Source organism: Amycolatopsis endophytica (genome assembly GCF_013410405.1).
Classification (GTDB): Bacteria; Actinomycetota; Actinomycetes; order Mycobacteriales; family Pseudonocardiaceae; genus Amycolatopsis_E; species Amycolatopsis_E endophytica.
The window spans coordinates 3385204-3499645 of the sequence record NZ_JACCFK010000001.1; the positions used below are offsets into that span (position 1 = coordinate 3385204).

103 protein-coding genes, 1 tRNA gene, 1 pseudogene and 1 riboswitch (2 of these 106 running past the window's edge) are annotated in these 114442 nt (G+C 71.1%); of the genes and pseudogenes, 53 read left to right on the forward strand and 52 right to left on the reverse strand.

Annotation, left to right across the window (positions count from 1 at the left end; all coding sequences use genetic code 11):
- The 4 genes in view from pcaC to HNR02_RS16790 are tightly spaced (at most 10 nt apart) and all read left to right on the forward strand, a layout consistent with a single transcriptional unit that may run on beyond the window.
- Window positions 1–70 carry the final stretch of a 4-carboxymuconolactone decarboxylase gene (pcaC, locus tag HNR02_RS16775; RefSeq protein ID WP_179774092.1) on the forward strand. Its footprint begins 320 nt before the window's first position, so 70 of the gene's 390 nt are visible here — the last part of the coding sequence; its start codon lies off the left edge, out of view; its stop codon occupies window positions 68–70.
- Between the two features lie 10 nt (window positions 71–80).
- Window positions 81–875 (forward strand): IclR family transcriptional regulator, encoded by a 795-nt coding sequence (locus HNR02_RS16780; RefSeq protein ID WP_179774093.1) that lies wholly within the window; start codon window positions 81–83, stop codon window positions 873–875.
- On the forward strand, window positions 868–1431 hold the full coding sequence (locus HNR02_RS16785) for a nucleotidyltransferase family protein (protein WP_179774094.1): 564 nt from the start codon (window positions 868–870) through the stop codon (window positions 1429–1431). The genes HNR02_RS16780 and HNR02_RS16785 overlap by 8 nt, the downstream gene beginning before the upstream one ends.
- A 9-nt stretch (window positions 1432–1440) precedes the next feature.
- The gene (locus HNR02_RS16790) at window positions 1441–2310 is read left to right on the forward strand and encodes an AAA family ATPase (RefSeq protein WP_179774095.1); all 870 of its coding nucleotides are present in this window, start codon (window positions 1441–1443) and stop codon (window positions 2308–2310) included.
- Between the two features lie 393 nt (window positions 2311–2703).
- Here the strand turns inward: HNR02_RS16790 and HNR02_RS16795 are convergent, their stop codons facing one another.
- The gene (locus tag HNR02_RS16795) at window positions 2704–4257 is read right to left on the reverse strand and encodes a 2-isopropylmalate synthase (RefSeq protein WP_218902915.1); all 1554 of its coding nucleotides are present in this window, start codon (window positions 4255–4257) and stop codon (window positions 2704–2706) included.
- A 162-nt stretch (window positions 4258–4419) separates the two neighbouring features.
- Here HNR02_RS16795 and HNR02_RS16800 point away from each other — a divergent pair, with 162 nt between their 5' ends.
- Window positions 4420–5154, forward strand: a complete 735-nt coding sequence (locus HNR02_RS16800; protein ID WP_179774096.1) for a FadR/GntR family transcriptional regulator — start codon at window positions 4420–4422, stop codon at window positions 5152–5154.
- Here HNR02_RS16800 and HNR02_RS16805 read toward each other — a convergent pair.
- Window positions 5066–5704, reverse strand: a complete 639-nt coding sequence (locus HNR02_RS16805; RefSeq protein WP_312861036.1) for a class I SAM-dependent DNA methyltransferase — start codon at window positions 5702–5704, stop codon at window positions 5066–5068. The two genes, HNR02_RS16800 and HNR02_RS16805, sit on opposite strands and share 89 nt — an antisense overlap.
- Window positions 5701–6780 (reverse strand): alkene reductase, encoded by a 1080-nt coding sequence (locus HNR02_RS16810; RefSeq protein WP_179774097.1) that lies wholly within the window; start codon window positions 6778–6780, stop codon window positions 5701–5703. Before HNR02_RS16810 ends, HNR02_RS16805 begins: the two co-directional genes overlap by 4 nt.
- 53 nt (window positions 6781–6833) lie before the next feature.
- On the opposite strand from HNR02_RS16810, the gene HNR02_RS16815 reads away from it, so the two are divergent.
- Window positions 6834–7193 (forward strand): MerR family transcriptional regulator, encoded by a 360-nt coding sequence (locus HNR02_RS16815; protein WP_179774098.1) that lies wholly within the window; start codon window positions 6834–6836, stop codon window positions 7191–7193.
- On the opposite strand, the gene HNR02_RS16820 is transcribed toward HNR02_RS16815, so the two are convergent.
- Window positions 7129–7788 (reverse strand): TetR/AcrR family transcriptional regulator, encoded by a 660-nt coding sequence (locus HNR02_RS16820; RefSeq protein ID WP_179774099.1) that lies wholly within the window; start codon window positions 7786–7788, stop codon window positions 7129–7131. The genes HNR02_RS16815 and HNR02_RS16820 overlap by 65 nt on opposite strands.
- 63 nt (window positions 7789–7851) lie before the next feature.
- Here HNR02_RS16820 and HNR02_RS16825 point away from each other — a divergent pair, with 63 nt between their 5' ends.
- The 16 genes from HNR02_RS16825 (at window position 7852) to HNR02_RS16900 (ending at window position 28561) form a co-directional block, all read left to right on the forward strand.
- Window positions 7852–9342 carry an FAD-dependent monooxygenase gene (locus HNR02_RS16825; protein WP_179774100.1) on the forward strand — a complete coding sequence of 497 codons (1491 nt, stop codon included), beginning with the start codon at window positions 7852–7854 and terminating at the stop codon, window positions 9340–9342.
- Window positions 9343–9352: 10 nt separating this feature from the next.
- Window positions 9353–10459 (forward strand): vWA domain-containing protein, encoded by a 1107-nt coding sequence (locus HNR02_RS16830; protein ID WP_179774101.1) that lies wholly within the window; start codon window positions 9353–9355, stop codon window positions 10457–10459.
- The gene (locus HNR02_RS16835) at window positions 10452–11564 is read left to right on the forward strand and encodes an XdhC family protein (protein ID WP_179774102.1); all 1113 of its coding nucleotides are present in this window, start codon (window positions 10452–10454) and stop codon (window positions 11562–11564) included. The genes HNR02_RS16830 and HNR02_RS16835 overlap by 8 nt, the downstream gene beginning before the upstream one ends.
- Before the next feature lie 190 nt (window positions 11565–11754).
- A complete protein-coding gene (locus tag HNR02_RS16840) occupies window positions 11755–12297 on the forward strand; it encodes a (2Fe-2S)-binding protein (protein ID WP_179774103.1) in 543 nt (180 codons plus the stop codon).
- Window position 12298: 1 nt separating this feature from the next.
- Window positions 12299–14737 (forward strand): xanthine dehydrogenase family protein molybdopterin-binding subunit, encoded by a 2439-nt coding sequence (locus HNR02_RS16845; protein ID WP_179774104.1) that lies wholly within the window; start codon window positions 12299–12301, stop codon window positions 14735–14737.
- On the forward strand, window positions 14734–15591 hold the full coding sequence (locus tag HNR02_RS16850; protein ID WP_179774105.1) for an FAD binding domain-containing protein: 858 nt from the start codon (window positions 14734–14736) through the stop codon (window positions 15589–15591). Before HNR02_RS16845 ends, HNR02_RS16850 begins: the two co-directional genes overlap by 4 nt.
- 180 nt (window positions 15592–15771) lie before the next feature.
- The gene (locus tag HNR02_RS16855) at window positions 15772–16446 is read left to right on the forward strand and encodes an SRPBCC family protein (protein WP_179774106.1); all 675 of its coding nucleotides are present in this window, start codon (window positions 15772–15774) and stop codon (window positions 16444–16446) included.
- An 89-nt stretch (window positions 16447–16535) separates the two neighbouring features.
- On the forward strand, window positions 16536–17348 hold the full coding sequence (locus tag HNR02_RS16860; RefSeq protein WP_179774107.1) for an amidohydrolase family protein: 813 nt from the start codon (window positions 16536–16538) through the stop codon (window positions 17346–17348).
- A gap of 57 nt (window positions 17349–17405) precedes the next feature.
- Window positions 17406–18476, forward strand: a complete 1071-nt coding sequence (locus HNR02_RS16865) for an NAD(P)-binding domain-containing protein (protein WP_179774108.1) — start codon at window positions 17406–17408, stop codon at window positions 18474–18476.
- An 88-nt stretch (window positions 18477–18564) separates the two neighbouring features.
- Entirely contained in the window at window positions 18565–19896 is a 1332-nt protein-coding gene (locus tag HNR02_RS16870; protein WP_376772931.1) for a glutamine synthetase family protein, read from the forward strand.
- 64 nt (window positions 19897–19960) lie between these two features.
- Entirely contained in the window at window positions 19961–20632 is a 672-nt protein-coding gene (locus HNR02_RS16875; RefSeq protein ID WP_312861037.1) for a gamma-glutamyl-gamma-aminobutyrate hydrolase family protein, read from the forward strand.
- Window positions 20623–21969: an aldehyde dehydrogenase family protein gene (locus HNR02_RS16880; protein ID WP_179774111.1), complete on the forward strand. Its 1347-nt coding sequence runs from the start codon at window positions 20623–20625 to the stop codon at window positions 21967–21969. The genes HNR02_RS16875 and HNR02_RS16880 overlap by 10 nt, the downstream gene beginning before the upstream one ends.
- Entirely contained in the window at window positions 21970–22734 is a 765-nt protein-coding gene (locus HNR02_RS16885; protein ID WP_179774112.1) for a 3-oxoacyl-ACP reductase, read from the forward strand.
- A 34-nt stretch (window positions 22735–22768) separates the two neighbouring features.
- Window positions 22769–22861: riboswitch (glycine riboswitch) on the forward strand.
- 123 nt (window positions 22862–22984) lie between these two features.
- Entirely contained in the window at window positions 22985–25804 is a 2820-nt protein-coding gene (gcvP, locus tag HNR02_RS16890; RefSeq protein WP_179774113.1) for an aminomethyl-transferring glycine dehydrogenase, read from the forward strand.
- 4 nt (window positions 25805–25808) lie between these two features.
- Window positions 25809–26894 (forward strand): glycine cleavage system aminomethyltransferase GcvT, encoded by a 1086-nt coding sequence (gene gcvT / locus HNR02_RS16895; protein WP_179774114.1) that lies wholly within the window; start codon window positions 25809–25811, stop codon window positions 26892–26894.
- Between the two features lie 23 nt (window positions 26895–26917).
- Complete coding sequence (locus HNR02_RS16900) at window positions 26918–28561, forward strand: transglycosylase domain-containing protein (protein WP_179774115.1); 1644 nt, start codon at window positions 26918–26920, stop codon at window positions 28559–28561.
- Between the two features lie 505 nt (window positions 28562–29066).
- On the opposite strand, the gene HNR02_RS16905 is transcribed toward HNR02_RS16900, so the two are convergent.
- From HNR02_RS16905 to HNR02_RS16915, 3 genes are read right to left on the reverse strand one after another with little or no spacing between them, the layout of a single operon-like run.
- Entirely contained in the window at window positions 29067–29453 is a 387-nt protein-coding gene (locus HNR02_RS16905; RefSeq protein ID WP_179774116.1) for an NUDIX hydrolase, read from the reverse strand.
- Window positions 29450–30106 (reverse strand): O-methyltransferase, encoded by a 657-nt coding sequence (locus HNR02_RS16910; RefSeq protein WP_179774117.1) that lies wholly within the window; start codon window positions 30104–30106, stop codon window positions 29450–29452. Before HNR02_RS16910 ends, HNR02_RS16905 begins: the two co-directional genes overlap by 4 nt.
- A gap of 11 nt (window positions 30107–30117) precedes the next feature.
- Window positions 30118–30939 (reverse strand): ABC transporter ATP-binding protein, encoded by an 822-nt coding sequence (locus HNR02_RS16915; RefSeq protein WP_179774118.1) that lies wholly within the window; start codon window positions 30937–30939, stop codon window positions 30118–30120.
- 146 nt (window positions 30940–31085) lie between these two features.
- Here HNR02_RS16915 and HNR02_RS16920 point away from each other — a divergent pair, with 146 nt between their 5' ends.
- A complete protein-coding gene (locus tag HNR02_RS16920; protein ID WP_312861038.1) occupies window positions 31086–32099 on the forward strand; it encodes a fatty acid desaturase family protein in 1014 nt (337 codons plus the stop codon).
- A 49-nt stretch (window positions 32100–32148) separates the two neighbouring features.
- Entirely contained in the window at window positions 32149–33153 is a 1005-nt protein-coding gene (locus tag HNR02_RS16925; protein WP_179774119.1) for a glycoside hydrolase family 172 protein, read from the forward strand.
- Here HNR02_RS16925 and HNR02_RS16930 read toward each other — a convergent pair whose 3' ends face one another.
- A complete protein-coding gene (locus HNR02_RS16930) occupies window positions 33154–33354 on the reverse strand; it encodes a hypothetical protein (RefSeq protein ID WP_017984299.1) in 201 nt (66 codons plus the stop codon).
- A 135-nt stretch (window positions 33355–33489) separates the two neighbouring features.
- Here HNR02_RS16930 and HNR02_RS16935 point away from each other — a divergent pair, with 135 nt between their 5' ends.
- Entirely contained in the window at window positions 33490–34710 is a 1221-nt protein-coding gene (locus tag HNR02_RS16935; RefSeq protein WP_179774120.1) for an NAD(P)/FAD-dependent oxidoreductase, read from the forward strand.
- Between the two features lie 75 nt (window positions 34711–34785).
- Here the strand turns inward: HNR02_RS16935 and HNR02_RS16940 are convergent, their stop codons facing one another.
- Window positions 34786–35187, reverse strand: a complete 402-nt coding sequence (locus HNR02_RS16940; protein WP_179774121.1) for a hypothetical protein — start codon at window positions 35185–35187, stop codon at window positions 34786–34788.
- 9 nt (window positions 35188–35196) lie between these two features.
- Window positions 35197–36417 (reverse strand): Bcr/CflA family multidrug efflux MFS transporter, encoded by a 1221-nt coding sequence (locus HNR02_RS16945; RefSeq protein WP_246338585.1) that lies wholly within the window; start codon window positions 36415–36417, stop codon window positions 35197–35199.
- 200 nt (window positions 36418–36617) lie between these two features.
- On the opposite strand from HNR02_RS16945, the gene HNR02_RS16950 reads away from it, so the two are divergent.
- Both HNR02_RS16950 and HNR02_RS16955 read left to right on the forward strand, forming a co-directional pair.
- Window positions 36618–36884 (forward strand): hypothetical protein, encoded by a 267-nt coding sequence (locus HNR02_RS16950; RefSeq protein WP_312861039.1) that lies wholly within the window; start codon window positions 36618–36620, stop codon window positions 36882–36884.
- Between the two features lie 67 nt (window positions 36885–36951).
- Window positions 36952–38166 (forward strand): cation:proton antiporter, encoded by a 1215-nt coding sequence (locus tag HNR02_RS16955; RefSeq protein WP_179774124.1) that lies wholly within the window; start codon window positions 36952–36954, stop codon window positions 38164–38166.
- On the opposite strand, the gene HNR02_RS16960 is transcribed toward HNR02_RS16955, so the two are convergent.
- The 7 genes from HNR02_RS16960 to HNR02_RS16985 form a co-directional block, all read right to left on the reverse strand.
- Window positions 38054–39055 carry a MerR family transcriptional regulator gene (locus HNR02_RS16960; protein WP_179774125.1) on the reverse strand — a complete coding sequence of 334 codons (1002 nt, stop codon included), beginning with the start codon at window positions 39053–39055 and terminating at the stop codon, window positions 38054–38056. The genes HNR02_RS16955 and HNR02_RS16960 overlap by 113 nt on opposite strands.
- 34 nt (window positions 39056–39089) lie before the next feature.
- Entirely contained in the window at window positions 39090–39203 is a 114-nt protein-coding gene (locus HNR02_RS36130; protein ID WP_281377238.1) for an MYXO-CTERM sorting domain-containing protein, read from the reverse strand.
- Entirely contained in the window at window positions 39176–39520 is a 345-nt protein-coding gene (locus tag HNR02_RS16965; RefSeq protein WP_179774126.1) for a DedA family protein, read from the reverse strand. Before HNR02_RS16965 ends, HNR02_RS36130 begins: the two co-directional genes overlap by 28 nt.
- A complete protein-coding gene (locus tag HNR02_RS16970) occupies window positions 39520–40698 on the reverse strand; it encodes an alpha/beta hydrolase family protein (RefSeq protein WP_179774127.1) in 1179 nt (392 codons plus the stop codon). Before HNR02_RS16970 ends, HNR02_RS16965 begins: the two co-directional genes overlap by 1 nt.
- A gap of 68 nt (window positions 40699–40766) precedes the next feature.
- Complete coding sequence (locus tag HNR02_RS16975; protein ID WP_179774128.1) at window positions 40767–41432, reverse strand: response regulator; 666 nt, start codon at window positions 41430–41432, stop codon at window positions 40767–40769.
- 3 nt (window positions 41433–41435) lie between these two features.
- Window positions 41436–42980 (reverse strand): sensor histidine kinase, encoded by a 1545-nt coding sequence (locus tag HNR02_RS16980; protein ID WP_179774129.1) that lies wholly within the window; start codon window positions 42978–42980, stop codon window positions 41436–41438.
- On the reverse strand, window positions 42977–43612 hold the full coding sequence (locus tag HNR02_RS16985; RefSeq protein ID WP_179774130.1) for an HNH endonuclease family protein: 636 nt from the start codon (window positions 43610–43612) through the stop codon (window positions 42977–42979). The genes HNR02_RS16980 and HNR02_RS16985 overlap by 4 nt, the downstream gene beginning before the upstream one ends.
- 67 nt (window positions 43613–43679) lie before the next feature.
- Between HNR02_RS16985 and HNR02_RS16990 the strand changes: the two genes are divergently transcribed.
- The gene (locus HNR02_RS16990) at window positions 43680–44843 is read left to right on the forward strand and encodes a lactate 2-monooxygenase (RefSeq protein WP_179774131.1); all 1164 of its coding nucleotides are present in this window, start codon (window positions 43680–43682) and stop codon (window positions 44841–44843) included.
- On the opposite strand, the gene HNR02_RS35480 is transcribed toward HNR02_RS16990, so the two are convergent.
- Window positions 44806–45228 (reverse strand): carboxylesterase family protein, encoded by a 423-nt coding sequence (locus HNR02_RS35480; protein ID WP_246338586.1) that lies wholly within the window; start codon window positions 45226–45228, stop codon window positions 44806–44808. The genes HNR02_RS16990 and HNR02_RS35480 overlap by 38 nt on opposite strands.
- Window positions 45229–45370: 142 nt before the next feature.
- Here HNR02_RS35480 and hrpA point away from each other — a divergent pair, with 142 nt between their 5' ends.
- Window positions 45371–49240, forward strand: a complete 3870-nt coding sequence (gene hrpA / locus HNR02_RS17000) for an ATP-dependent RNA helicase HrpA (RefSeq protein ID WP_179774132.1) — start codon at window positions 45371–45373, stop codon at window positions 49238–49240.
- Here the strand turns inward: hrpA and HNR02_RS17005 are convergent, their stop codons facing one another.
- The gene (locus HNR02_RS17005) at window positions 49241–50899 is read right to left on the reverse strand and encodes a bifunctional 3'-5' exonuclease/DNA polymerase (RefSeq protein ID WP_179774133.1); all 1659 of its coding nucleotides are present in this window, start codon (window positions 50897–50899) and stop codon (window positions 49241–49243) included.
- Between the two features lie 180 nt (window positions 50900–51079).
- On the opposite strand from HNR02_RS17005, the gene HNR02_RS17010 reads away from it, so the two are divergent.
- The 3 genes from HNR02_RS17010 (at window position 51080) to HNR02_RS17020 (ending at window position 54066) form a co-directional block, all read left to right on the forward strand.
- Window positions 51080–52708 carry an acyl-CoA synthetase gene (locus tag HNR02_RS17010; RefSeq protein ID WP_179774134.1) on the forward strand — a complete coding sequence of 543 codons (1629 nt, stop codon included), beginning with the start codon at window positions 51080–51082 and terminating at the stop codon, window positions 52706–52708.
- Between the two features lie 262 nt (window positions 52709–52970).
- Window positions 52971–53243 carry a hypothetical protein gene (locus tag HNR02_RS17015; protein ID WP_218902919.1) on the forward strand — a complete coding sequence of 91 codons (273 nt, stop codon included), beginning with the start codon at window positions 52971–52973 and terminating at the stop codon, window positions 53241–53243.
- Between the two features lie 490 nt (window positions 53244–53733).
- A complete protein-coding gene (locus tag HNR02_RS17020; protein WP_179774135.1) occupies window positions 53734–54066 on the forward strand; it encodes a hypothetical protein in 333 nt (110 codons plus the stop codon).
- Between the two features lie 35 nt (window positions 54067–54101).
- Here HNR02_RS17020 and HNR02_RS17025 read toward each other — a convergent pair whose 3' ends face one another.
- Complete coding sequence (locus HNR02_RS17025) at window positions 54102–55007, reverse strand: hypothetical protein (protein ID WP_179774136.1); 906 nt, start codon at window positions 55005–55007, stop codon at window positions 54102–54104.
- A gap of 212 nt (window positions 55008–55219) precedes the next feature.
- Here HNR02_RS17025 and HNR02_RS17030 point away from each other — a divergent pair, with 212 nt between their 5' ends.
- Window positions 55220–56389 carry a S8 family peptidase gene (locus HNR02_RS17030; protein ID WP_179774137.1) on the forward strand — a complete coding sequence of 390 codons (1170 nt, stop codon included), beginning with the start codon at window positions 55220–55222 and terminating at the stop codon, window positions 56387–56389.
- Window positions 56390–56421: 32 nt separating this feature from the next.
- Window positions 56422–57084, forward strand: a complete 663-nt coding sequence (locus tag HNR02_RS17035; protein WP_179774138.1) for a histidine phosphatase family protein — start codon at window positions 56422–56424, stop codon at window positions 57082–57084.
- On the opposite strand, the gene HNR02_RS17040 is transcribed toward HNR02_RS17035, so the two are convergent.
- On the reverse strand, window positions 57071–57688 hold the full coding sequence (locus HNR02_RS17040) for a TetR/AcrR family transcriptional regulator (RefSeq protein ID WP_179774139.1): 618 nt from the start codon (window positions 57686–57688) through the stop codon (window positions 57071–57073). The two genes, HNR02_RS17035 and HNR02_RS17040, sit on opposite strands and share 14 nt — an antisense overlap.
- A gap of 169 nt (window positions 57689–57857) precedes the next feature.
- A complete protein-coding gene (locus HNR02_RS17045; RefSeq protein ID WP_179774140.1) occupies window positions 57858–58904 on the reverse strand; it encodes a LacI family DNA-binding transcriptional regulator in 1047 nt (348 codons plus the stop codon).
- A 222-nt stretch (window positions 58905–59126) separates the two neighbouring features.
- Between HNR02_RS17045 and lpdA the strand changes: the two genes are divergently transcribed.
- Window positions 59127–60524, forward strand: a complete 1398-nt coding sequence (lpdA, locus tag HNR02_RS17050; RefSeq protein ID WP_179774141.1) for a dihydrolipoyl dehydrogenase — start codon at window positions 59127–59129, stop codon at window positions 60522–60524.
- 825 nt (window positions 60525–61349) lie between these two features.
- Here the strand turns inward: lpdA and HNR02_RS17055 are convergent.
- Entirely contained in the window at window positions 61350–61601 is a 252-nt protein-coding gene (locus HNR02_RS17055; RefSeq protein ID WP_179774142.1) for a hypothetical protein, read from the reverse strand.
- Between the two features lie 135 nt (window positions 61602–61736).
- On the opposite strand from HNR02_RS17055, the gene HNR02_RS17060 reads away from it, so the two are divergent.
- The 3 genes from HNR02_RS17060 (at window position 61737) to HNR02_RS17070 (ending at window position 63602) form a co-directional block, all read left to right on the forward strand.
- Entirely contained in the window at window positions 61737–62645 is a 909-nt protein-coding gene (locus HNR02_RS17060; protein ID WP_179774143.1) for an NADP-dependent oxidoreductase, read from the forward strand.
- A 62-nt stretch (window positions 62646–62707) separates the two neighbouring features.
- Entirely contained in the window at window positions 62708–63445 is a 738-nt protein-coding gene (locus HNR02_RS17065) for an SDR family oxidoreductase (RefSeq protein WP_179774144.1), read from the forward strand.
- An 83-nt stretch (window positions 63446–63528) separates the two neighbouring features.
- Window positions 63529–63602: transfer RNA gene (locus tag HNR02_RS17070), tRNA-Arg, on the forward strand.
- Between the two features lie 128 nt (window positions 63603–63730).
- Here the strand turns inward: HNR02_RS17070 and HNR02_RS17075 are convergent.
- The 7 genes from HNR02_RS17075 to HNR02_RS17105 all read right to left on the reverse strand — a co-directional run bounded on the left by HNR02_RS17075 (window position 63731) and on the right by HNR02_RS17105 (window position 70539).
- Window positions 63731–64459 (reverse strand): MIP/aquaporin family protein, encoded by a 729-nt coding sequence (locus HNR02_RS17075; protein WP_179774145.1) that lies wholly within the window; start codon window positions 64457–64459, stop codon window positions 63731–63733.
- A gap of 101 nt (window positions 64460–64560) precedes the next feature.
- Window positions 64561–65328 carry an SDR family NAD(P)-dependent oxidoreductase gene (locus tag HNR02_RS17080; protein ID WP_179774146.1) on the reverse strand — a complete coding sequence of 256 codons (768 nt, stop codon included), beginning with the start codon at window positions 65326–65328 and terminating at the stop codon, window positions 64561–64563.
- Entirely contained in the window at window positions 65325–66086 is a 762-nt protein-coding gene (rpiA, locus tag HNR02_RS17085; RefSeq protein ID WP_179774147.1) for a ribose-5-phosphate isomerase RpiA, read from the reverse strand. The genes HNR02_RS17080 and rpiA overlap by 4 nt, the downstream gene beginning before the upstream one ends.
- Window positions 66070–66726, reverse strand: coding sequence for an HAD family hydrolase (locus HNR02_RS17090; RefSeq protein ID WP_179774148.1), 657 nt, complete (start codon window positions 66724–66726; stop codon window positions 66070–66072). The genes rpiA and HNR02_RS17090 overlap by 17 nt, the downstream gene beginning before the upstream one ends.
- Window positions 66723–68228, reverse strand: a complete 1506-nt coding sequence (xylB, locus tag HNR02_RS17095) for a xylulokinase (protein WP_179774149.1) — start codon at window positions 68226–68228, stop codon at window positions 66723–66725. Before xylB ends, HNR02_RS17090 begins: the two co-directional genes overlap by 4 nt.
- A 27-nt stretch (window positions 68229–68255) precedes the next feature.
- On the reverse strand, window positions 68256–69707 hold the full coding sequence (locus HNR02_RS17100; protein ID WP_179774150.1) for an aldehyde dehydrogenase family protein: 1452 nt from the start codon (window positions 69705–69707) through the stop codon (window positions 68256–68258).
- A 112-nt stretch (window positions 69708–69819) separates the two neighbouring features.
- Entirely contained in the window at window positions 69820–70539 is a 720-nt protein-coding gene (locus tag HNR02_RS17105) for a FadR/GntR family transcriptional regulator (RefSeq protein WP_179774151.1), read from the reverse strand.
- A 142-nt stretch (window positions 70540–70681) separates the two neighbouring features.
- Here HNR02_RS17105 and HNR02_RS17110 point away from each other — a divergent pair, with 142 nt between their 5' ends.
- Genes HNR02_RS17110 through HNR02_RS17120 form a run of 3 tightly spaced genes read left to right on the forward strand, consistent with a single transcriptional unit; the run spans window position 70682 to window position 74360 of the window.
- Window positions 70682–71875 (forward strand): fumarylacetoacetate hydrolase family protein, encoded by a 1194-nt coding sequence (locus HNR02_RS17110; RefSeq protein WP_179774152.1) that lies wholly within the window; start codon window positions 70682–70684, stop codon window positions 71873–71875.
- Window positions 71872–72828 (forward strand): C-terminal binding protein, encoded by a 957-nt coding sequence (locus HNR02_RS17115; protein WP_179774153.1) that lies wholly within the window; start codon window positions 71872–71874, stop codon window positions 72826–72828. The genes HNR02_RS17110 and HNR02_RS17115 overlap by 4 nt, the downstream gene beginning before the upstream one ends.
- A complete protein-coding gene (locus HNR02_RS17120; RefSeq protein ID WP_179774154.1) occupies window positions 72825–74360 on the forward strand; it encodes an aldehyde dehydrogenase (NADP(+)) in 1536 nt (511 codons plus the stop codon). Before HNR02_RS17115 ends, HNR02_RS17120 begins: the two co-directional genes overlap by 4 nt.
- A 79-nt stretch (window positions 74361–74439) precedes the next feature.
- Here the strand turns inward: HNR02_RS17120 and HNR02_RS17125 are convergent, their stop codons facing one another.
- Window positions 74440–75372: an alpha/beta fold hydrolase gene (locus HNR02_RS17125; RefSeq protein WP_179774155.1), complete on the reverse strand. Its 933-nt coding sequence runs from the start codon at window positions 75370–75372 to the stop codon at window positions 74440–74442.
- Between the two features lie 86 nt (window positions 75373–75458).
- On the opposite strand from HNR02_RS17125, the gene HNR02_RS17130 reads away from it, so the two are divergent.
- Both HNR02_RS17130 and HNR02_RS17135 read left to right on the forward strand, forming a co-directional pair.
- Entirely contained in the window at window positions 75459–76433 is a 975-nt protein-coding gene (locus HNR02_RS17130) for a helix-turn-helix transcriptional regulator (RefSeq protein WP_179774156.1), read from the forward strand.
- Between the two features lie 98 nt (window positions 76434–76531).
- Entirely contained in the window at window positions 76532–76771 is a 240-nt protein-coding gene (locus HNR02_RS17135) for a YrhK family protein (protein ID WP_179774157.1), read from the forward strand.
- A gap of 49 nt (window positions 76772–76820) precedes the next feature.
- On the opposite strand, the gene HNR02_RS17140 is transcribed toward HNR02_RS17135, so the two are convergent.
- Window positions 76821–77444 carry a fasciclin domain-containing protein gene (locus HNR02_RS17140; RefSeq protein WP_179775966.1) on the reverse strand — a complete coding sequence of 208 codons (624 nt, stop codon included), beginning with the start codon at window positions 77442–77444 and terminating at the stop codon, window positions 76821–76823.
- A 161-nt stretch (window positions 77445–77605) separates the two neighbouring features.
- Window positions 77606–79171, reverse strand: a complete 1566-nt coding sequence (locus HNR02_RS17145) for a molybdopterin-dependent oxidoreductase (RefSeq protein ID WP_179774158.1) — start codon at window positions 79169–79171, stop codon at window positions 77606–77608.
- Window positions 79172–79323: 152 nt separating this feature from the next.
- Here HNR02_RS17145 and HNR02_RS17150 point away from each other — a divergent pair, with 152 nt between their 5' ends.
- A complete protein-coding gene (locus HNR02_RS17150) occupies window positions 79324–80031 on the forward strand; it encodes an anti-sigma factor (RefSeq protein WP_179774159.1) in 708 nt (235 codons plus the stop codon).
- Here the strand turns inward: HNR02_RS17150 and HNR02_RS17155 are convergent.
- The 8 genes and pseudogenes from HNR02_RS17155 to HNR02_RS17190 form a co-directional block, all read right to left on the reverse strand.
- Window positions 79961–80733 (reverse strand): annotated as a pseudogene (locus tag HNR02_RS17155) (ferritin-like domain-containing protein). The gene HNR02_RS17150 and the pseudogene HNR02_RS17155 overlap by 71 nt on opposite strands.
- Window positions 80734–81241: 508 nt before the next feature.
- Window positions 81242–83098 (reverse strand): sialidase family protein, encoded by a 1857-nt coding sequence (locus HNR02_RS17160; RefSeq protein WP_179774160.1) that lies wholly within the window; start codon window positions 83096–83098, stop codon window positions 81242–81244.
- On the reverse strand, window positions 83095–85083 hold the full coding sequence (locus HNR02_RS17165; protein ID WP_179774161.1) for a beta-galactosidase: 1989 nt from the start codon (window positions 85081–85083) through the stop codon (window positions 83095–83097). Before HNR02_RS17165 ends, HNR02_RS17160 begins: the two co-directional genes overlap by 4 nt.
- Entirely contained in the window at window positions 85080–86003 is a 924-nt protein-coding gene (locus HNR02_RS17170; RefSeq protein ID WP_179774162.1) for a dihydrodipicolinate synthase family protein, read from the reverse strand. The genes HNR02_RS17165 and HNR02_RS17170 overlap by 4 nt, the downstream gene beginning before the upstream one ends.
- Window positions 86000–86974: an ABC transporter ATP-binding protein gene (locus HNR02_RS17175; RefSeq protein WP_179774163.1), complete on the reverse strand. Its 975-nt coding sequence runs from the start codon at window positions 86972–86974 to the stop codon at window positions 86000–86002. Before HNR02_RS17175 ends, HNR02_RS17170 begins: the two co-directional genes overlap by 4 nt.
- Complete coding sequence (locus HNR02_RS17180) at window positions 86971–88947, reverse strand: dipeptide/oligopeptide/nickel ABC transporter permease/ATP-binding protein (protein WP_179775967.1); 1977 nt, start codon at window positions 88945–88947, stop codon at window positions 86971–86973. Before HNR02_RS17180 ends, HNR02_RS17175 begins: the two co-directional genes overlap by 4 nt.
- Window positions 88947–89906: an ABC transporter permease gene (locus HNR02_RS17185; protein ID WP_179774164.1), complete on the reverse strand. Its 960-nt coding sequence runs from the start codon at window positions 89904–89906 to the stop codon at window positions 88947–88949. Before HNR02_RS17185 ends, HNR02_RS17180 begins: the two co-directional genes overlap by 1 nt.
- Window positions 89907–89922: 16 nt before the next feature.
- Window positions 89923–91524: an ABC transporter substrate-binding protein gene (locus HNR02_RS17190; RefSeq protein ID WP_179774165.1), complete on the reverse strand. Its 1602-nt coding sequence runs from the start codon at window positions 91522–91524 to the stop codon at window positions 89923–89925.
- Between the two features lie 169 nt (window positions 91525–91693).
- Between HNR02_RS17190 and HNR02_RS36485 the strand changes: the two genes are divergently transcribed.
- Window positions 91694–92392, forward strand: coding sequence for a FadR/GntR family transcriptional regulator (locus tag HNR02_RS36485; protein ID WP_179774166.1), 699 nt, complete (start codon window positions 91694–91696; stop codon window positions 92390–92392).
- Window positions 92393–92414: 22 nt separating this feature from the next.
- Here HNR02_RS36485 and HNR02_RS17200 read toward each other — a convergent pair whose 3' ends face one another.
- From HNR02_RS17200 to pstC, 5 genes are all read right to left on the reverse strand, one after another.
- Complete coding sequence (locus HNR02_RS17200) at window positions 92415–93392, reverse strand: acetylxylan esterase (RefSeq protein WP_179774167.1); 978 nt, start codon at window positions 93390–93392, stop codon at window positions 92415–92417.
- Window positions 93393–93460: 68 nt separating this feature from the next.
- Entirely contained in the window at window positions 93461–95023 is a 1563-nt protein-coding gene (locus HNR02_RS17205; RefSeq protein ID WP_179774168.1) for a substrate-binding domain-containing protein, read from the reverse strand.
- 16 nt (window positions 95024–95039) lie between these two features.
- Window positions 95040–95864: a phosphate ABC transporter ATP-binding protein gene (locus HNR02_RS17210; RefSeq protein WP_376772870.1), complete on the reverse strand. Its 825-nt coding sequence runs from the start codon at window positions 95862–95864 to the stop codon at window positions 95040–95042.
- Window positions 95861–96982, reverse strand: coding sequence for a phosphate ABC transporter permease PstA (gene pstA, locus HNR02_RS17215; protein ID WP_179774169.1), 1122 nt, complete (start codon window positions 96980–96982; stop codon window positions 95861–95863). The genes HNR02_RS17210 and pstA overlap by 4 nt, the downstream gene beginning before the upstream one ends.
- Entirely contained in the window at window positions 96979–97956 is a 978-nt protein-coding gene (gene pstC / locus HNR02_RS17220) for a phosphate ABC transporter permease subunit PstC (RefSeq protein WP_376772871.1), read from the reverse strand. The genes pstA and pstC overlap by 4 nt, the downstream gene beginning before the upstream one ends.
- Before the next feature lie 133 nt (window positions 97957–98089).
- Between pstC and HNR02_RS17225 the strand changes: the two genes are divergently transcribed.
- From HNR02_RS17225 to HNR02_RS17235, 3 genes are read left to right on the forward strand one after another with little or no spacing between them, the layout of a single operon-like run.
- Window positions 98090–100360 (forward strand): hypothetical protein, encoded by a 2271-nt coding sequence (locus tag HNR02_RS17225; protein ID WP_179774170.1) that lies wholly within the window; start codon window positions 98090–98092, stop codon window positions 100358–100360.
- Window positions 100357–101313: a sortase gene (locus HNR02_RS17230; protein ID WP_179774171.1), complete on the forward strand. Its 957-nt coding sequence runs from the start codon at window positions 100357–100359 to the stop codon at window positions 101311–101313. Before HNR02_RS17225 ends, HNR02_RS17230 begins: the two co-directional genes overlap by 4 nt.
- A 29-nt stretch (window positions 101314–101342) precedes the next feature.
- The gene (locus tag HNR02_RS17235) at window positions 101343–102518 is read left to right on the forward strand and encodes a lytic transglycosylase domain-containing protein (RefSeq protein ID WP_179774172.1); all 1176 of its coding nucleotides are present in this window, start codon (window positions 101343–101345) and stop codon (window positions 102516–102518) included.
- 491 nt (window positions 102519–103009) lie between these two features.
- On the opposite strand, the gene HNR02_RS17240 is transcribed toward HNR02_RS17235, so the two are convergent.
- A complete protein-coding gene (locus HNR02_RS17240; protein WP_179774173.1) occupies window positions 103010–104077 on the reverse strand; it encodes a substrate-binding domain-containing protein in 1068 nt (355 codons plus the stop codon).
- 150 nt (window positions 104078–104227) lie between these two features.
- Window positions 104228–104644: a DUF1508 domain-containing protein gene (locus HNR02_RS17245; RefSeq protein WP_179774174.1), complete on the reverse strand. Its 417-nt coding sequence runs from the start codon at window positions 104642–104644 to the stop codon at window positions 104228–104230.
- A gap of 524 nt (window positions 104645–105168) precedes the next feature.
- Here HNR02_RS17245 and HNR02_RS17250 point away from each other — a divergent pair.
- On the forward strand, window positions 105169–105723 hold the full coding sequence (locus HNR02_RS17250) for a Uma2 family endonuclease (RefSeq protein ID WP_218902921.1): 555 nt from the start codon (window positions 105169–105171) through the stop codon (window positions 105721–105723).
- A 35-nt stretch (window positions 105724–105758) separates the two neighbouring features.
- Here HNR02_RS17250 and HNR02_RS17255 read toward each other — a convergent pair whose 3' ends face one another.
- Window positions 105759–107408, reverse strand: coding sequence for a DUF6119 family protein (locus HNR02_RS17255; RefSeq protein ID WP_179774175.1), 1650 nt, complete (start codon window positions 107406–107408; stop codon window positions 105759–105761).
- A 63-nt stretch (window positions 107409–107471) separates the two neighbouring features.
- Window positions 107472–108155: a TetR/AcrR family transcriptional regulator gene (locus HNR02_RS17260; protein WP_179774176.1), complete on the reverse strand. Its 684-nt coding sequence runs from the start codon at window positions 108153–108155 to the stop codon at window positions 107472–107474.
- Window positions 108156–108261: 106 nt separating this feature from the next.
- On the opposite strand from HNR02_RS17260, the gene HNR02_RS17265 reads away from it, so the two are divergent.
- Genes HNR02_RS17265 through HNR02_RS17275 form a run of 3 tightly spaced genes read left to right on the forward strand, consistent with a single transcriptional unit; the run spans window position 108262 to window position 111916 of the window.
- A complete protein-coding gene (locus HNR02_RS17265; RefSeq protein WP_179774177.1) occupies window positions 108262–108747 on the forward strand; it encodes a 2Fe-2S iron-sulfur cluster-binding protein in 486 nt (161 codons plus the stop codon).
- Entirely contained in the window at window positions 108744–109739 is a 996-nt protein-coding gene (locus HNR02_RS17270) for an FAD binding domain-containing protein (RefSeq protein WP_179774178.1), read from the forward strand. The genes HNR02_RS17265 and HNR02_RS17270 overlap by 4 nt, the downstream gene beginning before the upstream one ends.
- Entirely contained in the window at window positions 109736–111916 is a 2181-nt protein-coding gene (locus tag HNR02_RS17275) for a xanthine dehydrogenase family protein molybdopterin-binding subunit (protein ID WP_179774179.1), read from the forward strand. Before HNR02_RS17270 ends, HNR02_RS17275 begins: the two co-directional genes overlap by 4 nt.
- 47 nt (window positions 111917–111963) lie before the next feature.
- Here the strand turns inward: HNR02_RS17275 and HNR02_RS17280 are convergent, their stop codons facing one another.
- Window positions 111964–112578, reverse strand: a complete 615-nt coding sequence (locus HNR02_RS17280) for an RICIN domain-containing protein (protein WP_179774180.1) — start codon at window positions 112576–112578, stop codon at window positions 111964–111966.
- Between the two features lie 181 nt (window positions 112579–112759).
- Here HNR02_RS17280 and HNR02_RS17285 point away from each other — a divergent pair, with 181 nt between their 5' ends.
- Complete coding sequence (locus HNR02_RS17285; RefSeq protein ID WP_179774181.1) at window positions 112760–113695, forward strand: ArsR/SmtB family transcription factor; 936 nt, start codon at window positions 112760–112762, stop codon at window positions 113693–113695.
- Between the two features lie 51 nt (window positions 113696–113746).
- Here the strand turns inward: HNR02_RS17285 and HNR02_RS17290 are convergent, their stop codons facing one another.
- A protein-coding gene (locus HNR02_RS17290; protein ID WP_179774182.1) for a monocarboxylic acid transporter crosses the window boundary here: on the reverse strand, window positions 113747–114442 show its end. The gene runs 903 nt beyond the window's last position; 696 of the gene's 1599 nt are visible here — the last part of the coding sequence; its start codon lies beyond the right edge, outside the window — the gene reads right to left on this strand; the stop codon is at window positions 113747–113749.

Consider the following 114442-nt stretch of genomic DNA (forward strand, 5'->3'; position numbering starts at 1 on the left):
CGCGGCGAACGAGGCGTTCGCCATCGCGCAGAAGACGCTGGCCGAGATGGGAGAGCCCACCGCGCAGTAGATTGGGGACCATGGAACCGGTCGAGCGGGGCGCGCACCACGTCCAGTCGCTGGAACGCGGCCTGGCCGTGATCCGCGCGTTCGGCGCCGGGTCGCCGGAGCTGACGCTGTCCGATGTGGCCCGCTCGACCGGCCTGACCCGGGCCGCCGCGCGGCGGTTCCTGCTGACGCTCGCCGACCTCGGGTACGTGCGCACCGACGGCAAGTACTTCTCGCTCACGGCGCGCGTGCTGGAGCTGGGGTATGCGTTCCTGTCCAGCATGACGCTGCCCGAGGTGGCGCAGCCGCACCTGGAGCGGCTCTCAGCCGAGGTGCGTGAGTCGAGTTCGGTGTCGGTGCTGGAGGGCGCGGACATCGTCTACGTCGCGCGGGTGGCGGTGTCGCGGATCATGACGGTGAGCATCAACGTCGGCACCCGGTTCCCGGCCTACGCGACGTCGATGGGGCACGTGCTGCTCGCCGGGCTGGACGACGCGGGCTTCGCGGAGTACCTGGAGCACGCGGACCTGCAGCGGCTCACCTCGCACACCCTCACCTCCCCCGCCGAGCTGCGCCGCGAACTCGGTTCGGTACGGCAGCAGGGGTGGGCGCTGGTCGACCAGGAGCTGGAGGAGGGCCTGCGGTCGGTCGCGGCGCCGATCCGGGACCGGCACGGCAGGGTGGTCGCCGCGGTGAACGTGTCCACGCACGCCAGCCGGACGCCGCGGGAGACGGTGGTGGTGGAGATGGTGCCGCCGCTGCTGGCCGCGGCCAAGCGCATCGAGGACGATCTGGCCGTCGCTCCCGTGCAGGCCCGCCGTGGCTGACTGCGCCGGGTTGCTGCTCGCGGCGGGCGCCGGCCGCCGGATGGGGCGGCCGAAGGCGCTGGTCGAGCTGGACGGGGAACCGTTGGTGCGCCGGGCTTTGCGGGTGCTGGCCGACGGTGGTTGCGACCCGGTTCGGGTCGTGGTGGGTGCCCGGGCTTCGGAGGTGCGTGCTCTGTTGCCGTCGCCCGAGCTGGCGGTCGATTCACCGGACTGGTCCAGCGGTATGGGTGCGTCGCTGCGGGCCGGTCTGCGGGCGTTGCCGGAGGCTTCGGCGGTGCTGGTGCACCTGGTCGACCTGCCAGGGGTGGACGCCCGGATCGTCGCGCGGTTGTTGTCATCGGCCTCGACGGAGGTCGTCGCCCGCGCCGCCTACGACGGTGTGCCGGGGCACCCGGTGCTGCTGGGACGGCGCTGGTGGAGCGAGGTCGCGGACGGCGCCTCGGGCGATCGTGGCGCCCGCGACTGGCTCCGCGGCCGGGACGATTTACGGTTGATCGAGTGCGCTGACCTGGGCGGCGGCGATGACGTGGACACGCCGGCCGACTTGAGGCCTTAGGGTGGAGGGGTGAAGGTCAACTCACCCGAAGAGCTGGCGACGGAGCTGGACCGGGTCGGCTACCTTGCCGACGAGGGTGCCGCCACCGCCGCGTTCCTCGCGTTGCGGATGCAGCGCCCGTTGTTCTGCGAAGGCGAACCCGGCACGGGGAAGACCTCGCTGGCCGTCTCGTTGTCGGAGGCGTTCGGCCTGCCGTTGGTGCGGTTGCAGTGCCACGAGGGGATCGACGCGGCGCAGGCACTGTACGAATGGGACTTCCCGCGCCAGCTGCTGCACCTGCGCGCACTGGAAGCGGGCAGCGAGACGCTGGACGTGGACGCCGCCGAGCAGTCCCTGTTCACGGAGCGTTTCCTGCTGGCCCGCCCGTTGCTGCGCGCGCTCAAGGAAGCGCCGTGCGTGCTGCTGGTCGACGAGATCGACCGGGCCGACGACGAGTTCGAAGCCTTCCTGTTGCAGCTGCTCGACGAGAACGCCGTGACGATCCCCGAGTTCGGCGAGATCCGTGCCTCGCAACCACCGTTGGTGCTGCTGACCTCCAACCGCACCCGCGAGGTCCACGACGCGTTGAAGCGCCGGTGTCTTTACCATTGGCTGGAACACCCCGACCTGTCCCGCGAGGTCGCCATCCTGCGCCGCCGCCTGCCCGGAATCGGCGAACGTCTCGCCACCCAGGTGGCGGTTGCCGTTCGCCGGCTGCGTGAGCTGGAGCTACTGAAGCCCCCCGGCATCGCGGAGTCGCTGGACTGGGCGCAGGCGCTGGTGGCGCTCAACCGCAGCGAGCTGGACGCCGAAAACGCGGCCCGCACGCTGGGCGCGGTGCTCAAGTACTCGGAAGACCTCGATCGCGTACGAGCAAAACTGGACTCGATCCTGTCCTGAGCGCCGCACAGTAGGCGAGCACCAGCGACCCCCATGCCAAGGTGAGCCGGACTGCGAAACCCCTGGTCATCCCGGAGCCAGCCCGTCCGGCGAGGACTCTTTTGATCTTTGAACCCGCGCCTGGGGCAGACGAGGAAGCGCCTCCGGCGCTGGCTGGTCCCGCCGCCGCGCAGTAGTCGGTCGGCTTGGGTTCGACCTCCCCCGCCCCTCCTCGCGGATGGTTTCGGTCGCTGAGCAGCGGCGTCAAGGCGGGAAAGAGTACCTTGACCCCGCTGATCAGCGACCAAAGCAGGCTGGGGATCGGGGCGGGGGAGGTCCGGGCCGGTCGGGTGCCGGCTCCCGTTGCGGGGTGGGGTAGGTCCGGTCGGTCGGGTCTGGCTTGTGCTGCCGGGTTCAGGCAGTCAGTTTTGTCGGGTCTACGCGGCTCAGGGCGTCTTTCGTGGCTGCCTGTTCCGTCGGGCCGCGTCCGCCGATCCAGCCTCGGCCGTCGGCCCCGGAGTACTCGACGAACGTCAGTACTTCACCGGTCGCCGTCGTGCGGCAGAAGTGTTCCAGCACCTCGCCGCGCACGGCCGGGCAGTTCAGATACACCTGCTGAAGCAGTGTCCACAGCTCGTCCCCGGTGATTTCCCCGCCGGTGTCGTCCGTGTGGTGCTGGACGTGCCGGGCGAAATCGATCTGCAGGCGCCGGGGCAACTCGATTCCGTGTTCGGTGGACAGCAGGTAGGCGATGCCGCCCTTGCCGGACTGCGAGTTGACCCTGATGACCGCCTCATAATCACGGCCCAGGTCCGCCGGGTCGATCGGCAGGTAGGGGAGCTGCCACTCCAGCTCGTGTTCGGGGACGCCGAGCGCGGCTGCTCGGGAACGGTGTTCGGTGAAGCCCTTGTGGATCGCGTCCTGGTGAGTGCCGGAGAAAGCCGTGTGTACCAGGGCGCCGACGTAGGGATGACGCTCGTGCACCGGCAGGCGCGTGCAGTGTTCGACGGTGCGGCGGATCCGGTCGATGTCCGAGAAATCGATCATCGGGTCGATGCCCTGGGCGTGCAGGTTCAGGGCGAGCGTCGCGATGTCGACGTTGCCGGTGCGTTCGCCGTTGCCGAAGATGCAGCCCTCGACCCGTTGCGCGCCCGCCAGCACAGCCAGTTCCGCGCAGGCGATACCGGTGCCGCGATCGTTGTGCGGGTGCACCGAGAGGATCACCGAATCGCGCCGGTCCAGATTTTTGTGCATGTACTCGATCTGGTCCGCGTAGACGTTGGGGGTCGCCACCTCGACCGTCGCGGGCAGGTTGAGGATCACCGGGCGGTCCGGGCTCGCCTCCCACAACGTCGTCATCGTCGCGCACAGGTCCAGGATGAAGTCCGGCTCGGTCAGGTTGAACACCTCCGGCGAGAACTCGAACCGCACGTTCGGCAGATCACCGGCCAGCTCCAGGATGTCCGAACCGCCCGCGACCACCAGCTCCTTCACCTGGTCACGCGTGCGGCCCAGGACGACATCCCGCCACAGCGGGGCCGTCGGGGTGTACATGTGGATCACCACGTCGTTCGTGATGCCCCGGACGGACTCGACGGTGCGCTCGATGAGGTCGCGCCGGGCCGGGGTGAACACCACGATCGTCACGTCTTCGGGAGCCAGGTCGGTCTCCGCGATGAGCCGCACGAAGTCGTAGTCGGTCCGCGAGGCCGACGGGTAGCCGACCTCGATCTCCTGGTAGCCGATCTCCACCATCAGCTCGAAGAACCGCCGCTTGCGCGCGGGATCCATCGGCTCGGCCAGCGCCTGGTTGCCGTCCCGCAGATCGACCGGAACCCACAGCGGCGCGTGCGTCAGCCGCTTCGACGGCCAGTCGCGTTCGGACAGTGGGACCGCCACCCGCGAATGGACGTCGCGGTAGCGGTGGGAGGGCATCGGCGAGGGGTGTTGGGTGTTCCAGCGGAACATGTCGCGTTTTCCTTCGGGTCGCGAGGGCGACCGGCGCACAACGGCTCCACGGCGGGGAGCCGGTCCGGTCAGGCCCCGCCGTGGCAACGAAGGAGAAGGAGAGCGCGAGCGATCACGAGCTAGACTGTATCACGACTCCGCAGACAAGTAGAGGAGCATCGTGTGACGCAGGTACAGCGGCACCGCCTGGCCGAGCAGGCGGCGGACCTGCTGCTGGACCGGATCCGGTCCGGTGAGTGGGCGCTGGGCGCGAAACTGCCCGGTGAGACGACACTGGCGTCGCAGCTGGGCGTCGGCCGGTCGACCCTGCGGGAGGCGATCCGCGAGCTGGCCGCGAAGGGTGTGCTGGAGACGCGTCAGGGTGCCGGGGTGTTCGTGCGCGCGCTCGACGTGGCGCAGGAGTGGGACGCGGTTCTCCGGCGCGCCGGGATCGTCGCGGTGATCGAGACGCGCATCGCGATCGAGTCCGAGGCGGCGGCGCTCGCTGCCGAGCGCCGTACCCCCGCCGACCTGCGGGCGATCCGCCGTGCACTGGCGGGACGTACCGGGGCACGCGTCGAGGAACTTCTCGACGCCGACACGGCCTTCCACCGCAGCGTGGTCGTCGCCGGGCACAACGAGATCCTGGTCGAGCTGTTCGACAGCGTGTCGGCGCGTGTCCGTCAGGCGATGGTCGAGATGCTGCGCCTCCGGCCGGGCGGAGCCGACCAGGAGGCGCACGCCGACCTCACCGAAGCGATCGCCGCCCGCGACCCCGAGCGGGCGAGGATCAGCAGCCGCACCCACCTGACGGCGCTGAAAACCAGGCTCAGCGCGCCCGGCGACCGAGCAGGTAAGCCTGCGGTGTCGACTCGTACTCGAACACCGGCTCGCGGATCATCCGCGAGGTCGCGCTGAACCCGGCGTCCGCCATCATCTGCGCGATCCGGTCCGGCGGCAGGCGGTAGGCGTCGTAGGAAACCGTGTGCCCGTAAGCCTGTTCCAGTCGTTTGCGCTCGTCGCCGACCTGGAACGCGACCATCAGGTGCCCGCCCGGCACGAGAACCCGCGCGAACTCGGCGAACACCGCGGGCAGCAGCTCCGGCGGCGTGTGGATGATCGAGTACCAGGCGAGGATCCCGCCGAGGCTTTCGTCCTCCAGTGCCAGGTCCGCCATCGCGCCGACCTCGAACCGCAGGTGCGGGTAGCGCCGCCGCGCCTCCGCCAGCATCCCGGGCGAGAGATCGATGCCGAAGACGGGCACCCCCAGCGAATCCAGGTACGTGGTCACCCGGCCCGTTCCGCAGCCGATGTCGGCCACCTGCCCGCCGTCCGCGCGCACGTAGTCGGCGAAGAGCCGCAGCATCGCCAGGTCCTCGGGAGTTTGCTCCAGCAGCCCTTCGAGGAGCCGGGCGTAGTCGACCGCCACGGTGTCGTAGGCGGATCTCGTCACATCCAGATAGGTCACCCGGCGACAGTAGCGAGCGCGGGGTAGTCGGTGTAGCCGGACTCGCCGCCGGTGTACATGAAATTCCCGTCCCGCAAGGGATTCAGCGGCGCACCGAGCCGGAAACGATCCACCAGGTCCGGGTTGGAGATGAACGCGCGCCCGAGCGCGATGAGGTCCGCGCCCGCGTCCAGCAGCCGTTCGCCCTCGCGACGCCCGCCGTCCTCGGGCAGCGTGCCGGGCAGCTTCGGATTGGCCATCAGCACACCGGGCCACGCCGCGCGGATCTCGTGGAACAGCACATCTTCGGGCTCGGCGAAGACGATGTGCAGGTACGCCAGCCCGTCTCCGGCCAGCTCGCCGACCAGGGCGCGGTAGATGGGCGCGGTGTCGCCCTCCGCGATGCCGTTGACGGTGTTGCGCGGCGAAATCCGCAATCCGACGCGCTCGGGCCCGATCGCTTCGGCGAGAGCGCGCACCACTTCGACGGCGAACCGGATGCGGTTGCTGACCGGGCCGCCGTAGCCGTCGGTGCGGTGGTTGGTGTTCTCGGAGAGGAACTGGTGCAGGAGGTGACCGTTGGCGGCGTGCGCCTCGACACCCGCGAAGCCCGCTTCGGCCGCGTTGCGCGCCGCGTTCGCGAAGTCGGCGACGGTCGAGGCGATCTCGACGGGCGACAGCTCCCGCGGCGTCACGGACGGCTGGTGTCCCTGCCTGGTGAAGATGGTGCCGGGCAGGGGGATCGGCGACGGCGCGACCGGCGTCAGCCCGCTGGTGGCGGGGTGCCCGTTGCGGCCACCGTGTTGCAGCTGCAGGAACATCGGCGCGGCGACCGCGCCGGTCACCCGCCGCCAGCCGGCGATCTGGGCGGCGCTGTGGATCCCGGGGATGCCGGGATAGGTCTGGCCGACGGGATTGGGTGTGGTGCCTTCGGCGATGATCAGGCCCGCCGTGGACCGCTGCGCGTAGTAGGTCTCCATGATCGGGGACGGGACACCGTCGGCGCCCGCGCGGGTGCGGGTCAGCGGAGCCATCACCAGGCGGCTGGACAGGGTCAGGTCCCCGAGGCGGGTCTGGTCGAACAGTGTGGTTGCCATGCGGCGAAGGTAGAACCTAACATCAGTGTCAGGTTCAAGTCCGGAGGTGCGTGATGCGGATCGGCGAGCTGGCGCGGCGCACCGGCGTGAGCGAACGGTCCCTGCGGTACTACGAAAAACAAGGGCTCCTGTCGGCGGACCGCACCGGGGGCGGCCAGCGGGAGTACCCCGAGGCGGCGGTCGACCGGGTCATCCGCATCCAGGAGCTGTTCGCCGCCGGCCTGCACAGCAGGAAGATCGCCCAGCTGCTGCCATGCATGCGTGACGCCGACGGTGGCCCGTCCGAGATCGCGGACGCGAAACTGGTCGGCGACCTGCGCGGCGAACGCGAGCGCATCGACCGGATGATCACCGATCTGATCCGTTCCCGCGAGGTGCTCGACGACGTGATCGACGCGGCTTCGCGGCACTGAGCCCGTTCTCCAGCAGGTCGAAGGCGCGGTCGATCACCGCGGGCTGGTCGCGGTGCACGTCGTTCGGGTCGTCGCCGTCCAGCATCCGGCGGCAGGCGTGCTCGTAGATCGAGTCCAGCGTCGCGGCCACCAGGTTCGCCGTCAGCCGCGCCGCCACCGGGTCCCCGGTCTCCTCGGCGAGCAGTGTGGCGAGCAGGTCGGCGGTCTCGCGGGACTGCTCGTAGGTCCGGGTGATCAGGGCGGGACTGGCGTACAGGATGCTCAGGAACCCCACCGTGCCGGGCCGGGTGCCGGCCAGCGCGTGCCGCTGCGCCACCAGCTCGTGGTGGTACCGCCGCAACGCGGTCGTCACGTCCTCGCCTCCGGGCCGCTCCCGGATCACCCGCTCCAGCTCGCGCAGCCGGTCGTCGTGGCGGTCGAGGAACAGGTCCTCCTTGCGCGGGAAGTAGTTGAAGACGGTCATCTTCGACACCCCGGCAGCCTCCGCGACCTCGGCGACGGTCACGTTGTCGAAGCCCCGCTGAGCGAACAGGCCGGTCGCGATGTCGGAGATGTGCCGTCGCGTGGCCCGTTTCTTCTCCTCGCGAAGTCCCATGCGTCAGATTCTATACCGGACCAAAAGTTTGACTCGGTACAAGTTTGTGGCACCATGGGCGGCATGGACTTCGACGTGGTGATTTCCGGGGGCGGCCCGGTGGGACTGATGCTGGCGGGCGAGCTGCGGCTCGGTGGTGCGAGCGTGCTCGTCGTGGAGCGGCGGACGGCGATCGACCCGACCGTCAAGGCAGGCTCGATCAACGTGACGACGGCTGAGGTGCTCTACCGGCGGGGGCTGCTCGGGCCGCTCGCGGAGGAGATGCGGCTGGCTGTCGAGCAGGTGAAAAAGATGCTGTCGGACCGGAAAACGGCACCCGCGCCGATGATCGGGCACTTCGCCGGGATCATGGTCGGCCGCGATCCGGTCGACCTCGCCGACCCGGCGTTCCGTGACGCGGGCCCGGCCGCCGAGCTGACCTTGGTGGGGCAGCAGGCCGTCGAGCGGGTGCTGGAGGAGCACGCACGGAGCCTGGGGGCGGTTGTGCGCCGGGGTGCGGAGGTCACCGGGTTCGACGCCGGTGACGGCGGGGTGACGGTGCACGTCGGCGACGAGCGGGTGCGCGCCGGGTGGCTGGTCGGCTGCGACGGCGGCCGCAGTCTCGTGCGGAAGCTGGCCGGGTTCGGTTTCCCCGGAACGGATCCGGAGATCACCGGACGGCAGGCGATCGCCGAGATGGACGGCGCCGAGGCGCTGCCACTCGGCTGGCAGCGCACGGACACCGGCGTCTACGTGCACGGTCCGGTGCCGGGACGCGTGCTGACCGTGGAGTTCGACGGCCCGCCCGCCGACCGCACTTCGCCGGTGACCGTGGAGGAGTTGCAGGGCAGCATCCGGCGGGTGTCCGGAGTGGACGTCACGGTGCGGTCGATCAGCAGCGTCACCCGCTTCACCGACAACGCCCGGCAGGCCGACACCTACCGCCGCGGCCGGGTGCTGCTCGCGGGCGACGCCGCGCACGTCCACTCGCCCTTCGGCGGGCAGGGACTCAACCTCGGCATCGGTGACGCGGCGAACCTCGGGTGGAAGCTGGCCGCGACCATTCGCGGCACCGCGCCCGACGGCCTGCTGGACACCTACACCACCGAACGGCATCCGATCGGCGAGTGGGTGCTGGAGTGGACGAGGGCGCAGATCGCGGCGATGCGCCCGGAGCCGCGCGCCAAGGCGCTGCGGTCCGTGCTCATCGACCTGTTCGCGACCCGCGACGGGGCGACGTACGTGGCGAAGAAGCTCTCCGGTGTGCTGCACCGCTATCCCATCGCCGGTGACCACGACCTCGTCGGCCGCGGCGCGCCGGACTTCGAGCTGGCCGACGGCACCCGTCTCGCCGAGCACTGCCACGACGGCAGTGCGGTCCTGATCGGCGCCGCACTGGACGACGAGCGCGTGCGGGCCGTTCCCGCTGCCGTGGGGCGCCCCGAGCTCAGGGCCCTGATCAGGCCGGACGGCCACGTCGCGTGGGCACGCGAGGACGGTTCGACCGACGGTCTGGACGAAGCGTTCGCGACGTGGTTCGGGGCAGGCAAACCCGCGGACCGGATTTTCGCGTAACAATGGACGGGTGGGCACTCAGGATCCGCTGGCGGGGTTCGTCGGCTTCGCCACCGCGCTGCGCGAAGCAGGCGTCGCGTGCGGGCCGCAGCGGGTGCAGGCCTACCTCGACGCCGTCGAGCGGCTCGACCTGACCGAGGCCGACGGGCTCTACTGGGCGGGACGGCTGACGCTCTGCTCCGACCCGGACGACCTGATCCGCTACGACGACGCGTTCGCGCAGTGGTTCGCCGCCGCGCCGCCCGAACCACGGCCGGCGACGGTCCGCCGCGAGCAGCGGTCCCGCATCGCGGCCATGGTCTCCCAGCCCTCCGGCGAGGGCTCGGGGGACACCGACGACGAACTGCGCGTGGCGGCCACCGACGCGGAGGTGCTGCGGGAGCGGGACCTCGCGGAGCTGACCAAGGCCGAACGGGAGCACCTGCGTGAGCTGATGGCCGTGCTGCGGCCACGACCGCCGATGCGGAAGTCCCTGCGCAGCCGCCCGGCGCGCCGCGGCTCGCTCGATCCGGGGCGGACGCTGCGGGCGATGCTGGCAGGCGGCGGTGAACCGGTCCGCCTCGCGCACCGCACGCGCGCGCACCGCCCGCGCCGGGTCGTGCTGCTGCTCGACGTGTCCGGGTCGATGAGCCCGTACGCCGACTCGCTGCTGAGGTTCGCGCACGTCGTGGTGCGCCGCGCGCCCGCCTCGGTCGAGGTGTTCACCCTCGGCACACGCCTGACCAGGGTGTCCCGTCAGCTGCGGCAGCGCGACCCGGAACGCGCGATGCTCGCGGCGGGCACCGCCGTGCCCGACTTCGCGGGCGGCACGCGCCTCGGCGAGACGCTGCGGATCTTCCTCGACCGCTGGGGACAGCGCGGGCTCGCGCGCCGCGCCGTCGTCACGGTGTTCTCCGACGGGTGGGAGCGCGGCGACCCCGGGCTGCTCGGCGAGCAGATGGCGCGGATGCGCCGCCTCGCGCACGCCGTGTTCTGGGTGAATCCGCACGCGGGCCGTGAAGGCTACGCTCCGGTGCAGTCCGGCATCGCGGCCGCGCTCCCGCACATCGACCGCTTGCTGGCCGGCCACAGCCTGGCCACCCTGGAACGACTGCTGCTGGAGATCCGTGATGCATGACGTACTGGACGAGTTGTACAAGCGCTGGCGCGAAGGCGAAGCCGTCGGCGTGGGCACGGTCGTGGCGACCTTCTCCTCCGCTCCGCGGGCGCCGGGCGCGGCGATGCTCGTCGGCGACGACGGCACCGTGGTCGGCAGCGTGTCCGGCGGCTGCGTCGAGGGGGCGGTGTACGAGCTGGCCCAGCAGGTCGTGGCCGACCGCGAGCCGGTGCTGCAGCGCTACGGCGTCAGCGACGACGACGCGTTCGCGGTGGGCCTGACCTGCGGCGGGATCATCGACATCTACGTCGAGCGGGTGGACCGGGAGACCCTGCCCGAGCTGGGCGACATCGTCGAGTCCGTCCACAGAGGAGAGCCGGTCGCCGTCGTCACGGTGATCGAGCACGAGGATCCGGAGCGGCGCGGACGGCACATGATCGTGTGGCCGGACCGCACCGCCGGAACGCTGGGCACCGGCCGCATCGACGACGCGGTCGCCGACGACGCGCGCGGCCTCCTCGCGAACGGGCGCACCGGAACCCTGCACTACGGCCTGGAGGGCGAGCGGCGCGGCGAGGGCATGGCGGTGTTCGTCAACTCCTTCGAACCGCAGCCGCGGATGCTGGTGTTCGGCGCGATCGATTTCGCCGCCGCGATGGCGCGCATGGGCTCCTACCTCGGCTACCAGGTCACCGTGTGCGACGCGCGCCCGGTGTTCGCCACGGCGTCGCGTTTTCCGGAGGCCGACGAGGTGGTCGTGGACTGGCCGCACCGGTACCTCCGGGCCGAGGCGGAGGCGGGCCGCATCGACCGGCGCACCGTGATCGCGGTGCTGACCCACGACCCGAAGTTCGACGTGCCGCTGCTGGAGGTCGCGCTGCGGCTGGACGTCGGCTACATCGGCGCGATGGGGTCGCGGCGCACGCACGACGACCGCCTCGACCGCTTGCGGGAGGCGGGGCTGACGGAGGGCGAACTGTCGCGGTTGGCCTCCCCGATCGGACTCGACCTCGGGGCCCGCACACCCGAGGAGACCGCGGTGTCCATCGCCGCCGAGATCATCGCGATGCGGTGGGGCGGGGGCGGGCAGCGGCTCACGGCGCTGTCCGGGCGCATCCACGGCTGACCCGTTCGTCGGCGCGCGACTGGACACTTGGTGGAGGGCTGTTCCGCGTTTGCGGTCCTGTAGCAGGGTTTTTCCGTGCACCTGCGGAAGGTGGGGTGAAGTGTCACCCAAGCAGGACTTGTCGGATCGGCACGGACGTAGCACGCTCGCTTGTGAAGCCGATCACCCAGCTCCCACCACTGGAGGCCTCATGCGCATCACCGTCACAGTCGACGGAACCAGCTACACCGACGAGGTCGAACCCCGCACGTTGCTCGTTCACCACCTGAGGGAGACGCTCGGGAAAGTCGGCACCGTCATCGGTTGCGACACCAGCAACTGCGGCGCCTGCACGGTGCACCTCAACGGACAGAGCGTGAAGTCGTGTTCGGTCCTCGCGGTGCAGGCCGATGGTGCCGAGATCACGACCATCGAGGGCCTGTCCCGCGACGGCAACCTCCACCCCGTGCAGGAAGCGTTCCACGACAACCACGCCCTCCAGTGCGGCTTCTGCACGCCGGGCATGATCATGCAGTCGATCGACCTGCTGGCCGACAACCCGAACCCCGACGAGCACGCCGTGCGCGAGGGGCTCGAGGGCAACCTGTGCCGTTGCACGGGCTACCAGAACATCGTGCGGGCGGTGCGTGACGCGGCGCAGCGCATGAGTCCCGGCGCGGGCCCGGAGGCCGAGCGCGTCGCGGACGGCGACGTGTCCCGCGCGCCCAGCGCGTTCGCGGGCGGGGGCGAGTGAGATGACCTCGACGATCGAACCCGAGGTCGGCAAGGCCCGCACCCGCAAGGAGGACGCGCGGCTGATCACCGGCCGCACCCGCTGGACGGACAACATCACGCTGCCCGGCATGCTGCACGTGGCGATCCTGCGCAGCCCGTTCGCCCACGCCCGCATCAACTCCGTCGACACCTCCGCGGCACGGGACCTGCCGGGCGTCGTCGCCGTCTACACCGCACGCGACCTCGACCCGGACAGTTCCGTCGGCATGCCGTGCGCGTGGCCCATCACGCCGGACATGAAGCAGCCGCGACGGCCCGTGCTGGCGGCCGACCAGGTCAACTTCGCCGGTGAGGGCGTCGCCGTGGTCGTGGCCCGCAGCAAGGCCGAGGCCGCGGACGCGCTCGAGGCCATCGACGTGGACTACGACGACCTGCCCGTGGTCCTGGGCCTGGAGAACGCGATCGCCGAGGGCGCGCCGCTGGTGCACGAAGACCTCGGCACCAACAAGCAGGCGACGTGGATCTTCGACTCGGCCGAGGCGGGCACGGGTGAGAACGTCGAGCAGGCCATCGCCGGCGGCGAGGTCGTGCTCCGGCGGCGTTTCCGCCAGCAGCGGCTGGTCCCGGCGTTCATGGAGCCGCGCTCGGTCGTGGTCGATCCGACCGGCGCCCAGATCACCATGTGGTCCTCCACCCAGGTGCCGCACATCCTCAAGACCATGGCGGCGCTGACGCTCGGCATCCCCGAGCACAAGCTCCGCGTGATCGCGCCGGACGTCGGCGGCGGCTTCGGCGGCAAGATCGCCGTGCTGCCGGAGGAGACGATGGCGGTGCTGATCGCGCAGAAGCTCGGCAGGCCGGTCAAATGGACCGAGACCCGCTCCGAGACCATGCAGACCGCGCACCACGGCCGCGACCAGATCCAGGACATCACGCTCAGCGCGACCCGCGACGGCAGGCTCACCGGGCTCAAGGTCGAACTGCTGGCCGACATGGGCGCCTACAACGGTCTCGTCGGGCCGGGCGTGCCGATCCTGGGCGCGTTCATGTTCAACGCGATCTACAAGGTCCCGGCCTACCACTTCGCGTGCACCAACGTGTTCACCAACACCACGCTCACCGACGCCTACCGCGGCGCCGGGCGGCCGGAGGCCACGTTCGCCATCGAGCGGATCATGGACGAGCTCGCCGCGGAGCTCGGCATGGACCCGCTCGAAGTCCGCGAGAAGAACTGGATCAGGCACGACGAGTTCCCGTTCACCACCGTGGCCGGGCTGACCTACGATTCGGGCAACTACGAGGCCGCCACCGCGCGCGCCAAGGAGCTGTTCGACTACGAGGGCCTGCGCCGGGAACAGCGGGAGCGCCGTGAGCGCAACGATCCGGTGCAGCTGGGCATCGGCATGTCCACGTTCACGGAGATGTGCGGCCTGGCGCCGTCCCGGGTGCTCGGCTCGCTCGACTACGCGGCGGGCGGCTGGGAACACGCCGCGATCCGGATGCTGCCCACCGGCAAGGTCGAGGTCATCACCGGCGCGTCGGCGCACGGGCAGGGCCACGAGACGGCGTGGAGCCAGATCGTGGCCGACCGGCTCGGTGTCGGGTTCGACGACGTGGAGGTCATCCACGGCGACACGCAGTCCTCGCACAAGGGCATGGACACCTACGGGTCGAGGTCGCTGGCCGTCGGCGGCATCGCGGTGGTCAAGGCCGCCGAGAAGGTCGTCGACAAGGCCCGCACGATCGCCGCGCACCTGCTGGAGTGCTCGCCGGACGACCTGGAGTTCGAGGGCGGCAAGTTCAGCGTCCGCGGCACGGACGCCTCGACGACGATCCAGGACGTCGCCTTCGCCACGTTCGCCGCGCACAACCTGCCCGACGGCATGGAGCCCACGCTGGACTCCGAGGCCGTGTTCGATCCGGAGAACTTCTCGTTCCCGCACGGCACGCACCTGTGCGCGGCCGAGGTCGACACCGAGACCGGACGGGTGCGGTTGCGGTCGTACGTCTGCGTGGACGATGTCGGCAAGGTGGTCAACCCGCTGATCGTGGAGGGCCAGGTGCACGGCGGGCTCGCCCAGGGCATCGCGCAGGCCCTGTACGAGGAGGCGGTGTTCGACGAGAGCGGCACGCTCACCACCGGCACGTTCGCCGACTACCTGCTGCCCTCGGCGGTCGACCTGCCCACGTTCGTCACCGACCGCACGGAGACCGAGGCGACGTCGAACCCGCTGGGTGTGAAGGGCGTCGGCGAGGCGGGCACCATCGCGTCCACCCCGGCGGTGGTGAACGCGATCGTCGACGCGGTGCGGCACCACGGGGTCGACGACATCGAAATGCCGTGCTCGCCCATGCGGGTGTGGTCGGCGATCCACCGCGGCCGTTCCGATGCCGGCGGGGTCGGCTCGGAGGCGGGCGGCGGTCTGGGTTCCATCGACGCTTCGGGAGGTGCGCAGTGATCCCCGCTGCCTTCGACTACGTCGCTCCGTCCACTGTGGACGAGGCAGTGCAGGCGCTGGCCGCGGCCGGTGAGGACGCCAAGGTGCTGGCCGGCGGGCAGAGCCTGCTGCCGGTGCTGCGGATGCGGCTGGCCGCGCCCACGACGCTCGTCGACCTGGGCAAGGTCACCGAGCTGCGTGGCGTGCGCGACGACGGTGACGCGATCGTGATCGGCTCCATGACCACGCACTACGACGTGCAGCGCGACCAGCTGGTCGCCGAGCACGCCGCACTGCTGGCCAGGGCGACCGACACGGTGGCCGATCCGCAGGTGCGGCACCGCGGCACGTTCGGCGGGTCGATCGCGCACGCGGACCCGGCGGGTGACCTGCTGGCCCCCGCGCTGGCGATGGACGCCCAGATGGTGATCGCGAGCAGCAGCGGGCGCCGGACCGTCCCGGCGGCGGAGTTCTTCCAGGACTTCTTCACCACGGCGCTGGACCCGGCGGAGATCCTGGTCGAGGTCCGGGTGCCCAAGCACACCGGCTGGAAGGCGCACTACGAGAAGTTCAACCGGGTCGCGCAGGCCTGGTCGATGGTCGCCGTGGCGGCGACGGTCCGCACCGACGGCGACACCATCGCCGAGGCGCGGGTCGCGTTGACCAACATGGCCTCGGTGCCGGTGCGCGCCGCGGCGGTCGAGCAGGCCCTGATCGGTCAGGCCGCCACCGCCGACGCCATCCGGTCCGCGGCCGCCCACGCGGCCGAAGGAACCAGCCCCACCGCCGACGGCAACGCGGACGTGGAGTACCGGCAGGAACTCGCGAGGGTCCTGACCGGCCGCGCGGTGTCGGCGGCACTGGCCGGGGTCTAGCGAGCGATGCCCGTGGCCGTCCCGCGCGGGGCGGCCACGGGGCGACCGCCGAGCGCACCAGGGTGATCATCCGATCGCTTTCGCCCACGCAGGCACGTCCCTCGGAGCCACGCGGTAGCCGTCATCGGCACTAAGGTGGCTGCGAGGGACTTGAAGTTTCTGGAGAAGGGAGGTCGGCCCGTGCGGCTCGACCATGAATTCACCGTTCCGGCACCGCCCGCCGAGGTGTGGAAGGCGGTCACCGACCCGGAGCGTGTTGCCCCCTGCATGCCGGGCGCGACTCTGACGAAGGTCGAGGGTGAGACGTTCACCGGTACGGTCAAGGTGAAGCTGGGGCCGATCTCCCTGCTGTACAAGGGCTCCGGCGAGTTCCTGGAGACCGACGAACAGGCCCGCAAGATCGTCATCAAGGCTTCCGGCAAGGACTCGCGAGGAGCGGGCACCGCGGCGGCGACGGTCACCGTGACGCTGTCCGAGGACAACGGAGCCACGAAGGGCACCGTGGCCACGGACCTCAACGTCACGGGCCGCCCGGCGCAGTTCGGGCGCGGCATGATCTCCGAGGTCGGCGGGAAGATCCTCGACCAGTTCGCCACCAACCTGGCCGACCGCCTCGGCACGCCGGAGCCCGCGGCGACCGCCGAGGAGAAGCCGGTGGCCTCCGGGGTCACCACCGAACCGGCCCTGGACAAGCCCAAGCTGGAGACGGTGAAGCCGCAGCCCCGCGAAGCCGAGGCCATCGACCTCTTCGAATACGCGGGCAGTTCGGTCACCAAGCGCCTCGCGCCGGTACTGGCGGGGGTCGCCGCGGTACTCGGCATCGTGGCGATCGTGCGCCTGATCCGCCGCCGCTGACCCCTACGTCCCGTCGCGGCCGCGCAGCAGCGCGCAAGTCCCACGCCGCCGTCCGGCGCCACCTTTTCTGACCAGCGAGGGGACGACCGATGGCCGACGTGGTCGACGTGTGGATGCAGCAGCCGAACCAGCACTTCATGGACCAGCCGTGGCTGGCGTCGCTGCTGCGGTGGACCGGCATGTCGCCCCGCGCGCCCCGCCTGCAGGCGACGCTCGACGCGATGGACGAGGCCGGGGTGCGCGTCGGGCTGCTGTCGGCGTGGCACGGGCCCGGCGGGGCGCTGATCTCGAACGACGAGGTCGCCGAAATCGTGTCGGCGCACCCGGACCGCTTCGCCGGGGTCGCCTCCGTGGACCTGACCGATCCGGTGCGGGCGGTGAGGGAGATTCGGCGGTGCGTGCGGAACGGGTTCGTCGGCGTGCGGGTGGTGCCGTGGCTGTGGAACCTGCCGCCGAACGACCGGCGCTACTACCCGGTGTACGTGGCGTGCGTCGAGGAGGACGTGCCGTTCTGCACCCAGATCGGGCACACCGGCCCGCTGTGCCCGTCCGAGCCGGGGCGGCCGATCCCGTACCTCGACGAGGTGCTGCTGGACTTCCCGGACCTGGTCGTGGTCGGCGGGCACGTCGGCTACCCGTGGATGGCGGAGGTGCTGTCACTGGTGACCAAGTACCCGAACTTCTTCGTCGACACCTCGGCGTACGCGGTGCACCGGCTGCCCGCGGAGCTGGTGGAGTTCCTGCGCGGGCGGGGGCGGGAGCGCGTGCTGTTCGGCAGCAACTACCCGATGCTGACGCCGGCCCAGGCGCTGAACCGGCTCGCCGGCCTGGACCTGGGCGCCACCGCGGCGGAGCTTTTCCTGGGCGGCAACGCACGACGCGTGTTCGCGCTGCCGAACTGAGGGGTGCCGCGCGCCACGTCCGGGAAGGGCCGGGGATTCCCGGCGGTTGTAGCGGGTGTGCGCAGCGAAACCGACGTCGTGGTGATCGGAGCGGGACAGGCCGGGCTGTCGGCGGCCTACTTCCTCCGCCGGGCCGGGTTGCGGAACGGCTCGGGCTTCGTCGTGCTCGATCACAACCCGGGGCCGGGCGGGGCATGGCAGCACCGGTGGCCGTCGCTGCGGCTGGACAAGGTGCACGGCTTCCACGACCTGCCCGGTATGGCCTTCGACGAACACGACGAGCACCGGATGGCGTCCGAGGTCGTGGCCGCGTACTTCGAGCGCTACGAACGCGTCTTCGACCTGCCCGTGCGGCGCCCGGTCGAGGTGCTCGCCGTCCGGGACGAAGGTGAGCGCCTGCTGGTCGAAAGCGCCGACGACACCTGGGCCGCCCGCGCCGTCGTCAACGCGACCGGCACGTGGGGCCGCCCGTTCTGGCCGCACTACCCGGGGCAGGACACCTTCACCGGCCGTCAGCTGCACACCGCCGGCTACCGCGGCGCGGACGAGTTCCGGGGGCAGCACGTCCTGGTCGTGGGCGGCGGGACATCGGCCGTGCAGCTGCTGATCGAGATCGCCGATGTCGCGAGCGGCACCACCTGGGTCACCCGCCGCCCGCCGGTGTTCAAGGACGTCGAGTTCAGTCCCGAACTGGGCCGCGAGGCCGTGGCCAGGGTCGAGCGCCGGGTGCGGGCCGGTCTGCCGCCGATGAGCGTGGTGAGCGTGACGGGCCTGATGCGGACGCCTCAGGTGCGCGACGCCGAGGCCCGCGGCATTCTCGACCGCCGCCCGATGTTCGACCACCTCACCCCGTCCGGTGTCGCGTGGGCGGACGGCACCGAGCAGCGCGTCGACACGATTCTGTGGGCGACCGGTTTCCGCGCCGCCCTGGACCACCTCGCGCCGCTCCACCTGCGCGAACCCGGTGGCGGCATCCGGATGGACGGTACCCGCGTGGTCGCCGACCCGCGGTTGCACCTGGTCGGCTACGGCCCCTCCGCCAGCACGATCGGCGCCAACCGCGCGGGCCGCAGCGCCGTCCGCGAGATCCGGCAACTCCTCGGCAGCCCGGTGGCGGCCGCGAGCTGACCCCCGGCACCCCGAGATCGTTTGGTTCTTCGCGCGATCGCTTGACAGCACCCGCGCCTGCCCCAAGGGTTGTCGCATGAACAAGGGCATGCTCGGGCTCGGCCAGCTCCGCTCGCTGGCCGGGGAGGGGACCGTGGACACCGTCCTCGTCGCGATGACCGACATGCAGGGCAGGCTGCAGGGCAAACGCTGCTCGGCCCGCTACTTCCTCGACGAGGTCGTCGACCACGCCACCGAGGCCTGCAACTACCTGCTGGCCGTCGATGTGGACATGAACACCGTCGACGGCTACGCGATCTCCTCGTGGGAAACCGGTTACGGCGACTTCGTGCTGCGCCCCGACCTCACCACGCTGCGCCGCGTGCCCTGGCACGAGGGCACCGCCCTGGTGCTGTGCGACATCGAACGCGTCGAGGGTGGCGAGGTCACCGCCTCGCCGCGCCAGGTCCTGCGCCGCCAGCTCGCCCGCCTCGCCGAACGGGACCTCGCCGCGTTCGTCGGCACCGAGCTGGAGTTCATCGTCTTCGACGACACCTACGAGCAAGCCTGGCGCGGCGGCTACCGCGACCTGCGGCCGGCCAATCAGTACAATGTGGACTATTCGATGCTCGGCACCGGACGGCTCGAACCGTTGCTGCGCCGCATCCGCAACGACATGACCGGCGCCGGCATGTACGTCGAGTCCGCCAAGGGCGAGTGCAACCCCGGTCAGCACGAGATCGCGTTCCGCTTCGACGAGGCTCTGCGCACCTGCGACAACCACAGCATCTACAAGACCGGCGCCAAGGAGATCGCCGCGCAGGAGGGTCGCAGCCTCACCTTCATGGCGAAGTACAACGAGCGCGAGGGCAACTCCTGCCACATCCACCTCAGCCTGCGCGGCACGGACGGCACCCCGGTGCTGGCCGAGGACCCTGCGCTGATGCGGCACTTCATCGCCGGACAACTCGCCTGTCTGCGTGAACTGACCTACTTCCTCGCCCCGAACATCAACTCCTACAAGCGTTTCGCGCCCGGCAGCTTCGCCCCGACCGCGGTCGCGTGGGGCGCCGACAACCGCACCTGCGCGCTGCGCGTCGTCGGGCACGGGCCGTCGCTGCGGGTGGAGAACCGCGTGCCGGGCGGGGACGTCAACCCCTATCTGGCCGTCGCCGCCGTCATCGCCGCCGGGCTGCACGGCATCGACAACGAACTGCCGCTCGAAGACGAGTTCACCGGCAACGCCTACCATTCGGACAAGGCCACCGTGCCTACTACCCTGCGGGAGGCGGCGGCGCTGCTGGCCGACAGCAAGGTGGCCCGCGAGGCGTTCGGCGAAGATGTCGTCGAGCACTACCTCAACGCGGCCAGGGTCGAGCTCACCGCCTTCGATGCCGCCGTCACCGACTGGGAGCGTCAGCGTGGGTTCGAACGCCTCTAGGCCCGCCCGCCAGCCCGCCGCCACCCTCAACGGAGGCGCTGCGCGCCGCTGTGCTCGACCGGTCGTGGGCCTGAGCACGTACCTGGAAAAAGCGAGCTGGGGCGTCTGGCGCACCGACGCCGCCCTGCTTCCGCGTTCCTATGTGGACTCCGTGGTCAACGCAGGCGGCATCCCGATCCTGCTCCCGGCAGGGGACACGCAAGCACTGTCCGCTGTGGACGCCCTCGTCCTGACCGGCGGAGCCGATGTCGAGCCCCGGCGTTACGGGCAGGAACCCCGGGCCGGGACCGTCACCCGCCCCGAGCGGGACGCCTTCGAGTTCGCCCTCGCCGAGGCCGCCCTCGACCGCGGACTCCCGGTTCTCGGCGTGTGCCGCGGTATGCAGGTGCTCAACGTCGTCCTCGGCGGCAGCCTGACCCAGCACCTGCCGGACCGCGTCGGCCACACCGAGCACCAGCCGTCGCCCGGCGTGTACGGCCCGAGTCGCGTCACCCTCGCCGAGGGCAGCCGCGTGGCCGGGATCCTCGGCGCCGAGACGAAGTGCCAGTGCTACCACCACCAGGCCGTCGACCAGCTGGGCGAGGGGCTGCGAGCAGTCGGCTGGGCCGCGGACGGCACGGTCGAAGCCGTCGAACTGCCGGGCGAGCACTTCGTGGTCGGCGTGCAGTGGCATCCGGAGCAGGACACCCAGGAGGTTCGGTTGTTCGCGGCGTTGGTGGAGGCAGCGTGGAGGTGATCGATCCGGCCACCGAGGACGTCATCACCGACGTCCCGCTGGCCACCGAGGAGGAGGCCGACGCGGCGATCGCGAAGGCACACCACGCCTATCCCGGATGGCGGAAAACGGCCCCCGGTGACCGCGCCCGCCTGCTGCGCCGCTTCGCCGAAGCCGTCGACGGCGACCTGGAGAACCTGGCCCGGCTGGAGGTGCGCAACTCCGGGCACACCCTCGGCAACGCCCGCTGGGAGGCCGCCAACGTCCGCGACGTGCTGCACTACTACGCGGCCGCGCCGGAACGACTGCTGGGGCAGCAGATCCCGGTCGCGGGCGGCCTGAACGTCACCTTCCACGAGCCGCTGGGCGTGGTCGGGCTGATCGTGCCGTGGAACTTCCCGATGCCGATCGCGGGCTGGGGCCTGGCGCCGGCGCTGGCCGCGGGCAACACCGTCGTGCTCAAACCGGCCGAACTGACCCCGCTCACCGCGCTCCGTCTGGCCGAACTGGCCCTCGAAGCCGGCATCCCGGAGGGCGTCTTCCAGGTCGTGCCCGGAGCGGGCTCGGTGGTCGGACAGCGGTTCGTGACCCACAGGTGCGTGCGCAAGGTCGTGTTCACCGGCTCCACCGCGGTCGGCAAGCAGGTCATGGCCGGATGCGCCGAGCAGGTCAAACGCGTCACGCTGGAGCTGGGCGGCAAGAGCGCGAACATCGTCTTCGCCGACGCCGACCTGGAGAAGGCCGCCGCGACCGCGCCCTCCAGCGTGTTCGACAACGCCGGCCAGGACTGCTGCGCCCGCTCACGCATCCTCGTCCAGCAGAGCGTCTACGACCGGTTCCTCGAACTGCTGGAACCCGCGGTCCAGGGGGTCGTCGTCGGTGACCCGGGTGACGAGAAGTCCGAGATGGGCCCGCTCATCAGCGCGCCGCACCGCGAACGGGTCGCCTCCTACCTCGACGGCGCCGAGGTCGCCATCCGCGGCAACGCCCCCGACGGCCCCGGCTTCTGGTTCCCGCCCACGGTCGTGACGAGGCCGGGCGAGCGCCTGCTGACCGAGGAGGTGTTCGGCCCGGTCGTCGCCGTGGTGCCGTTCCGGGACGAGGCCGACGCTGTCCGCCTCGCCAACGACAGCGTCTTCGGCCTGTCCGGCTCGATCTGGACCCGCGACGTGGGCCGCGCGCTGCGGGTGTCGCGGGCGGTCGAAGCAGGCAACCTGTCGGTGAACTCGCATTCGTCGGTGCGGTACTGGACGCCGTTCGGCGGGTTCAAGCAGTCCGGCCTGGGCCGTGAGCTCGGGCCGGACGCCTTGCACGCGTTCACCGACGTCAAGAACGTCTTCATCGATACGGAGGAATAGATGCAGCGGTTCGACGGCCGGGTCGTCGTGATCACCGGCGGCGCCAGCGGGATCGGCCTGGCCACCGCGCGGCGTGTGGCGAGCGAGGGCGCGAAGGTCGTGATCGCCGACGTGGACGCCGGCGCCGGGAAGAAGGCGGCGGACGAGGTGGGCGGTGAGTTCGTCGCCACCGACGTGACCAGCGAAGAGCAGGTCGAGCTCCTGTTCGCCACGGCGGTGGACCGCTTCGGCTCGCTCGACGTGGCGTTCAACAACGCCGGCATCTCGCCCCCGGAGGACGACTCGATCCTGACCACCGGCCTCGACGCCTGGCAGAAGGTCCAGCAGGTCAATCTCACCTCGGTGTACCTGTGCTGCAAGCATGCGATCCCGCACATGCGGCGGCAGGGCAGGGGCTCGATCGTCAACACCGCCTCGTTCGTGGCCGTGATGGGCGCGGCGACCTCGCAGATCTCCTACACGGCGTCCAAGGGCGGGGTCCTGGCGATGACCCGCGAGCTGGGCGTGCAGTTCGCCCGCGAGGGCATCCGGGTGAACGCGTTGTGCCCCGGACCGGTGAACACCCCGTTACTGCGTGAGTTGTTCGCGAAGGATCCGGAGCGGGCCGCCCGCCGCCTGGTGCACGTGCCGGTGGGCCGGTTCGCCGAACCGGAGGAGATCGCCGCCGCCGTGGCGTTCCTGGCCAGCGACGATGCGTCCTTCATCACCGCCTCGCAGTTCCTGGTGGACGGCGGGATCTCGGGCGCGTACGTTACCCCGCTGTAGACTTCGAGTCAGACAACCGAATACCAGGCCGTGATGAGCCGGAGCGGGAGAGTCCCCAGGTCAGCTGGGGCGCCGAAGGAGCAATTTCCCCGCCAATCTCTCAGGTACCAGTTACCGCTCCGCGCCAGGCCACTCTGGAAAGAAGGCGCAGCCAGCGTCTCACCCAAGGTGAAAGCCGCTGCGCGCGGTGAAACTCTCAGGTGCCGATGACAGAGGGGGAGTTCCCGCACCCGTAGATGAGGAGCTCCCGATGTCCTTCGCCGATCGTCACATCGGACCTTCCGAGCACCACCAGGCCAAGATGCTCGTCGAGTGCGGGTACGGGAGCCTGGACGCCCTGGTCGAGGCCGCGGTTCCGGCGTCGATCCGCACCGCGGGGGCGCTGGGCCTGCCCCCGGCCTCCGAGCGGGAGGCGACCGCCGAGCTGCGGGCGCTGGCCGCGCAGAACCGGCCGATGACGCAGATGATCGGCCTCGGGTTCAGCGACACCGTCACCCCGCCGGTCATCCGCCGCAACGTGCTGGAGAACCCGGCCTGGTACACCGCGTACACGCCGTACCAGCCGGAGATCTCGCAGGGGCGGCTGGAGGCGCTGCTGAACTTCCAGACCATGGTGTCGAACCTGGCCGGTCTCGACATCGCCAACGCCTCGCTGCTCGACGAGTCCACCGCCGTCGCCGAGGCCGTTCTGTTGATGCGCCGCGTGTCGAAGGCGAAGTCGTCGCGCGTCGTGCTGGACGCGGACTGCCTGCCGCAGACCATCGCGGTGGTGCGGACACGCGCGGAGGCGGTCGGCGTCGAGGTCGACGTGCGGGACCTGGGTGCCGGGCTGCCGGACGAGTTCTTCGGTGTCGTCGTGCAGTACCCGGGCGCGTCCGGTGTGCTGCGCGGCAAGGGCTTCTACGAGGCGATCGGCAAGGTGGCCAAGGAGGCGGGCGCGCTCTACGCGGTGGCGGCGGACCTGCTGGCGCTGACGCTGGTCACCGCGCCGGGCGAGTTCGGCGCGGACCTCGCGGCAGGCACCACGCAGCGCTTCGGCGTCCCGCTCGGCTACGGCGGCCCGCATGCCGGGTACCTCGCGGTGCGCAAGGGCCTGGAGCGATCGCTGCCCGGCCGCCTGGTCGGCGTGTCCAAGGACGCGGACGGCAACCCGGCGTACCGGCTCGCGCTGCAGACCCGCGAGCAGCACATCCGCCGCGAGAAGGCGACCTCGAACATCTGCACCGCCCAGGTGCTGCCCGCGGTGCTGGCCGCGATGTACGCCGTCTACCACGGGCCGGACGGGCTCAAGGCGATCGCCGAGCGCGTGCACGGCCTGGCCGCCGGGCTGGCCGCCGCACTGCGGTCCGGCGGGGTCGAGGTCGTGCACGAGAGCTTCTTCGACACCGTCCTCGCACGGGTTCCCGGACGGGCCGCCGCGGTCGTGGCGGCCGCGCGCGAATCCGGCATCAACCTCGGACTCGTGGACGGCGACCACGTGCGCGTCGCGTGTGACGAAGTGACCACTGTGGACATCGTGCGGGCGGTGCTCGGCGCGTTCGGGGTGCGGGCGGACCTTACCGTAACCACGGCGCTGCCCACCGGTCTCGCCCGCACCAGCGAATTCCTGACGCACGAGGTGTTCCACAGCCACCGCTCCGAGACCGCGATGCTGCGTTACCTGCGTGCACTGTCCGATCAGGACTACGCGCTGGACCGCGGCATGATCCCGCTCGGCTCGTGCACCATGAAGCTCAACGCGACCGCCGAGATGGAGCCGATCAGCTGGCCGGAGTTCGCCGGGCTGCACCCGTTCGCCCCGGCCGAGGACGCCGCGGGTTACCGCGAGCTGATCGCGCAGTTGTGCGGCTGGCTCGCCGAGGTCACCGGCTACGACGAGGTGTCGTTGCAGCCCAACGCGGGCAGCCAGGGTGAGCTGGCCGGGTTGCTCGCGATCCGCGCCTACCACCGGGCCAACGGGCAGCCCGAGCGCGACGTCTGCCTGATCCCGTCCTCGGCGCACGGCACCAACGCCGCGTCCGCCGTGCTCGCCGGGATGCGCGTGGTCGTGGTCGCCTGCAACGACAACGGGGACGTCGACCTGGACGATCTGCGTGCCGAGACCGAGCAGCACCGCGACACGCTGTCGGCGATCATGGTGACCTACCCGTCCACGCACGGTGTGTACGAGGAGGGTATCGGCGAGATCGCCCGCGTCGTGCACGAAGCCGGCGGTCAGGTCTATGTGGACGGTGCGAACCTCAACGCGCTGCTGGGACTCGCCAAGCCGGGTGAGTTCGGCGGCGACGTGTCGCACCTGAACCTGCACAAGACGTTCTGCATCCCGCACGGCGGTGGCGGCCCGGGCGTCGGACCGGTGGCGGTGCGCGCGCACCTCGCGTCGTACCTGCCCAACCACCCGCTGCTCGACGGCGCGGGCCCGGACACCGGGGTCGGCCCGATCTCGGCGGCGCCGTTCGGATCGGCGTCGATCCTGCCGATCTCGTGGGCCTACATCCGGATGATGGGCGGCGCCGGGTTGACCAGCGCCACCAAGGTCGCCGTGCTCGCCGCGAACTACGTCGCGGCTCGGCTGTCCCCGCACTACCCGGTGCTCTACACCGGCCGCAACGGGCGAGTCGCCCACGAGTGCATCCTCGACCTGCGTGCGCTGACCAAGCGTACCGGCGTCACGGTCGACGACGTCGCGAAGCGCCTGGTGGACTACGGGTTCCACGCGCCGACCATGTCGTTCCCGGTCGCCGGGACGCTGATGGTCGAGCCGACGGAGAGCGAGGACGTCGGCGAGCTGGACCGCTTCTGCGACGCGATGATCGCCATCCGGCGGGAGATCGAGCAGGTCGCCGAGGGCACTTGGGCGATCGAGCGGAGCCCGCTGCGCAATGCCCCGCACACCGCGGAGATGCTGACCGGCGACTGGGATCTGCCGTATGACCGCAAGACCGCGGTGTATCCGGGCGGGATGTCGCCGAAGAACAAGTACTGGTCGCCGGTCCGGCGCATCGACGGCGCCCACGGCGACCGCAACCTCGTCTGCTCGTGCCCGTCCATCGAAGCCTACGGGAGCTGATCCAATGCGGACCGCTTTGTACTCCGTCCACAAGGGACTGGGCGCGCTGTTCACCGACTTCGCCGGGTGGGAGATGCCGGTGCGCTACGGCAGCGAGCTGGCCGAACACCGGGCGGTGCGGGAGACGGCCGGCCTGTTCGACCTCTCGCACATGGGTGAGATCGAAGTGACCGGCGCGCAGGCCGCGAACGCACTCGACCACGCGCTGGTCGGCAGATTGTCGGCGGTCAAGCCGGGCCGGGCGCGGTATTCGATGATGTGCACGCCCTCCGGCGGGGTGGTCGACGATCTGGTCGTCTACCGACTCGAAGACGAGAAGTACCTGGTGGTCGCCAACGCGGGCAACGCGCCCACGGTCGCCGCGGAGCTGACGGCCCGCGCGCAGGGTTTCGCCGCGCAGGTCACCGATCGCTCGGCCGATGTCGCGCTGATCGCGGTGCAGGGGCCTCGCGCGGTCGACGTCGTCGGTGCGGTCACCGACGCCGACCTGGCCGGATTGAAGTACTACGCGAGCGTCCCGGCGACCGTGAAGGGCCACGACGTGCTGCTCGCGCGCACCGGCTACACCGGCGAGGACGGCTTCGAGCTGTACGTACCCGCGGCGGAGGCGCCCGAGGTGTGGCATCTGCTGGCCGAGGCCGGGCAGCCATACGGCCTGGTGCCCGCCGGGCTGGCGTGCCGGGACACGCTGCGCCTGGAGGCGGGTATGCCGTTGTACGGCAACGAGTTGTCCACCGAGCGGTCACCGTTCGAGGCGAACCTGGGGCGTGTGGTCAAGTTCGACAAACCGGACTTCGTGGGCAAGGCCGGGCTCGAAGGACGGCGGGAGCCGTCCGAGGTGCTGGTCGGCCTGCGCGGCGGTGGCCGTCGTGCGCCGCGGCACGGGTACCGGGTGCTGTCCGGTGACGAGCCGGTGGGCGAGGTGACCAGCGGTGCGCTGTCGCCGACGCTGGGTCACCCGGTGGCGATGGCCTACGTGCCGGTCGCGCTGAGCGGGCCCGGCACCGGGCTGTCGGTCGACATCCGGGGCCGGGTCGAGCCGGTCGAGGTGGTCGCGTTGCCGTTCTACCAGCGGACTGCAACAAGTTAATCACCACGCCGCGTCTGTAGTGTGTGGAGAAGCAACGCAGGCGGCTGTGGTGGCGGAGGGTCCGGCGGGTCGGGTACGTCCTGGCCGGGCTCTTCATCGGGGTTCCGGCGATCGCCTTCGCGGTCGGGTACCTCGTGTGGGACGTGCGGAGCCCGCAGGAGGTGCTGGCGGAGCTCGACAAGACCGTGGTGCTGGAGTACTCCGACGGCGCCGAGCTGATGAAGGTCGTCCCGGCCGACGGTGACCGCACCTTCACGCCGTACGCGGGGGTTCCGCGCAAGCTCGTGGACGCGATCGTCGCCGTCGAGGATCCGACGTTCTGGACGAACAGCGGGTTCGAGCCGACCGGGATCGCGCGGGCGATGGTGACCGGGGTCGGCGGCGGGTCGGGCATCACGCAGCAGTACGTCAAGAACTCCACCGGCGAGGACGACGCGACGCTGTTCCGCAAGTTCAAGGAGCTGGTGCTCAGCACGAAGATCACGAACCAGCAGAGCAAGGAACAGATCTTCGAAAGCTACGTCAACGTCATCTCCTTCGGCCGCAACACACACGGCCCGGCGGCTGCCGCCCAGGCGTATTTCGGCAAGCCGTTGCGCGACATCTCGTGGAGCGAAGCCGCTTTCCTCGCCGGGATGTTGCAGGCACCCTACGGTCACGACCCCGCGACGGTGGGCCCGGAGCAGGCCGCGAAGCGGTGGACCTACGCCGCGGACAAGCTGGCCGAGCGCGGTTACGTGTCGGCTGCCGAGCGCGACAGCATGGCGTATCCGCGGGTGCTCGACCCGGACGAGACGCGCGCGGGCCGGACCAGCTACAGCGACTACCACATCCGGCAGCAGGTGCTGGCAGAGTTGGAGACGCAGGGTTTCCCGTTGGAGACGTTGCGGCGGGAGGGCATGACGGTCCGCACCACGCTGGAGGAGAAGGCACAGGACCGGACCGAGCAGGCGGTGCGGAACCGCTTGGCGGGCGAACCCGCGGACCTGCGTGCCGCTGTGGTGTCGGTACGGCCGCGTGACGGCGGAGTTGCCGCATACGCCGGCGGGAACTGGAGCGTGACGGACTACGCCGTGACCCCGCACCGCCCGGGTTCGGCTTTCCGTTCGGTGGTGCAGGTGGCGGAACTGCGTGCGCGCGCGGACGTGCCACCCGTGGTGACGGGCGCGAAGATCCGGCAAGCTGCTTATGATGCCGGCATCCCCGAATTCCTGGACGGTACGAGAACCCTGACCGCGGCGGACGGCGTGCACATCGCGTCGACGATCGCCGAGGGCACGTACGCTCTGCGGCCGATCGACCTGGCGGCGGTGTACGCGACGTTCGCCTCCGGTGGCCAACGGGTCGCCCCGCATTTCGTGGCGGAGGTGCGCAAGGGCGACGAGGTCGTGTGGAGCCGCGACACCACACCGGTACCCGCCCTGCCACCCGATGTCGCCCGATTCGCGCAGGGCGGTCCCGGCGCGTACGGCACGTCTGACGGGTGGACGGCCGGAGCTTCCCCAGTTCTGTCCACAGTGGTCTGGGTCGGTGGTGACGACGAGCTTCCGCGCACCGATTGGGCCGGGGTGCCGTTGACGGGCGAGACGCTGCCCGCCGACATCTGGCGAGAGGCCATGGGAGCCGACTTCGCACCCACCCCCGCCGCTGCTCCCGTCGTGCGCTGACCAGCAGCGCGCCTGCTTGTGGCGGGCGTCAGCGAGCTGCTGGGAACCCGGAGCTGGGTGGTCATCCGGTCGCCTGACACTGAACGATAGGCACAAACTGGAAGGCGACGGGATGACCGCACGGCGACCCCTCGTCAAGGTGAGCCCGATTGCGGGAGCCCTGGTCATCCCGGAGTCTGCCCGTCCGGCGAGGACGCTTTTGATCTTTGGAGCTCGGACTTCCGGTAGGCGAGGTGACCGCTGGTCGCTTGGGCGGCCGGTAGTCGGTCGCCTCGCGCGGCGACCAAAGCGGGCTGGGGACGAGGGGCGGGGGAGGTCTGGGCCGGTCTTGGTTGGCTTGCGTTGCCGGGTGGCGGTCCCGGAAGGGCCAACACGGCAGCGGGAGCGGCCAACACGCTGCCCGGAAGGGCCAACACGCCGACGGGAGCGGCCGACACGCGCGTGTTTGCCGCTGCGGGCACCGTGTTGGCTGCTGCGGGCGGCGTGTTTGCCGCTCCGGGTTGGGTTAGTGCAGCTCGCCGCGGGAGTGCAGCTCGTCCAGTACCAAACGGAACGCTTGGGAGCCTCGGGTGCGGTCCGCGTAGCCGAGCCACGCCACCTCGGCGATCTCGGCCGAGGGGGTGATCGTTCCGGTGTAAGCCGCCGTGTAGCAGGCCATGCGCAGCAGCTGTGGTTGGCCGTCGGCTTCGGTTTCCACGGTCAGGGTCAGCTCGGCGCTGCCCGGGGTGATCTCGACCGCCAGTTCCTCGGCCACCTCGCGCGCCAGGGTCTCGGCGTCGGTTTCGCCGGGCTCGCGTTTGCCGCCGGGCAGGTACCACGCTGTTTTGCCGTGCGAGCGGGCCGCCAGTACGCGGCCGTTCTCGACCCGCAGCCACGCGACCTTGTCGATCACGATGTCACCAGGACGAGAGTGAAGCCGTCGTAGCCCTTCGAACCGACCGTCTGGACAGTCGTGGCCTCGACCCGGGCCTCGGCGGCGATCAGGTCATGCATCTTCCGCGTGCCCACGACCGCCGGGTCCGTGCTCGACGCATCCGCGATCGCACCGTTTCGCACCACGTTGTCGACAACGATCATCGTGCCCGGGCGGGACAATCGCAGCGCCCACTCGAAATACGACGGGTTGTTCACCTTGTCGGCATCCACGAACACGAAGTCGAACGGGCCCGCCAGCGAGGGCAGGGTGTCCAGGGCGGGCCCGACCCGGATCTCGACGATCTCGCCGAACCCGGCCGCGTCGAGGTTGTTCTCCGCCACCTGCGCGTGCGCCAGATCGGCCTCCAGCGTCACCAGACGGCCGTCGGCGGGCAGGGCCCGTGCGAGCCAGATCGTGCTGTACCCGCCGAGCGTGCCGATCTCCAGGATCGACCGTGCGCCGTGGATCCGCGCCAGCAGATGCAGCAGCTTGCCCTGCGCGGGAGACACCGAAATCGGCGGCAGTCCCGCGTGGTCGATGGCGGCGAGGACATCCTCCAGCACCGGATCGGCCGGGATCAGCGTCCCGGCGACGTACTCGTCGACCTCGTTCCACACACGCTGGTTCACAGCAGCCGAAGCTACCTGCGGGCCTTCGGAATCACCAACGGAGTGCCGGTCTCCGGGTCGGGGATCACCGAGCAGGGCAGGTCGAAGATCTGCTCGACCCGCTCGGCGGTCACGACCTCCTCCGGCGTGCCCGTGGCCAGCACCTCGCCGTCACGCATCGCGATCAGGTGCGTGCCGTAGCGGGCGGCGTGGTTGAGGTCGTGCAACACCGCGACCAGGGTGCGGCCCTGCTCGGCGTGCAGCTTCGCGCACAGGTCGAGGATGTCCATCTGGTGTGCGATGTCCAGGAACGTCGTCGGCTCGTCCAGCAGGAGCAACTCGGTCTCCTGCGCGAGCGCCATCGCCAGCCACACTCGCTGCCGCTGCCCGCCGGACAGCTCGTCGACCATCCGGTCGGCCAGCTCGGTCACGCCCGTCGCGTCCATCGAGCGTTCCACGACCTCGGCGTCCTCCCGCGACCACTGGCGCAGCAGGCGCTGATGCGGATACCGGCCACGGGACACCAGATCGGCGACGGTGATGCCGTCCGGCGCGATCGAACTCTGCGGCAGCAACCCCAGCTTGCGCGCGACCTGCTTCGCGGGCAGCGACGTGATCACGTCACCGTCCAGGTACACCATGCCCTGGCGTGGCTTGAGCAGACGGCTCAGCGCCCGCAGCAGAGTGGACTTGCCGCACGCGTTCGGCCCGACGATCACCGTGAACGACTGGTCCGGGATGGTGACCGAGAGGTCTTCGGCGACGACCCGTCCGTCGTAACCCAACGTCAGGCCGTCCCCGTGCAGGCGGGTGCCGGTGGTCGACTCGGCGACAAGATCCACGGTCTGGGCCATACAGGTTAGGCTAACCTACAGCTTCGGCCCGGGGTAAGGACTCCGCGTACCCCGGCTCAGTGTCCGCCGTCACGGGGGTGAACCCCACCACGGGAACGGGTGCGCACCGGCTGTCCGCTTCGCCGGAATGTCCCGAGACTCGATCCGTGACCAGACAGACCCTCCCGCCGGAAACCGGAAGCGACTTCGCCCGGCTGTCGCGGCGCATCAAGGACGCCGGACTCCTGGACCGGCGCCCCGGCTACTACACGCTGCGCATCGGCGTGGTGACCGCGCTGCTCGCCGGTGCCTGGGCGTGGTTCGGGTGGCTCGGCGATTCGTGGGCCACGCTGCTCGTCGCCGTGCTGCTGGCGGCGCTGTTCGGCCAGATCGCGTTGCTGTCCCACGACCTCGCGCACCGGCAGGTGTTCCGCACCCGCCGTCCGACCGGGATCGCCGGGCGGCTGGCGGGCAATCTGGGCATCGGCCTCAGCTACGGCTGGTGGATGGACAAGCACACCCGCCACCACGCCAATCCCAACCACGAGGAACTCGACCCCGACGTCGCCCCGGACATCCTGGTCTGGTCGAAGGACCAGGCCCGTGCCAGCCGCGGGCTCCCGCGCTTCGTCGGCAGGCACCAGGCGTACCTGTTCTTCCCGCTGCTCACGCTGGAAGGGCTGAACCTGCACTGGGCGGGCATCCGCGCGGTGGCCAAACCGGGGCTGCGGCGGCGCGGGCTCGAAGCCGGACTGCTGTGCACCCACTTCGCGCTGTACCTGGGGGCGGTTTTCCTGGTGCTGTCGCCGTTGAAGGCGCTCGTGTTCATCGTGGTGCACCAGGGGCTGTGGGGCGTCTACATGGGATCGATCTTCGCGCCCAACCACAAGGGGATGCCGACGCTGACCGGCGACGAGCGGCCCGACTTCCTGCGCCGCCAGGTGCTCACGTCACGCAACGTGCGCGGCGGGTGGCTCGTCGACACCGCGATGGGCGGCCTGAACTACCAGATCGAGCATCACCTGTTCCCGAGCATGCCGACGCCCCACCTGCGGCGAGCCCAGCCGATCGTCCGGGACTACTGCGCGGAGATCGGCGTTCCTTACAACGAAACCGGTCTTCTCGACTCGTACGCGCAGGCCCTGCGGCACCTGCACCTGGCGGGAGAGCCGATCAGGTAGGCCGGTCAGCCCTGGCGGAGGAGTGCGGACCATGCCTACCGTGGGCAGTGTGTTCGATGTCACAGATCTGACGAGGGTCGCGCCGGCGCTCGACTCGCGGGCCGTCACGTTCGAGAACCCCACCGGGGAGCGCGGCGCGGGTGGCCGGGCGGGCGGAGGTCGCAAGGGTGCGCCCAGCCGGGTGATCGAGGGCGGTGAACGCGTCACCCTCGCGGACCTGGCCGGACCGGGCACGATCCGGCACATCTGGATGACGTTCCCACCGGACAAGCCGGTGCGCATGCGGTCGGTCTACCTCGAAGTCCGCTACGGCGGCCTGTCCTACCCCAGCGTTTCGGTGCCGTGCGTGGACTTCTTCGGATCACCGCACGGCCGTCCCGTCGCCTACGCCAGCGCGCTGACCAGCATCCCCGAGGCCCGCGGCTTCAACAGCTACATTCCGATGGCCTTCGGCGAGCGCATCCACGTCGACCTGGTCAACGGCAACCCGGACCCGATCGTCCTGTACTTCCAGATCGACTACACGCTCGGTGACTCCGGCGCGGGCCGTCTGCACGTCGGGTTCCGGCGGGAGAACCCGACCGTGTCGAAACGGGACTTCGTGGTCACCGAGGGTCTGCGCGGGCCGGGCCGGTTCCTCGGCTGGGTGGGCGGGGTGCGACCGATCGACGGCGGCCAGTGGTACGGCGAGGGCGAGGTGAAGATCTACCGCGACGGCGACCGTGAGTTCCCCACGATCTGCGGCACCGGGCTGGAGGACTACGTCGGATCGGCGTGGGGGATGGGGCCGCACGCCGGGCTGTACGCGGGGGCGCCGCTGGAGGTGCCGGGACCGGGGCCGATCCCCAAGTACGTCGGGTTCTACCGGTGGCACGTGCCGGATCCGGTCATGTTCGGCACGGATCTGCGGGTGACGCTGCAGCAGATCGGTGCCGACCGTGGTGGTCTGGTCGAACGCGTCGACGACTGCTGCGCGGCCGCGTTCACGGTGTGCGAGCGTGCCCAGCCGGTTCCGCCGGTGGACGTCGCCGCGGCCGTCGCGGATCTGGAGTGACTACTGGGACCGTTCGCCGACCACGACCACGGCGTCGCGCAGTGCGGCGCGAAGCCTGCCCACGTCGAGTGGTTCGAGCACCGCGGCCTCGCCGGGTGGTGCGACCAGGACCACCCGGCCGCTGCTCACGAACACCGTCAGGTCCCGTCGCCTGCCGGCCAGGTCCCGGCAGCTGATCGACCATTCGTCTCGAGCCGCCACGTCCGTCGCCTTCCTTCGGTGGGTGATGCCAGGTGACAGAGGGACGTCCGGGCGGCCCCCGCGTGACGCGCTGGCGCGAGAATTTTGTCGGCAGTAGCGTCGGGTGACGCGGTTCACACGAATGGGAGACCTGTGATGCCCGAGCCGAAGCGGATCCTGATCGTCGGTGCCGGCCTCGCCGGTGCCTCGGCCGCCGCCACCCTGCGCGAGAACGGCTACGACGGGGAGGTCACGGTGCTGGGCGCGGAGGCGCACCGGCCCTACGAGCTGCCGCCACTGTCGAAGAAGATTCTGCTGGGTGAGGCCGACGAACCCGACTGGGTGCGGGGCGAGGGCTTCTGGGCGGCCCATGAGGCCGATCTGCGTTCCGGCACCAGCGCGACCCGGATCGACCTGGGCGCGCGGGTGGTGTCGGACGGCCGGGGCGGGCGGCATTCCTACGACCGGTTGCTGCTGGCGACCGGCTCGCACCCGCGCGCGCTGCCGGTGCCGGGGACCGACATACCGGGCGTATACGCATTGCGGACGCTGGACGACGCGCTCGCGCTGCGCGCGGCCTTCGCGGGCTCGCCGCGCGTGGTGGTGGTCGGCACCGGCTGGATCGGGACGGAGGCAGCGGCGGCGGCGCGGCACCACGGTGCCGACGTGACGCTGGTCGATATGCTGCCCGGGCCGCTGTGGTCGCTGGGGCCGCAGATCAGCGGGGTGTTCGCCGATCTGCACAGCGAGCACGGCGTGCAGTGGCGGCTGGGGAGCGGGATCGAGCGGGTCACCGGTGGCCCTGGCGGGGTCGCCGGGGTGCGGCTCGCGGACGGGACGGAGCTGCCTGCCGATGTCGTCCTGATCGCCGTCGGCGCGGCCCCCCGTGTCGGTCTGGCGCACGCCGCCGGGCTGGAACTGGCCGACGAGGGCGGGCTGACAGTGGACGCGACGCTGCGCACTTCGGCGCCGGACGTGTACGCGGCGGGCGACATCGCGGCGCAGTGGCACCCCCGCTACGGCCGCCGCATCCGCGTCGAACACTGGGCGAACGCGAAGAACCAGGGCACGCATGTGGCGGCGAACCTCCTCGGCGGATCCGAGCCGTACGAGCGCAGCCCCTATTTCTTCACCGATCAGTACGACCTGGGCTGCGAGTACCGCGGGATCGCCGACCCGTCGACCGACGAGCTGGTCGTGCGGGGCGACCTCGGCAAACGCGAGTTCATCGCGTTCTGGCTGCGCGACGGCCGGGTGCAGGCGGCGATGAACGTGAACATGTGGGACGACGGCGACGCCCTGCAATCCCTCGTCGACGGCGACGTGACGGTGACGGTGGACCAGCTGCGGGAGGGTGACCTCGCCGCGCTCGGCTGAGCGGCTGCCACCTGCTGGGCTGAACCTGACGTGGCGGCGGTGTCAAGACCGTCGCGCGCCGAGGGGCGCGCCGGGTCACTTCCGCGCGGCCCGGCGCCTCTCCCCGCCGACGAGAACGCGGGCGGCCAGGGCGGCGGCCGCGAGGACGGTCACCCCGATTCCGGGCGCCAGCTCGGCGAAGGACGGCCGGTGGGCGCCGACGCCGAGGAACAGGGCGCCCGCTGTGAGCACCAGCGCGGCGCTCACCAGGCTCAGCACCGCGGCCCAGCGCTGCAACCGCTTCGCCCGCGCGCTGGGTTGCCCCGGCTGCAGCAACCACCACGCACCGAGCAGGAACAGCCCGACCCCGAGGAACCCGAACCCGAACGCGTGCCCGTCGACGGCGAGGGTGATCCCGACGGGCACGAACAGCGCGCCGAACAGGAACAACGCGGGACGCGCCGCCCGGTCCGGAGTCCCGGGCGAGAGGAACGGCATGCCGGGCCCCTAAGCCGGGCGCCGCCGGGTCAAGACGGTGAACACCAGCAGGGCCGCCACGGCGAACGCCGCCATCACCGCGCCCATCGGCACGGCACTCACGTCGCCGCCGATCCCGACCAGCGGGGTGGCCAGCGCGCCGACCACGAACTGCATCACGCCGAGCAGCGCGGACGCGGCCCCGGCGTTGTGCGGATGCTCGGACAGCGCCAGCGACGACGCGTTCGGCATGACCAGCCCGATGCTCGACACCATGACCAGCAGCGGCACCACCAGCACACCGAGCGGCAGGTCCGCGAGCGCCGCGACCAGCACGCCGATCCCGCCGGCGGCGGACGAGGTCAGCCCGACGGTCAGCAGCGTCCGTTCCCGCACGCGGCCCACGATCCGCCCGTTGACCTGACCCGCGATCACGATCCCGAGCCCGTTGGCGCCGAAGATCAGGCTGTACGCCTGCGGGCTGAGCCCGTACACGTCTTGGAGCACGAACGAAGATGCCGAGATGTAGGCGAAGAGCCCGGCGAACATCAGCCCGGCCGACAACGAGTACCCGAGGAAGGTCCGGTCCCGCAGCAGCCCGGCGTACCCGCGCAGCGTGGAGCCGAGGTGGGCCGGGTGACGGCGCTCGGGCGGCAGCGTCTCCGGCAGCGCCAGCGCCGCGACCGTCAGCAGCAGCACGCCGAACACGGTCAGCACCACGAACACCCCGCGCCACGGCACCAGCCGCAGCACCTGCCCGCCTGCCACCGGTGCCAGGATCGGCGCCAGGCCGCTGACCAGCATCAACATCGAGAAGAACCGGGTCATCGCGGTGCCGCTGAACAGATCGCGCACGCACGCCCGCGCGATCACGATCCCGGCCGCGGCCCCGAGTGCCTGCACCACGCGCCCGGCGATGAGCAGTTCCGCCGTCGGGCTCACCGCGCACAGGATCGACGCGACGGCGTAGAGCGCCAGCCCGGTCAGAAGCGGGCGGCGGCGGCCGAACGAGTCCGACAGCGGTCCGGCGACGAGCTGTCCCAGTGCCAGCCCGACGATGAACGCGGTCAGCGTGAGCTGCAGCGTCGGCGCGGAGCTGTGCAGGTCGTCGGCCATGCGGGGGAGCGCGGGCAGGTACATGTCGATCGACAGCGGTGCGAACGCCGACAGCCCGCCGAGGATGAGCGCGTACCGCAGGGTGCCGGGTGTCCGTCCGATCTTCGCCGTCGCCGTGACCGCAGCCGTGCTCAAACCGTCTCCTCCTCGCGCGGGCTTGCCCCGCCAACGGAACAACGGTTCGCGCGCGTTCATTCCGCGCTGTGGCCGGTGACACGCGAGCCGACCGTCCACTGTGGACCAGGCTGTCTGGTATAGTGGACATACCGGAGCGGGTCGAGGGGAGAAGCGTGCGGCGGAAGCCAGGGACGAGTTCCCGGCACCGGTCCGTCCGCGTGGTCGTTCTGGCGCTGTTGCTGCTCAGCCTCGTCACGCCGACCACCGACGTCGTCCACCCGCACGTCACCGACCACGTCGCCGTGCTCGCGGCCGAACCGCTGCCGCACGTCACGGCCACCGCGCTGCCCGCCGCGGACCTGCCGCCGGTCGTCGTCACCGAACCACCGCGCGGCCTCACGCAGACACCCCCGCCACCCGCGGGCCCGGCTCCGTCAGCCGATCCCGGCACCGCGTTCGGCGCCCGCGCGCCGCCCTCCAGGTAACGCCCCGGTCATCCAGCACGCCGCGCGACCACGCGGTGCGCTTCGCCCTGTCCTGGAGGGACAACACATGCACACCGGACACGCCCTGCTCGCCGTCGGCGGCGCCTTCCTCGCCGCCGGCGTGCTGGCCAGAGCAGGCGCCCGCATCGGGCTGCCCACGATTCCCCTGTTCATGCTGGCCGGGTTCATCTTCGGCCCCAACACACCCGGACTGTCGCTGGTGCAGGATCCGGGACAGCTCAGCGTGCTCGCCGGGCTCGGCCTGGTGTTCCTGCTGTTCTACCTCGGCCTGGAGTTCTCGCTCGACGACCTCGCCAAGGGCGGCCGCAAACTCGCGGTCTCCGGGCTGGTCTACCTGGCGCTCAACATCGGCGGCGGGCTGGCGTTCGGCTTCCTGCTCGGCTGGGGGACCAGCGAGGCGCTCGTGATCGCCGGCGCGATCGGCATCTCGTCCTCGGCGATCGTGACCAAACTGCTCGTCGAGACCCGTCGCATGCGCAACCCCGAATCCCGCCTGATCATGGGCATCATCGTGATCGAGGACCTGTTCCTCGCGCTGTACCTGGCGATGCTGCAGCCGGTGCTGTCCGGCGCCGACTCGTTCTGGCCCGCGCTCGCCGACTTCGGCGAGGCGCTCGGGTTCCTGCTGGCGCTGGCCGCGCTCGCCCGCTGGGGCGGACGCCTGGTGTCGAAGCTGTTCGGTTCGGCCGACGACGAGCTGCTGACCGTGTGCTTCGTCGGGGTGGCCGTGCTGGGCGCCGCGGTCGCCGAAGAACTCGGGGTGTCCGACGCGATCGGCGCGTTCATGGTCGGCATGATGCTCGGCGGGTCGAAGGTCGCGCCGCGCATCCACAAACTGGTGCTGCCGCTGCGGGACGCGTTCGGCGCGTTGTTCTTCTTCATCTTCGGGCTCAGCATCGATCCGAACGCGGTCGGCACGGTCGTGGTGCCGGTGCTGATCGCGGTCGTGCTGACGCTCGTGCTCAACTTCGCGGCCGGTGCCATCGCCGCGAAGCTGCACTCCTTCGACGGTCAGGCCGGGCTGAACATCGGCCTGACCGTGCTCACGCGCGGCGAGTTCTCGCTGGTACTGGCCACGCTGGCGGTCGCGGCCGGGCTGGACTCGCGGGTCGCGCCGTTCGTCGCCGGTTACGTGCTGCTGCTGGCGATCATCGGCCCGCTCGCGGTGCTGCGGTCGGAGAGCCTGGCCCGGCTGCTGCGAGTGCGACGGGCATCACCAGCGTCTCGAACGACCCCTGATCAGCAGACCGAACGCGCGTGACGTCCGACGGCCCGGCGAACTCCAGCAGGACGTCCGGTCCGACGCTCGCCTCCAGCGCCGCGCCCAGCACAGCCGGGTCGAACCCGATGCGCAGTGCGCCGTCGCCGATCGCGGGCAGCGCGCGGCCGTTCACCACCAGGGCGTCCTTGCACACGGCAAGTTCGACCGGGCCGCGCTCCGGCAGTGCGTCCCGGAGCGCGGTGCGGTCGACGACGACCCGCCGCTCCGGGGCGGGCAGGGCGTCGAGCATGACGCGGTAGCCCGGGAACTCCTCGTCCAGCAGCGGCAACGGCCGGGACTCGCCGCCTGCATGGAGGGCGTCGCCGGTGAGGGTGACTTCGTCGTGCCGCGCGACCCACGGGCCGAGCTCGGCCAGCTCGCGCGTGGGCACGACGAACCGGCCGGTGCCCGGGTGCACGGGGCGCAGGACCCGCAGCGCCAGCCGGTAGCGGTCGGTGGCGACGAGCCGGACCTCGTCGCCGTCGGCCTCGATCAGGACGAAGTCCAGCGGCGCACCCGCGGCGGGCGTGACCTGCCGGATCGCGCTCGCCAGGTCGAGCCCGGCGAGCCGCGGCGGCCCCGGCAGCAGCCGCCCGAGCGCACTGGACGCGGCGGCGAAGTCCGCCCGCAGACGACGCCGGTGGGCTTCCAGGATCGCGGTCGCCTCCTCGGACGGGCCGTCGAGCACGGCGGTCACCTGCGCCAGCGGCAGCCCCGCCGCCCGCAGTTCGCGCAGCCGCGCGGCCCGTTCGGCCTGGTCCTCGCGGTAGTACCGGTAGCCGGTGACCTCGTCGACGCGGGCCGGGGTGAGCACGCCGCAGTCGTCGTAGAAGCGCAACGCGCTGGGCGTGAGGCCGGTGCGCCGGGCGAAGGCGCTGATCGTCAGCATGCCGCCGATTCTGCGGCTTCGACCGGCTCGAAGGTCAACCGTGCGCGCGGCGGCGTCGCACGATCACCAGCGCGAGCGCGACCACCACGAGCGCGGCCGCGACCGAGCTTCCCGTCCCGGTCAGGTCCTCGACCCGCCGCGCCGGCACAGGAACCCGGTTGCCCGGTCCCAGCCCCGCGCGCCGTGGCGCCGCACGATCCCGGTCTGCCGCAGCCGGGGCCCGTAGCGCTTGCCGACCAGGTAACCGACCGAGTCGCCCGCGACCGCGCACGCCGTGGTCACCCGCCACAGCGCCACGAACTTCGGCACGCTCGTCGCGGTGGTGCCCAGGACGAACAAGCCGGTCTCGCCAGGGGTGACGAACCCGAGGCCGAGGGTGCACTCACCGAACACGAGCAGTCCGGCGCCGACCACCACCCACAGCGCGGGCAGACGCTGCAGCCAGTCGAGCAGATCGGCCACCATTACGGCACCAGCCGCACATCGGGGTGCGACGGCCGGTCGAACAGGTCCGTCGGCCATCCGCGCAGGTGCAGCGCGAAGAACGCGGCGAGGTAGTCCCGCTGCGCCGCGACGCTCCGGCGCGGGTCGATCGTGCCGATGGCCGCGGCCACCTCCTCGGACGGCAGAGTTATCCGCCGGCCGATCTGCGGCACCAGCACCTGCGCGTCGGTGAAGCTTCCGTGCTCGGCTGTCGGCAGGTGGACGTCGCGCTTCCAGCCCGTGGAGTTCGCCCAGAACGCGGCCCAGTCCGCGGCGTGGCGGTGGGTGTGCGGTGCCCCGGCGCTGGTTCCGCCGCCCATCAGCAGGAACGGCCGGTCGGCGCCGCGGGCGGATGCCTGCCCGGACGCGGGATCCATACTGCCGTCGAGGTTCGCGCCCGCGTCGATGCGCCGGTCGCCCAGCATGGCTTCGGCCGCGGTGAAACCGCCCATCGAGTGGCCGAACATGCCGACCCTGGACAGGTCGAGCGTCCGGCCGAGCCCGGCGGGCAGTGCGCGGTGCGCCGCGTCGGGGTTGCCGCCGGAGTGGAGCACTTCGAGCTGGTCGAGCACGAAACCGGTGTCCAGCGCCCGTTCCCGCATCATCCGCGCCATGTCGACGCCGTGCGCCGGGTATTCCATCCGGTCGGGGAACCGCACCGGGCTCGCGTAGGTGTGGTCGACGGTGACGACGACGAAGCCGTGGCTCACCAGGTCCTCGGCGAGCGTGGTGCCGAGTGCGCGCGACTCCCCGCCGCCGGGCGAGTAGAGCACCACGGGCCGGGATCCGGGCAGCACGGAGGCGCCGTCGCGGGCGTGGGTCCTGGTTCCGGCGAAATCGGCGACACCGGGTCGCACCCCGACCACGGCCGCTGTCCGTTCGTAGTCGGCCGCCACTTCGGGGGCCAGATGACGTGTTGCCGGACCGTGCGCGGCGCGGGCCGGGTACCAGACGGAGATCATCAGTTCACGCGGTCCGCCCGGGCCCCAGGGATCGATCCGGGAGCGGTCGACCAGGTGCAGTTCGGTGGTGCCCACCGGATACGGCCCGGCCGGAGGTGGCAGCGACAGGCGGATCGGTTCGGCCGCGCTCGCGGGCGCGGCCACGGCCAGCAAACCCGCGCAGAGGGCGAGCGCCGTGCGGCGTTTCAGGTTCGTCATGCGGCCAGCTTCGCGGCCGGAGCGCCGCCCGGAATCTGCCGGACGCCAACCAGGGAACTCCCCGGAAGTCATAGATCGCGCTCCACCAGGCCGGCCTCGTAGGCGATGATCGCCGCCTGCACCCGGTTGCGGACCTCCAGGTGGCGCAGGATCGCGCTGACGAACACCTTCACCGTCCCCTCGACGACGTGCAGCCGTCCCGCGATCTCCGCATTGGACAGTCCCGCGCCGACCAGCCCGAGCACGGCCCGTTCCCGCGGCGTCAGGCCCTCGGCGAGCTGCCGGGCCCGCAGCACGCCCGTCATCCGTTCACCGCCGGTGCTCAACCGCCGGATCGCCCAGTGCGCGATCTCGGGTGACAGGCAGGCCGCACCGCGCGCCACCGCGCGGATCCCGGCGAACAGCTCCCGCGGATCACCGGTCTTGAGCAGGAAACCGCCTGCCCCGGCGTCGAACGCGCGAGCGATGTGCTCGTCCTCGGAGAAGGTCGTCAGCATGATCACGCCGGTGCCGGGCACGGTGCGGCCGATCTCGGTCGCGGCCGACAACCCGTCCAGCCGCGGCATCATGATGTCGAGCAGGACGACGCCGGGACGGTGCGCCTGGACCAGTTCGACCGCCTCGCGGCCGTCCGCGGCCTCGGCCACCACCTCGAACTCCGGGTCCGCGGCGAGCACGGTCCGGATCCCCGCCCTGGTCAGGGGCTCGTCGTCGGCCAGCAGAACGCGGATCACTTCTCACTCCGATCGGGACGAGATGGCACTGCGGGGAACGGTTTCCTTGGACGCCAGCCAGTCCGCCACGAAGCACAACCGGAAGAACAGGCGGTCTTCGCTCTGCCGCGTGGACCAGTACTGACGGCACTCCGTGCCCTCCGGCGGCGCCGGGAGCATCCGTTCCGGATCACCCAGGATCTGGAACGGGGGCAACCGGTCCTCCACGTCCGCGCGCGCCGCCCCGACCGGGATCCCGGCGAACGTGGCCGGATCGAGGCTGTTGTTGGCGCCCACCAGCGCGTAGAGCGCGATCGCCAGGACGACGACCACGGCGGCCGCCAGCGCGGGCACCCGCATCGCCGCGGCCAGTCCCCGGCGGGCCTCGGCGCGGGACCGCGCGCGCACCGACTCGGTCCCGACCGCCACCGGCGCGGGTTGCGCGTCGTGCGGCAGCGTGGCGACGAGGGCGAACCCGCCGTCCCGGGGGCCGGCCCGTAGCGAGCCGCCGAGCAGCCGGACCCGCTCGGTCAGTCCCATGAGCCCGGAACCGCCGTCCGCGGATCCGCCCGGCTGCCCGGTCGCCGGCCCGTTGACCACCGTCACGGTCGTGCTGTCCGGGCCGTGTTCGAGCCGCACGGTGACCGCCGCGCCGGGCGCGTGCTTCGCCGCGTTCGTGAGCCCCTCCCGAACCACCCGGTGCGCCGCCCGTTCCACCGCCGCGGGCCGGGGCGACGGCCGGGGCGGGTCCCACTCGATCCGCATGCCGGCGGCGACGGCCCGGGCGATCAACCCGTCGATGTCGGCGCCGTCGTCGGTTTCACCGTCGGGCCGGAGCATTCCGATGACCTCCCGCAGTCGCGCGGTCGCGCCGGCCACACCCGCCCGCAGCTCACCCGCCATTTCGCGCTGCCGCTCCGGCAGGTCCGTGCTCACTTCGAGAGCCGCCGCCCGCAATGCGAGAAGCCCCCACTCGTGGCCCAGCGAGTCGTGCATCTCGCGGGCGATCCGGGACCGCTCCCGCAGCCGCGCCTGGTCCGCCTCGAGTTGCTTCTGCCGTTCCAGCAGCGCCGCACGCTCCCAGCCCGCCGACGCGAGCGCGGCGCGCTGCGCGCGGTAGCGGCCGGCCAGCCAGGGCAGCGCGACCACCAGCAGCAGGACGAGTACCAGCACGAACCAGTCGTACAGGCCGAACACCAGCCCGAACCCGCCGCGCGCCGCGCTGTCCGCGAGGACGCCGACCGGTAGCGCGGCCAGCACCACCGCCGCGAGCCCGGACAGCACGGGCCGCACCTCGTCCCGCCGCTCGCCCACCCGGTAGCCGAAGACCGCGCAGGCGAGGAAGGGCCACCACCACGTCGTGTTCGTGACCGTCGGAGCCAGCACCAGAGCCGGTACCGCCGCGACGGCGACGAGCAGGCACAACGTCGCCACCGGGAACCGCCGGAAGAACACCACGGCCGCGGCCAGCGCCAGGCCGCCGGCGACGGCCGCCACCGGGTTCCCGGTGATCAGTGCCTCCAGCACGAGCGCGACGAGCAGCGCCGACGGCAGCAGCGCCCTGGTCAACAGCGGTCCAGCATCTCCGTCAGCGCGGCCTGCTCGGCGGTGGTCACCGACAGCTGGTAGTAGTGCTTGACGGTGATCCAGTCGGTGGCGTAGGTGCACCAGAACGACTCCAGCGGTGGTTTCCACTCGTCCGGCGCCCTGTCGCTCTTGGACTGGTTCACGTTGTCGGTCACGGCCCACAGCTGCGGGCGCTCCAGGTCGTTCGCGAACGCCTCGCGCTGCGCCTGCGTCCACGCCGACGCCCCGCTGACCCAGCTCTGCGCGAGCGGCACCATGTGGTCGATGTCCACATCGGACGCTTGCGTCCACGTCCCGCCGTCGTAGGGGCTGACCCACGTTCCCGAGGTCGGCGCGCAGTCCTTGCCGGTCACCACGTTCTGGCCCGCGCGCTTGAGGACCTCCTCACGGGTGTTGCAGGTTCCCTCGACGGTGTCCCAGTGCGGGTACTTCTCGCGCGAGTACCCGTTGAGCGTGCCGCGCGGTTTCACCTGCAGCTCGGCCAGTTGCTGCCGGGCCGCACCGGGATCGCTCCCCGGATTCGCCTGGGTCGGGCTCACCGAACCCTGCTGCCACACCACCACCAGAGCCGCGATCACCAGAACGATCAACGGCAGCCACGTCCGCGCCTTCACGTCGCGAGGTTATGTGATCGGATTCCGGCGGTAGGCTGCGGTCTCCGTCGTCGACGAGGAGGTGCCTGTGGCCGAGCGGTTCGGTGGCTACCAGAACGAGATCTACCTGCACGGGCTCGGCGGGACGAAGCCGCCGTTCACGACCGACCCGGTCCGGCTGGCGGAGTCGGCGCGCGAAGTGGTCTCTCCGGAGGCCTACGACTACGTCGCGGGCGGCGCGGGTTCGGGCGCCACCATGGTCGCCAACCGCGCGGCGTTCGACCGGTGGAAGCTGGTGCCGCGCATGCTCACCGACGCCACCGCGCGCGACACCTCCGCCACCGTCCTCGGCGCCACGCTGCCCGCGCCCGTGCTGCTCGCGCCCGTCGGCGTGCAGTCGATCGTGCACCAGGACGGCGAGCTGGCGACCGCCCGCGCGGCCGCCGCGCTGGGCCTGCCGATGATCCTGTCCACCGCGTCGTCGAGGACGATCGAGGAGGTCGCCGGTGCCTCCGGTGACGGCCCGCGCTGGTTCCAGCTGTACTGGCCGAACGACTCCGACGTGTGCGCGAGCATGCTGACCCGCGCGAAGGCGGCCGGTTACAGCACGCTCGTCGTCACGCTCGACACCTGGACGCTGGCCTGGCGCCCGCGCGACCTCGACCGTGCCTACCTGCCGTTCCTCAAGGGCGAGGGCCTCGCGACGCCGCTGTCCGATCCGGCTTTCCGCGCTCTGCTGGAGAAGGCGCCGGAGGACGACATGCCGTCGGCGATCCTGCGGTGGGTATCGCTGTTCACCGGCACCGACCACAGCTGGGAGCATCTGCCGTTCCTGCGCGAGCACTGGGACGGCCCGATCGTGCTCAAGGGCATCCAGCACGTCGACGACGCCCGCCGCGCGGTGGACGCCGGGATGGACGGGATCGTGGTGTCCAACCACGGCGGCCGCCAGGTCGACGGCGCGATCGCGTCGCTGGAGGCGCTGCCGCCCATCGCGAACGCCGTCGGGGACCGCATCGAGGTGCTGTTCGACTCCGGTGTGCGAACCGGCGCGGACATCCTGAAGGCGCTGGCACTGGGCGCGAAGGCGGTCCTGATCGGACGGCCCTGGGTGTACGGGCTGGGGCACGCGGGAGAGGACGGCGTGCGGCACGTGCTGCGCGGGCTGCTCGCCGACCTCGACATCAGCCTCGCGCTGACCGGGCACCGCTCGATCAGCGAGGTGGGGCCGGAGTCGCTGCACCGGTCGTGAAGCCGAGCCACCGGCCCTGGATTTCCTCCCCGAGCATGCGCGCGTCCCGCCGGGCGTCGAAGGTGCCGAACACCGACGGCAGCTCGACGCAGTGGCAGGCGCCCTTCGCCCAGGGCCTCGTCGGCGAGGGCCGCGGCCATCTGCGGATTCGGACTGGGCACCCGCATCGCCCCGGTGACCCGCGCCGGCCGCGTCGGCGATGGGGGTGAGCCGCCGCCCGGCTCGAAGTGGTCCCGCACGCGCCCGTCCACGGCTCGGGCGGCGTCGGCGGAGTGAACCGGACCGGCGGCGCGGCGTAGGGGATGGCGTGGAAGACGGTCACGTCGCCGTCGGGACGGCCGCGGACGGCGCCGGTGGCCGTCCGCGCCACGGGTTGGCTGCTCATGTCCCCAGCCGGCCTTCGCCGGTCCCACCGCGCGATTCCGGGGCGTGACGCGGGCCGGATCCGGCACCGGCGCGGGCCGTGGTGGCGGAACGCGTCATATTCGCAGGCCCGCCGGATCACCCGCGGCTATCCTGGAGGCCGTATGTCTACGCGATCCCCCCTCGAAGAGCTCCGGGCCCGGCTGCCCGGCCTGATGCTGCGCGACGAGCACCGGCTCCGCCGCCGGCTCGACGGTGCCCGCAGGGCGCGGGACCGCGACCGCGTCGCGCGGCAGATCACCGCCGACATCGACGCCGCCGAAGCGCGCGTGCAGCGGCGGCGCGCGCCGGAGATCCGCTACCCCGAAGAGCTGCCGGTCTCCCAGCGCAAGGACGACATCGCCGCCGCGATCCGGGACCACCAGGTCGTCATCGTCGCGGGCGAGACCGGATCGGGCAAGACCACGCAGCTGCCGAAGATCTGCCTGGAGCTGGGCCTGGGCGTGCGTGGCCAGATCGGGCACACGCAGCCCCGGCGGCTCGCCGCGCGCACGGTCGCCGAGCGCATCGCCGAGGAGCTCAAGACCGAGCTGGGCAGCACCGTCGGCTACAAGGTGCGGTTCACCGACTCCTCCGGCGACGACACGATGGTCAAGCTGATGACCGACGGCATCCTGCTCGCCGAGATCCAGAGTGACCGGATGCTCCGCCGCTACGACACGCTGATCATCGACGAGGCCCACGAGCGCAGCCTCAACATCGACTTCATCCTCGGCTACCTCAAGCAGCTGTTGCCGAAGCGCCCCGACCTCAAGGTGATCATCACCTCGGCGACGATCGATCCGGAGCGCTTCTCCCGGCACTTCTCGGATGCGCCGATCGTCGAGGTGTCCGGCCGCACCTACCCGGTCGAGGTGCGCTACCGGCCGATCGTCGACCCGGACGCCCCCGAGTCCGAGGACCGCGACCAGATCACCGCGATCGCCGACGCCGTCGACGAGCTGTGCGCCGAGGGGCCCGGTGACATCCTGGTGTTCCTCTCCGGTGAGCGGGAGATCCGCGACAGCGCCGACGCGCTGAACAGGATGGACCTGCGCGGCACCGAGGTGCTGCCGCTGTACGCGCGCCTGTCCGCGGCCGACCAGCACCGCGTGTTCAGCCGCCACACCGGTCGCCGGATCGTGCTCGCCACCAACGTCGCCGAGACGTCGCTGACCGTGCCCGGCATCAAGTACGTCATCGACCCCGGCACCGCCCGCATCTCCCGCTACAGCCACCGCACGAAGGTGCAACGGCTGCCGATCGAACCCGTGTCGCAAGCCTCGGCCAACCAGCGCAAGGGCCGCTGCGGCCGCACCTCCGACGGCATCTGCATCCGGCTCTACAGCGAGGAGGACTTTTCCTCCCGGCCGGAGTTCACCGATCCGGAGATCCTGCGCACCAACCTCGCCTCGGTCATCCTGCAGATGACCTCGCTCGGGCTCGGCGACCTGGCCGCGTTCCCGTTCGTCGACCCGCCCGACCGCCGCCAGATCACCGCCGGTGTCCAGCTGCTGCAGGAGCTCGGCGCGCTGGAGGAGTCCGCGAAGGAGCGGCGTCTCACCGACATCGGGCGGCAGCTCGCCCAGCTGCCCGTCGACCCGCGGCTGGGCCGGATGGTGCTGGAGGGCGCGCGCAACGGCTGCGTGCGCGAGGTGATGATCATCACCGCTGCACTGTCCATCCAGGACCCACGCGAACGTCCGGCGGACAAGCAGGAGGCCGCCTCCCAGCAGCACGCCCGCTTCGCCGACAAGTCCTCGGACTTCCTGGCCTACCTCAACCTGTGGGAGTACCTGCGGGAACAACAGAAGGCGTTGTCCAACAACCAGTTCCGCAAGCGCTGCAAGGCCGAGTTCCTCAACTACCTGCGCGTGCGTGAATGGCAGGACATCTACAGCCAGCTGCGCCAGCTCGCGAAACCGCTGGGCGTCACACTGAACTCCGAGCCCGCCGACCCGCAGCGCGTGCACACCGCGCTGATCGCCGGGCTGCTCTCGCACATCGGGCTCAAGGACCCGGAGAAGGGCGACTACCTCGGCGCGCGCGGCACCCGGTTCGCGGTGTTCCCCGGTTCGTCGCTGTTCAGGAAGCAGCCGCGCTGGGTGATGTCCGCCGAGCTGGTGGAGACGTCGAAGCTGTGGGGCCGGGTCAACGCCCGCGTCGAGCCGGAGTGGATCGAGCCGCTGGCGCAGCACGTCGTCAAACGCACGTACTCCGAGCCGCACTGGGAACGCAAGCGCGGCGCGGTGATGGCGTCCGAGCGGGTCACGCTCTACGGGGTGCCGCTGGTCACCGGGCGCAAGGTCAACTACGGGCGGATCGACCCGGAGCGCTCGCGCGAGCTGTTCATCCGCCGCGCGCTCGTCGACGGCGATTGGGACACCTCGCACAAGTTCTTCGCCGAGAACCGGTCGCTGCTCGACGAGGTCGAGGACCTGGAGAACCGGGCCCGGCGCCGTGACCTGCTGGTCGACGACGAGACGCTGTTCGAGTTCTACGACCAGCGCGTCGGTGACGAGGTCGTGTCCGCGCGGCACTTCGACAGCTGGTGGAAGAAGGTCCGGAGCGAACAGCCCGACCTGCTCAACTTCGAAAAAGCCATGCTGCTCAACGAGTCCGCGGAGCAGGTGTCCGAATCGGACTACCCGGACAGCTGGACGCAGGGCTCGCTCGAGTTCCCGCTGACCTACCAGTTCGAGCCGGGTGCCGACGCCGACGGTGTCACCGTGCACATCCCGGTCGCGGTGCTCAACCAGGTCACACCGGACGGGTTCGACTGGCAGGTTCCGGGTCTGCGCGCGGAGCTGGTGACGGCGCTGATCAAATCGCTGCCCAAGCAGCTGCGGCGCAACTTCGTGCCGGCGCCGGACACCGCTGACGCGGTGCTGTCCCGGGTCGGCCCTGGCGACGGCCCGCTGCTGGACGTGCTGGCCGACGAGCTGGAGGCGCTGCGTGGGGTCGCGGTGCCGTTCGACGCGTGGCAGCTCGACGCGGTGCCCCACCACCTGCGGATGACGTTCCGGGTGGTGAACGAGCGGGGCCGCCGGATCGCCGAGGGCAAGGACCTGGAGGTGCTCAAGGAGGACCTGAGCGGTGAGGTGCGGGCGACGATCTCCCAGGCGGCGGACAGCATCGAGCGCTCGGGGCTGACCACTCCCGCGTTCGGGGAGCTGCCCCAGGTGTTCGCGGGCAAACGACGCGGGCACCAGGTGAAGGCGTACCCTGCGCTGGTCGACGAGGGCGACACGGTGGCCGTGCGGATGCTGGACACGGCGGTGCAGCAGCGGCAGCGGATGTGGCAGGGCACGCGCAAGCTGTTGCGGCTGAACCTGCCGTCGCCGATGAAGTTCATCAACCGCGCGCTGACCAACCAGGCGAAGCTGGTGCTGAGCCGCAACCCGCACGGGAGTGTCGCGGGCCTGCTGGAGGACTGCGTCGACTGCGCGGTGGACAAGCTGATGGCCGCCGCGGGCGGTCCGGTGTGGGACGAGTCCGGGTTCGCGGTGCTGCTGGAGAAGGTGCGTGGCGGGCTGAACCCGACGGTGCTGGACGTGCTGGCCGAGGTCGAGAAGGTGCTGACCGCGGCCAACGAGGTGGAGGCGGCGCTGGACGGTGCCCGCGGCCCGGCCGAGTCGCTGGCCGACATGCGGCAGCAGTTGTCGCGCCTGGTGTATCCCGGTTTCGTGACGGCCACCGGATTCGACCGGCTGCCGCACCTGGTGCGGTACCTGCGGGGGATCGGGCGCAGGCTGGACAAGCTGCCCTCGATGGGCGCGAAGGACGTCGACCTGCTGCGTGACATCGAATGGGTGACGGGCGAATACGAGGCCGCGGTGGCCGCGCTGCCGCCCGGCGTGGTGCCGGGGCCGGAGCTGCTGGACGTGCGGTGGATGATCGAGGAGCTGCGGGTGAGCTTCTTCGCCCAGACGTTGGGGACGGCGCATCCGGTGTCGTTGAAGCGTGTGGTGCGCGCGCTGGACAGGGCCGCGTAGTCATTTGGCGTCCGCGTAGGTGTCGACGGTGGCCGGTTGCATGGGGAAGTGCACTGGGCACGCGGGGCCGAAGGTCAGTGTCGCTGCTTCGGCGACCGACGCGGTGATCGTCCGTTCGACTTCGGGCGCCAGATCCTCGGGCGCGTGCACGATCACCTCGTCGTGCTGGAAGAACACCAGGTGCGCCGGCGCGGGCAGGGTGCGGCGCAGCGTCGCGAGCAGGACCGCGGTGAAGTCGGCCGCGCTGGCCTGCACGACGAAGTTCCGGGTGAAGCGGCCCCAGTTGCGGGCGGCCTGGCGGGCGCGGCCCTCGTCCTCGTCCGCGCCGCCGGTCAGGGCCCGCCACGCCTCGGACGGTGCGGGGGAGACGCGGCCGAGCCGCGAGCGCACCCGCTCGCCCCGCTCCCCGGCCCGCGCCGCTCGCTCCACATAGGACACCGCGTCCGGGAACCGTTGACGCAGCAGGGCGAGCAGCGACGCGGCCTCCCCGGCCGTGCCACCGTACATCGCGGACAGCATCGCGATCTTCGCGCGGGGCCTGCCCTCTTCGGCGCTCATCGTGCCGGCGAACATCGCCTCGGACAGGCGCGCGTAGAGGTCGGTGGACGCCGAGGCTTCGGCCAGCCGCCGGTCGCCGGACAGGGCCGCCAGCACCCGCGGCTCCAACTGGGCCGCGTCGGCCACGACGAGCTTCCAGCCGGGGTCGGCCTGCACGCACACCCGCAGTGTCTTGGGTATCTGCAGCGCGCCGCCACCCGAACTGGCCCACCGCCCCGACACGACGCCGCCGACCACCCACGCCGGCCGGAACCGCCCGTCGGCGACCCACTCGTCCAGCCACACCCACCCGTTGGCCGAGTGCAGGCGGGACAGTTCGCGGTACTCGATCAACAGCGGTACCGCCGGATGGTCGACGTTGCGCAGCACGTGCGCCCGCGCGGACGGCACCGAGATCCCTTCGCGGCCGAAGGCCCGCACGATGGTCTGCGGACTGTCCGGGTTGACCGGTTTGCCCCCGAACGCCTCACCGATCCGCGCGGCGAGTTCGACGAGCTTCTTGGGCCGTTGCCCGGCCGGCACGCGTGGCCCGAGGATCTCGGTCAGCAGCTGGTCGTGCACATCGGCCCGCCACGGCAACCCGTCGGCCCGCATCTCACTGGCGACGAGCGCACTGGCCGACTCGGCCGCGACGAGCAACCGGAACCGTTCCGGGTGCTCGACGTGCTTCATGCGCCGGTCCTGGTCCGCGAGCACCTCCCGGACGGCCTCGGCCGGATCGACGCCCGTCGGCAGGCCCGACCCGCGGGTCTCGAACAGCGCCGGCTGCAGGTCGGCGTGGGAGGGCGCGTCCGGCGGCGGCTCCTGGCCGTGGACCCGCGCCCACGCGGCGGGCAACCCTTTCGGCTCCCCGGCCCGTCCCTCCGCGGCGAGCAGCAGTCCTTCGGTCAGGGCGAGGTCGTGGCAGCGGGTGATGGGTGTTCGTGCGCGCAGTAGCAGGGGATACACCTGCTCCACCGCCGGGAACACCCAGCGCGGTGCCTCCTGCCGTTCCGCGTCGGCCACATACCGGACGAATTCGGCCTCGGTGAGGTGCCGCCGCCCGTCGGGGGCGAGCACGACGAAGCCCGGCCCTTCACTCGGAGCGACGATCACTTGCATGGGGTCATTGTGCGCCGGGGGTACGACAGTTTTCGCTCGCGGTTGCTCGTGCCCGTCTGGTTCAGGGCAGCTCGCTGGTGCCCGCCCACGGTCACTGCTGGCGCGGCACCGGCATCCTGGGCTACTGTCCAGTAACAACACATACTTCCAGTACGGTCGGCCCAACGGAGGTGCTGTCCCATGCGCATGCCGCCCCACTTGTCCGTCTTTCCCGGCAAGGTGGCGGAGACCGCCCGCGGCCTGGAGGTCATGTGGCGCGCCGGGCTGGTCCCGTTCCCCCGTCTCGACGAGGGGCTGCGCAGCGTGATCGCCACGAAGAAGGTCGGGCCGTTCGCCGCCGCGGCGCAGACGTCCGCCCGGCGCGATCCGAAGGCGGTCGGGCTCGTCGACGAGCTGGGGCCGCTGACCTTCCGCGAACTGGACCTGCGCTCCAACGCACTGGCCCGCGCCTGGCAGGACCGCGGCATCCGGCCCGGCACGGTGATCGCCGCGCTGTGCCGGGACCACCGGGGACTGGTGACGGTCATGATCGCGGCGGGCAAGGTCGGGGCGCGGCTGCTGCTGATGAACACCGGGTTCGCGAAACCGCAGCTCACGGACGTCGCCGCGCGGGAGAAGGTCGAGGCGCTCGTCTACGACGAGGAGTTCACCGACCTCCTCTCCGGTATTCCGGGCACCGTCGGCCGCTACCTGGCCTGGGTGGACAACCCCGACCCGGCCGGCGCGATCCCCGCCCTCGACGAGCTGATCGCCGGCACCGACGATCGTCCGCTGCCCCCGCCACCCGAGCGAGGCGGGTTCGTCCTGCTGACCAGCGGGACGACCGGCACCCCGAAGGGCGCCCCCCGTGAGCGGACCTCCGTGCTGGCCACCGTCCAGTTCCTGGACCGCATCCCGCTGCGCGCGGGTCAATCGACGTTCCTGGGCGCGCCGATCTTCCACGGCACCGGCATCTCCCAGTTCATCCTGTCGTTCGCGCTCGGCTGCAAGGTCGTGCTGCGCCGCCGCTTCGACCCGGAGGCCACCCTCAAGGGCGTCGCCGAGCACGGGTGCACCGCGCTGGTCCTCGTGCCCACGATGCTGCAGCGCATCGTCGACCTCGGGCCCGAGGTCCTGGCCAAGTACGACACGTCGTCGCTGCGGATCATCTTCGTCGCGGGCTCCGCGCTCTCGCCCGACCTGGGCAACCGCGCGACCCGGGCGTTCGGGGACGTCCTCTACAACCTCTACGGCTCGACCGAGGTCGCCGTCGCCACCGTCGCCACCCCCGAGGACTGGAGCAAGGCACCCGGCACGGTCGGCCGCCCGCCGGTGACCTGCAAGGTCCAGCTCTACGACGAGCAGGGCAACCGGATCACCGCACCACACGTGACCGGCCGCGTGTTCGTGGGCAGCGGCCTGTCGTTCGAGGGCTACACCGACGGGCGCCACAAGGAGGTCATCGACGGACTGCTCTCCACCGGCGACGTCGGCCACTTCGACGAGGACGGTCTGCTGTTCATCGACGGCCGCGACGACGAGATGATCGTCTCCGGTGGCGAGAACGTGTTCCCGGTCGAGGTGGAGAACCTGCTGGTCGAACACCCGGACGTGCTGGAGGCCGCGGTGATCGGCGTGCCGGACGACGACTTCGGGCAGCGCCTCAAGGCGATCGTGGTGACCAAGGACGGCTCCGGCCTCGACGCCGACGCGATCCGCGAGTACGTCAAGGGCAACCTGGCCCGCTACAAGGTCCCGCGCGACGTCGAATTCGTGCCCGAGTTGCCGCGCAACGCGACGGGCAAGGTGCTGCGCAACAAACTCAGCTAGCCACCTGATCGGGTGGCCACCGGTCTACCGAGAAGAGCCGTTCGGCGATGCGAACTGGCCGGTGGGCGCTCAAACCCCGCGATGCCGTGACGGTGACGAGCCGTTTCTGCACTATGAGTGATGTCGCGGCTGAGCGCGGCACGAGAACGCGGCCCCCTGCTGCCACAGGGAGCCGCGCGGTTGTTGACCGTCCGGAGAGGAGGGCATCAACGTGCCCACCGTACAACCCCCGAGCGAGCCGTCCCCGGGAAGACGCAGGATCGTGCTCGACGAACAGTTCTACTCCACTGCCGAACAGGCCATCGTGGACAGCCCGGCGCTTCCTTCCCGCGACGCCCGTCGCCTGGACGGGACCAGCGAGGGCTGGGCCCGTCTGTGGCGGGTGGTGCTGCTCGGCATGACCACCGTGTCGGCACTGGCGATGATCGTGTTCGCGCTGATGAAGGCGATCCCGTCCACGGCCCTGTGCATGCTGGCGCTGATCGTGGTCAAGACCGCCGACCACTGGAACTCACGGCGCCTGACGGGCGCGTGACCGGCGGCGTCCCGCGACGTCGACCAGCGGTCGATCACGTACGGCGAAGTGCGACGCCTCCGGCTGGAGCCGCGGCACTGCACTGCACCGGAGTGTGATCCGATGCGCGCGCAGCGAGGTGATCCACACGAATCGGCGGTCCACAAAGGAGATTTGTGACTCTAACGGGTGACGCGGAAGTGGGAACTCGCACCCCGTGACACCTGATCTTGCATGTTGCAGCTTCCTGTTCACACGAACGTTTTCACTGTCCCCCGGGTGCGGCTCCACCTAACACCCTGTGCCGTTTGGCGCCCCGGGCAAACCGGTCGTCGCTGAACACCCGAAGTGACGCGCGAGTAACACAGCGGCTTCTGCACTATTGGGTCATCGCGGTGCACCGCGATATGGAGCGCGGCCCCCTGCTGCAACAGGGAGCCGCGCATTTATTGATAACCACCCCTCAGAAGGAGGCATCAACGTGCCTACCGTACATCCGAAAATCGCCGGCATGCCAGAAGAACCGTCCCCGGATCGGTGCAAGATCGTGCTGGATGACGAGTTCTATTCGGCGTCCGAGCAGGAGGTGGCCGACCGTAGCGACCCGGCGCCGCGTCTGGTCCTGCGGGACGAGGACCCGGGTTGGGTCTTCCTGGAGCGCACGCTCGACGGCCGTGCCCGGTTCTGGCGCGTCGTCGTACTCGGGTTCCTGTGCGCCGCCGCGGTGGCGATGATCGCGTTCGCGCTGGCGAAGGCGATCCAGCCGGCCGGGTTGTGCATGCTGGCGCTCGTCATGGTCAAGATCGTCGACGAGTGGGCGGGCCGCAGGCTCGGGAACGAGTGATTCCGGGGCCGGTCGCGGCATGCCGTGACCGGCCCTCACTCCCAGGAAATCCCGAACACCCCTGGCCCGTAATCGAGCGCCACGGCGTGCACACCGCCCGCCGTGTCGAGGTGCAGCTGTCGCCGTTCCTCGGTCTCCGTCGAGCCCCGCCGCGCGTACTGCCAGCACCGGCTCAGCGCCTCGGCCTCGTCGAACCGGATCTCCAGTAGGTACTCGCGGATCGGTCGCCGGAACTCGCGGTAGTAGGTGTTCTCGCAGTCCGGGTACGGCGGCCCGCTGTTGGTGAGCGTGTATTCGATCAGGCACGTCTCGCCGCGGTGGATCGGGCGGTCGAAGAGCAGTTCGGCGACCGTCAGACCGTGCTCGGGGTCGACCTCGGTCCGCCCGCTGCGGCAGTTGCGCAGCTGGTGCAGTGTCGGTGCGGGCGCTCCGCCGTGGTCGTAGACCAGGATCCACCGGTCCTGCTGGTCGGCGGTCGCCTGGAACACCGAGCGTGTCGTCAGCGAACGTTGGCGTCCGCCCGCCGCGATCTCGCACCGGTCGTGCAGGTTGACCAGGTTGAGGCGGTGCTGTTGCTCCAGTGCGTGCGGCGCGCCGACCCGCTCGAGCAGCAGGCGCAACGCCTCCATCGGGAACTTGACGACGCCGTCCGCCTGCCGCCGGGACGGCAGACCACGCGGGCGCGGCGGCGGGAGCAGGGACAGCAGCTCGCCACGCCGCAGCCCGAGGACGTCTTCCAGAACGCGGACCGCGGAGATCGAGCTCTGCCGCTCCGGCTGCCGTTTCCCGGACTGCCAGTAGCTCAGCGCCGTGACGCTGATCGGCACGCCACCGGCCTGCAGGCGCGCCTGGATGCGGTCGAGGCTGAGACCGCTGCGAGCGATCGCTGACCGGAGGGTTCTGGCGAACGGGCTCGGCACCGCGCGCTCGGACGTGGACACCTTCTACCACCTGAACATCGACTTCGCCACTGCCGATGGTAGCAGTCAGTGACGTCTACTCGGCCGAGAATGGCGATCAAGCTCTCATTCGTTCGGGTGGTTGCTTTGTAACCCAATCAGGTGAGTACTGGTAACTGTGAATCATTGCCCCGCTCTGGCCGCCGGGTTTACCTGAGTTGAACCACCCGGTCGGGGAGAGGAGAGGGCGGCTCATGCGGAAACGCACGATGTGGTCGGGACTGGCAGCGGCAGCGGTGGTGGCGACCGCGACAGCGTGGGCAGGGCCCGCCCGGGCGCAGGAGGGCCAGATCCTCGACGCCGGCACACCCGGCTCCGTCGCGAACAGCTACGTCGTCGTCCTCAAGCAGTCCGCCGGCGCGCAGGCGGGTGAGCTGGCCATCCGCTACGGAGCCGCCGCCCACCGCACCTTCGACACCGCGCTCAAGGGCTTTTCGATCAGCGCCGACGAGACACGGGCCAGGCGTCTCGCGGCCGACCCCGATGTCGCCTACGTCGTGCAGAACCACGTCCTGCACGTTTCCGACGTCCAGCAGGACCCGCCGTCCTGGGGCCTGGACCGGATCGACCAGACCGGCCTGCCGCTCGACGACTCCTACACCTACGGGACGTCCGCGGACAACGTGACCGCCTACGTCATCGACACCGGCGTCCGCGCGAACCACGAGACCTTCGGCGGCCGGGTGTCGGGTGGCAAGGACTTCATCGACAACGACGACGACCCGGCCGACGAGCAGGGCCACGGCACGCACGTCGCGGGCACGATCGGCGGCAGCGAATACGGCGTCGCGAAGGGCGTGAAGATCGTCCCGGTCCGCGTGCTCGACGAGCAGGGCAGCGGCACCACCGAACAGGTCGTCGCCGGCATCGACTGGGTCGCGCGGAACGCGAGCGGGCCGTCCGTGGCGAACATGAGCCTCGGCGGTGCCGCCGACACCGTCCTCGACGACGCCGTCCGCGGCGCCATCGCCAAGGGCGTCACCTTCGCCGTCGCCGCCGGCAACGAGGGCGCCGACGCCGGCAACGACTCCCCGGCGCGCGTCACCGAGGCGCTCACCGTCGCCGCCAGCGACGACTCCGACCGGCAGGCGGACTTCTCCAACTACGGCAGTGTCGTCGACCTCTACGCCCCCGGCGTCGACATCACCTCGTCGTGGGGCACGGGCGACACCGCGATGACCACGATCAGCGGTACGTCGATGGCCACCCCGCACGTGGCGGGCGCGGCCGCGCTCTACCTGGCCGCGCACCCCACGGCGACCCCGGAGCAGGTGGCCGACGCCCTGATCGCCGCAGCGACCCCGGACAAGATCACGAACGCGAGCGCGGGTACGCCCAACCGCCTGCTCTTCACCGCTGGCTAGGCTGCGGGGTACCGCGAGCGAAAGGACGGCCGATGGGTGCGATCTACCTGATCCGGCACGGTCAGGCCTCCTTCGGTGCGGCCGACTACGACAAGCTGTCCAGCACCGGGATCGAACAGGGTTCGGTGGCCGGCGCCGAACTCCTCCGCCGCAAGACCGCCTTCACCGAGGGCCGCACCGGGTCGATGGCCCGTCAGCGCGCCACCGCCGAGATCGTCCTGGACTGGCTCGGGGCGGGCGCGCTGGTGAAGGAGGACCCGCGCTGGAACGAGTACGACCACGTCGACATCGTCGCCCGGCACGGCGGCGGCGTGCCGCAGGACCCGGCCGATCCGCGCGGCTACCAGGAGGTGCTGGAAGCCTCGCTGGCCGCGTGGGTCCGCGCCGGTGACGCGAGCCCGTGCGCGGAGACGTGGCCGCGGTTCTCCGAGCGCGTGCGCGGCGCGCTGGCCGACCTGGTCGGCGTGCTGCGCAAGGGGGAGAGCGCGGTCGTGTTCACCTCCGGCGGCGTGATCGGCACGCTCGCCGGTCACCTGCTCGGTGTACCCGAGACGGGGCTGCTGCAGCTCAACCGGGTGACCGTGAACTGCGGCATCACGAAGCTGGTGTCCGGGCGCGGAGGCGTCACGCTGGTGTCGTTCAACGAGCACGCGCACTTCGAGGGGCGAGCGGCGCGGCTGCTCACGTACCGCTGACCTCGGGGAACACATCCTCGATCAGGGTCACGAGCGTCCGGGTCAGCAGCGCCTGCACCTGTTCGCGGTCGAGGACCCCGCGCAGCAGCCACTCCCGGCCTGCTGCCTTGACCATGCCGCCGAAGGCGCGCACGAGCGCGTTGACCGTCTCGGCGTGCACGCTGTCGACCTTGACCCCGAGTGCTTCCAGCACGCGCGCCGCCGAACGGCGTTCGGCTTCCACGAGGATCTCCTCGACCTCCGGATCGCTGCCGAGCCCCTCGGGTGCGGTGGCCACCAGCCAGGTCCGGCCCTGCCTCGTGACGAGCGTGAGGAACCAGTCGACGGCGACCCGCACCTTCTCTTCGAGCGGGCCGTCGGTGACGACGACGAGCGCCGCGGGCGGAATCGTCACGGTGCGGCGCAGCACGGCCAGGTAGAGCTGGCGTTTGGTGCCGAAATAGTGGTTGATCAGCCCCCGCGCCACACCCGCCGCGGCGGCGATGTCTGATGTGGACACCTCGGCGTACGGGCGCTCACCGAACAGCCGGGCCGCGCAGGCGAGGATCTGCTCCCTGCGTTCGTCCGGTTCGAGTCTTCGCCACCGGGGCTCGGAGTCCGTCATGGGCGACATGCTGGCATGGGTCACCCAGGGGAGTTGTTCTTTTCCGACATGTCGGCGAAGACGTCATTCGATCGGAGGCACTTGCGCCCGGGCGGTAACGGCGGACGTGCGATCGAGATCCCGCCGGTATCGGATTTTGCGCTCCTCACGGGGTTCGGCGGCGCGTGCGTCACGAGCGACGCCGTCGCCGGGGTTTCGCCGTGCTGGAGCGCAGCAGTACCTCACCGGGGATGCGCCGCACCCTGCCGCGGGAACCGCCGCCGGCGTCGAGTGCCAGTTCCATCGCCTCTTCGCCGAGTCGTTCCAGCGGGAGCGCGACCGTGGTCAGCGGCGGGGTCAGGTCGCGGGCGAGCGGGATGTCGTCGAACCCGGTGACCGACACGTCGTCCGGCACGGACAACCCGGCCTCGCGCAGGGCGCCGATCGCGCCGACGGCCATCACGTCCGCCACGGTCAGCACGCACGTCGCCTTGTGTTTCGCGGCCAGCAGTGCCGCCGTGGCCTCGCGGCCGCCGTCGCGGTCGAAGGAGCCCTCGAACAGGTCGCGTTCGGACAGTTCGATTCCCAGGCCGGCCAGGGCCTCGCGGAACCCGGCGACGCGATCGGCCACTGTGGTCAGGTGCGCCGGCCCCGTGACGACCGCGAACCGGCGGTGCCCGAGCCGGTGCATGGCCTCGGCCATCGCCCGCGCACCGCCGCGGTTCTCCGGCGAAACCGTGTCCGCCCGCAGCGAGCGGTGCCTCGTCACCACCGCCACCCGGCCACCACCACGCCGGTACGGCTCCAGTTCGGCGGCCATCGCCCGCTCCCAGGACCGGTTCTCGAACGCCGACCCGGTCAGCACGATCGCCGACGCCCGTTGCGCCCGCAGCGCCGAGACGCAGGCCAGCTCCTTGTCCGGATCGGCGAAGGTGCCCGCGAGCATCACGACCAGGCCGTGCCGGTCGGCCACGCGCATCGCCCCGCGGGTGAGGGCGGCGAAGTAGGGGTCGCTGATGTCGTGGCAGACCACGCCCACGGTGCGCCGCGAGGCACCGGCCAGCGCCTGGGCGTGGGCGTTGGGGGTGTAGGCCAGTTCCGCGGCGGCGGACAGGACACGCTCCCGCAGGTCGTCGCGCACTCTCGTGGTGCCGTTGATCGCGCGGGACGCGGTCGCGAGTGAGACTTCGGCGGTCCTCGCGACGTCCTCGAGCGTCACGTGTGGCCGGTCGCTCATCGTTCCTCCCGCGGTCGTGCGTTGGGCCTGAATTCTAGGTTGATTTCCGCTTTTCGCCTGGTCAGGACCACCCGTGCGAGTGGGTGTAACCAAAAGTGGTCCCGGAAGCGCTTGCCGCGAGCGCGACGACGGCCGTGAAGTCCGTCACGGCCGGGGCGAAGCTCCTCGTCAGCACTGTCGGCCGCGAGAGGGGCCGGTGCCGGAGGGCATAGGGTGACGGGTATGAGTGCGCATTTCGACGTTGTGGTGCTGGGGGCCGGTCCCGGCGGGTATGTCGCGGCGATCCGGGCTTCGCAGCTCGGCCTGAAAACGGCGATCGTCGAGGAGAAGTACTGGGGCGGCGTGTGCCTGAACGTCGGGTGCATCCCGTCGAAGGCGCTGCTGCGCAACGCGGAGCTCGCCCATCTGGTCACGAAGGAGGCCAAGACCTTCGGGATCAGTTCGGACGGGCCGATCACCTTCGACTACGGCGCCGCGTTCGACCGCAGCCGCACGGTCGCGGAGGGTCGCGTCAAGGGCGTGCACTTCCTGATGAAGAAGAACAACATCCAGGAGTTCACCGGGCGCGGCAGGTTCACCGACGCGCACACCATCGAGGTCACCGGTGAGAACGGCAGCGAGACGGTCACCTTCGACCACTGCATCATCGCCGCCGGTGCCACCACCAAGCTGCTGCCGGGCACGCGGCTGTCCGAGCGCGTGGTGACCTACGAGGAGCAGATCCTCGAGCGCGACCTGCCGGGCAGCATCGTCATCGCCGGCGCCGGCGCGATCGGCGTCGAGTTCGCCTATGTGATGCACAACTACGGCGTCGACGTCACGATCGTCGAGTTCCTGGACCGCATGGTGCCGCTCGAGGACGCCGACGTGTCCAAGGAACTGGCCAAGCGCTACAAGAAGCTCGGCATCAAGGTGCTGACCGGCACCAAGGTCGAGAGCATCGACGACAGCGGTGACAAGGTCAAGGTCACCGTCTCCAGCAATGGCAGTCAGCAGACTCTGGAAGCCGACAAGGTCCTGCAGGCGATCGGTTTCCAGCCGCGTGTCGAGGGCTACGGCCTGGAGAACACCGGCGTCGAGCTGACCGAGCGCCGCGCCATCGCCATCGACGGCCACTGCCGCACCAGCGTGCCGCACATCTTCGCGATCGGTGACGTGACCGCGAAGCTGATGCTGGCGCATGCCGCCGAATCCATGGGCGTCGTGGCGGCCGAAACGATCGGCGGCGCGGAGACCATGGAACTCGACTACCCGATGATCCCGCGTGCCACGTACTGCCAGCCGCAGGTCGCCAGCTTCGGCCTCACCGAGGCGCAGGCGCGCGAACAGGGCTACGACGTGCAGGTCGCCAAGTTCCCCTTCACCGCCAACGGCAAGGCCCACGGCTTGGCCGACCCGGCCGGCTTCGTCAAGATCCTGTCCGACGCGAAGTACGGCGAACTGCTCGGCGCGCACCTGATCGGGCCGGACGTGACCGAGCTGCTGCCGGAGCTGACGCTGGCCCAGCAGTGGGACCTGACGGTGCACGAGGTGGCCCGCAACGTCCACGCGCACCCCACCCTCGGCGAAGCGGTCAAGGAAGCCATCCACGGCCTCGCCGGACACATGATCAACATGTGAGCTTCGCCCCCTGCGGCCCGGGTTTCCGGGTCGCAGGGCTTTCCGGGCGGCACCGGTCGTCCGGCGGGGCTCCGAATGCGGCTGGGGCCGGGTGCGCGTCGGTGCCCCTGCGTGAGTCCGTGTGCAGCGTCAAGCCGGCCCGGACGGTTTCAAGGTGTGGTTCAGCCGCGGCAGCGGTAGGTCGCGGTGTGTTTGGACTCCCTTCTCAGTGATCGTTCTCCTTCCTGCAGGCCGCATCACAGCCCGCGGTGTCGCTGTGCCATGAGCTGCGCCCACCTTCGCCCCACCCGGCGATCTGGGCTCGACCGGGCACAGGTTCCCTGCCACTCAGGGGCTGACTCCGGCCTGCGGGCTCGCCCAGGCGCCGCTCAGGAGCCGCGGAGCGTCAGCCCAGAGGCGCCAGCCTCTGAGCCCCGCAGGAGCTGCTGGCTGCCCGCCTCCGGCGCCCGCCCAGCCGCTGCTGCTTGCCCAGGGCTCCAGGCTGCCGCCGCCGAATGCTCACCCAGTAGTACCCCGCCGCCACGGAGTGCTCACCCCGGGCGCCGCCCAGTAGCCCCGGACTGCCTGCCCGGAGACTCCGGCGTGCGGCTCGCCCCGAGAATCCGGCCTGCGCGCTCGCTCCGGGGTCGCGGACTCCCCGCCCCAGCGGGGCCCGCCCACGGCTCCTTGGCCGGCGCTCCGCGACGGTCAAGGAGCCCGGCTTCCGTTCGGCGACAGTGGTCCGAGTCCTGCGTGCCGGGACCGTCTCTGGGTTGCCTCGGTGAGCAGCAGGCTCTTGGCCCTTCTGTCGCTCGACGCCGTCCCGGGCGCGGCAACGCAAGTCGCTCACTCCGCCCGGCCGGGTCTTCGAGCGGTGGAGCCGGGCGCCAGCCGGTCACCGAGTGACGCCCCGGCGCGTGCAGGGCGGGCGAACTCGACGTGGTCGAGGGTATCGCCCATCCACAGCGCCGCGGCCGACCCCGGGTCGTGGAGCGGGTTGCGGGGTTGCGCGTACTCGGGGGCGCGCACCACGACGAACGTGTCGCCTTCGGAGCGGTGCGGGATGTCGCCGGGCTTGGACCTGTAGATAGTGGGCATGCGGCTACCCTAACATTCCCTCATCGATTGTCGGTAGAGTAATTTAGGGTACTCCGAGGAGCAGATCGAGTGTTGACCTCCATCAAGGTGGAGGTGCCACCGTGGGGAGCGCGAATGAGATCGAGGAGGCATTCCATGAGGGCAGCAGCGTTCACCACGCCGGGTGGGCCCGAAGTGCTCGGAACCACGGACATCCCGGATCCGCGGCCGGGTCCGGGGCAGGTCCGGGTGCGTGTGCGAGCGGCGGGGGTCCAGCCGTTCGACGCGGCGGTGCAGGCGGGCTGGGAACCGCCGTACGCGAAGGGGCTCGGCTGGCCGCGGATCCCCGGGAACGAGTTCGCCGGAGTGGTGGACCAGGTCGGCGATGGCGCCGGGTGGGCGGTGGGTGCCGAGGTGCTCGGCTACAACGTCCTGGGGTGCTACGCCGAGTACGTGGTGGTCGGGGCGGACCAGGTCACCGCGAAGCCGGCGGGCATGCCGTGGACCGTCGCGGGCGGGTTCACCGCGGGGACGCAGACGGCGTACCTCGCGTTGCGGCAGCTGGGAGTTTCACCCGGCGACACGGTGCTCATCCACGCGGCAGCCGGTTCGGTGGGTACGGCGGCGGTCCAGCTCGCGCGGCGCTGGGGAGCGACGGTGATCGGCACCGCGAGCGAGGCGAACCAGTCGTACGTGCGCTCGCTCGGTGCGACGCCGGTCGTGTACGGGGAGGGGCTGGCGGAGCGGGTGCGAACGCTTTCGCCCGGTGGTGTGCACGCGGCCCTGGACGGGGCGGGCGGCGCGGCTCTGGACGTTTCACTCGCCCTGGTGAAGGAGCCAGGGCGAGTGCTCACCCTGGCGGACCACGACCGGGCCGAGTCGCTGGGGGTCCAGCTGGTGCGCGGTCAACGGTCGGCCGACCGGCTGGCGGAGCTGGCCGGGATGTACGACCGCGGCGAACTGACCTTCCTGGTCCGGCGGACGTACCCCCTGGACCAGGCGGCCGAGGCGCACCGGGAAATCGAGACCGGGCACGGGCGTGGGAAGGTCGTGTTGACGGTGTAGGTGCATCCGGGAGCAAGAGCCTTCTACTCTCTTGGTAGCAGGTCGGCACGAGAGAGGTGGACATGGGTGGGGTCGCCGTGGTGACGGGCGCGGGCTCGGGCATCGGGCGTCACGTGGCTCAGGCGCTGCTGGGAGCCGGTTACCGGGTGGCGTTGACCGGGCGCAGGGCCGACGCGCTGCGCGAGACCGCCGCCGGTGCTGCCGACGCGCTCGTGCACCCGGCCGACATCGCTGATCCCGCCCAGGTCACTGCGCTGTTCGACGCGGTGTCGTCCCGTTGGGGACGGGTGGACGTGTTGTTCAACAACGCCGGCACGTTCGGCCCGGCGGGCGACCCGGACGACATTCCGGTCGAGGCGTGGCAGCAGACCGTCGCCGTGAACCTGACCGGCGCCTTCCTGTGCGCGCGTGAGGCGTTCCGGCTGATGAAGCACCAGGACCCGCGCGGTGGCCGCATCATCAACAACGGATCGATCTCGGCGTACGCCCCGCGCCCCGGAAGCGTGGCGTACACGGCGACGAAGCACGCCATCACGGGCCTGACGAAGTCCCTGTCACTCGACGGACGCCCCCACGACATCGCGTGTGGCCAAATCGACATCGGCAACGCGGCCACGGAGATGACCGCGGGCATCGCGAGAGGCGCCCGTCAGGCCGACGGCCGTGAGCTGCCCGAACCCACCTTCGAGGCCAGACACGTGGCGGAGGCCGTGCTGTACATGGCCGGCCTCCCGCTGGCCGCGAACGTGCAGTTCATGACGGTCACGGCCACGAAAATGCCGTTCATCGGCAGAGGTTGAAACGTTCCCCGGTCGTCTGGCGATAGGGGAAGTGACGTTGACTAAACTGCAGGTCAGGATGGCCTGCAGGGTCGTCGCGCCAGGCCCTCGTAGCTCAGCCGGATAGAGCAAGAGCCTTCTAATCTCTAGGTCGCAGGTTCGAGTCCTGCCGGGGGCACGCCAAGAATGGGAACGGGAGTAGTGCCCGGCCAGGACACCCTCCTTGTTGTCGTTGTCCTGTCTGCGCTGGCTGAGCCGCTGCTCTCGGTGCCCGCCGTCCGTGCCCGCCACGTCGGCGGCCGGGAGTCACAGTGGCATCGGACTGATGTGGTAGAGCAAACCGGCGACGAGGCCGCCCAGGAACGGTCCGATCACCGGGATCCACGCGTAGGCCCAGTCGGACCCGCCCTTGCGGCCGAGCCGGAGCGCGGCGTGGATGATGCGCGGACCGAGGTCGCGCGCGGGGTTGAGGGCGTAGCCGGTCGGGCCGCCGAGCGAGGCGCCGATGCCGACGACGAGCAGTGCGACGGCGAGCGGACCGAGGCCGGACGGCGTGCCACCCAGGACCAGCACCACGTAGACCAGGACGAAGGTGGCGACGGCTTCCGTCAGGACGTTCCACGCGGGCGTGCGGATCGCCGGGCCGGTGGCGAACACGCCCAGCACCGCCCCGGGGTCGGTTTCGGCGTCGAAGTGCTTCTTGTAGGCCAGGAACACGAGGATGGCGCCGGCCATCGCCCCGGTCAGCTGACCACCGGCGTAGACGGCGGCGTGCGCGAAACCGGGGGAGACCCCGGGGGCGAAGTCCTGTCCGGCGATCCAGAGCCCGAGCGTGACGGCGGGGTTGAGGTGGGCGCCGGAGCGGGCGGCGGTGTAGACCCCGGCGAACACCGCGAGACCCCAGCCGAAGTTGACCAGCAGCCAGCCTCCGCCGTGTCCCTTCGACCCGGTCAGGGCCACGTTGGCGACGACCCCGCAGCCGAGCAGCACGAGCAGCGCCGTGCCGATCAGCTCCGAGACGAAGATGCTCCCCATCGAGTTCTCCTGAACTGGTTCGGGCCCGTTCCCGGGCAGGGGTGTCCACCCGCCCGGCGGGCCTGCCGCCGGGCGGAGGGAGAAGTGGGATCAGATCCGGATCACCAGACGGTGTAGCCGCCGTCGACCACGAGATCGGTGCCGGTGCAGAAGCTGGCCGCGTCGGAGGCCAGGAAGACCACCGCGGGCGCGATCTCGGACGGCGTGGCGACCCGGTTCATCGGGGTGCCCGCGAGCCACGCGCGGCGCCACTCCGCGTTGTCCATCCCGCGCTGGGTCAGTTCGGTGCCCACGTAGCCGGGGGAGACGGAGTTGACCCGGACACCGCGGCCCGCCCATTCCCCTGCCAGCGACTTCGTCAAGTGGATGACACCCGCCTTGGCCGCGTTGTAGGCGGACTGGGCCTGCGGGAAGTTGCTGATGTGCCCGCTCATGCTGCCGGTGTTGACGATGGCCCCGGCGCCCTGGGCGAGCATCCGGGACCCCGCCGCGCGGCAGCAGTAGAAGACGCCGTCCAGGTTCACCGCGAGCACCTTGCGCCAGTCGTCGTCGGCGAGCGATTCGCTGGGGTGGTTGTGGACGATGCCGGCGTTGTTGACGGCGATGTCGATCCGTCCGGCAGTGCTGACGACGTGGTCGAACGCGGCCTCGACGGCGTCGGAGTCGGTCACGTCCGCGGCCACGAAGTCGACGCCGAGCCGCTGGGCAGTGGCCTCGCCGACCTCGGGGTTGATGTCGGCGATGAACACGCGGGCACCGGAGTCGCGCAACCCGGTGACGATGGCTTCGCCGATGCCCTGGGCACCGCCGGTGACGACGGCCGTACGGCCGGAGAGGGAGAAGGCGGACAGGGTGGGGGTGGTGCTCATCGGTCACCTCGCGGGGTCGTGGACGGGCGCGCGGTGGGCGCGCTGCTGCAGTCTCGGACGTCGTAGGTGCCGTCGGCGCGGCCGACGACCATCTCGTCCGCTATTCCGGTGAACAGGCCGTTTTCGACCACACCGGGGATCCAGTTCAGCTGGGCATCGAGGGCAAGCGGGTCGGCGATCTTCGTCAACGCGGCGTCGATCAGGTAGTTCCCGCTGTCGGTGACCACGGGCGCGGCGTCGCGGGTCCGCAGCACCAGCTCGGCGGCGGGCTGGCCGAGTCGGTCGAGCAGCCGGGCGATCGAGCGCCGGGTGGACTCCCACTCGTAGGGGATGACCTCGATCGGCAGCGGGAACGCGCCGAGTGCGGGCACGACCTTGCCGTCGTCCACGACCGCGACCATCCGGTCGGAGGCGTCGGCCACGATGCGCTCCCACAGCAGGCAGGCGCCGCCGCCCTTGATCATGGCGCCATCGTGGTCGATCTCGTCGGCACCGTCGATGGTGAGGTCCAGTCGCACCGCGTCGGCGAGCGTGGTCAGCGGTACTCCGACCTCGATCGCGAGATCGCGTGTCGCGGTGGAGGTCGGCACCCCGACGACGTCGAGGCCCTTCGCCACCGCCTCACCGAGCGCCCGGACGAACCAGTGGGAGGTCGTTCCCGAGCCAAGGCCCAGTTTCATGCCGTCGTGGACGTAGGTCTCGATCGCGCCGATACCGGCGGCCCATTTGGCGCGGTCCTGGTCACTGCTGGGATGCATGGAACTCCTTGTCCGCTGGGCCTTCGACCAGAGCGCCGAAGGTGTCGATGGTGATGACGCCGGGGACCCGGTGGCCCCAGGACACGTGGCGGTAGGCCACCCCGGCGCGCTGCGCGGTGAGCGCGTCGATCCCGGTGTCACCGACGTACACCGCGTCGGCGGGGGAGACCTCCAATGCGGTCAGCACGGCCGTGAGGTGCCCGGGATCGGGCTTGCCCGCCGCGACCGCGTCGATGCCGACGACGACGTCGACCAGCTCGGCGAGCCCGGTCCCGGCCAGGACGTCGTGGGAGAGACCGGTGCGCTTGTTGGTGCAGATCCCGATGCGGATTCCCTGATACCGCAAGGCTTGGAGCGCTTCGCGGGCGTCGGCGTGCACGGTGGTCGCCGCGGCCGGTTGGGCGCGGTAGGCGCGGGAATAGGTCTCCAGCACCACATCGGTGAGTGCGGGATCACCGCCGACGGCGCCGAGCGCCCCGCGCACGAGCTCCGCGGCGCCGCCACCGAGGAGACCCCGGACCCGGTCGGGAGCGATCCCGGGCAGATCGTGAGCGGCCAGTGCCGTGCTGAGCGCACGGGCGATGTCGGGGGCACTGTCGACCAAGGTTCCGTCCAGGTCGAGCACCACCGCCCGGGTCACGCGGGCACCGGGTCCGGGAACAGGGGGCGCAGGCCCTCGTACAGACGCCGGTGGCGGCCGAAGATCTCGTCGTAGGTCGTGACGGCGGCCGGGTCGGGAGTGAACGTCTGGTCCACGGCCAGGAGCCCGACGGCCTCGGCGAGATCGGCCCACCACCCGACGCCGACTCCGGCGGCCAGTGCGGCACCGTAGGCGCCGCCCTCGGCGACTCCGGTGACGGTGACGGTCTCCCTGTCCAGGACGTCGGCGAGGATCTGCAGCCACAGCGACTCCTTGGTGGCGCCGCCCGAGGCCACCACCCGGTCGCAGGGGAGCCCGGCCTGCAGACAGACCTCGAGGATCTCGCGCATGTTCAGCACGACCCCTTCCATCACGCTGCGCGCGAGGTGACCGAGGTGGTGCATCGGGGTGAGACCGACCCAGCTCGCCGAGGCCGCCGGGGCCACGTGCGGGGAACGTTCGCCGAGCAGGTAGGGCAGGAACAACAGGCCCTCCGAGCCCGGGCCGATGTCGCGGGCCAGCTTCGACAGCCGCTCCAGCGTGACCGGGTCGGCGGCGGTGGCCGGGGCCAGCGCGTCCCGCAACCACTGGAACGCCCCGCCGGCACTGAGCGAAACGCCCATGACGTGCCAGCGCCCCGGCTCGTTGCCGCAGGAGATCTGCACCCGCCCGCCGGGGTTGCCGGGGCACTGCGACGCACCGCCGGCGACGATCCCGGCGGTGCCGATCGTGAACCCGACCGGCCCGGCATCGAGCAAACCCATCGCCGTGGTCTGGATGACCGCGTCGCCGCCACCTCCGAACACCGGGGTGTTCGCGGGGATGTGCCACCGGGCGGCGAGCTCCGGCAGCACGGTGCCGGTCGCCTCGACGGACTCGACGACATCGGGCAGCAGCGCCCGGTCGATGTCCAGCAGCCCCAGCAGTTCGTCGGACCAGCGGCGGTGGGCGACGTCGAACAGGCCGGTTCCCGACGCGTCGGAGACATCGGTCGCGTAGTCGCCGGTGAGCCTGAACCGCAGGTAGTCCTTGGGGTTGAGGATCCGGCGGGTGCGGGCGAAGTTCTCCGGCTCGTGCTCGCGGAACCACACGATCTTGCCACCCGTGAAACCCGGCAGCATCCGGTTGCGCGTCATGCGCAGCAGCTCGTCGAGCCCGCCGGCGCGTTCGGTGATCCACTCGCACTGGGGCGCGGCCCGCTGGTCGTTCCACAGGATGGCCCGGCGCAACGGAACGCCCGCGGCGTCGAGCGCGGTCAGCCCGTGCATCTGCCCGCACAGGCCGATTCCCGCGACCTCCCGGCCACCCTCGGGCAGCTCCGCGGTGACCGCGGCCAGTGCCTGGTCCGCGGCCGTCCACCAGTCGGCGGGGTCCTGCTCCGCCCAGCCGGGTCTGGTGGTGTGCACCGGGTAGTCGCGCAGTGCCTTGGCGACCACTTCACCCGTCGCCGACACCGCGATGACCTTGCACGCCGAGGTGCCCAGGTCGATACCGATCAGCATGGTGTTGCCGTCCTTTCACGCGCTTCATTACGCGCCGTGGCGAAGCCTCACGTGCTTGAGCTGGAGGTAGGACTCGAGGCCCTCGGGGCCGTGCTCGGATCCGAACCCGCTTTCCCGGCGGCCGCCGTAGGGCGCGTTGATGATCCCGGCGTCGACGTTGTTGATGGCGACGTTGCCGAAGTCCAGTTCGCCCGCGAGTGCGAAGGTTTCGCGGGTGTCGTTGGTGTAGGCGTAGGCGGCGAGACCGCCGGGCACGCGGTTGGCCCGGTCGATCGCGTCGGTGAGTTCGGTGAAGCGGGCGACGCCGACGGCGGGGCCGAACGTTTCCTCGGTCATGACGAGCGCGTCGTCGGGCGCATCGGCGATCACGGTGGGGCGCAGGAACAGGCCGGGCCCCTCCAGCGGCCCGCCGCCCGCCACGATCCGCGCGCCGCGCTTGTCCGCGTCGGCGATGTGGTCGAGCGTGCGCCGGTAGGTCTCGTCCATCGTCAGCGAGCCGACATCGGCGGCGGGGTTCGCGAGCCCGTCGGCGACGGTGAGCGCGTCCGCGGCGGTGGCGAGGCCCTCGACGAAGGCGTCGTACACCGAATCGTGCACGTAGATCCGGTTGATCGCGATGCAGATCTGGCCGGCGTTGCGGAACGCGCGGCGGGTCGCGCCCTGCACCGCGCCCGCCACGTCGGCCGATCCGGTGACGATCATCGGGCAGCTGCCGCCGAGTTCGAGGGACAGCCCGGTGACGCCGGTGACCGCGCGGTAGAGGGCCTGGCCCGTGGCGAGCGAGCCGGTGAACCCCACCTTCGCGACGTGCGGATGCGCCACCAGCGCCTGCCCGGTCGACCCGTCGCCGAAGACGATGTTGGCGACACCCGGGGGCAGTGTCCGTGCGAGGCACTCCGAGAGCACCTGGGCGCAGCCCGGGGTGTACTCGGACGGCTTGATCACGATCGTGCACCCGGCGGCGACGGCGCCGGCCAGCTTCCAGCCGACGAGCTCGATCGGGTAGTTCCACGGCACGATCCCGGCCACGACGCCGAGGGGTTCCTTTTCCACGATGCTGGTGAAACCCGGTGTGTCGTTGGGGATCGTGCGGCCGTAGACGCGGGTGGCTTCTTCGGCGTAGTAGTGCAGCGCGGCGATGAACTTGCGGACCTCGCCCCGCGCCTCGTCCAGGGGCTTGCCCTGCTCGCGGGTGATCGCGGTGGCGAGGTCGTCGACCCGGCCCGCGCACGCCTCGCCGAGGCGGTGCAGGTGCGCGGCCCGCTCGGCCGGCACCGTGCGGCGCCAGGTGCGAAAGGCGTCCCCCGCGGCCCGCACGGCGGCGTCGACCTCGGATGCCGTGGCGCGCGGCGCTACCGCGACGACCTTTCCGGTGGCGGGATTGGTGCGCTCGATCCCCGGTCCCGCGCTGTCCTGCCAGGTCCCCGCGACGAAGTTCCGGCAGGTGAGCACGGAGCCGTCGGAGTCATCGGCCTGCATGGTGTCAACTCCCCTGAGGCACGCGGACGGACCGCGGCGATCCGATCTTTGTATGATAATCGGACCTTAGAACGGGAAGTGCGAACAGCGCAAGAGGCGGCGGATACCGGTGTCAGGGGTGGACGGTGGTCGTCCGGTTCTCCGCCACCAGCCGGTCGCGGTGGCGCATCACCCGGCGGAGGTGGTTCTCGGTGGCGAAGCGGGCCCGCGACGGATCGCCCGCCGCGATCGCCTCGGCGATCTGCAGGTGCTCCTGCAGCGTGTTGGCCGACTCCGAGGGGTATCCGGGCCCGGTGCGGTAGGTGTCGCGCAGGAAGCCGTTGAGCGGGTGGATCACCAGTGAGAAGAACGGGTTGCCGCTCGCCGTCGCGACGATCTCGTGAAAGCGCAGGTCGGCGTCGAGGAATTCGTCGCGAGCGTCGGTCTGTTCGAGTGCGGCGGCCAACCGCCGGTTGGCTTCCTCGATCTCGGCGAGGTGCTGCTCGGTCCGCCGGGCCGCGGCCAGTTGCGCCATCTCGACCTCCAGCACCAGGCGCAGTTCGAGGAGCTGGGCGAAGGAGCCCTCGCTGCGGCGCATCAGCAGGCCGTACTGCTCGGCGATCAGCCGTCCGTCGAGTTCCGCGACCGTCATCCCGCGTCCGGGCTTGACGGTGACCAGTCCACGCTGGATGAGCAGCCGGGCCGTCTCCCGCACCACCGTGCGCGAGACGTCGAAGCGGCGGGCGAGTTCGGCTTCCGTCGGAAGGCGGTCGCCGGGTGCCAGCCGCACGATCTCGTCCTGCAGTGTGTCCGCGAGGGTTTCCGACAGGCGCTGGTGGAGTGCTTCGGCCATGCGCAGATCGTACGACGAACCCCGCGGCCCTCCCCGTTGTACGCTGGACCTGCCCGTCCAGCGGGCCCGTTGACGGCAACTTTGTACGATGATAGGACATTGTTGGCGTCCGTCGGGCGCGTGACGAGGAGGGCTGTCATCCATGAATCTGCACGCCTACGCCGGGTCCGTGCTCCCCGGCGACGCGGAGCGAGCCACCCTGGTGGCTCGCGTGTTCGATCCGGCGGCCGGCGGGCCGTGCGTCGCCGCGATCCGCGGAGACCGCGTCGTCGACCTGACCCCTGTCGTCCCGACCGTCTCCGAACTGCTGGACCGGCCCGACGCCGTTGCCCTCGTCCGCACGCACGAGGGGAGCCGCGACTGGGACCTGGCCGCCCTGCTGGCGGCCACCCTCCGACGTGACCGGACCGCTGCCCACCTGCTCGCCCCGGTGGACCTGCAGGTCCTCAAGGCGGCGGGCGTGACCTTCGTCCGCAGCATGCTCGAGCGCGTCATCGAGGAGCGCGCGAAGGGGGACCCGGGCCGGGCCGAGGACATCAGGGCCCGGATCGGTGAGGTCGTCCGCGGCCGGATCGCGCAGCTGCGACCGGGGTCGCCGGAGGCCGCCCGGGTCAAGGAGGTGCTGGTCGAGGAGGGCTTGTGGTCCCAGTACCTCGAAGTCGGCATCGGGCCGGATCCGGAGATCTTCACCAAGGCCCCTGTCCTGTCCGCCGTCGGCACGGGCGCCGAGATCGGGGTGCTGGCCCGCTCGACCTGGAACAACCCGGAACCCGAACTCGTGCTCGCGGTCAGTTCCGCCGGCGTGCCGGTCGCCGCGGCACTGGGCAACGATGTGAACCTCCGCGACTTCGAGGGACGCAGCGCCCTGTTGCTCACCGAAGCGAAGGACAACAACGCCTCCTGTGCGATCGGGCCGTTCCTGCGGCTGTTCGACGACACCTTCACCCTGGACGACGCACGAGGCACCGAGGTCGCGCTGGACATCACCGGTCCGGACGGGTTCACGCTGCACGGTGTGAACCCGGTGAGCGAGATCAGCCGCGATCTGGTGGACCTGGTCCGGCACGCGCACGGCACCCACCACAGCTACCCGGACGGGTTCGTCCTGTTCACCGGCACGATGTTCGCCCCGACCGAGGATCGCGGAGAAGCGGGGCAGGGCTTCACCCACCGGCAGGGCGACGTCGTCGCGATCAGCTCGCCCGCCCTGGGAACCCTGGTCAACGTCGTCACCACCGCGGAGGCGGCCGAGGACTGGACGTTCGGCATCCGGGCGCTGATGGCCAACCTCGCCGCGCGGGGCCTGTTGGGCGCGACGGTGGAGGTGGCCTCGTGACCAGGGTGGTCGTCACCGATCACGCCTTCGGCGGCGTGGCGGACGAAGCCGCCGTCGCCGCACGGTTCGACGCGGAATTCTCGGTGCACGCCTGCCGCACCGAGGACGAGACGATCCAGGCCGTGGCCGGTGCCGACGTGGCGTTCGTGAACTTCGCCCCGGTGACCGATGCGGTGCTCGCCGCGCTGGCGCCCGGCGCGACGGTGATCCGCTACGGCATCGGTTACGACAACGTCGACGTCGCCGCCGCGCAGGCGCGGGGAATCGCGGTCGCCAACGTGCCGGACTACGGCAGCGACACGGTCGCCGATCACACCGTCGCGCTGCTGTTGACGCTGCTGCGCAAGATCCCGGCCTACGACCGCCGCGTCCGCGCGACGGGCTGGTGCGTCCCGCGTGATCTCGGGTCGCTTCCCGGGTTCGCCGACACCACGGTCGGACTGGTCGGGCTCGGCCGGATCGGGCTCGCCGTGCACCGCAGGCTCGCCCCGTTCGGTTTCCGGGTGGTGGCCCACGACCCGTACGCCGAGCCGTCGGACGGTCTCACGCTCACCGACCTGGAGACGCTGCTGCGCGAGTCGCACGCGGTGTCACTGCACGCTCCACTGACGGAGGAGACGCGGCACCTGCTCGGCACCGCGGCGTTCGACCGGATGCGCGAGGGGGCGGTTGTGGTCAACACCTCGCGCGGCGGGCTGATCGACCACGACGCACTCGCCGGTGCGGTCCGGTCGGGCCGGGTGGCCGCGGCGGCGCTCGACGTGTTCGACACCGAGCCGCTCGCCACGGATTCACCCCTGCGCGATCTACCGGAAGTCCTGTTGACCCCGCACACGGCCTTCTACTCCGACAGTTCACTCGCCGCGCTGCAACGGCTGGCCGCCGAGGAGGCCGAGCGGGCGCTCGCGGGGAAACCGCTGCGCTGTCCCGTCACCGGAGGAGGTGCCCGATGACCCGCGGGATCGATCCCCGCACCGGGGCCACGGTGGGCCCGGAAATCCCCGACACCACACCGGCGCAGGTGCGCGCGGCCTGCTCGCGGGCGGCGCAAGCCGCCCCGTGGCTGGCCGGGCTGCCCTTCGCCGAGCGCGCCGAACTGCTTGCCGCGCTCGGCCGGGCGCTGCGTGAACACCAGGATGAACTCTGCGCGCTCGCCGATGCCGAAACCGCGCTCGGGTCGCCACGTCTCACCGGCGAACTCGCCCGCACCGCCGCACAACTCGACCTGTTCGCGGAAGTGCTCCGTGACGGTGCGTTCTGCGAGGCGACACTGGACAGTCCCGACCCGGATGCCGTACCGCCGCACACCGACCTGCGTCGCATGCTCGTCCCGCTCGGGCCGGTCGCGGTCTTCGCGGCGTCCAACTTCCCGTTCGCCTTCTCGGTGGCTGGCGGCGACACCGCGAGCGCTCTCGCCGCCGGATGCCCGGTCGTGGTCAAGGCCCACCCCGGGCACCCGGGCCTGTCCGTGCGCACCGCCGAGATCCTGACCGAAGCCCTTGCCGCCGCCGGTGCTCCCGACGGTGTCCTGACCCTGGTGCACGGGGAGCAGGCGGGGCGGGCGCTGGTGGCGGACCCGGCGGTGACCGCGGTCGGATTCACCGGCTCGCCCGGCGGCGGCCGCGCTCTGTTCGACGTCGCGATGTCCCGGCCCGATCCGATTCCCTTCTACGGTGAGCTGGGCAGCATCAACCCGGTCGTCGTCACCGCCGCCGCGGCCGCCGCCCGATCCGGGGAGATCGCGGAGGGCCTGGCGGGCAGCGCGATGCTCGGCAGCGGCCAGTTCTGCACCAAACCGGGTCTGGTGTTCGTGCCCTCGGCGGCCGGCCTGCCGCAGCGTGTCGCGGACAAGGTGGCCGAGGCGACGGTGACGCCGCTGCTCACCGCCCGGATCGCCACCGGTTACCGGGAGGGGCTGGACCGAATGCTGGAGGTGCCCGGAGTTCGCGCACTGCTCGACGGCCAGGCGTCCGCGGCCGACGGTCACCAGGTGGCCGCGCAGGTGGTGACCGTCGACGCCCAGGCGTTCATGGCGAACGCCGCGGTCCTGACCGAGGAGTGCTTCGGCCCGGTGACCGTCGTGGTGAGCTACTCGGCCCCGGACGAGCTCGCGGCCGCACTGGCCCTCGTCCCCGGGGCGCTGACCGGCACCCTGCACGCCGAGCCGGAGGACCCCGATGCCGCGCCCGCCGCGACGGCGCTGGCCGCCAGGGTCGGCCGTCTGATCCACAATGGATGGCCCACCGGTGTGGCGGTGACCTGGTCACAGCACCACGGCGGCCCGTCGCCCGCGACCACGGCGGTCCTGCACACGTCGGTGGGCGCCACGGCGATCCGGCGGTTCCTGCGTCCCCTCACCTACCAGGACGTGCCGGGGCACCTGCTGCCCGCCGCGCTGCGCGACGGCAATCCACTGGGCATTCCGCGCCGCGTCGACGGGAAGCTCACGCTGGGCGGCGTCGCGGGTCGCGGAGGAACTCCTTGATGAGGTCGCGCACGAGGACCAGCTGACACCGAGGTGATCCCGCGGCCGGACCAGCGCGCGGCGTCCTCCACAGTGGACCTCAGGTGGTGGCGAGGAACAGCTCGATCAGGGCGAGCAGCGTTTCCGGCGCGTCTTCCTGCGGGAAATGGCCCACGCCGGGCAGTTCGACGACCGGGGCCTGCGGGAACGCGGCCCGGAACGCCGGGATGACGTACCGGGGCAGCAACGCCGTGTCACGCATTCCTTCGACCAGTATCGCGGGTTTGGCCCGCAGGGCGGCGACCGCGTCCGGCTCCGGGGCGGGGTCCGGATCGTCCGGGGCGGGCGCGACGAGTTGCTGCGGGAACCGGATCACGCCGCGGCATTCGGCGCGGCTGGTGAAATGCGCGGAATAGGCGCGGATCCACGCCGGGGTGACGACCTCCGGGCGGGTGATGGTCTGCAGCGCGAGCATCAGGTGGGTCACGGTGTTCCCGGCGTTGCCGAGCACCTCCTCCAGCGTGCCCTCGGCGTGTGCCGCGCGGGCCCACCGGAACCACGAGCTGTCGGCGAGATTGCCCGCCATCAAATCGTCGTAACCGGGCAGCCCGAGCGGCAGGACCGTGTTGGTGGCGACGATCCGCTCGATCCGCCCGGGGTGCCGCAGCGCGAACCCGGTGCCGATGGGGCCGCCCCAGTCGTGCAGCACCAGCGTGATCCGGTCGAGGTCCAGTTCACCCACCAGCAGCGCCTCCAGGTTGGCGATGTGCTCGCCCGCGAGGTAGGTGCGGTCGGCGGGGGTGGCGCTCTTGCCGAAACCCATGTGATCGGGCACCACGACGCGCTGTGCCCGGGACAGCGGGCCGATCAGGTGCCGCCACAGGTAGCCCCAGGTCGGTTCGCCGTGCAGCAGCACGATGACCGGTCCCGTCCGGGGCCCCTCGTCGACGTAGTGCTGGCGGAACCCGGCGGCCTCGGTGTAGCGGGCCGGGTAGGGCCAGGTGCCGTCGAAAGTCTCCTGCTCAGGAATCATCCATCTCCCTCTCGCGTGATCTTGGCGAGGAGGCTAGAGCCGCTTTCCTGACATCTGCTGTCAGTGGATGCGGCACAATGGATCACATGCGGGCGAGCCGACTGGTCTCCACCCTCCTGTTGCTGCAGAACCGGGGACGGATGACCGCGCGGGAGCTGGCCGACGAGCTCGAAGTGTCGGTGCGCACGGTGTACCGCGACATGGAATCGCTCAGCGCCGCCGGTATCCCCGTCTACGCCGAACCCGGTCACGACGGTGGGTACGAACTGCTCGACGGCTACCGCACCCGGCTGACCGGGCTCACCGTGGGAGAAGCGGAGTCACTGTTCCTGACCGGGTTGCCCGGCGCCGCCGCCGATCTCGGGCTCGGCGCCGTGGTGACCGCCGCCCAGCTCAAACTCACGGCCGCGCTCCCGGTCGAGCTGCGCGACCGGGCCGGACGGATCTCGCAGCGGTTCCACCTCGACGCGGTGTCCTGGTACCAGGACGGTGACCACACGCCGCACCTGACGCTCGTCGCGGACGCGGTGTGGAACCAGCGCGAGGTGCGCCTGCGCTACGAGCGCTGGGCCGCGCCGCAGGAGGTGACCAGAACCGTGCAGCCCTACGGCCTGGTGCTCAAGGCGGGCCACTGGTACCTCGTGGCCCGCAGCGCGGGCGGGCTACGCACGTACCGGGTTTCCCGCATCCTCGACGCCGAGACACGGTCCGGGACCTTCGACCGGGAACCGGGATTCGACCTCGCCGGTTACTGGCAGGACTACCTGAGGAACTTCGACGCCCGACGGCACCAGCACACCGCGACCGTCCGGCTCTCCCGCGACGCCCTCACCCGCCTGCCGGACCTTCTGGAACCGGCCCTCGTCGAGGCCGCCCGCCGGACCGCGACCGAACCCGGCCCGGACGGCTGGATCGAGGTCACGCTTCCCGTCGAATCCGCCGAGCACACCCTGCCGGAACTCCTCAAACTCGGGGCGGACGCCGAAATCGTGGCACCAGAAGGATTCCGCGACCGCATCGCCGAAATCGCCCGCGCCATGGCCCGGCTCTACCCGAGCTAGCGTCAGGCCGTGTTCCGCCCGCCACGGGGTTTTGGTGGTTCCCTGCCCGGGAATGCACCCCTGGGATCGGTTCGATGCCGGGAACGACCAGGAGGGCCATGTACACGCGTGAATTCGTCCGCGAGTTTCCCACCGTCCACCTGGCCATCGGCGTGGTGGGGAACATCGTCTTCTTCGTCGGCAGTGTGCTGTTCGTCTCGCCTTCGCTGGAGCTGCTCGCGATCTGGCTGTTCATCATCGGATCGTTCGGGATGATGCTCGGGGCCATCGGCCAGGCCGTCTACATCCACGAACGGCACCGGCTCAACGGCGCTCCAGGCCGGCGACCGGTGCGGTGAACGGCGCGAGCCCGGACCGGTGACCGGTCCGGGCTCGCGCCGGGTGGTGTTACTTGTTGGTGCCGGGGGTGAGGACGTTGTCGATGACGAAGACGGTGGCGTTCTTGGTGGGGATGTTGCCGCACAGCACCTTCGCGCCGTTGACGGTCATGTTCTCGCCGCTGCCTTCGATCTTGACCGGGCCGCCGTCGGTGTTCAGCGTCTCGACGCTGCCGGCGCCCTGCAGGCCCTGGGCGTCGTAGCGCTGCGGCACGACGTGGTACTGCAGGATCGGCGCGAGCTGCGACGGGTTCTGGGCCAGCTCGGTGAACTTGGCCTCGCCCAGCTTGTCGAAGGCCGCGTCGGCCGGGGCGAAGACGGTGATGGCTTCCTGGCTGTTGAGCGTGTCCACCAGGTTGGTGGCCTGCACCGCGGCGACCAGCTTGGTCAGCAGCGGGTTGGTGGAGGCGGCGCTGGCCACCGGCTGCGGGCCCATCGAGTCCAGCGAGCCGGGCTCGTTGCCCTGCGGCAGCTGGCCGCAGGCGGGGCCGAAGACGTCGGCGTTGGTGGTGACACCGGTGCCCATGCTGCTGGACATGGGTGCGGACATCGAGCTGGAGGGCGCCATCGAGCTGCTGGCCGTGTCGGAGGCGGAGTCCTCACCGCTGCTGCCGCAGGCGGCGAGGGAGAACATCGCGGCGGCGGCGAGGCCGGCTCCGGCGTAGCGGGCGGTCTTCACGAAGAATCACTCCATTCAGGATGGACGCGGCCACGCGGGGTAGGGTGCGTGCCCTGCTGTCACCGGGTATTCGGCGGCGGATCGCGTCCGGATTGGATCGACCGTGGATTTTTTTTTTATTTGGCGGTGAAGGAGATGGTGTGCCAGCCGGTCGCGCCGTCGGGGACGGTCCCGGCACGCTCCTGGGTCTGGGTGTAGCCGGACCGGTCGCGCGCGCGGCAGGACACCTGGTGCGAGCCGGGGGGCACGGTGAGCTCGGCGTGCCACATCCGCCAGGTGTCCACATTGACCTCGGTGGACAGTGTCGCCTGCTGCCAGGGGCCGTTGTCCACCCGCACCTCGACGGCCGCGACGCCGGTGTGCTGCGCCCACGCCACCCCGGCCACGCGCACCGTCCCGGCGCCGACGGTGGCGAAGCCCTTCGGGGAGTCGATGCGGGACTGCGTTTTGATCGGCGCCTGCTCACCCCAGCCGCGTTGCAGCCAGTACGCCCGCCGCGCCTGCCAGGTGGTGACCTCCAGCTCGGTGACCCATTTGGTCGCCGAGACATAGCCGTAGAGCCCGGGGATGACCAGGCGCGCGGGAAACCCGTGTTCCAGCGGCAGCGGTTCCCCGTTCATGCCCAGCGCCAGCATGGCGCCGCGGTCGCGGTCCAGTGCCGCCGCCACCGGGGTACCCGAGGTCCACCCGTCCACGCTGGTCGAGAACAGCTGTTCGGCCCCTGGCCGCACACCGGCCTCGTCGAGCAGGTCGGCCAGATCGACACCGACGAAGTTCGCGGTCGACACGTACGGCCCGCCGACCTCGTTGGACACGCACGTCATCGTGATGGTGCGCTCCACCAGCGGCCGGTCCCGGATGTCGGAGTAGCTGTAGACGCGTTCCCGCTCCACCATGCCGTGCAGGCGCAACGACCAGTCCTCGGTGCGCACCTGCGGCACCGTCAACGCGGTGTCCACCCGGTAGAACTCCCGGTTCGGCGTCACGAACGGCGGGGTCCCCAGAGCGGCGAAGTCCGCACCGGCCGGGATCGCCGGGGCCGTCCGCGCCGGCACCAGCCTGCCCACCGCCGTCCGCGACGAGGCCGCGTCCTTCGATCCGGCCAGCAGCTGACCACCGACTCCCGCCAGCGCGGACCCCACCACCACACCGGCCCCGGTGCTCAGGAACGTCCGCCGCGTCGTGCCCGTCGCGGCGGCAGCCATCCCGGGGCGGGCGGCGCGGTGCAGCGCCACGAACACACCCACACCGGCGAGCAGGCTCGCCACCGGCGCCAGCAAGGCCACGGTGTCCAGATCGGGCCGGGCGGCGACCGCGACCACCCCCACCACGCCGAACAGGGTGATCACCACCGCGCCCGGCCACACCGACCGGCGCGAAGCCGCCCCCGCCAGCGCGGAGACCACGACCAGCACCACCGCCATCCCGCACAGCAGCACGAGTTTGTCGTGGGTGCCGAACGTGCGCACCGCGAAATCCTTCACCGGGCTCGGCGTCAGATCGATCGCCCCGTTGCCCACCGCCAGATAGGGCGAGGCGTTCACCGCGATCAGTCCCGCCACCAGGTGGCCGGCCGCCAGCGCCGCGAACAACGCCAGCACCCCGCACAACGCCGCCTTCCACGCTCTCACCCGCCCGGGTGGCGCGGACCGTGTCTCGTGAGGCGTTCCGGTATCGGCCATACCTCCTGTTCGCGGCGGGCGCCCGCGGGTATTGGTCCGGAGACGAGGGAAAACCAATCCGCGGAGATCGACAAGCCGAATCACGGTCACGGGGTCCGCACGACGGGCGGCTTCCCACTGCTCTCGCGCCGGACCGAAGCGAAAGGACCCCCGTGGCTCCGCACCTGCACCTCCTTTCCGGCGCCTACGCCCTGGACGCACTGGGCCCCGACGAGCGCGCGCGGTTCGAAGAGCACCTCGGCGCCTGCCCGCCCTGTCGCGCGGAAGTCGCCGAGTTCCGCGCGACCGCGGCGCGGCTGGCTGCCGCCGTCACCGAAGAACCACCGTCCGGGATGAAGGGCGGAGTCCTGCGCCGCATCGCCAGGGTGCGCCAGTCCGCGCTCCGCCTGTGGCCACGTTCCCGTCGCCCGGCCCGCATCGCCGTGCTGGTCACCGCCGCCGCGGCTGTGGTCGCCGTGGTGCTCGGCGTCCAGAGCGCCGGTGAGCAACGCGCCCGGTTCGACGCCGCGCAGCAGCACCTGGCCGAGGTCAACACCGTGCTCGGCGCACCCGACGCGGCCACCCGGCAGGACGTCGACCAGGCGGACAAGGCCCGCGTCGTGGCCTCCCGAGCCCAGGGCAGGGCGGTGGTGCTGGCCGATCTGCCGCCGCTCGATCCCACGCGCACCTACCAGGTCTGGCTGCTGGGACCGGCCGGTGCGCGATCCGCGGGCCTGCTCACCGCCGACGCCCCGCACCAGTGGCATCCGCTGCTCACGCCGCTGCCCGCGGACACCAACCGCGTCGCGATCACGGCGGAACCCGCGCCCGGCTCGGTGCAGCCCACCACCCCCGCCGTCGCCATGGTGTTCCTCGACTGAGTTTTCGGACGCATCCTGGCCGCGGGCCGACCGAACGCGCGGTGTTGATCTCACCGTTGACGCCCTGGGGAAAGAACCGCCGGAGCCGTTGGCGTCCGTCGGCGCGACGTTCGCCTGGCCCTTGGCGTCGACGACGCCCTGGTCCAGGTCGGTCGTACCGTCCAGGCTGTCGCGCGCGTCGGACAACGTGACCGATGCCTGCCGCAGATCGTGGGTGAACAGGCCCGTGCCGGGCAGCCCGTTCCCGCTTTCCACGAGCGCACTGCGGATGTTTCCGGCGTGGTAAGCCTCCACGGCCAGGATCCCGGCCGCGGCCTGCAGGTAGGTCTTGTTCGAGATCAGCGGTGCCGCTCCCTTGTAGGCGGTGACCCCGACGTCTTCGAACAGGAAAGCGGCGAGCAGGAAGTTCTTCTCACAGGCGAAGGCGTCGAAGGTGTGCCCCGGCTTGACGAGTCCCGCCGCCGCTCCCAGCGCCGTTCGCAGGAACGCCACGTGCTCGCTGATCTGGGCCTCGGCTCCGGCCGCCGCGGTGGCCCGGCCCGGCGCTGCCGCGGCGACGCCACCACCTCCGACCGCGCCCAGGGCGCCCGCCCCGGCCACGCCGAGACCACTCAGACCGGCTGCTTGGAGAAGTCGCCGCCGGTCCCGCTCGTTCCCGGCACTGCGGTTGATCATCCGTGCCGCGAAATTCCCACCGAACACTGATTCACTCCCTGCGTCACACAGGCGACCCCTGGTGGTGCGCATTGCCGGTCCGACAGGACGAAGGCGGGGTCCGACGATCCTCGACCCCCGGGGTCGGAGTGGCCGGGTCACGGATGGGTGTGTTCGGCGAGTATCGCCCGACAGCGGCGCCGTTCGTGGCCACGGCCTCGGGTGCCACCGCACCGAGAACAGACCCTGCCCGGTCCGGAAACAGAAACGAATCGTCTGATGGGTACGATTCGCCGACTGATGGCCGCCAGCGCGCTCGCGGTGCCGCTGAGCCTGGGTGCCTGGGCATCGCCCCGGCCGACACCTACTCCGACCACGGTGCGACCGTCGGCGCGGACGGCGTCAGCTTCGACAGCACGCCACCACCGGCGACGGTGGGCACGGGAACGGCCACGACGGTCTCCTGGGCGGGCTGCTCGGCCTGTGACCGATGCGCGCCAGTCTCGACACGACGGACGGGTGGTGACCAGTGAGCCGCCACCCGTCCGCCGTGTGGTCAGAACGGCAGTCGCAGGGACAGGGCGTCCCGGATGGGGGCGTTCGCGACCCGTACGGCGTCCAGTTCGGACGGGGACAGGGCGCGGCGGTAGAGGCGGACCTCGTCCATCGAGCCGGTCAGGCCGTGGACGCCGTCGAGGCGGCGGCCGAGCCAGAACTGGAACGACACGGTCTGCGTGACCGAACCCGCGGCCGCGGGACCGGAGGCCACCACGGCGCCGTCGACGGACAAGCGCAGTTCGCCGCCGATCCGTTGCAGCGCCACGAAATGCCACTGCTGGTCGTTGTAGGCGCCGGCCGAGGTGATCTGCTTCGTGCCCGCGGCGGTGGTCATCGACGCGATCAGGCGGTTCGCGCCCGGCTCGCCGCGCAGCCAGAGCTGGGGTGCGGTCGAGCCCATGCCACCCATCCAGAAGAACACCTGGTCATCGGTCGACTCGCCGTAGCGGACCCAGCCGGTCCAGGTGAAGTCCGAGGACCCGACCAGTTGCGCGCTGTCGTACGGGACGCGCACGAAGTCGTCCACACCGTCGAGTGAGACGCCGCTGCCGAAGCGGCCTGCCGCGCGGGAAGGGCCGCCTACGAGGTAGGCGTCGGAGTGCCGGCCGGACACGTCCCGCGTCGTCGGGCCCGCCGAGTTGCGCCAGCCGAGCACGTCTTCGCCGAAGCGGGCGAAGCGGATTTCGTCTCGGGCGTCCACGGGGCCGCCTTCGTACATCAGGCCGATCTCGGTCGTCCGGGCATTCCTCCCGCTGATCTGCACCATGTCCGAATAGCCCGACCACTCGTCGGTGACCCGGGTGCCCTGCTCGGCGTTCTCCCAGGACCGGCCGCCGTCGTAGGACGAGCGGATCATCATCCACCGCCGCCGGTCGGTGTCCGACGGCGAGGCGAACAGGATGCGGTCCGGCCCCGGCCGGTCCAGGCGCAGCAGCGAACCCTGCACGATCGGCGTCACCAGGTCCGGGATCGTGGTGAAGTCCCTGCTGAACGTCTCGCCACCGTCCCGGCTGAGCGCGTAGTCACGGTTGCCGATGCCGGTACCGCCCTGCTCGCGCCCGCCGGCGTAGACGGTGCCGTCGGCCAGCTCGACGACGCTGATCTCCTGCGGTTTCTGACCGAAGGTGCCGCCCGCCGGGAACGCGTAGCTGTCCGTGGCGCCGATGTGCCAGGTCGTGCCGTGGTCGTCGCTGTAGACCAGCGCACCGAAGTTCTCCACCGGGTCGGCGCCCTCGGCGGTCTCCCCGTTCACCCCGAACACCAGGCGACCGCGGTGCGGGCCCTTGGTGAGCTGGATGCCGTGCACCGGACCGGTGGCGTACCACGCGTTCCACTCCGGCCTGGTGGCCTGCGAACCGATGTCCACGGGCGCCGACCAGGTGCGGCCGTCGTCGTCGCTGTACTGCACGTGCGGGGTGCGGGCGCACGGCACCGCGCAGCCCTTGCCGTCGGTGCGCCCGGCGTTGTACGTGGTGATCAGGACGATGCGGCCGGTCTGCTGGTCGACGATCGGCACCGGGTTGCCGTGCGTGTCACCGTCGCCCGGGTTGACGATCTGCATCGGCGACCACGTCCTGCCGCCGTCGGTGGAACGTTTGAGCACGAGGTCGATGTCACCGGCGTCGCCGCAGTCGTTGACCCGGCCCTCGGCGAAGGCCAGCAGCGTGCCGTGGGCGGATTTGACGATGGCGGGGATGCGGAAGCAGAAGTAGCCCTGTTCGACGTGCGGGTTGAACAGCGCCTGCTGGTCGAAGCCGGGTCTGGCGGTGTCGGCGGAGGCGGTGCCCCCGAGTAGTCCGGCGAGCAGTACCGCTACCAGGAGCGGGACCGTTCGCCACGCTGCGGACGATCTCATGTGCCTTCCCTTCGGTCGGTTCGCACTACCGCGGCGCCACGGGGCGCCAGAACGTGCCGGGCCGAGACCCGGTCGGTCAACAGGTCCGGTGCCTCGAAGGGCAGCTCGACGGTGACCTCACCGGCGTTGTGGTTGAGCAGGAACAGGAACTCGCGGTCCTCGGCTTCCCGCCGTACCGCCTGGACCCCGGCGGGCAGGCCGGGCACGACCGGCTCCACGCCCGCCTCCGCACGCACGCGGTCCAGCAGGCGGCGCATCCCGTCCGGATCGGGGCGGGTGCCGAGGTACCACGCCACCCCGGCCCCGTAGGCGTGGCGCGTGATCGCGGGCGCACCGGCCAGATCACCCGAGACGAACGACGCCACCGGTTCCGCGCCGCGGAGTTCGATCGCCTCCGACCACAGGGTTCCGGTCAGCCCCGGCCCCAGCGACACCGAGGTTCCCGGCTCCAGCGGCCAGAACTCCTCGATCCGCACGCCGAGTGCGTCCCGTAGCGGCGCCACCGGGTATCCGCCCAGGTGGGCGCGGTCGCACGAGTCGACGATGCCGGAGAAGAACGACACCACCAGATGGCCGCCCATGCGGACGTACTGACGCAACCGCTCCGCGCCGTCCTCGTCGAGCAGGTACAGGTTCGGCACCACGACCAGCTTGTACGCCGACAGGTCACGCGAGGGCGGCACCACATCGCACGTGACACCCGCGTCGAAGAACGGCGCGTAGTGCGCGAGGTGCGAGTCGAGCTGCGTGACGTCCGCCGAGGGGTGCGCGTCCAGTTCCAGTGCCCACCAGCTGTTCCAGTCGTGCAGGATCGCCACGTCCGAGTCCACCCGCGTACCTTCCACATCGGACAGTGCCTTGAGGTCCTGCCCCAGGTCGCGTGCTTCGGCGAAGACACGCGTGTCGGCGCCCACGTGCGGCACCATCGCGGAGTGGAACTTCTCCGCGCCGCCGCGGCTCTGCCGCCACTGGAAGAACAACGCGGCGTCGGCTCCGCGCGCGACCGCCTGCAGGACGCCCTGGCGCATCACCCCCGGCGACTTGGCGCCGTTGGTGCGGCGCCAGTTGACCGCGCTCGGCGCGTGTTCCAGCAACAGCCATGGCTTGCCGTCCTTGAGCGACCGCACGACGTCGTAGCCGAACGCCGCTTCGACGTGCCCGCGTGGATCGTAGGGCTCCGGATACGAGTCGAGCGAGACGACGTCTTCCTGCTCCGCCCAGGTGTGCCAGTCCAGCGACTTCTGCACCAGCCCGACGAAGTTCGTCGTCAGGGGCACCTCCGGCGTGATCCGTCGCAGGATGTCCGCCTCGGTCCGGTAGCAGGCCAGTATCGCGTCCGAGGAGAACCGGTGGAAGTCCAGTTGCTGCGCCGGGTTCCGGAACGACGGCGCCACCCGCGGTGGCTGGATCTCGTCCCAGTCCGAGTAGCCCTGCGACCAGAACGTGGTCGACCACGCCGTGTTCAGCGCGTCCAGCGTCCCGTACCGGGCGCGCAGCCAGTCCCGGAAATCCGCCGCGGACGTGTCGCAGTAGCACTGCCGGATGTGGCAGCCGTACTCGTTGCCGACGTGCCAGATTCTCAACGCGGGGTGGTCGGCGTACCGTCGCGCGACCTGCTCGGCCAGCCGTCCCGCATGCTCGCGGTACACCGGGCTGGACGGGCAGTACTGCTGCCGCGACCCGACCGACAACCGGGTGCCGTCCTCGCGCACCGGCAGCGTTTCCGGGTGACGGTGCGCGAGCCAGGGTGGCGGTGCCGCCGTCATGGTGGACAGGGACACACCGATTCCGGCCGCGGCGAGCTTGTCCATCACCGTGTCGACCCAGCCGAAATCGAACTCGCCCGGCCGGGGCTCGACCTTGGCCCAGGAGAAGATCCCCAGGCTGACCAGGGTGACCCCGGCCTCGGTCATCAGCTTGACGTCGGAGTCCCAGACGTCCTCGGTCCAGTGTTCCGGGTTGTAGTCGGCGCCGTAGTGGATCACAGCAGGCCAGCCTCCGTGAGGGTTCCCTTGATGCTGAGCAGTTCTTCGTCGTTGAGGGGCAGCTGGGGCGGCGCCATCACCGAGTTGTCGATGAAGCCGCGCATCTTCATCGCCGCCTTGAACGCACCGAGGCCGGCGGACCCGCGGCCCATGCGTTCCGGCGGCGCGGCGTGGGTGATCGTGAACAGCCGCAGGAGCCGTTCCTGTTCCTGCCGCGCCCCGTCGAGGTCTCCGGCGCGCACCCGGTCCCAGATGCCGACGTAGGCCGCGGGGTCCACATTGGCCAATCCGGGAACCGCGCCGTCGGCGCCGATCCGCAGCGCGAGGTCCACGACCAGTTCCGAACCGGTGAACACCGCGAACTCGGTCAGACCGCGGTCCCGGCGCGCCAGCAGCAGTGCGCTGAACCCGGCCTCGTCACCGCTGGAGTCCTTGACCCCGGCCAGAACGCCGTCGGAGGCCAGGCGCAGGACCATCTCCCGGTGCAGCTTGGTGTGCACCGCCATCGGGATGTCGTAGGCGAAGATCGGCAGCGCCGAGCGCGAGCGCAGCAACCGGAAGTGCTGCTCGATCTCGGCGGAATGCGTGCGTGTGTAGTACGGCGCCGTGACGACCAGCGCATCCGCGCCCGCCTCCTCCGCGACGCGGACGTGCTCGGCCACCCGCAGGGTGGTCATGTCGATGCATCCGGCGAGCACCGGAACGCGGCCGGCGACGTGCTCGACAGTCGTTTCGATGACCACGCGGCGCTGCCGGTCGGGCAGGAACGCGACCTCGCTCGAACTGCCGAGCACGAACACCCCGTGCACACCCGCGGCCAGCTGACCGTCGAGGTGACGGCGCAGCGAGTCGACGTCGATCGTGAAGTCGTCCCGCAGCGGCGTGCACAACGGGGGGATGATGCCGGTGAATCGAGTCATCGCACGCTCACTTCGGGTTCGGGGTGGATGCAGTGGAAGAGGTGGCCGTCCCCGGCCGCCGACGCCGGTGGCACCTCCGTGGCGCAGGCGTCCGTCGCTTTCGGACAGCGGGTGCGGAAGGCGCAGCCGCTGGGCGGGTTGACCGCCGAGGGCACCGGACCGGTGAGCACGATCGGGTCGATCGGGTTCAGCAGGCTGGGCGTGGCGGAGAACAGCGCCCGCGTGTAGGGATGCCGTGCCTCAGCGGGGATCGCCCCCGCCGGGGCGTCCTCCACGATGCGGCCCAGGTACATCGTGACGATGCGGTCGCTCATCTTGCGCACGGTCTGGATGTCGTGCGAGACGAAGATCATCGCCAGGCCCAGCCGTTCCCGCAGGTCGAGCAGCAGGTTGAGGATCTGGGCCCGCACCGACACGTCCAGCGCGGAGGTCGGCTCGTCGGCCACCAGCAGCGCGGGCTCCAGCGCCAGTGCGCGGGCGATCGCCACGCGCTGGCGCTGGCCGCCGGAGAGCTGACCGGGTACCGCGTCGGCGACGCTGGACGGCAGGCCGACCAGGTCCATCAGCTCCCGCACCCGCCCGGCGCGCTGCGACGGCGTACCGGACTGGTGCACGTCGAGCGGGTCGCGCACGATCCGCTCGATCGACATCCGCCGGTTCAACGCCGTCGTCGGGTCCTGGAAGACCATCCCGATGTCGCGGCCGAACTCGCGGCGGTCGGAGCCCTTGTCCCACACCGGTTTCCCGTGGTGCCGCACGGTGCCGCCGGTCGGTTTCCGCAGGCCCACGACGACCTTCGCGAGCGTCGTCTTGCCGCATCCGGACTCGCCGACCACCCCGATCGTCTCGCCGGGGCGGACGGTCAGCGTCGCGTCGGTGAGCGCGTGCACGCAGTCGTGCCCGAACAGGCCGCGCCCGCGGATCTTGTGCACCACGTCCACGTGGTCGAGTTCGAGCAGCGGCGCGCTCATGCCGGGGCTCCCTTCACCAGGACCTCCGGCGCGATCACCGGTTCGGCGGGGTGGTGGCATGCGACGAGGTGGTTCACGGCCTCGCCCTCGGCGGCCGGCGGTTCGGTCCGGCAGTGCGCCCGCGCGGCGGGACAGCGGTCGGCGAACCGGCAGCCGGGTGTGAAGTCGGCCGGGGACGGGACGACGCCCTTGATCTGGGTGAGCCGCGCGTCGTTCTCCTCCAGCGACAGCACCGCGCTGAGCAGGCCGCGCGTGTAGTGGTGCCGGGGCGCGCCGACGACCTGCGCGGTCGTCCCGGCCTCGGCCACCTGCCCGCCGTACATGACGACGACGCGGTCGGCGACGTCCGCCATCAGCGCGAGGTCGTGCGACACCAGGACGAGCGCGAAGCCCAGTTCCTCCTGCAACCGCAGCAGCAGCGAGATGACCTGCGCCTGCACCGTCACGTCGAGCGCGGTGGTCGGTTCGTCGGCGACGATCAGCTTCGGGCCGCGGGACAGGGCCATGGCGATCAGCACCCGCTGGCGCTGCCCGCCGGACAGTTCGTGCGGGTAGGCCCGCAGCGTCCGGTCCGGGTCGAGGTTGACCAGCTCCACCAGCTCACGCGGGGTCCGGGTGCCGCCGCGGCGGGTGAACTGCTTGAGCTGCGCGTTGATCGTCATCGCCGGGTTGAGCGAGCTGAGCGCGTCCTGGTAGATCATCGCGATGTCGTGGCCGAGGTGGCGCCGCCGCGCGGCCGGCTTCATCGTCAGCAGGTCGTCGCCGTCGAACACCAGCCGCCCGGACAGGCTCGCGGTGCGGGGCTGCAGACCGACGACCGACAGCGCGGTGAGGGACTTGCCGCACCCCGACTCGCCGATCAGGCCGAGCACCTCGCCAGGCCGCACCGTGAACGACACGTCGTCGACGACGTTGACGCCGTTGTGCCGTTCGGGGAAGGAGATCGTCAGGCCTTCGACGGACAGCAGCGGCTCCGCGCCCGCCGGTGGCCGCGCGCGACGGGACAACCGCTCGCCGACCTCGCGCAGACCGCGGATCGGCAGTACCGGCGCGACGTTCTCCGCCGCTTCCCCGGCGACGACCGCCTTCGCGTTGTCCGCCGCCTTCGCGGTACGCGTCGACGGCGCGGCCCACGCGTCGGAAATGCCCTCCGACAACACGTTCAGCGCCAGCACGGTGATCAGGATCATCAGGCCGGGGAACAGGGTCGCCCACCAGCCGCCGGTCAGCACCATGTCCTTGCCGTCGGACAGTACCGAGCCCCAGGACGGATCGGGCGGCTGGATGCCGGCGCCGATGAACGACAGCGACGCCTCGAACACGATCGCGTCCGCCACCATCACCGTGCAGAACACCAGGATCGGCGCGGCGCAGTTCACCGCGACGTGCCGCACCAGGATGAAGAACCGGCGGGCGCCGATGATGCGTTCGGCGTCGACGTAGTCCTCGCTGTACTGCGCCAGCACGTTCGCCCGCACCACCCGCGCGACCGGCGGCACGTTGAGGAACGCGATCGCGAAGATCAGCACCTGGATGTCCCGGCCGAACACGGCGACGAACACCGCCGCGAGCGCGACGCCGGGGAACGCCATGATCACGTCCAGGACCCGCATGATCACCGAGTCCGCGGCGCGGGCCGAGGTGGCGGCGAGCGCGCCGACCATCGCCCCGACGACCAGGGCGAGCGCGGCGGCGCCGAGGCCGATCGCGAGCGACCAGCGGGCGCCGTGCACGGTCCGGGAGAGGATGTCCCGGCCCGAGTTGTCGGTGCCGAACCAGTGCGCGGCGTCCGGCCCGGTGATCCGCGTGCCGATCGCGTACGGGTCCTGGACCAGCAGGGGACCGGCGAGTGCCACGAGGGCGAGCAGGACCAGCAGCACGATCGCGACCCACGACCCCGGGGTCAGCCTGCGGAACCGGAGACCGGGCCTGGACAGCCGCTTCGTCAGCCCCGCCCGGTACAGCGGGCGCATCACGACCGGCTCCGCAGGCGCGGATTCACGATCAGGTACAGCACGTCGACGATCAGGTTGACCAGGACGAAGCCCACCGCGATGGTGATCACGAAGCCCTGGACCTTCGTGGTGTCGCCGTCCTTGACGGCCTGGATCATGTTCTGTCCCATCCCGGGCAGCGCGAACATCGTCTCGATCACGACGGCGCCGCCCAGCAGGTAGCCGACCCGCAGGCCGAGCACGGTGAGGGGGTTGATCAGCGCGTTGCGCAGGACGTTGCGGCCCACCACCACGACCGGTGGCAGCCCGCCGCCGCGCGCGGTGCGGACGTAGTCCCGGTCCAGCTCCTCGACCATCGAGGTGCGGATGATCCGGGTCAGCTGCGCCGCCACCGGCAGTGCCAGTGAGATCGCGGGCAGCGTCAGCGAGTTCAGCCAGCCGCCGAACGAGTCGGCCGGGCTGATGTAGCCGCTGGTGGGGAACAGGCCCGCACCGACGGCGAGCCACTGCACCAGCAGGATCGCGATCCAGAACGCGGGCGCGGCGACCCCGGCCAGCGTGACGATCCGGATCACCTGGTCCGGCCAGCGGTCGCGGAACAGGGCCGACGTCACGCCCAGCACGACGCCGAGGACGATCGCGATCAGCAGGCCCAGCAGGGTCAGCTGCACCGTCAGCGGCAGCGCGGTGGCGATGGTCTGCCCCACCGACTCCCGCGTGATCACGCTGATGCCGAAGTCGCCCTGCAGCAGGTTGCCCACGAAGTGCACGAACTGCAGCGGAAGCGGATCCAGCAGCCCGTTCTCCTGGCGGAACTGCTGGAGCTGTTCCTGCGTCGGGTTGGATTCGCCGAGCGCGGCCACCGCCGGGTCGACGGGGGAGAACTGCATGACGACGAACACGAACAGGATCACGCCGAGTACCAACGGGATCAGCGCGAGGATGCGGGCGAGCAGCATCCGGAGGACGACCACCATGAGCGCGCTCCCGCCGTCAGGCCGGTTTGGCCTGGTTGAGGTAGATGCCCGGGTAGCCCAGCGGTGTGACCCCGGTGATCTTGTCCCCGTCCCACGCGGTGCCCAGCTGCGTGAACACGATGGGGTAGAGGACGGCGTGCTCGGAGAGCATGTCGAGCAGCTGCTTGGTCAGCTGCTTGCGGCGCGCCTCGTCGGTCTCGGCGGCCGCCTGGTCCTGCAACGCGAGCAGCACCCGAGATTCCGGGCCGGTCCAGCGGCAGTAGGTGTTCATCTGCACCGAGGACGCCGAGTAGTAGTAGCGGGTCAGCAGGTCCGGGTCGTTGCCGAACTGCATCGGGTTGTTGGTGGTGGCCACCACCTCGAAGTCCTTGCCACTGTCCAGTTTGGAGAACAGCGCCTTGGTGTCCTGCGCGTCCAGCGTGGTGTTCACGCCGATCGCGTCCCAGCCCTCCTTGATGACCTTGACGCAGTCCGCGACGAGCGAGGTGTTGGTGGTGGACAGCGTGACCGACAGCCCACTGACCCCGGCCTGCTGCAGCAACTGGCGCGCCTTGTCCGGGTCGTAGGTGAAGTCGTTCGCGGCGGGCTGCGACGCGGGCAGCTTCGGGTTGATGAACGACGTCGCGGCGGTGCCGGCGCCCTGCAGGCCGATCTGGATCATCTTCTGCTTGTCGATCGCGTAGTGCAGCGCCTGCCGCACGAGCTTGTCACCGAACGGCGCGTGCGCGGTGTTGAACATCAGGAACAGGTTGTTGCCGCCGTCGGCGAATTCGACCGTGCGGCCGGCCTTGCGGAGCTGGTCGGCGTTGGCCGCCGGGATGTTCTCCACGATCTGCGCCTCGGGGTCGGCGCCGGAGATCGCCGCGATCCGCGGTGCCGCCTCGACGATCGACTTCCACAGCATCGTCCGGTACGCCGCCGGGCGGGGCCCGTTGTACTCCTCGAACTTCTCGAACCTGGTGTAGGACAAGGGAGCCTGCTCGACGACCCGGTATGGTCCCGAGCCGACGACCTTGCCCGCCGCGGCGTCGGCCCACTTGCCCTCGAACACGTGCTTCGGCACGATCTTCACCGACTGCATGCGCTGCAGCGCGTACGGGAACGGGTGCTTGAGCACGAACTCGACGGTGCGGTCGTCGACCTTGCGCACCTCCTGGAGCCAGTCCGCGAAGAAGCTGTGCACCAGCACCTTTTCGTTCGGGTCCAGCGCGCGGGCGTAGGTGAACACCACGTCGTCCGCGACGACCGGGGTGCCGTCGTGCCATTTCGCGCCGTCGCGCAGCTCGAACTTCATGCTGGTGCCGCTCAGATCGGACGGCAGTGCCTTCGCCAGGCCGGGGAAGGGATCGCGGGTGACGGGGTCGCCTTCGACGAGCGATTCGTACACGTGCAGGTTGGCCGCCACCGAGAACGCGGACGCCGTCTGCAGCGGGTCCCAGGTCTGGTTGTTGCCGTAACCGATGACGGCGGTCAGCGATCCGGTGGAGTTGCCGGTGCTGTTGGTGGAAGCGGGGCCGCCGCAGGCACCGAGGGTGACCGAGATGGCCGCGGCCGTGCCGGCCACGCCGGTGAACCGCAGGAAGTCGCGGCGGCTGAGCCCGGACAGGGGGTGCGACATGACATCTCCTGACTTGTGCGTCGTTGATCAGGCCGGAGGATGACTGGAAGTAGGACGTGGGATGTCCTGCGTTCGGGTGACTGTAATGAGCGGCCGGGCGGGTGGTCAAGGGATCTGACGTAGGATGTCTGGAAATCAGCCGGCTCCGACTTCAGGCGGGGAGTAGAAGGTGGCACGCCCTCAGCTCGGCGACGAGATCAGCAAACGCATCATCGACCTCATCATCGAGCGCGAGCTCGAACCGGGGACGCCGATGCCGACCGAACTCGACCTGATGGCCGACATCGGGGTCAGCCGCAACTCGATCCGCGAGGCGATCCGGGCGCTGCGCGCGCTCGGTATCGTCGAGGTCCGCCATGGGTACGGCACGTTCGTCGGATCGGCCGGTTCGGAGGCGCTGCGCACCTGGCTGCTGTTCCGCACGCGCACGCCCGGTGCCGGCACCACGGGCAGGCTGCGGGACCTGCTGGAGGTGCGGGAGATGCTGGAGACCGAGCTGACCCGCCGCGTCGCCCGCCGTCATCGCCCGGAGCTGATCACGGACCTGCAGGCGTGCGTCGACCGGATGCGCCGCAAGGGCCCGGACAGCGCGGCCGCCGACCGCGAGTTCCACGACCTGATCTGCGCCGAGGCCGGGTTCGACCTGGCCCGCGAGCTGACCCGGCTGTTCTGGGACGTCTACCGCGCGGCCGAGAGCGAGCTGGGCGGCCCGGCCGCTTCCGCGGTCAGCACGGCCAAACGCCACCAGACGATCGTCGACGCGCTGGTGTCGGCCGACCCGGACGCCGCCGAGGAAGCCGTGCACCGGCACTTCGACGAGGTCCGCAAACGCGCGAAAGCCGGCAGCTACGGCGGGTTCGGCTCCTGACCGCACGCCGCGGCCGGGCGGGTCAGGGGGTGAGGGTCTTCGCCAGCCAGGCGGCCTGCTCGGCCACCTGCGCGCTCTGGCCGCCCTCGTGTTCGTTCCACTCCCACACGCGGATCTCGCCCGGTCCGCCGTAGCGGTTGTAGGCCGCGAAGACGGTCGAGGGCGGGCACACCGGATCGCGCAGCGCGACGCTGAACAACGCGGGCGCGCTCGCCCTCGCGGACAGGACGGCGTTGTCGAAGTACCGCAGCGTGGCGAAGGCTTCGGCGGCGCGGTGCCGGTGCGCGGCCAGCCAGGTCACCAGCTCCCGGTAGGGACCGTCGGAGGCGATCTCGGCGCCGCGCCGGAAGTGGCACAGGAACGGGACGTCCGGCATCGCGGCGGCGACACCGGGCGCGAGCGCGGCCGCGGCGAGCGTGATGCCACCACCCTGGCTGCCGCCGGTGACGACGATCCGGTCCGCGTCGATCTCCGGGTGCGCCTTCGCGGCGGCCACGGCCCGCACGGCATCGACGTAGACGCGGCGGTAGAAGTACTGCTCCGGGTCGAGGATGCCCAGTGTCAGGAAACCCGGCACATGCGGCCCCGGCGCCGCGGGCATCAGATCCGCGGTCGAGCCCGGTATCGACTTGCCGCCCTGGCCACGGGTGTCGACGACCAGGTGCGCGTAGCCGAACGCCGACCAGGTGAGGAAGTCGTGCGGCAGCCCGCGGCCCAGGTTGTACCCGAGGTACTGCACGACGCACGGCGACCGCGCCGGGCGTGCGCGCGGCAGCACCAGCCAGGCCGAGACGCGTTGCCCGCCGGAGCCGGTGAACGAGGCATCGAACACCTCCACCGTCCGCAGCAGTGTCGAGTGTGGACGGAACTCCGGGTCGAGGGCGAGCTCGTCCGCCTCGGCCAGCGCGGCCGCCCAGAACGCGTCCAGATCGGCCGGTTCGTCCAGCGGCGGGCGGTACTCGGACAACTCGGACAGCGGCAGGTCGTACAGGGTGGTCACCTCCGTGACACTAGCGGCCGGACGCCACGATCTGGAGGTGTCCGGCCGATCCTGTCCGCTTCGGACAATCACCGCTGCCGTCGGAAGCCGCGCAGAGCACCGCGCAGCAGCAGGGGCGCCGCGATCGCCACGAGCAGCACCAGAGCCGCCCACGCGCCGAAGCCACCGAAGCCGCCGTTTTCGTAGGCCGCCGGTTCGGCGTTGCGCCAGTCGGTCGAACCACCGTTGGCCAGTGACTCCTCGGCCGCGATCTCGGTGCCCGGGGTGGCGTTCGCGTCCGACGGACCACCGGTGCCCGCGCCTTCCGGCCCGTTCGTGCCCGGACCGGCGGTCCCGTTGCCGGTGCCGCCGTTGGTCAGCGCGTCGACACCGCCCAGCGCGACGAACGGGTCCTCCGGCGCGGTGGCGCCGGCGCCGAGACTGCCGTGGAACGTCGGGTTCGAGCAGTTGCCCGCGCTGAGCTGCTTCGGGGCCTGGCCGGTCAGGCGCGCGTTGGCGTTCATCATCTCCTGCGACAGGTTCGGCGGCAGTGGCGAGTAGCCGATCCGCGCCATGTTGATCTGCCCGTCACAGGCGATGTGCTCGATGAACGCCGCCATGGTCTCCGTCTTGGCGCCGTCGGGATAGCCGCCGCGGCAGGTCTCGCGGCCGCCCGAGCACGGCGTCATCAGGTAGGAGTAGGCCGAGATCGGGTAGGTCGCCGGATCCGGGTTCGTGTAGACGCCGCTCAGTTCCTGGCTCAGGTCCGGCCGCAGGTTCGCCTTCGTCAGCGCCGCGGCGATGTTCTGCGCGTAGGGCAGGGTGTACTCGCCCGCCTGGTTGTCCACCCACGCGGTGGGCGCGTTGTACTTCTTCGCGTACCCGAACTCGTCGTAGCCGATCGAGAACGGCACGCTGCCGGTGGCGATCGTCTGCGCGATCTGGTCGGAGTCGGCGAACAGCCGGTAGTTGTCCGCGTCCGCACCCACCGTCGGCAGCTGGATGGGACGCACCCCGGCGGGCAGGTGCCCGACGCCCGAGTTGGCGTTGCGCGAGACGAACGCGTTGTACGGGCCGGGCGCCATGTGTGCCACGAAGTCGTAGAACAACGCCGTCGTCCCGGACTGACCGCTGCGGCCGATGAGCGTGATCGGCTGGTCGGGCAGCGGGAACCCGCCGTTGGTGCGGGTGATCTCCGGATCACTCCACCGCGTGATGTCGCGCGCGAAGATCCGCGCGACCGTCTGCCGCGTCAGGTGCAGCGAATCGACGCGACGGCCGGCCGCGTCGGTCACGTTGTACATCACCGCGACCGCGCCGGCGACGTCCGGCACGTACTGGAAACCGCGGCTGGTCGCGGACACCCCACCACCGCCGGCGGCCTGCAGCGAGCTGACCTCGGCCTCGGTGCCTGCGAAGTCCACGGTCCGGTCACCGTACTGGTTCACGCCGGCCGGTGAACCGAGCGCGCTGTAGTTGACCGGGATACCGCGCGAGTTGGCGCCGTTCTGCCAGTCGCTCATGGCCAGGCCCACGTAGGTGGAGCCGGACCCGTTGGCCTGCACGAAGGCCGCGGCGCTCGGCGCGAACAGCACCTGCGTCGCGAGGACGACGCTCGCGCCCGCCAGCGCGAGCCAGGTTCTGCGGTGCATCGGATTTCCCCCAGCGTCAGCCGAAGCGGCCGTTGACGTAATCGTAGGTTCGGACATCCTCGGGCTCGCCGAAGATTTGTTCGGTCGGGCCGTGTTCGACGATCCGGCCGGGCTCGTTTTCCCCGGCGAGAAAGAACGCGCAGTGGTCGGACACGCGTTGCGCCTGCTGCATGTTGTGCGTGACGATCACGATCGTGACCTCGTCGGCGATCTCGGCGATGGTCTGCTCGATGCGCCGCGTCGAGGTGGGGTCCAGCGCCGAGCACGGCTCGTCCATCAGCAGCACGTTCGGTTGCACCGCGAGGGATCGCGCGATGCACAACCGCTGCTGCTGACCGCCGGAGAGCGCGCCGCCGGGCTGGTTGAGCCGGTCCCGCACCTCGCGCCACAACCCGGCCCGCTCCAGGCTCTGCTCGACCAGTGCGTCCTTGTCGGGGCACTTCACGCCCGCGAGCTTGAGACCGGCCAGCACGTTGTCCCGGATGGACATCGCGGGGAACGGGTTGGGCTTCTGGAACACCATGCCGATCCGCAGCCGCGCGTGCTGGGCGCGGGTGCCGTCGGCGTAGATGTCCTGGCCGTCCAGCAGGACCTCACCGGCGAGGCTCGCCGACGGAACCAGTTCGTGCATCCGGTTGAGGATCCGCAGGAACGTCGACTTGCCGCAGCCGGACGGCCCGATCAGCGCGGTGACCTCGCGTGCGGGCATTTCCAGCGAAACGCCGTCCAGCACCAGGTGGTCGCCGAACCACGCGGCCACCTCGCGGGCCTCCAGTGCCGCCGCGCCCGGCGGCGGACCGCCGATCACGCGGACCGGCTCGCGGTAGATCGTCTCGGTCACGGGGTGGCTCCTGTTTTCCGGGGCGCTTTACGCCGTTTCGACCAGCGCTTCCGGCCGATCAGCCGGGTCAGCGCGAACAACGCGAAGATCAGCAGGATGAGCACGAGCGCGCCGACGTACCCGCGCTGCTGCGCGGATTCCAGCGGCTCCTTGATGTAGCGGTAGACGAACCGCGGCAGGCTCTCCTGCGGGCCGCTGAACGGGTTGTAGTTCATCGCCAGCGACCCGAACGAGGTGAACAGCAGCGGCGCGGTCTCGCCGACGACCCGCGCGATGCCGAGGATGATCGCCGTGCTCACGCCGGTGCGGGCGGTCGGCAGCACGACCGACCACACCGTCCGGGCGCGGCTCGCGCCCAGCGCCAGCGACGCCTCGCGCAGGCCGTCGGGCACCAGTCGCAGCACCACGTCCACGGTGCGGGTGACGGTGGGTAGCATGATCATCGTCAGGGCGAGCGTCGCCATGAACCCGGAGAACCCGCCCGCGACCGGCGGCATGATCAGCGCCGCGTAGACGAACAGGCCTGCCACGACCGAGGGCAGCCCGCTCATCGCGTCCACGAAGATCCGGACCGGGCGGCGGAACCGCGAGCGGGTCTCGTTGAGGAACACCGCGGTCAGCACGCCCAGCGGCACCACGAACACCAGCGCCAGCGCGGTCTGCTCCAGCGTCCCGAGGATCGCGTGCAGACCACCCGTCGCGGTGGCCGGGTCCGTCGGGGCGACGCCGCCCATGTCGTGGGTGAAGAACCCGGCGCGCAGGTTCGGCACTCCCTTGAACACGATGTAGCCGAGCAGGAACAGCAGTGGAACCAGCAGGCCGATCGCTCCGCTGACCACGACCGCCGACACCAGCTTGTCGACCGCGGCCAGCCTGCCCAGCCGGTCGCGGGTGACCAGGAACAGCATCACCAGGTACAGCAGGTAGGCCACGGCCAGATCGGCGAGCCAGCCCGGCGAGGTGAGCAGCTCGTGCATGACGAACCAGGTCAGCAGTGTCGCCGAGGCCGCGCACCCCAGTGCCACCCACCGGTCCTGCGGGGTGGTGGCCGACGTGCGCCGCCTGACCGGCGGGCCGGAGCGCGGCGGGGTCCGGGTTTCGTCCAGCGTCGCGGTCACGCGTCCACCCCCGCACCGGAGCGGCTGCGTGAGATGATCATCGACGCGGTGAAGTTCGTCGCCAGCGTGAACACGAACAGCACGAGACCGGCCGCCATCAGTCCGTTGAGGAAGATCCCGGTCGCGCCCGCGTTGTTCGCGATGAACCCGGAGATCGTGGCGCCGCCGAACTCCAGGAAGTGTGTCGTGATCTCGGGAACCTGCGGCAGCAGCAGGGAAACCGCGATGGTCTCGCCGAGCGCGCGGCCCAGCCCGAGCATCGCGCCGCCGATGATCCCGCCGCGGCCGAACGGCAGCACCACGGTCTTCACCATGCCCCACCGCGTGCTGCCCAGTGCCAGCGCCGCTTCCTTCTCGCCGAGCGGGGTCTGCACGAAGACCTCGCGGATCACCGACGTGGTGATCGGGATGACCATCAGCGACACCACGAGCCCGGCCACGAACATCGAGTTGAACAGCACCGCGTCCGGCTCGGTGGCGAAGAGCGGGAACCAGCCGAGGTTCCCGGTCATCCACTCCGCCACCGGCGTGAGGTAGGGCCCGAGGAAACTGAACGCCCACAGGCCGTAGAGCAGGCTGGGGATCGCCGCGAGCAGATCGACCAGACCGGTGAGGAGCCCGCGCATCCGGCCGCTCGCGTACTCGGTGATGAACAGCGCGGCCAAGATCGACAGCGGCACGGCGACGACCACCGCGATCACCGCGACGACCACCGTGCCGTACAGCAGGCCGAGCACGCCCATCACCCCGGTGGCGGGGTCGAAGCGGATCGTGCCGAAGAACCCGAAACCGCTCACCTGGAACGCCGGGACCGACCGGAAGATCAGGAAGAACCCGATGACGATCAGCAACGCCAGCACGGACAGGCCCGCGCCGGTGGTGATGCGGCGGAAGGCGCGGTCGGCGCGGGAGGGTGCGTCGGCGATCGGCCGCACGGGCGGCGGCTCACCGGATTTCGGCATGGCGAGGGTCACGGAGCGAGTATCGCGATCCCGCGGCCGGGAAACGTGGACGATCAGGGAAGGCCCGACGGCGCATCGGTGAATTGGGCGCTCCGAGGGGTTTCCGCCGTTGACGGGATGCGGGCGCGATGGCGAAGTTGGGCCCATGACTGGCGTTCGACGTGTGCTGCTCGTTTTCGTGAGCGGTTTTCTCGCCGTGGCGGGAGTGCTCGTGGTTCCGTCCGCGACCGCCCAGACGGCGTCGCTGAGCTACTCCGTCCAGACGAGCGGGGTGGACCCGTTGCACGCACAGGACGGCGATCCGTTGCGGATCACCATTTCCGGCCTGCCTGCCGGCGCGACCGCGAACTACCGGGTGTGCCCGAGCCCGCTGCCGGACGGGTTGCTCAAGCCCGGCACGTGGGCGCCCGACCACACGGTCGCGGCACGCGTCGCCGCCTACTGCTCCGCCTTCAACGACGAGCTGTCCGGTGCGGTGTTCGCGCCGCCCAACACCCCGCGCGGCCGCAGCGCCGCCACGCAGAACATCGTGCTGGACACGTTCGTGCCACGCGGCAGCCGGACCCCGGCGAACATCAACTTCGACCCGGAGTACACGCAGCTGCAGCCGTCGCAGGCCCTCACCTGGCCGAGCAACCCGGAGGGCAAGAAGTACTCCTACACCTGCGACGAGAACAACCCGTGCACGATGACGCTGACGATCACCGGCACGCCGCCGGGCTCGACCGCCGCGCAGACGGTCTACGACAGCTCGATCACCTTCGCCGCGTCCGCGCCCGGCCTGGAGATCCAGGGCTGCGGCGGTGTCGGCGCGAGCACGCTCAACGCGAGCATGCCGGAGCGGTTCGGCGACACGGCGGTGTCCTGGAACCAGATGCTGTGCGCGCCGACGCAGTCCGCGCAGCCCGCCAACATCGTCGCCGAGACGGAGGACGCGGGGCTGAGGGCGTTCGACACGGGTGCGTCCGACATCGCGATGACCGGTTCCGGTGGCAGGCTGGCGAGCCAGACGGAGCGCGAGCGGGCCTACGTGCCCGCCGCGCTCAACGCGACCGTGATCGCCGCGGTGGGCTGGGCGCCCACCGACGTCACGGACAGCGGAGCGCTGGTGAGTTCCCGTCTCGGCACCGCGTTGACCTTCACCTGGGACGACGTGGCGAACATGCTCAGCAAGGGCGGCCTGAGCCCGTCCTCCACCGGACGCGGCGGCATCTTCCGGAACGGATCACCGCTGGTGACCCGCAACCCCGCGCTCGACGCGATCAAGGACGGCAACGGCAACACCACGAGCGCGCCCGAAACCCGCGCCGGCGTGGACACCGCCAACCTCAGCTTCTTCGGCGTCACGGGGGAGTCCGGGCCGAGCACGGTCCCGGCGATCCTGAGCGGGAAGCTGGCGAGCGCGGCCCCCGGCGCCTGGGTGTATGGCACCACGTCGTACTTCGCGGACAAGGGCGGTGGCCCGGTCGGCACCGTCACCGACCTCAACGCGCTGAACCTCGACCTGGTCAACGTGCACAACGTGGACGCCAAGTCCGGCCGGGTCAACGTGCGCAAGCAGGTCAACGGGCCAGTGCTCGGGACCGGGTTCGAATGCACCAACGGCTGCCTGAACTGGGTCGTGACCGACCTGGCGACGGCGACCGAGTACGGCTGGGCGCCCGTCGCGCTGCCCGACGGTCACGGCGGGTACGTCGCGCCGACCCCGGCGTCGCTGCGGGCCGCGGCGGCGCACGCGACCCAGGCCGAGGACGGTTCGGTCACGATCGGCGACGTCAGCGCCGATCCGGCCGCGTACCCGCTGACGTTCGTGGAGTCGGTGGCGGCACCGGTCAACCCGCTGATCGACGAAAGCTGCCAGCCGCTGGCCGACAAGCAGGCCCAGCTGGCCACCTTCCTCAAGGCCGCCACCAACGGCGGGCAGGGCGGGCTCGGGGCCGGGCTGGTGCCGCTGACGCCGGAACTGCTGAGCGCGGCGCAGGAAGCGGCGGCACTGGTCGGCACCGGCACCGCCGCTGAGGCGTGCCAGGAGCGGGAAGACGCGCGGAACCCCGGATCGGCGACCGGTGGATCGTCCGGTTCGTACACGACGGGGTCCGGCGGCGACGGACTCGGCACCGGCTTCGGCACCGGTGGCCTTGGCGCGGGCGGTTCCGGCTCGGCCGCGGGCGCCGCTCCGCTGGACACCAAGGTGCCGACGCCGGAGAGTCTCACCGAGTCCCGCAACCTCGCGGCCTCGACGAAGATCCCGTTCTTCCCTGGCGGCACCGCGCTCGCGGCCCTGATCCCGCTGCTGGCACTGGTCGGACTGGTGGTGCTGCCCGCGGGCACCGCCTACGCCTCCGCCGGACGGCCGCTGCCGCCCTGGCTGGACGCGCTGAAACGGCGGATCACCTCGATGCGGAGCGGTTCATGAGCACCCTGTCCACGGTGGAGAACGACGAGGCGTGGGACGAGGAGGAGCAGACGGAGACCGTCCTCGACGAACCGGTCGAGGAACCCGCGCCGCGGTTCGCCACGTTCGGTCCGAAATGGATCGCCGGAACGGCGGTCGCCTGGGTGCTCACCACGGCGCTGTGCTTCGTGCTGGTCACCTACGCGCTCGGGCCGATGCTCGCCAACAACGACCAGCGCGCCGCGCTCGCCGACCTGAAAGGCGAGATCGCCGAGGCGTACGGGGCGACCCGGACACTGCTGGGTGCCGCGCCGGTCACGAAACCGCCGGAGTTCGGATCGCCGGTCGCGATCCTGGAGATCCCGAAGCTGAACCTGCAGCAGGTCGTGCTGGAGGGCGTCACCCCGGAGCAGACCGCGTCCGGGGCCGGTCACGTGCCGGGGACGTCGAGGCCGGGGCAGGCGGGCAACAGCGGCATCGTGGGCCGCTACTCCGGGTACGGGGCGCCGTTCTCGCGCCTGGGGGAGCTGGCCGCCGGTGACCAGATCGTCGTCGCGACCACCCAGGGCAAGTCCGTCTACACCGTCACCGGGACGGCCACGCGGGAGTTCGACGAGGACGGCGACTACGGCAAGAGTCAGGACGACCGGCTCACGCTCGTCACGTCGGCGTCGTGGTGGCCCGGTTCGGCCTCGTCCGCGACGGTGGTGACCGCGGTGATCGAGGGCAAGCCGTTCCGCCCGACGCCGCAGAACGGACGAGCCGATGCGCAGGACGGCCGCACCGGCGATCCGTCCGCGTGGGCGCAGCTGGTGCTGGCATTCGGCGGATTCGTCGCGGTCGCCGCCGGAGCTACGCTGCTTTACCGGCGGTGGCGCCCGGTGTCCACCTATGTCGTCACCACCCCGGCCCTGCTGGTGCTGGCCGTGCTCGCGGCGACCGCCGTGTGGCGCCTGCTGCCTGCCTGGGCCTGACCATGCCGAGAAGACCGATCAGGGGGAACATGATGCTGCGTCAGGAGCGCTGGGCCGCGGAGCGGCGACGGCGCAAGTCCGAGGCCAGGCGCGTCAAGCTCGGCGCGTACGCGGCGGCCTCGCTGGCACTCGTGCCGTTCCTGCCCAGCGGCGGTGTGCCGATCGCGCTGGTCGCCGAGACCGGGGCGACGGGGGAGTCCGCGCAGGCGTCGTTGAGCCCGGCGGTGCTGGACGCGGCGGACGACCCGCTGATGCTCGCCGCGCAGCTGCCCTCGTTCGCGGACCTGCCGATCACGCCGATGGGTGCCCCGGTGACGTCGGCGCCGCGCATCCCGGCGAGCGTGTGGGACGCCTACCACCGCGCGGCCGCGGAGATGGCCCGGATCGCGCCGGACTGTCACCTGGACTGGTCGCTGCTGGCGGCGATCGGCCGCATCGAATCGGGCCACGCGCGCGGCGGCCGGGTGGACGCCGACGGCACGACCACGGGCGCGATCCTCGGCCCGGTGCTCGACGGCGGCGCCTTCGCGGCCATCCGGGACACCGACGGCGGTGCACTGGACGGCGATGTCCATTGGGACCGCGCGGTGGGGCCGATGCAGTTCATCCCGGCCACGTTCAGGTCGTTCGGCGCGGACGGCAACGGCGACGGCGTGGTGAGCCCGCACAACATCTTCGACGCGGCGCTCGCGGCGGGCAGGTACCTGTGCGCCGGCGGCGGTGACCTGCGGGATCCGCGGCAGCGGGCGCAGGCGGTGTTCCGGTACAACCACTCGGACGCCTATGTCGCGACGGTCCTGCTGTGGGCGGACGCCTACGCCCGCGGCGGCACCCCGGTGGCGGACTCGCCCGGTGTGGCCGGCCCGGTCGTGGGAGCGGTGGTGCCCGGTGCGGTGGCGCCCGGTGCTCCCGTCGTGTCGTTGCCGGGCGCGCCGGTGGCCGTACCGCCGCCCCCGCCGGTGACGGTGCCCGCGCCTCCGTCGGTCACGCCCCCGGCAACCCCGCCCCCGTCCCCGACGCGGACACTGGTTCCCACCACGACGTCGACCACGAGTGAGCCGCCCTCGTCGAGCTGCACCCCGGCGCCCACGACGACCTCGACGCCGACGACGACCACGCCGGTGGAGACGACCACTCCTCCGGTGGAGACGACGAGCAGCAGCGCTCCCAGCACGACTCCGTCACCTTCGGAGCCCGCCTGCTGAGGTTGGGTTGCCGCTACGCGGGTTCTGGCGCTACGCGCGAACGGCCAACACGCCGCCGCGAACAGCAAACACGCCAGCGGGAGCGGCAAACACGCCGCGCGCCGCGCTGTGTTTGCCGTTCCGGGCGGCGTGTTTGCCGCTGCGGGCGGCGTGTTTGCCGTTCCGGGCGGCGCACCCGGCAACGGGAAGTGACCAGCTCCGAACCAGTCCTCTCCCGCAACCCGATCCCCAGCCACATCGGTTGCCGAGCAGTCGGGTCAAGGCACGCTTTCCCGCCTTGACGCGACTGCTCGGCAACCGAACACTGAGAGATCGGGTTCGGGAGGGGCCGATCGGGGCGTAGCGAAGCGAAGCCGGTGCTTGAGGTACCCGCGTAGCGACCCTCGCTTCGGTCTCGCGCGGCCGCGCGCGGATTCCGTTAGCGCCATCCGGAAAGAAACCGGCCCGCGCGGGGAAAAACCCCACGCGGGCCGGTTCCGGGGAGCAGTGGGTCAGGACAGGGTGCAGGTGACACCCGAGGTGCCCAGCGGCTGGAAACCGTAGTCGCTGATCAGGGTGTTCAGCGCGCCGGAGCAGAGGGGGCTCGGGCCGGACGCGTCGAAGCCGACGATGTTCAGCGCGGCGCCGTAGGAGAGCGAACGGGTGTCCAGGACGTGGTACACCGTGCGCGCGCCCCGGAAGGCAGGCAGGAACGTCGGCTCCCACTTGCCGGAGGTGGCGTTCACGCCCACCGGCGCGACGTCCGAGTCCGCACCGGTCAGGGTGCCCTCGAAGAAGCCCGCGCGCTTGTCCGTGACGACCGCGTTGGCCTGGGCGACCCACTGGGCCACCGAGTACGGCGCGATCGCGGTCCCGGCGTCACCTGCGGCGATGGTGGTGGCGTCGTTCTCCTGCATGCGGTGGATGGTGACACCGGTGGTGGTCGGGTCGAAGCCGAGGACGTTGCCGGTGAAGAAGGACAGCGTGCCCGAACCCGTCTGCGGCAGGTACACGGCGATCGGGGCGTCCGCGCCGCCGACCTCGCTCCAGTTGTCGATGGAGCCGTTGTAGATGCCCTTCAGCTGGTCCAGCGTCAGGGTGACGCCGGCACCGGCACCGGTCGACGAGGCGGCCCAGGACACGCCGTCGCGGGCGAAACCGTAGTACTCGAACTCGACCGGATCGCTGGAGCTCGGGCCGGACGACGAACGGGCGACGTCGATCAGCGCGCCGCCCGACGAGGCGTTGGCGTTCAGCGCGTTCTTGCCGGCCGACGAACCGTTGGGCACCGGGTTGCTGGTGGTGTCGTAGGTGGTGCCGCCGTCGTAGAGGTCCGCGGGGACCGTGAAGGTGCCGCCCGCCGGCAGCACCGGCGGCACGTTCACGTAGTTGTCCTCGCCGCCGTTCGCCTGGGCGAAGAGCGCGTTGGTGAAGTCCTGGATGGTGTCGGAACCGGCGGCGGTCACGACCTCGTTGAGGCCGTTGTCGCCGGGCACCGCGCTGGCGGTACCGGTGAGGAGCAGGCAGGCCCCGGTGGCGGCGCCGATGACGCCGGCAAACCGTGCGGTACGAGCACGCATAGTGTCAGTACTCTTTTCTGTCTGTTCTCGGCCGGGGGATTTCCGCGGCCGGGAACCAACTTCGCCGCCTTGGGCAACGTCTGGCGGTGCCTTGCCTTCTCGCCCGACGGCGTGGCGGTTAATGCCCGACGAACGCACGCAGCGTGCCCGTCATGGCGGGGAATCGAGCCGGTATTTCGCCCGCCAGTCCAGGATCCGTCCGTCACTGCCGGATTCCGCGGCGATCCCGACGGCCGCGACGAATCGTTCGTACCCCCGTTTGGCTTCGATCTTCCGGCCGTACGGGCGAGTCGCGGTGGCGATCGGCCCGGAACCGGAGTGCAGCACCCAGCGCCACTGGATCCCGTTGAGGTGCGTCAGATCCATGCGCGTCCGCGACAGGTTCCGGCACAGCCACTGGATGGCGGTCGCGCATTCGGTGCTGTCCCGGTAATCGACCACTCCCAGGCCGAGTGACACGTTGTTGCTGCCCAGCAGTCGCCAGCGGGTGCTTCCGTCGTGACCGCCGATGAGCTGGAACCGCGGCGTCCGGACGTTACCCGGCCGGCGGTCGTCTGCGTTTTTCATTTGTGTGTCCCCAGTTCCACGGCCCGCCTCGGTGGCCGCTTCCGGTCGAAAAATCACCGACGTCCTGCTATCGCGTCCATGCCCGGGTGGAGTTACGGCGCTGGGTTAAGGCGCGACGGCGGGAAGGTGAATGATCGGTTCTCCCCGCGCGTCACCCGCGCCCGGCGGCTCCGCGTATTGCGGCCCGTTCGGGGTTTCGCCTACCATCGATTTTTCGGGCCGGGTCCGGAAATCGCGGCGGAGTTTACCGGCGATGATTCGGGAGTTTGCGTGTTCTGGTACTGGAGCCGACGGTGATCCGAATTCTTTCACGGCACACGTTTGGCTCAGTGGGGGCGCGGTCGTTGCGGGCTCGTCACCGTGGATCAACCCTCGGTGACGTGCGGTGGCAGGCGGCGGGTGGCGCGATCCGGGCGGCTGGTCTGTTCGGGACCGCGACAGCGCCGTGTGGCAGCGGTTGGTCATCGGCGAGCGACTAAGCTGACGCGAAGCCCGGGTTCGTTACTACGCGATTTGGGGAGACCATGGCGACTGTCCCGGTGTTCGGACACCGCGAACCATTCACGCGTAGGGATCTGGAGTCGATCGCCGATGACGGTCACCGCTACGAGCTCGTGGACGGGGTGCTCCTGATGAGCCCCTCACCCCGTCCGCTGCACCAGCGTGTCGTGGCCAGGGTCCTCACCGCCGTCACCCGGAACTGCCCGAAGGACTGCGAGGCGTTGCCCGCGCCGGTGGACGTGGTCCTCGCCGACGACACCGTGCTGATCCCCGACGTCGTGGTCGGGCGGCGCGGCGACTACACCGAACGTGCCCTGGTCGGCGTGCCGGTGCTGTCGGTCGAGGTGATCTCGCCGTCCAGCCGCCTGATCGACACCGAGCTGAAGCGGGCGCGCCTCGCGGTGGCCGGCTGTCCGAACTACTGGATCGTCGACCCGTATGTGCCCAGCGTCCTGTGCCTCGCGCTGCGCGAGGGCGCCTACTTCACGCTCGACGAAGCCGTGCGCGACGAGACGATCACGCTCACGGCTCCGTACGAGGTGGTTCTCAACCCGGCCGAGCTGGTCTCCGACTACTGACCGCTCTCCCGCTACGAGGATCCTCGTCCCGCTGTCTACGGGATCACGGTGACGCACAGGGGAATCCCGTACGTGTTCAGCGCGACCGCCGCCGACACCAGCGCGGAGCGCGCGAAGGTGAACAGCGTGCCGGGGTCGAGCGGTTTGTCCGGGCGGTGGATGGCGTAGACCAGTCCGGCGGGCCGGGACCCGAGCGCGGCGGCGCGAGCGGGGTCCTGTTCGGACACCAGACCGGTGAACCGCTGCCACGTCTGCCGGTCGGTGAGGCTTTCCACCGCGACCAGCCCCTGCGCGAAGAGGTGGCTGAGCACCGGCGAACCGGTCCGGCGGCTGAACTTCTTCACGTGCACCAGCACGTTGCCCGGCCCGAGCAGATCGCACGCCTCGAAGCCGTGCGGGTGGACGCGGGTGCGCAGGGTCCGGCGGTCCAGGCAGAGGAACCGCGGGTCGGTGCGTGCGACGTGCTCGTTGTAGGCGGCCTCGATGACGCGGCCGTCCCGGTCGCGTGGGGCGTCGTTCCACGGCGGCAGGGTCCACGGCGGGGTGTTCGCGAACGCGTCGGTGACCACGCGCTCGACGTGGTCGAGATAGCGGTCGCCGAGCTGGTACCAGTCGCCGTCGAGCAGCAGGTAACGGCCGTCGCGGTGGGTGATTTCGGCGGCGAGCCAGTGCAACGCGGACACGTCACCGCCGAGGCTGTGGCCGCTGTCGTCGAGCCCCTCGATCGTGCCCGTGCGCAGCGCGGTGAGGCGGTGGCCATCCGCGGGCAGCCCGGCGCGCAGGTCGTCGAGGGTGAGGTCGTCGGTGTCGATCTCCCGTTCGCCCACGCGGCCCCGGTAGCGGGAGACGCCGGGGCCGTCGTGGTAGCGGGCGGGGTAGGCGATGCCGACCTCGCCGTCGCCGTCGTCCGGATCGGCCAGCAGGTCGGCGGCGGCGCCGTCCAGTTCGCCGGTCAGCTCGTGCCCCGCGCCGAGGCGCCGCACCCAGCGCAGCGGTTCGAGTCGTTCGTGCACCGGTCCCTCGGTGGTGACGCGGGTCAGTTCCCGCAGGTCGGACACCAGTGAGCTGCCCTCGGTGCCGAGGTGCAGGTGCAGTCCGTCGCCGCAGTCGAGGCTGAAACGGAAGTTGCGGTACCGGCCGCGGCGGCGGACGTAGGTCAGGTCGGCGCCGGCACCCTCGTGCACGCGTCCGGTGAGGTTGCGGACCAGCTCGGCGTGCTCACGCAGGCCGAACGCCCACAGCCCCTGCCCGCCGGGCACCAGGTTCCGGTCCACGCGGGCCTTCGCGCTCAGCGCCCAGCGGGTGATCCTGCGGATCTGGTCCGGGTCGAGCATGCGCACCGCGACGTCCAGGCCGAACCCGCGGTCGATCTTCTCGGTCCGCAGGTAGCGCCAGCCCTGCCCGAAGGTGAGCGCGTAGTGCGTGCCGTCGACGGCCAGCAGCAGCGCGGCCGACGGTGCCGCGCTGGTGTAACCGAGGTCGACGCCGGTCAGCGAGCGGATGGCGGCGGTCCATTCGACCGGATCCGGATCGGGCGCGGCGGACACCAGCACGGCCGGTACCGAGTCCACGCGCACGTCCCGCACGTCGGCGGCGTCGAGCACCTTCGGCACGACCAGGTCGCGCGGATCCACGGCCGGGTACATCCGGTACACGCTCATCCGGCGCGTCGGCTCGTGGATCACAGTCCACCGATAACAACCCGGCGGGTGCGGGACCAGATCCACGGCGAGGAATTGCGCCGGACGTCACCCTCCGTTCGCCGAATCCCCCTGTTCGCCGCGCAGGCTCGGCAGGCCCGCGGCGAGCGCGCGCAGCATCCGTTTCGCGACGGGGACGAACTCGAAGCACAGCGCCGCGACCGCCGCGTCCTCGGCGTAGAGCCGGGCCAGCACGGGTGGCGGGTGTGCCGCGGGATAGAGCAGTCCGGCGAAACCCGCGGCCGCGGCGACCAGTTCGCCCGCTTCGTCCCCGGTCAGGTCCGGACGCGCCTGCGCCACGGCCGCCGAGATCTTCGCGAAGCTGCCGGCGGTCTGCAGCTTGAACGCGCGGGCCGCCTCCATGGTGGCGTTGCGCTCCAGCGTGGTCGCGCTGTGGCTGAGCAGGTCGCAGAACAGCGGGCGCTCGTCGAGGGTCTCGACCAGTGCGTCGAGCACGGACTCCGGACCGGGCGCGACGGCGACGCGGGCCACGGCCGCGGCCTCCCAGCCGCGGAACTCCTCGGCGGCCAGTTCGAGGAAGATCTCCTCGCGGGTGGCGAAGTAGCGGGCGAGGTTGGACTTGACGAGCCCGACCGCGGCCGCGACACCGCCCAGGCTCACCGTGCGCACCCCGTCCCGGAGCGCCAGCTCACGCGCGGCGGCGAGGATCGCCTCGCGCCGCTGCTGCTTGTGCTCGGGGCTGCGCGCCCGCAGGAACGCTTTGTGGGACATCAGCTCGTGATTCTATAACCTCAAGATAAGAGTACGTCGTTCTCTTGTTAAGAGGACGGCGTACTGCTAGCTTCGGTGTGACACGGGCCGGACCGGGAGGAACCAGATGGTCGAGGTGTCATTGCGGGTCAACGGATCCGAGCGAAGACTGGACGTGCCGCCCCAGGTGAGCCTGCTCGACGCGCTGCGCGAGCGGATGGGGCTGACCGGCACGAAGAAGGGCTGCGACCAGGGCGCGTGTGGCGCGTGCACGGTGCTGGCCGACGGCGAGCGCATCAACTCCTGCCTGGCGCTGGCCGTGCAGTACGACGGGCGCGAGATCACCACCGTCGAGGGGCTCGATGACCCGCCGCAGGAGGCGTTCGTGCGCGCCGACGGGCTCCAGTGCGGATACTGCACGCCGGGTCAGCTGTGCTCGGCCGTCGGGATGCTGGCCGAGCACAAGGACGGGACGCCGAGCGCGGTCACCGAGGACCTGACCGCCACCGCCGAGCTGACCGAGGACGAGATCCGTGAACGGATGAGCGGCAACCTGTGCCGCTGCGGCGCCTACAACGGCATCGTCGAGGCGATCCGGGAGGTCGCGGAATGAGGTCGTTCACCTACGTCAGCGCCCGGGACGTCCGCGGCGCGCTGGAGGCCGTCGCGGGTGACGGCGACGCGAAGTTCCTGGGCGGCGGCACGAACCTGGTCGACCTGATGCGCGAGGGCATCGAAACCCCGGGCACGGTCGTCGACGTCAGCAGGCTGCCGCTGACCGGGGTCGAGGAGCTGCCCGGCGGCGGCATCCGGATCGGCGCGCTGGTGCGCAACAGCCGCCTGGCCGCGCATCCGGTGATCCGGGCCCGCTACCCGGTGCTCGCGCACGCGATCCTGCACGGCGCGTCGGCCCAGCTGCGCAACATGGCCACCGTCGGCGGGAACCTGATGCAGCGCACCCGCTGCCTGTACTTCTACGACGACGCGTCGCCGTGCAACAAGCGCGTGCCCGGCAGCGGGTGCGGCGCGATGGACGGATTCGCCCGCTCCACCGCGGTGCTGGGCGTCAGCGAGCACTGCATCGCCACGCACCCCTCGGACATGGCCGTCGCGCTCGCGATGCTGGACGCCGTCGTCGAGGTCGAGAGCACCCGCGGCATCCGGCGCATCCCGATCGCGGAGTTCCCTCTGCTGCCCGGCGACACCCCGCACCGCGAAACCGCGCTGGAGCCCGACGAGCTGATCACGGCCGTCGAACTGCCGCCCGTGGAGGTCGCCCGGAACTCGCGCTACCGCAAGGTCCGCGACCGCGCGTCCTACGCCTTCGCGCTCGTTTCGGTCGCCGCGGCCCTGCGGGTCGAGGACGGTGTGATCGTCGAAGCGCGCCTGGCCCTGGGCGGTGTGGGCACGAAGCCGTGGCGCGCGACCGAGGCCGAGCGGCTGCTACCCGGTCGGCCAGCGACCGACGAGACGTTCGCGCGTGCCGCCGAGGCCGAACTGTCGGCGGCGGTCACCCGCCCGTCGAACGCGTTCAAGGTCGGCCTGGCGAACCGCACGATCGTCGCCACACTGCGGCGACTCGCGACCGAGGGAGGCGCGGCATGACCGCGATCGGTGCACCACTGGACCGGGTCGACGGCCCGGCCAAGACGACCGGCGCCGCCCGGTTCGCCGCGGAACAGCAACCGCCGGGCCTCACCTACGCCGCGCTCGTGCACGCCACGATCAGCCGCGGCCGGATCACCGCACTGGACACCAGCGCGGCCCGCGCGGTACCCGGGGTGATCGCCGTGCTCACCCACGAGAACGCGCCACCGCTCACCCCGGCGCGCAAGGTGACCCCGCTCGATCTGAGCACGATGGCGTCCGGCACCTCGGTCAACTACCTGCAGGACGACGAGATCCACTGGAACGGGCAGCCGATCGCGGTCGTGGTGGCGGAGGACCCGGCCGCCGCCAGGGAGGCCGCCTCACTCGTGCGCGCGGAGTACGCGGTCCTTCCCGCCACAGTGGACTTCGCCGCGATGGAGCCGGCAGCCAAGCAGCAGCCCAACAGCATGATCTCGCCGGGCGAGGGGAAGAAGGGCGACGCGGAGAAGGCGCTCGCCGCGGCGCCGGTGACCGTGGACCTGCGGTTCACCACGCCCGGGCACTCCCACAACGCGCTCGAACCGCACGCCACCGTCGCGGTCTGGGAGGGGAACCGGCTGACCGTGCACGACGCGACCCAGTCGCTGGACTGGTTCCGCAACCACCTCGCGGCCCGCTTCGACATCCCGGTCGCGGACGTGCGGGTGCTCGCGCCGTTCGTCGGCGGCGGGTTCGGCGGCAAAGGCGCGGTGTGGCCGGGCACGATTCTGGCCGCGCTCGCCGCCCGCGCCACCGGCCGTCCGGTGCGGCTGGCCCTGACCAGGGAGGACGTCTACCGCACGGTCGGGGGGCGCACGCCGACGACTCAGCGCGTCGCACTCGGCGCGGACCGCGACGGCAAGCTGACCGCGCTGATCCACACGAGCGTGTCCCGGCTCGGCCGGGTCGGCGGGATGCCCGAGCAGATCACCTCGCAGTCGCGGCACCTTTACGACGCCGCGAACATCCTGGTGCGGCAGAGCGTGGTCGAGCTGGACCTGCTGCCCAACACCTTCATGCGCGCGCCCGGCGAGGCGATCGGCACCTTCGCGCTGGAGGCCGCGATGGACGAGCTGGCCGCCGAGACCGGTCTCGACCCGGTCGAGCTGCGCAGGCGCAACGAACCGGCGGTGAACCCGGTGGACGGCAAGAAGTTCACCCACCGCAGGCTGCGCGAGGTCTACGCGCTGGGGGCGGAGCGCTTCGGCTGGTCCGACCGCACGCCCGAGCCGGGGTCGATGCGGGATGGCCGGTGGCTGGTCGGAATGGGCGTCGCGTCGGCGTTCCACCCGGCGTTGCGGTTCCCGGCCAACGTGACCCTGCGGGTGTCCGCGGCGGGCACCGTGGTGCTGCGCTGCGGGTTCCAGGAGATGGGCATGGGCGCCGCGACCGCGCAGGCCCAGGTCACGGCGGACGCGCTCGGGGTGCCGGTCGAGGCGGTCCGCGTCGAGTACGGCGATTCGGATCTGCCGGTGTCCCCGAGCGCGGGCGGTTCGGTGCAGACCGCGAGCATCGCCGGAAGCGTGGTCGAGGCGGCGGAGAAGCTGACGCGGTCGCTGCGGCGCCTGGCGAAGCGCACCGGCGGAGACGATCCGTTCGCGGTCCTCCGGCAGGCGGGTGTGCCGCACGTCGAGGCGTCCGTCGGTTCTGACACCCGGCTCGGGCGGCTGTCCACACAGGCGCGATTCATCGGCGGGTTCCTGCGCGACTCACGCAAGATGCGGGCCGCGTCCGGCGCTCAGTTCTGTGAGGTGCGGGTCGACCCGGACACCGGCGAGACGCGGATTTCCCGGTGGCTCGGCGTGTTCGACATCGGCACCGTGGTCAACGCGAAGACCGCGGTCAGCCAGCTGCGCGGCGGCATCGTGATGGGCATCGGGATGGCCCTGTCCGAGGAGACCCTCGTCGACCCGCGTACCGGGCGCATCATGAACCCCAGTCTCGCCGAGTACCACGTTCCGGTGCACGCCGACATCCCGCGCATCGAAGTGTCCATGTTGGACGATCCGGATCCGACGATGCCGATGGGCGTCATCGGGGCCGGGGAGGTCGGGATCACCGGGGTCGCGGCGGCGGTCGCCAACGCGGTGTACCACGCGACCGGCCGCCGGGTGCGTGACCTGCCGATCACGCTGGACAAAGTGGCGGGCTGAGCGCGGTGCCGGGTGCCCGCGGGCACCCGGCACCGGGGGCCGGACGGTCAGAACCACCACTGGTTCTGCGCGCCGGCCACGTAGTCCCACAGCTGCACGACGGTGCCGTTGCGGTAGGCCGTGTTGAGGTCCGCGTCCAGGTAGCGGCCGCCGCGCACGTTCTGCAGCCGCAGGTAGCCCTCGGGGATCTCGGTGAGGGCGAACCACTGGTTGCTGCCACCGGCCATGTAGTCCCACAGCTGGATCTTCGTGCCGTTGCCGTTGATCGTGTTCAGGTCGGCGTCGAGGTACCGGCCGCTGTACACGTTCTGGAAACGGTAGTAGCCCTCGGGGATCAGCGTGAGGTACCACGCCTGGTTGGCGGCGTAGGCGTCACAGTCCCACAGCTGGACCTTGGTGCCGTTGCCGCCGATGGTGTTCAGGTCGGCGTCGAGGCAGCGGCCCGGATCGTTGGCCGGGCCGATCAGGAATGCCTCCTGGTCGGCGTGCAGGTCGATGCCGCCGGGCTTGACCGGGTGGGCAGGCCGCAGGACGAGCCCGCCGAGGCTGGTCACCTCGGTACCGTTGGGCTGGTCGGCCGCGCTCGCCGACGGGGCGACGAACAGCGTCAGGAGCCCGGCCAGCAGTGCCGCGGCCGCGAACGGCCGCTTGAGTCTTCTCATCGAGTCCCCATCTCAGTGGCGGGGCGCGGTTTCCTCACGCCGCACCCCGGGGAAAAGATCTTCCCCATGTGGCGGGCCGTGCGTCGAGGACTTTTCCGCCTCCGGCAACAACGCTGTTCAATGCTGTAACGGACTGGCATCGCCCGCGATCTTCCTGGTGTCCCCACGGAAAGGATCGCCGGTGCGCCTGGAACTGAAGCCGCGCGATCTCACCCGCGTGGGGCTGGCGGGCGACGCCGATCCGTGCCTGGAACTGGCCTGCAGCGTGCGCGTGCTGGGCGGTGACGACGGCGGGTTCGGCTGGTGGCGGCGCGGCCTGCGCCTGCCCGAATCGTTCCCGGTGCTGCGATGGCTGTACTCGGGGGAGGTGGCGGAGTTCCTGCTGCCCGCGTGCGCCGATTTCGCGTCCGGGCTGGCGTCGATCCTGGAAACCCCGCCGGACCGGGTGCGATCCGCGCTCGCCGGGCTGCCGCGGACGCCGGGGTTGCCTGCCTGGGCCGCCGACCTGCGTTCGGGGGACGACGCCGCGTTGTCGCGGCTGGTGCAGGCGCTGCGCGAGTACTTCGCGGTGGCACTCGCCCCGCACTGGGACACCGTCCGCGCACGCGTCGAGGCTGACCGGCGGGCACGGGTGCGTGCTCTCGCCGAAAACGGCGTCGACGGGCTGCTGGCCACGCTGCGCCCGATGCTGCGGTGGGACCCGCCGTACCTGGTGACCGGGGTGGCCGGCCCGCAGCTTCCGCGTGGGAGGGCGGGGGTGCTGTTGGTGCCGGTGTGTTTCACGGCGCAGCCGTGGATCGTGCCGGGCGCGGGCCCGGTCCGCCTCGCCTACCCGGCTTCGGCGGAGGACCCACGCGTGCGGCGCGCCCGTCCGACGCCGCCTCGGGCGCTGTCCGCGCTGCTGGGCCCGACGCGCGCGGCGGCGATGACGTTCGTGGCCGCCGGATGCAGCACGACCGACCTGGCGGCCCGCCTGGGTGTCACCCCGTCGGCGGCGAGCAAGCATATGTCCGTGCTGCGCGCGGCGGGCCTGATCGCGAGCCACCGCAACCGCAACACGGTGCGGCACTCGCTGACCGCGCTGGGACTCGCGCTGGTCGAGGGCGCCTCGACGTGAACGAGCCCCCGGCGCAAGGGCAGCGGCGCCGGGGGCTCGTCGAGAAGGCTCCTAGTGTGCGGTGGCCTTCTCCGCACCGGCGCCGGTCAGCGAGCGGACCTCCATCTCCGCGTGCTTGCGCTCGTCGTGCTCCTTCGACAGCAGGGTGCCGAGGATGCCGAGCAGGAACGACGCCGGGATCGACACCAGGCCCGGGTTCTGCAGCGGGAACCAGTCGAAGTCGGCGCTGGGCAGCATCGCCTTCGCGTTGCCCGACACCGCGGGCGAGAACACGATCAGCGTGATCGTGATCGCCAGTCCGCCGTAGATGCTCCACAGCGCGCCCGAGGTGTTGAACCGCTTCCAGAACAGCGAGTACAGGATCGTCGGCAGGTTCGCCGAGGCCGCCACCGCGAACGCCAGCGCCACGAGGAACGCCACGTTCTGGTTCTTCGCCAGGATGCCCCCGACGATCGCGACCGCGCCGATGACCACGGCGGTGATCCGGGCGACCCGCACCTCGCCGTTCTTCGTGTCGACCTTGCCCTTCTTGATCACGTTGGCGTAGATGTCGTGCGCGAACGACGCCGACGCCGTGATCGTCAGGCCCGCGACCACCGCGAGGATCGTGGCGAACGCGACCGCCGCGATGAACCCGAGCAGCACCGGGCCGCCGAGTTCGAGCGCCAGCAGCGGTGCCGCGGCGTTCTCGGTGCCCGGCGCCGTGCGGATGACGTCCGCGCCGACGAGTGCGTTCGCGCCGTAGCC

What these genes read in the sequence shown, in the direction of transcription:
- HNR02_RS16780 (WP_179774093.1), top strand. Translation starts at nt 81, where the DNA reads ATGGAACCGGTCGAGCGGGGCGCGCACCACGTCCAGTCGCTGGAACGC.
- HNR02_RS16795 (WP_218902915.1), bottom strand. Translation starts at nt 4,257, where the DNA reads ATGTTCCGCTGGAACACCCAACACCCCTCGCCGATGCCCTCCCACCGC.
- HNR02_RS16810 (WP_179774097.1), bottom strand. Translation starts at nt 6,780, where the DNA reads ATGGCAACCACACTGTTCGACCAGACCCGCCTCGGGGACCTGACCCTG.
- HNR02_RS16815 (WP_179774098.1), top strand. Translation starts at nt 6,834, where the DNA reads ATGCGGATCGGCGAGCTGGCGCGGCGCACCGGCGTGAGCGAACGGTCC.
- HNR02_RS16820 (WP_179774099.1), bottom strand. Translation starts at nt 7,788, where the DNA reads ATGGGACTTCGCGAGGAGAAGAAACGGGCCACGCGACGGCACATCTCC.
- HNR02_RS16825 (WP_179774100.1), top strand. Translation starts at nt 7,852, where the DNA reads ATGGACTTCGACGTGGTGATTTCCGGGGGCGGCCCGGTGGGACTGATG.
- HNR02_RS16835 (WP_179774102.1), top strand. Translation starts at nt 10,452, where the DNA reads ATGCATGACGTACTGGACGAGTTGTACAAGCGCTGGCGCGAAGGCGAA.
- HNR02_RS16840 (WP_179774103.1), top strand. Translation starts at nt 11,755, where the DNA reads ATGCGCATCACCGTCACAGTCGACGGAACCAGCTACACCGACGAGGTC.
- HNR02_RS16845 (WP_179774104.1), top strand. Translation starts at nt 12,299, where the DNA reads ATGACCTCGACGATCGAACCCGAGGTCGGCAAGGCCCGCACCCGCAAG.
- HNR02_RS16860 (WP_179774107.1), top strand. Translation starts at nt 16,536, where the DNA reads ATGGCCGACGTGGTCGACGTGTGGATGCAGCAGCCGAACCAGCACTTC.
- HNR02_RS16870 (WP_376772931.1), top strand. Translation starts at nt 18,565, where the DNA reads ATGCTCGGGCTCGGCCAGCTCCGCTCGCTGGCCGGGGAGGGGACCGTG.
- HNR02_RS16885 (WP_179774112.1), top strand. Translation starts at nt 21,970, where the DNA reads ATGCAGCGGTTCGACGGCCGGGTCGTCGTGATCACCGGCGGCGCCAGC.
- gcvP (WP_179774113.1), top strand. Translation starts at nt 22,985, where the DNA reads ATGTCCTTCGCCGATCGTCACATCGGACCTTCCGAGCACCACCAGGCC.
- gcvT (WP_179774114.1), top strand. Translation starts at nt 25,809, where the DNA reads ATGCGGACCGCTTTGTACTCCGTCCACAAGGGACTGGGCGCGCTGTTC.
- HNR02_RS16915 (WP_179774118.1), bottom strand. Translation starts at nt 30,939, where the DNA reads ATGGCCCAGACCGTGGATCTTGTCGCCGAGTCGACCACCGGCACCCGC.
- HNR02_RS16935 (WP_179774120.1), top strand. Translation starts at nt 33,490, where the DNA reads ATGCCCGAGCCGAAGCGGATCCTGATCGTCGGTGCCGGCCTCGCCGGT.
- HNR02_RS16940 (WP_179774121.1), bottom strand. Translation starts at nt 35,187, where the DNA reads ATGCCGTTCCTCTCGCCCGGGACTCCGGACCGGGCGGCGCGTCCCGCG.
- HNR02_RS16955 (WP_179774124.1), top strand. Translation starts at nt 36,952, where the DNA reads ATGCACACCGGACACGCCCTGCTCGCCGTCGGCGGCGCCTTCCTCGCC.
- HNR02_RS16960 (WP_179774125.1), bottom strand. Translation starts at nt 39,055, where the DNA reads ATGCTGACGATCAGCGCCTTCGCCCGGCGCACCGGCCTCACGCCCAGC.
- HNR02_RS16965 (WP_179774126.1), bottom strand. Translation starts at nt 39,520, where the DNA reads ATGGTGGCCGATCTGCTCGACTGGCTGCAGCGTCTGCCCGCGCTGTGG.
- HNR02_RS16970 (WP_179774127.1), bottom strand. Translation starts at nt 40,698, where the DNA reads ATGACGAACCTGAAACGCCGCACGGCGCTCGCCCTCTGCGCGGGTTTG.
- HNR02_RS35480 (WP_246338586.1), bottom strand. Translation starts at nt 45,228, where the DNA reads ATGAGCAGCCAACCCGTGGCGCGGACGGCCACCGGCGCCGTCCGCGGC.
- hrpA (WP_179774132.1), top strand. Translation starts at nt 45,371, where the DNA reads ATGTCTACGCGATCCCCCCTCGAAGAGCTCCGGGCCCGGCTGCCCGGC.
- HNR02_RS17005 (WP_179774133.1), bottom strand. Translation starts at nt 50,899, where the DNA reads ATGCAAGTGATCGTCGCTCCGAGTGAAGGGCCGGGCTTCGTCGTGCTC.
- HNR02_RS17010 (WP_179774134.1), top strand. Translation starts at nt 51,080, where the DNA reads ATGCGCATGCCGCCCCACTTGTCCGTCTTTCCCGGCAAGGTGGCGGAG.
- HNR02_RS17020 (WP_179774135.1), top strand. Translation starts at nt 53,734, where the DNA reads ATGCCAGAAGAACCGTCCCCGGATCGGTGCAAGATCGTGCTGGATGAC.
- HNR02_RS17030 (WP_179774137.1), top strand. Translation starts at nt 55,220, where the DNA reads ATGCGGAAACGCACGATGTGGTCGGGACTGGCAGCGGCAGCGGTGGTG.
- HNR02_RS17035 (WP_179774138.1), top strand. Translation starts at nt 56,422, where the DNA reads ATGGGTGCGATCTACCTGATCCGGCACGGTCAGGCCTCCTTCGGTGCG.
- HNR02_RS17040 (WP_179774139.1), bottom strand. Translation starts at nt 57,688, where the DNA reads ATGACGGACTCCGAGCCCCGGTGGCGAAGACTCGAACCGGACGAACGC.
- HNR02_RS17045 (WP_179774140.1), bottom strand. Translation starts at nt 58,904, where the DNA reads ATGAGCGACCGGCCACACGTGACGCTCGAGGACGTCGCGAGGACCGCC.
- lpdA (WP_179774141.1), top strand. Translation starts at nt 59,127, where the DNA reads ATGAGTGCGCATTTCGACGTTGTGGTGCTGGGGGCCGGTCCCGGCGGG.
- HNR02_RS17055 (WP_179774142.1), bottom strand. Translation starts at nt 61,601, where the DNA reads ATGCCCACTATCTACAGGTCCAAGCCCGGCGACATCCCGCACCGCTCC.
- HNR02_RS17060 (WP_179774143.1), top strand. Translation starts at nt 61,737, where the DNA reads ATGAGGGCAGCAGCGTTCACCACGCCGGGTGGGCCCGAAGTGCTCGGA.
- HNR02_RS17065 (WP_179774144.1), top strand. Translation starts at nt 62,708, where the DNA reads ATGGGTGGGGTCGCCGTGGTGACGGGCGCGGGCTCGGGCATCGGGCGT.
- HNR02_RS17075 (WP_179774145.1), bottom strand. Translation starts at nt 64,459, where the DNA reads ATGGGGAGCATCTTCGTCTCGGAGCTGATCGGCACGGCGCTGCTCGTG.
- HNR02_RS17080 (WP_179774146.1), bottom strand. Translation starts at nt 65,328, where the DNA reads ATGAGCACCACCCCCACCCTGTCCGCCTTCTCCCTCTCCGGCCGTACG.
- rpiA (WP_179774147.1), bottom strand. Translation starts at nt 66,086, where the DNA reads ATGCATCCCAGCAGTGACCAGGACCGCGCCAAATGGGCCGCCGGTATC.
- xylB (WP_179774149.1), bottom strand. Translation starts at nt 68,228, where the DNA reads ATGCTGATCGGTATCGACCTGGGCACCTCGGCGTGCAAGGTCATCGCG.
- HNR02_RS17100 (WP_179774150.1), bottom strand. Translation starts at nt 69,707, where the DNA reads ATGCAGGCCGATGACTCCGACGGCTCCGTGCTCACCTGCCGGAACTTC.
- HNR02_RS17105 (WP_179774151.1), bottom strand. Translation starts at nt 70,539, where the DNA reads ATGGCCGAAGCACTCCACCAGCGCCTGTCGGAAACCCTCGCGGACACA.
- HNR02_RS17110 (WP_179774152.1), top strand. Translation starts at nt 70,682, where the DNA reads ATGAATCTGCACGCCTACGCCGGGTCCGTGCTCCCCGGCGACGCGGAG.
- HNR02_RS17120 (WP_179774154.1), top strand. Translation starts at nt 72,825, where the DNA reads ATGACCCGCGGGATCGATCCCCGCACCGGGGCCACGGTGGGCCCGGAA.
- HNR02_RS17125 (WP_179774155.1), bottom strand. Translation starts at nt 75,372, where the DNA reads ATGATTCCTGAGCAGGAGACTTTCGACGGCACCTGGCCCTACCCGGCC.
- HNR02_RS17130 (WP_179774156.1), top strand. Translation starts at nt 75,459, where the DNA reads ATGCGGGCGAGCCGACTGGTCTCCACCCTCCTGTTGCTGCAGAACCGG.
- HNR02_RS17135 (WP_179774157.1), top strand. Translation starts at nt 76,532, where the DNA reads ATGTACACGCGTGAATTCGTCCGCGAGTTTCCCACCGTCCACCTGGCC.
- HNR02_RS17140 (WP_179775966.1), bottom strand. Translation starts at nt 77,444, where the DNA reads ATGTTCTCCCTCGCCGCCTGCGGCAGCAGCGGTGAGGACTCCGCCTCC.
- HNR02_RS17145 (WP_179774158.1), bottom strand. Translation starts at nt 79,171, where the DNA reads ATGGCCGATACCGGAACGCCTCACGAGACACGGTCCGCGCCACCCGGG.
- HNR02_RS17160 (WP_179774160.1), bottom strand. Translation starts at nt 83,098, where the DNA reads ATGAGATCGTCCGCAGCGTGGCGAACGGTCCCGCTCCTGGTAGCGGTA.
- HNR02_RS17170 (WP_179774162.1), bottom strand. Translation starts at nt 86,003, where the DNA reads ATGACTCGATTCACCGGCATCATCCCCCCGTTGTGCACGCCGCTGCGG.
- HNR02_RS17175 (WP_179774163.1), bottom strand. Translation starts at nt 86,974, where the DNA reads ATGAGCGCGCCGCTGCTCGAACTCGACCACGTGGACGTGGTGCACAAG.
- HNR02_RS17180 (WP_179775967.1), bottom strand. Translation starts at nt 88,947, where the DNA reads ATGCGCCCGCTGTACCGGGCGGGGCTGACGAAGCGGCTGTCCAGGCCC.
- HNR02_RS17185 (WP_179774164.1), bottom strand. Translation starts at nt 89,906, where the DNA reads ATGGTGGTCGTCCTCCGGATGCTGCTCGCCCGCATCCTCGCGCTGATC.
- HNR02_RS17190 (WP_179774165.1), bottom strand. Translation starts at nt 91,524, where the DNA reads ATGTCGCACCCCCTGTCCGGGCTCAGCCGCCGCGACTTCCTGCGGTTC.
- HNR02_RS17205 (WP_179774168.1), bottom strand. Translation starts at nt 95,023, where the DNA reads ATGCACCGCAGAACCTGGCTCGCGCTGGCGGGCGCGAGCGTCGTCCTC.
- HNR02_RS17225 (WP_179774170.1), top strand. Translation starts at nt 98,090, where the DNA reads ATGACTGGCGTTCGACGTGTGCTGCTCGTTTTCGTGAGCGGTTTTCTC.
- HNR02_RS17230 (WP_179774171.1), top strand. Translation starts at nt 100,357, where the DNA reads ATGAGCACCCTGTCCACGGTGGAGAACGACGAGGCGTGGGACGAGGAG.
- HNR02_RS17235 (WP_179774172.1), top strand. Translation starts at nt 101,343, where the DNA reads ATGATGCTGCGTCAGGAGCGCTGGGCCGCGGAGCGGCGACGGCGCAAG.
- HNR02_RS17240 (WP_179774173.1), bottom strand. Translation starts at nt 104,077, where the DNA reads ATGCGTGCTCGTACCGCACGGTTTGCCGGCGTCATCGGCGCCGCCACC.
- HNR02_RS17245 (WP_179774174.1), bottom strand. Translation starts at nt 104,644, where the DNA reads ATGAAAAACGCAGACGACCGCCGGCCGGGTAACGTCCGGACGCCGCGG.
- HNR02_RS17250 (WP_218902921.1), top strand. Translation starts at nt 105,169, where the DNA reads ATGGCGACTGTCCCGGTGTTCGGACACCGCGAACCATTCACGCGTAGG.
- HNR02_RS17260 (WP_179774176.1), bottom strand. Translation starts at nt 108,155, where the DNA reads ATGTCCCACAAAGCGTTCCTGCGGGCGCGCAGCCCCGAGCACAAGCAG.
- HNR02_RS17265 (WP_179774177.1), top strand. Translation starts at nt 108,262, where the DNA reads ATGGTCGAGGTGTCATTGCGGGTCAACGGATCCGAGCGAAGACTGGAC.
- HNR02_RS17270 (WP_179774178.1), top strand. Translation starts at nt 108,744, where the DNA reads ATGAGGTCGTTCACCTACGTCAGCGCCCGGGACGTCCGCGGCGCGCTG.
- HNR02_RS17275 (WP_179774179.1), top strand. Translation starts at nt 109,736, where the DNA reads ATGACCGCGATCGGTGCACCACTGGACCGGGTCGACGGCCCGGCCAAG.
- HNR02_RS17280 (WP_179774180.1), bottom strand. Translation starts at nt 112,578, where the DNA reads ATGAGAAGACTCAAGCGGCCGTTCGCGGCCGCGGCACTGCTGGCCGGG.